This window comes from Chloracidobacterium validum (assembly GCF_018304825.1).
In the GTDB taxonomy this organism is placed as follows: Bacteria; Acidobacteriota; Blastocatellia; order Chloracidobacteriales; family Chloracidobacteriaceae; genus Chloracidobacterium; species Chloracidobacterium validum.
Genome location: NZ_CP072648.1, coordinates 2,350,549 through 2,465,891 on the forward strand (window position 1 = coordinate 2,350,549; position 115,343 = coordinate 2,465,891).

The following is a 115,343-nucleotide window of genomic DNA, read 5'->3' on the forward strand; positions in this document are numbered from 1 at the left end:
AACGTCAAAGAAGCCAAAGCCGAAGATTACCGCCTTGGGTTGCGCTTTACGCCGGAGCTGAGGTCGTCAACAACCTGAAGGCCGAACGCGAGGGAAAGACTGCCGGGCAAATCATCATGACGACCGGCGATACGCCGGATGCCATTGCCAACTTCTATGAAAAGCAGCTCAAAGAAAATGGCTTCACCGTCGTGCGCACCGCTTCCGGCGAAGCCCAGTCGGTGAGTCCCCGCCGTCAATCAGGTGAGGGAGTCGCACTCTCCATCAACCCCAACCCGGAAACCAAGCAAACAACCGTTAGGCTGGCCTACACCACCCAGTAGTCTGCCTCACAACCACTCATCCAGCCGCAGTCCCCGCGCTTGCTCAGGCAGTCATGGCCTGCGTTTCAGATGACGGAGCCGCCAATGCCTGGTTGAGTAAGGTTTCAAACTGGCCGTATGACGCAAGGTAGTCTTCACGGCTGAGCTGAATGACACGGTGAGCCTCTGCCGCGTCATACACGTGGGTAATTTCGGTGCGCCGCTCGGCAGCACCGGGGATTTCCTTGTACGTTAAGAAATAGTGTCGCAGGCGCTCAACCAGATTTTTGGGACATTCACTAATGTCACGCCATTCGCCATAGACCTCATCGCTGCGCAGCACGGCAATGATTTTGTCGTCGGCTTCATTGCCATCAATCATGCGCAACCCGCCAATTGGGATGGCCTGCACCAGAATGTCACTGTGGTGGATTGGTTTTTCAGTCAGGACACAAATGTCGAGTGGGTCGCCATCCCCATCCAGCGCCGGCCGGCCGGTCCGTTCGGCGCAAAATGCACCAACCCGCGCGCCACAGTACGTTTGTGGAATCAGTCCATACAACGTCGGGCAGTGGTTTGAGTACTTCTGTGGACGATCAACTTTTAGGTGCCCGGTTGTTTTGTCGAGTTCATATTTGATGGCGTCAGTTGGTACGATTTCAATATAGGCGGTGACTTGGGCTGGGGCGTGCTCTCCAATCGAGACGCCATGCCAAGGGTGGGCTTTGAACAGCGTTTGCATCATCTTCCACAGAGCGGCTTCAAGTGTTTTATCCATCGTCATCGCATCCAGCTTTTAAAACGTTGACCTCATGCAGGGACAGCGGGAGTGACAGCCACCATACGACCCTGGTTGGCGACCAGCCCCGGTCAGCGTGAGTATCAGGAGACGTGCTTATTCTGCATTTACCGTTCGTTGCTTTTCGTACGCTTCACTTGCAGCCGCGTAGATCTGCCAGAGCGGTTGCCCAGTGGCCTCGGCTAAGTGGCGGCAGTCCTCATACTCTGGGCTGATTTTCTCTGTACCATCCGCCAGGGTGGCGACCTTGACCCGGACCTGGCCAACGGCTGTCGTCACCTGAACTTGGCGGCGGGGAAGCGTGTAACGCGCCGTCTGGCGCGTCCGAATCCCCAGGGTCGTTGTTTCCCGAAAGATGATTTCTGCCAACCGTGACTCATCTTCGGGACGACTCAGCACGGTCAGCAGCACGGCCGGTCGGTTTTTTTTCATGTGGATGGGTGTAAAGAAAACATCGAGCGCACCGGCCGCCAAAAGCTGTTCCATGACATAACCAAGTTGCTGGGGTGATTGGTCGTCCAGATTGGCTTCGAGCATTGAGATGACTTGTTGGGCTTCGCCCGCCGCGGATGCCGCTCCGCCCAGAAAAACCCGCAGAGCATTTGGCAGATGGTGCGTGTCGCGTGTGCCGGCCCCATAGCCGATATGGGTGACGGTAAACGTGGGCGCAGGCGTGTAGTGTTGACATAAGGTCGTGATGATGGCTGCGCCGGTCGGCGTCGTGAACTCCCCTTCGATGTCGCCCGCATACCAAGGAACACCTTTGAGCAGTTCAGCCGTGCCGGGCGCGGGAATGGGGTACTGTCCGTGCGCGCAAGCAATCAGCCCAAAACCGGTGCGCAAGGGGGCAGACGTGAAGTGTTCGACGCCAAGCTGCTCAAAGCAGAGACAGGCGCCCACGATGTCCACAATGGCATCCACCGCCCCAACTTCGTGAAAGTGAACAGCTTCCGGTGGAATGCCGTGAACCCGTCCCTCGACTTCGGCCAACCGCCAAAAGACGGCCTTGGCTCGGTCCTTGACGCGCGCACTCAAGTCCGCGGACTCAAGGATCGTCGCAATTTCCCGGAAACCACGCCCGTGGTGATCGTGACGGTGATCGTGGTGGGGCGCGTGGGATGGAGGCTGGGCGGCGGTCACCGTCACGTCAAACTTGGCACAGTCAATCGCTGCTCGTTTGACACGCTGAAGCGAAAGCGTATAGCCCTCCAGCCGAAGCGTTGCCAAGTCAGCCTGGAGCTGCTCAAAAGAAGCGCCGGCATCGAGGAGCGCGCCGATGATCATGTCGCCACTCGCGCCCGCAAACGCATCGAAATGTATGTGACTCGTCTGAATAATGCCCATCTGTGTCGTTCTCGCTTGCATGAGAGAAATCTGACGCCGCACCATGCGGTGCCAAGTCGTTGGGATGCAAGTCTGGTTTGAATCATTGACCTTGAACCCCTGACGGCCGTCACCGCCGACTTTCTGAAGGGCAATGGAGGGCAAGTGGCATGACACCAAGGGAACGAAGCGCGCGTTGGACCGGGTTGGGACTGGCATTGGCAGGCGCGGTTGGGCTAGGCGTTTTTTGGGGACAGCACCTCACCATTTCCCAAGCAACGCCAAATCCCACCACTGACGCCCTTAGTCTCGCGTTCAGTCAGGTTGCCCAAAATGCGCGACCTTCTGTGGTCAATATCCGCGCCGCCGGTCCAAGCCTAGCGCGCGGTATGGGCGGCGCGACCGGTTCAGGTTTCGTCATTGACCGCGATGGCCATGTCGTGACAAACCTGCACGTTGTGCAAAATGCTGCTCGGCTCACGGTTCGCCTGGCAGACGGCACGCAACTCCCAGCCCGGTTCGTCGCTGGCGATGCTGAAACCGACTTGGCCGTTTTGAAGCTGGTGGGTCGGATTAGCGTTCCACCCCTGGCGTTTGGTGATTCTGACGCCCTGCGCGTCGGTGAGTGGGTGGTGGCGATTGGGAGTCCGTTCGGACTCGACCAAACCGTGACAACCGGCGTCATCAGCGCCAAGGATCGCGTGACCGACCGCCGAAATAACCTTCAACAGTTTCTCCAAACAGACGCCGCCATCAATTTCGGCAACTCCGGCGGGCCACTGCTCAACCTGGCCGGTGAAGTCATTGGCGTCAACACCCAGATTGCCTCACGGGATGGAAGCTACAGCGGGATTGGATTTGCCCTTCCGTCCATCACTGTCCGCGAGGTTGCCCGGCAACTGATTGAGCGCGGCCAAGTTTCACGCAGCTTGCTTGGCGTGCAAGTGGACCGCGTCACGCCCCAGTTTGCGCGGATTTATGGACTGCCGGATGAACAGGGCGCGCTTATCCAGTATGTCGAGGAAGGCGGCGCTGCCTATGCCGCAGGGTTGCGGAGCGGCGATGTCGTCGTCGCATACGCCAACCGGCGCATCACGAGCGAGCGCGACCTCATTCGTGAACTGGCGGCGACGCCTGGCGACACAACTGTCGAAGTCCGGTACTTCCGCAATGGCAAGCCAGCCGCCGTCACGCTCCGCACTGAAGAGCGAACGTCATCTGCCATTCAGACCATGCGTCCGCGCTTTGAGCGGCGCGGGGGGCCGTCCAGTGATGCGTCGCCTGAAGAGCCAGAAACCACGCTCCGCCGGTTAGGGCTGAATGTCAGCGATGCCTCACCGCTCAAGCTCATGCAACTTGGTGTCAAGGACATCTATACCGGGCAGGCTGGGGCGCTCATCACGGAAGTCAGCCCGGTTGGGCTGGCGGCGGAAAACGGTTTGCAGGAAGGCATGCTCATCACCGCCGTAAACCGCCGGCCGGTTCGTACGGCAGACGATTTCCTGGGCGCGTTGGCCGCCCTGCGTCCCGGTGACGACCTCGTGCTGGCCGTCAGCCGTCCACTAGGGCGCGCGCCGCAAGGCGAACGACGCGCCGTTACAAACTTTTTTTCATTCACCCTGCCCTGACGAAGACGGCCGAGAAGCGTGCCACCGCGCTAGACGAGAGGGGTAGTCGGTCACGATACCATCCACGCCGCAGGCCACAACGCGCTCAACATCGTTTAGGTCGTTGACTGTCCAGGTGTTGACTTGAAGTCCTAAACGATGCGCCAGAGCAACGCGCGCGGCCGTCACCAAACTGTGGTGGGGATGCAGGGCACGGAGACGAAGCAAGCGTGTGACCGGAAGCCCACGTAGATACCACGGCGATTGCGGACGATACAGATAGGCTAGCGCGATGCGCGCGTCGCATTGTTGAACGCGCCACAGGACGAGCGGATTGAACGACGACACCAGGCAGCGTTCGTGTAAATCAAACCGCGCAATGAGTCGCGCCACGGCGCGTTCTTCACCACGACTACTGAAGTGGTCATTCTTGATTTCAACATTGATAACCTTATCAGTGGGAAGCTGCGCGAAGACTTCCTCGAGGGTTGGAATGCCCTCGCCCGCAAAGCGGGCGTCGTACCACTGACCAAAGTCAAAGGCGCGCAAGTCGTTTAGGGAAAGCTCGGCAACGCGCCCCACACCGGTTGATGTCCGATCAATGGTTTCATCATGGATGACGACCACTTCGCCCGAAGCGCAGCATTGCACATCGAGTTCGATACCATGCGCCCCGTCCGCAAAGGCTTGCTGGAAGGCGGCATGCGTGTTTTCCGGCGATGTCCCGGCGGCGCCCCGGTGTCCAAAGATGATGAGAGGTGGAACTTTCGGACACACCGGCGCAAAAACGTCGAAACCTAGTTGCCAGTTGAAACCAACGGGTGTATAACTTCGTTAGTTCATATGCCCTGTGACGGCAGGGCTTGGGGATGCAAAAACCCAATAGTTTCGTTTCCTGCCCGAAACGAAATCCGTCAACCCGCCTCGATCACAACGCGCTGTGAGTCGGAAGCCTCTCTCCCAACTGGGAGGGAGGCTTCTTCCCCATGGTGTGGAGATTGTGATGTCGGTCTAGGCAGCGACCCGCGCCGGACTGTCGTCGTGGATGTCCACCTGAATCAACCCGTTGCGGTACAGCGCATAGCCGCTGGCTGTGCTGGCGATGATGGATGGAATTCCGCGCTCGGCAAACCACCGCTGCCAGCGCTCCAAGTCACGGTAACCTTCGGACTTCTTGCTCTTGACAAATGTGGAGAAGCGGTTTTCTTCAGAAATAATGACGTGACCCATTGTCTTACCCTCCAAGGTTCAGTTCAGGAAGTTCAGGGGAGGCCATTGCCGCGACGGAAACCTGTGCGGCCAATCGTTCGGCAATGGATTGAAAGGCTCTGGCTTGCGTGCTCTGGGGGTAGCCAACGACGACCGGCACGCCACTGTCGCCGCCTTCCCGGACTTCGATGCTCAAGGGAATTTCGCCGAGAAAAGTCGTTTCAAACTGTTTGGCCATCACCTCGCCGCCACCTTTCCCAAAGATGTAAATTGGCTCTGGGATGTTGGGATGCGTGAAGTAGCTCATGTTTTCAACAATGCCAAAGATCGGAACGCCGACTTGCTTGAACATGTTGAACGCTTTGCGCACGTCGGCCAGGGCAACTTCCTGTGGTGTTGTCACGAGGACGGCCCCGGAAACGGGCACAAGCTGCGCGAGGGAAAGCTGGACGTCACCCGTACCAGGCGGCATATCCACCACCAAGTAGTCCAATTCTCCCCACTCGACATCGCGTAGAAACTGCTGGACAACGCCATGCAGCATCGGCCCACGCATGATGACCGGCTTATCACCCCGGTTGATAAGCCCAATGGACATAAACTTTACGCCGTGCGCCTCGCGGGGGATGATTTTGTTGCCGCGCACCCGCGGCTCCTCGATGACGCCCATCATGATGGGTACGTTCGGACCGTACACATCGGTGTCAAGCAGCCCAACGCGCGCGCCGGTCTGGCCAAGTGCCACCGCAAGATTGACCGCCACGGTGGATTTCCCAACCCCACCCTTGCCGGAGCTGACCGCGATGATGTTGCGAACGCCGGGGATACCCGACTTTTCTGGGACGCCCCGTCCCTGCGGAACCTGGGCTTCCATCTTGACGGTCACCTGTTTGACGCCGGGGATAGCCGCAACGACTTCCCGTGCCTGATGTTCGAGCTGCTCCTTGACCGGGCAGGCCGGTGTCGTCAGGACGAAGCGAAACGCAACCGCGCCATTGTCAATCTCGACATCCCGAATCATGCCCAGTGAGACGACATCCCGATGTAGATCGGGGTCTTGGACGGCGCGCAGTGCATCGAGAATTTGCTGTTCAAGAATTCGCATCACGAGCACTCCCTCTGAAAACTAGCCCGGGGCGACTCCATCAAAGGTGGGAAGACCCGGTACGCGCACGCGCCATCACCATCGGCAATCCGCTGTTCACGGACGACCTTGCCGCCTAAGAGGGCTTCGTAAAGTTGGCGCTCCTGCGCGCACAACTCAGAGAAAACTTTGGCAACGTTGAGCGTCGGACAATTGCGCTCAATGAGCCGAAACGAACCATCGGGGAGAGCTTCATAGTCAGCAAGGTAACCCCGCTCGACCAGAAACTCTGCGAGTTTTGCTACACGTGCGGAAAAATTGAGTGGCTCAAGCTGCGGCGCAAGGTGACGCAACACCTGCTCGGCCCGCGCGCTGATCACCCGCAGGACGCCTTCCTGCCCAAAACACTGGCGTGTCGTCTGCAACAGCTCACAGGCCAAGGCGTCATAGCTGTTAGGGAAAAGCTGTGCCGCTTGTGGCGTCAGAGAGTAGTGATGACCCGGCCGCCCCCGCCCGCAAGTGACGACGCGATAGGCAACATACCCTTGTCGCTCCAGGATTTCCAGATGACGACGGACACTGACCCGCGTCAGTCCAAGCGCCTCGGCCAAGGCTTCACTCGTCATTTCGCCGTGCTGCTTGAGCAAGCAAATGATGTCATTCCGATGTTCTTTGAGGTGTTCTTTGAGGAGTGTGGCGACCGTTGTCATGGCGAGTGGGAGCATGCACTAGGTCGCGATTTTTGTCAATAAAAAACATTTTATTTTTCTAAAATCCCTCTCGATGCCAACTGTAACGCTGCGCTCAGGGTGAAACGCTGTTCATAGAGCGCCTTGCCGACAATACACCCTTCGATGACGCCAGTTGCCGCCAGGGCGCGAATATCCGAAAGCTCGGCGACGCCCCCGGAAGCGATGATGTGTAAGTCAGTGAGCCGGGCCAACTCAGCCGTGGCAGTAACATTAACCCCAATGAGCATGCCGTCACGGGCGACATCGGTGTAGATAATCCGTTCCACCCCTTGCGCCTTGACTTGCTGAGCCAACGCCAGCGGTGAGCGACGGCTATCGGTTTGCCAGCCATGGGTCACAACCTGGTTGTGGCGGGCATCTATCCCAACCACAATGGCAGCCGACCCGTAGCGCCCCAAGAAATCATCCAGCAGCGCCGGTTGCTCCACGGCGACCGTCCCTAGAATGATGCGTTGCACGCCCAACTCAAACAGCCATTCAGCGGCGGCAAGGGATCGGACGCCGCCACCAAACTGAACCGGAATGCCCACACTACGTGCGATGGCAGCCGTGGCGTGCAGGTTTTCGGCGTCTCCGTCATCGAAAGCGCCGTCTAAGTTGACAACGTGGAGCCACCGCGCGCCTTGGTCGCGCCACTGTTGCGCCACGGCGAGTGGATCGTCGGCGTAAACGGTGGCGCTGGCCTTCTCGCCCTGGCGCAACCGGACGCATTTGCCCTGGCGCAAATCAATAGCCGGGATCACTTCAAAGACACGGGACATGGCTCAGTACTCGGCCAGCGCAACCATCGCGCCAACTAGGTCAGGGATTTGCGGCAAAATGTAATCTTCAACCTGTGGCGCGTAGGCCACAAAGGTATCCAACGCGCCAATCCGCCGCACCGGCGCATCCAGGTCGTCAAACAGCTCTTCGCCAATCCGCGCGGCAATTTCCGCGCCATAGCCCCAGGAGAGCGACTCCTCATGCGCCACGATAACCCGGTTGGTCTTTTTGACCGAAGTGACGATGGTCTCCCAGTCGTAGGGCGCAAGGGTTCGTAAATCAATGACTTCAACTGAAATGTCGTGGCTGCGCTCCACCTCCTTGGCGGCAACGAGTGACTGCTGCACGAGCGCCCCGTAGGTAATGACGGTCAAGTCCTCGCCTTCCCGTACGACGTTGGCCTTGCCAAACGGAATCATGTAATCCGGCCCCGGGTACACGCCCTTGTTATAGGCCTGGCGGTATAAATGCTTGTGTTCCAGAAACATCACCGGGTCATCAGCCCGAATGGCCGTTCGCAACAAGCCGTTGGCATCCTCAGCCGTTGACGGGAAAACAACGCGCAATCCGGGAATATGGGTGAACAGGGTTTCACCGGACTGGCTGTGATAGACCGCCCCCCCCTTGAGATAGCCCCCAATCGGGACACGCACCACCACCGGACACTTGAAGGCTCCATTCGAGCGCCAGCGCAGCAGGGCCAGTTCATTGCGCAGTTGCATGTAGGCCGGCCAGATGTAATCGAAAAATTGAATCTCGACGACCGGCTTGAAACCGGCCGTGGCCAGCCCGATGGCGCGTCCGATGATGTTGGCCTCGGCAAGCGGAGCGTTGTACACCCGGTCGCTGCCGTAGAGCCGCTGCAAGTTGTGGGTAACTTTGAAAACTCCCCCCTTGCCCTTGACTTCCTTCAGGTTTTCCTCGCGGCTGGCATCGGCCACGTCCTCGCCGAAGACCAGGATGCGCGGATCGCGGGCCATTTCATCGCGCAGACAGGCATTGAGGAGGTCCACCATGGTGGTTGGCGTCCCTTCCGAATGGGTGCGCGGCGTGTCAAATGCCGGTGACGTTGGGTCCACATCCGGTGAATAGACGTGCAGCGTGGCGGTTTCAGGCGCGGGCTGCGGACTGGTCAGTGCTCGATCCGTAGCCGCGTTGACTTCACGTTCGACATCGGCGCGCAGGGCAGCCAAGTCGGCCTCGGTCGCAATGCCCTCGCGGAGCAGGAAATCCGCAAAGGTCACGAGCGGATCGCGGCGGGCGTCGCTTTCACGTTCATGGGGAGTGCGGTAGAGCCGTTCGTCATCAGACAGTGAATGTGAGTAGGGACGAATGACGTGGGCATGCACCAGAGCCGGCCCTCGTCGCTCGCGGGCGTAAGCCACGGCCGCACGCATCGTTTGGTAGCTGGCCAGCAGATCCGTGCCGTCCACCTTAAGAACCAACAAGTCAGGATAACTCTGCACCAGGCGCGAAATGCTGCCGCCGGCCGTTTGGACCTCGACCGGCACCGAAATCGCATAACCATTGTCTTCAATCAAATAGACGACGGGCAGCTTGAGATTGCAGGCCGTGTTGAGCGATTCAAAGAATTCGCCTTCGCTGGTCGTTCCTTCACCCGCCGAACAGTACACCACCGCATCGGCGGGGAAGGCTTGGCCGAGCGTTGCTTCGTCAAGCTGCAACCTGGACTGCCGGTAGAGCGCCTCAGCAAAACCGACGGCTTGCAGGAACTGGGTTCCAGTGCAACTGGATTTCGAGACGATATTGAGTGCCTTATGCCCCCAGTGGGAAGGCATTTGGCGTCCGCCGGAGTTTGGGTCTTCGGCCGCGCCCACGGCTGAAAGCAGCATTTCGGTGGGTGTCATGCCCAGTTCCAAACACAGCGCGCGGTCACGGTAGTAGGCATAGAACCAGTCGTACCCCGGCCGCAGGACACGCCCAGCCGCCACCAAAATCGCTTCGTGACCGGCCCCGCTGATTTGGAAAAAGACCTTGTTTTGGCCCTTGAGCTGAATTTCTTTGTCGTCGAGACGGCGCGACAGCACCATGGTGCGGTACATCGCCATCAAATCCGCCGGCTCCAAACCGGCATACGTCGGATGAAGAACAGGTTGGGGCTGCACGAAACAATCTCCTTCCAAAATGAAGTCTAGGCGCGGTGGGGAGTGCGCCACGCCGCCAGGCGACGGTGTGTAAAGCTGCCTTTTCCTTCAGTTGCAGACTGTTTTTCAAGCCAAAAATACACAAGTGCAAGACATTCGGTCGTCAATGACCGCATCGCAGGCACATGACCGCATCGCAGGCAGGTCACCAGTAACCTAACCACCGCCACCACAACCCACCAATCGTTAGCCAGATCACTAGGTTGACGAGCGAGGCCGCCAGCCCCAGCCGCCACCACGCGCGCTGTGTGACATAACCGGCGGCAAAATAAATCGGCGCGGGGGTCGTTCCGTAGTGGGTCAGTCCAGCGCACAAATTCGAGGCATAGGCCAGCCCAAACGCGGACAGGAGCGGCGGAGCGCCGGCGGCCGTCATGACCACCAGAAAGGGAACGTACATCGCCGTGGCATGGGCTGTGATGCTGGCAAAGGCGTAGTGTGCGTAAAAATAGGCAGCGACGAGAACCAATCCGGCAACCGGCCAGGCCCAACCGGCGGCTTGTCCGGCCACGACTTGGGCGAACCGCTCGGTGAGTCCGGTTTCTCCCAGGGCTTCGGCCAACCGCACCAGCCCACCGTACCAGAGGAAGACATCCCAGGCGAACCGTTCGCCGGTCACATCTTCCCAGGTGAGCACCCCGGTCAGGAGGAGCGCCCCAACGCCAATCAGCGCCACGACAGCATAGTTGAGCAGCCCTTCCAGACCGACGGCGCGCAGCATCCCGGCAACGCCTGGGATGGCGGGCGTCAGCCACAGGGCAATCACCAGGGCAAACACCCCGGCCAAAACCTGCTCGGCGGAGCTGAGTGGACCGAGCCGGTCCAGTTCGGACTGCGCGAGACGGGGAGCGTCAGGAGTCTGGGTAATTTCCGGGGGGAATAGGCGATAGAGCAACGGCGGCACGAGCGCCAGCGAGACGAGCGCCGGGAGGAGTCCGCCGACAAACCATCCACCATAGGTCAAGTCCACACCGGCAGCGGTTTTGGCTAACCTGGCAATGAGGACGTTTGAGGCCTGGCCGGTCAGGAACATGGCGCAGGCAATCACTTCGCACTGATACACCATGACGACCAAAAACGCGCCCAACCGACGCGCCGTTGGACCGGGGTGCGAGTCATAGGCCTCAGCAATGCTCTTCACGATTGGAAACAGCACCCCCCCGGCCCGCGCGCCATTCGATGGAATGGCCGCGGCCAGGACGACATCGGTTGCCACCAAGGCATAGCCCAGCCCCAATGTTCGGCGACCCAGGACGCGGATGAACCAAAAGGCCAGCCGTCTTCCCAAACCGGTGTGCGTCATGGCACGCGCCATGAGGCACGCGGCCAGCACGAGCCAGACCGTTGGATCGCCATAGCCGGCCAGCGCCGACTTCGGCGCAAGCGCCCCGGTGACGGTGGCAGCCACGACTCCCAGAAAAACGACCAACCCACCCGGCGCGGGTTGCACGATAAGGCCGGCAATCACGGCCGCGAAGACGCCGGCCAGCGGACGCGCATTCGCCGCCAAATCGCCTGGGCAAAGCGCCCAGGCCGCGCCGCCAATACTGATGGTCAACAGCCAGCGCCATCGCGTGGCTATCTTGGGAAGCTGCGTCATGGGACGGAGTGGTACGTCACAACCGGGGTTGGCCTTGATGATATTTTGGCTTATCGTTGAATAAGGTTTTTTTATACAGTCGAATCAGGGTGAGGCGGTTCGGCTAAACGTTCGTTTTCTTTCGCCGTTCGTCGGCAACAAGGAGTCAAGCCCATGGGACTTATGCACATTGACCTCACGGAAGAACAAACCCGAATCAAGTTTTCCGTCCGCGAGTTTGCGGAAGCGGAGATCGCGCCCCACGTGATGGCGTGGGATGAGCCACAACAATTCCCGGTCGAACTTCAACCCAAACTGGCTGAAATGGGGCTGATGGGGATTATCTTTCCCGAAGCGTACGGTGGAGCCGGTTTGGGTTATATCGAATACGCCACGATTATTGAAGAGTTGGCGCGCGTGGACCCGTCTGTTGCGTTGGGTGTCGCGGCCCACAATTCACTTGGGACAAACCATATTTTCACCGCCGGCACACCTGCGCAGCGCGAGTCGTTTGTGATCCCACTGGCGCGGGGTGAGAAGCTGGGCGCGTGGGCGCTGACCGAGCCGGGTTCGGGCAGTGATGCGGCTGGGTTGGCCACGACGGCCGTGCGGCAAAACGGTCACTTTATCCTCAACGGCAACAAAAATTTCATCACGCATGCCAGTTATGCCGACACGTGCGTCGTGCTGGCCAAAACCGACCGCTCCAAGGGAACGCACGGTATTTCGGCGTTCATCGTACCGACTGACACACCAGGCTTCGTCCGGGGCAAGAAGGAAAACAAGCTGGGGATGCGGGCTTCGGATACGGCCAGTCTGGCTTTCGTGGATATGAAAGTGCCAGCCGACCACCTGCTTGGCAAGGAAAATGAAGGCTTCGTGGACGCGCTCAAAATTCTCGACGGGGGACGGATTTCCATTGCCGGACTGTCGGTTGGCATTGCCCAGGGCGCATATGAGTCGGCCGTGCGCTACGCCAAGGAACGGCACTCGTTCGGTCGGCCGATTGCTGAATTTCAGGCCATTCAATGGAAATTGGCCGACATGGCCACGCAAATTGAAGCGGCGCGGTTGCTGACTTGGCGGGCGGCAGCGATGAAAGACGCGGGCAAGCGGACGACGCGGGAATCCGCCATGGCGAAGCTGTACGCTTCAGAAGTAGCCGTCAAGGTAGCCGAGGAGGCGATCCAGATTCACGGTGGCTACGGATACACGAAAGACTACCCGGCCGAAAAGTTCTGGCGCGACGCCAAGCTGTGTACGATTGGGGAAGGCACATCGGAGATTCAGCGGCTCGTCATCGCGCGCGAAATTCTGCGCCAGCACTGAATCACGTTACGCCGCACTTGCCACCTGCCGGGAGCGCTGGGACCTTGTGCGCCGCGCTCCCGGTTTTGTCATTGGTGTTAGGGGGCTAGAACCCACCAATCTTCGATTGGGGACTGAGAGCGCCCTTTGCCTTGCGGCTGGACTGCTTCACACGGGTAAACAGTGCAATATGTGCCATGATTTTCACAGCGTAAACCCTTGGCAAAGTCACTACATCTGAATCCGGTCACATTCCCCAGTCCATCCTTCAGCGGCTCGCAATTCTGATTTGGACAACCGCTCTTACTGCCTTGATCGTTCTCATTATCTAGGCTTCGGCCCAACGTTGGGGCGATTTCCCGGTTCCACAGCTTGCCGTTTGAAAACTCGGCGCGCTCAACGGCAAAAACCAGGAGCCGCGACTGCCCTCGATAATTGTTCTCAAAGGTATCAAGCGGTAATCCATAGTTGAGCCGCCCGACAAAGGATGTCAGTTCCGCGAGGTTTGACTTTTTGAGTTCGGCAACCACCACGGCTGGGATGCGGCGTGGCGTGACAGTTCCACTTTCCAGCAAGTTGCCAGTTTGAACGTCAAACAGTAACCACGTTAGCTGCAGGTTTAGAATGGTGTTACCGGTGTGATTACGTGTAATAAAAAATCTTACTGCATAAGGATTTGCCGTCTGTGAAACAGCGTGGACGTAAATATCGGCATCCTGACAACCAGGTAGGATGTCCGGCGCAATGGTCAAGGAGTCGGCCGGCGGTGGCGGTGTTGGCCGCTCATCACCGAGGACTGAGCAAAGTAACGGCCACACAACGAAGATACTACATAACCACACTTGTAGAGCAGTTCGCATGACGCACCTCCCTTTGAAGTTAAGAACCAATACCTAACTGACGGACCTGGGAACAGGTATGGCTGCCTACAGTTCCAAGTTTTACTTCGGCCGAGGTTGCCAGTCAACCGTACGGCCGGTCTTGGCTTCAGACTCTAGAAACGCCTGGGTAAAGGCGCGAATGGAGGCAATGCCGGCCGCGCCAGCCGCAGCCACCAGGGGCGCGTTGTCACGATTGACGCCCCCCAGAGCAAACAGCGGCAATGTCGTTTCGCGGGCGAGCGCAGCAAAAGCCTCCAGGCCCAACACCGGCTTGTTACCGGAAGGAAAGACGGGGCCGCATACAGCAAAGTCAGCCGCATCCTCTGCCGCAGCAATCTCAGCCCGGTTGTGGGTTGAAACGGCAATCAAAAAGCCGGGCGGCACACACCGCCGCACCACGGCCGGCGGCAGCGACCGGGCCGTAAGATGGACGCCGTGGGCACCGGCCGCATAAGCCACGTCCAAACGGTCGTTGACGAGAAGTTTTGTGCGCGAGCCGGACAACGCCGCAACCATGGCGGCGGCCATCTGTGTCAACGCGCGCGCCGAAAGGTCCTTTTCGCGGAGTTGCAGGTAGTCAATGCCCTGGGCGGCAGCGAAGCACGCCAGTCTAACAAGCCGCTGTCGGGCCGTAGCTTCGTCGTAGGCTTCACCGGCATGGAAAAGCTGTTGGCGGTCGGTGATGAGGTAACGACGCATATTGAAGTTGTTTGAGTTGAGGTCGTCTAAGCAGCTCTAAGCGTCTGGCGACTGGTGCCCGTCCACACTTCAAGCGCCAGATCATTTATCCCCGGCTCATCGTTGGCCGAGGAGCGTAATTGCCGTTCCACGCCAGGCAATGGGCATGGTGCCGGCGTCGCCCACAACGTGCATGTGCGTGGTGTCTCCGACCGTGTAAAGTGTGACATCTTCAATGATGCCGATGGCTGGCGAGGGGTGGACAAAGTGGCTCACCTTGGCGGTCACACCCTGCTCACGCAGCGCGGTGGCTTCGTCGAGCAAAGCCGCCCGGGTGGCTTCTGGTATGTCAAGCGCGGCAATCGCCTCTTCATCCTGCACGAGCGCCATGCTGCCATCGGCGTCCACACTCCAAAGGTATGGAATGTCGAGAAGGAAATGCAGGTGTTCAGGCTGGGCATAAACGCCTAGAATCTGGCAACCGAACACGTGCTTGACGACGTGCTCCTGGTGCTTCGTAAGCTGTCGGATTTCCATAAGCCATGACCATCGAGAAGTTTTTCAAAGCCACGTCCTACGCCTTGGTCGCCGGTGGGTTCTTGACGCTGGCGCTCACCGGGCGGGTGGACACGGTGACGTTCATCCTCTACGCGCTGGCCCTGGTTGCAAGCTGGTTTGCCGACCGTCCCGGCTCAAAGCTGCAAATCAGTGAACGGGTCGCCAACTGGTGCGTCGTCGGCTACTTGCCCTTTGCCTATCTGGACTTTCGTTACCTCAGTGGCTCGTGGATTACGCCGCTCATTCACTTCGTTCTGTTTGTCTCCATCTTCAAGCTTTTCCAGGTCAAGCGCGACCGCGACTGGGTGTTTCTCTACTTGCTGGCGGTGTTTGAAATGCTGTTGGCGGCGGGTCTCACCATTGACGCCCTGTTTCTAGTTTTGCTGGCTGGCTTCACGCTCACCGGGCTGGCGGCGCTGCAAGCGTTTGAAGTCGTGCGGACCCGGCGCAACGCCCAACCGGTCATCCGTGCCGTGACGCTTTCCTACGACGGGCAACGCGCGCGAAAGGAAAGCCGTCCGGTGCGCTACCTCCTGGCGATGACCTTTGCCATGGCGGTATTGATTGGCGTTTTGAGCACACCGATGTTTTTCATCCTCCCGCGGTGGAACACTGGTCTTCTGGCGCAAAGCTTCAGTGAAGACACGGCCATGACCGGCTTTTCCGACCTTTCGATTTCACTCGGTTCGGTCGGAAGCATCAAAACTGACGAGCGGACAGCCATGCGCGTTCGTGTGGATGGTCCACTCTCGCCCGACCGGCATTGGCGCGGCATGGTCATGACGCAGTTTGATGGACGCGAGTGGACGCGGCCCGAAGCTCAACAGCGGATGGCCATTGGACAGCGAGCAGGTAAGTATGTTCTGGACGAGCGGCGTCCCGGGCCACTTACCACACAGGTTTTTTATGTGGAACCAATGACGACCGGCGCGTTGTTCCACAGTGGTGAACCGTGGTTTGCCTATAACATCCGTGGACTGGCACGCGATGCGGTGGGCACGTTTTATCGGGCAGAACGTGGAACGCGCCTGAGTTACACGGTTGAAACCAGTCTCAGTGAAGTTCCGGCTGCGCGCTTGCGCCAGGACCCGCTCCAGTACGACGCGCGAACCCGGGAAACATTCCTGCAACTGCCACCGGCCTTTGACACACGGATTACGCAATTGGCGCGCGAAGTGGCAACCGCGGCAACCAATGGCTACGACCAGGCACGCGCCATCGAGGCCTATCTCAAGACCCGCTATGTTTACACGCTCGATCTCCAACGCGGGAGCGAGCCAGACCCGATTGTGGATTTTCTGTTTGAAACCCGCCGTGGTCACTGCGAGTACTTTGCCTCGGCCATGGCGCTGATGTGTCGCTCGCTCGGACTGGCAACGCGGCTGGCCGGCGGCTACCACTTGGGTGAATACAACCATGTCAACCAAACCTATATCGTCCGACAGGCAGACGCCCACGCCTGGGTTGAAGTGTATTTCCCCCAAACTGGAACCTGGGTGGAGTTTGATCCCACGCCATCTGTAGCCGGGGCACGCGCCAACACGGCCGATTGGTTGGCCGCCACGCGGCGATACATCGAAGCATTGCGGATGTTCTACATTGATTATGTTGTCGCCTACGATGCGCAGCGCCAGCGCGCGCTGGCGCGGGATGCCGGAAGCGCCACAGCACAGTATCAGACAGCCGTCCAAAAGTACGTTGACGGCTATCGTCGGTACTTTGCGAACTGGTTAATCGTCTATTGTGGTGACTGGCTATACGACCTTAGATGGTATTACGACTTGAAGGGCAAAATCATCCTCGGACTCGTCGTAACCGGGACTGGGTTGCTGTTGCTTGGGGGCTACTTGCTCTGGCGGCGTCTTCGCCAGGCACCGCGCCTGCTCTTCGAGCGCTGGTGGCTAGGGTGGCTCGTTCCATTGATGCGCTGGCGACTTCGGCACGATGAACGCCAGTCGGCCGTGCTTTTTTACGACGAGATGGCAGCCTTACTTCGGCGGGCGGGCTATCGCCGCGCGGCCCACCAGACGCCACTTGAATTTGCCCACGCCATCGGCTTTCACGAGGCACTGGTCATCACCCAAGCCTACAATCAGGCTCGTTATGGACCATCCCTAGCAGTTGACATGGCGCAGGTTGACGGTGCGTTGCGGACCTTGCGGCAACGGCTTCGGCGGCAACGCTAACGGCTCAGGGCTAACGGTTCAGGCAACCACCGCCGAACGCCTACCGCTCCCCAGATGCAGGCTCAGAATGGCCAGCGCCGCCGGCGTCACGCCGGGGATGCGCGCCGCCTGCCCCAACGTGGATGGACGAATCCGGGTAAACTTGTCAGCCATTTCCCGCGACAGCCCCGGTAGCCCGGCGAAGTCAAAGCCAGTTGGGATGGTAACATCGGCCGCCCGTGAAAGCTTCTTGGCCGTGGCTTCATGGTGACGCACATAGCCTGCATACTTCACGTCATTCACGGCAACGCTGAGTTCGGTGTCATCAAAGTCAGCCTGGCCAGCACGGCGGAGTGCCGCAGCCAAGTGCTCGGCGGTCACTTCAGGACGCCGCGCCAAACTTGACAGGCGTTGCTTTTCCTTGATGACGATGCCGGTTTCAGCCGCGAAAGCGTCTGCCTCAACCGAGTCAGCCGGAATCGCAACGGTATCGAGCAACATCCGGCAGGTAGCAATCCGCGCCTGCCGGGACTGGAAAGCGCGATAGTCGTCGTCACTCACCATCCCAATGGTGTGGCCAAGCGGTGTCAGGCGTTGGTCACTGTTGTCAATCCGCAGCAGGAGACGCACTTCCGAACGCGACGTAAACATCCGGTAGGGTTCATCCACACCCTGGGTGGTGAGGTCGTCCACCAGCACACCAATGTAACTCGTGGCTCGGTCGAGTGTGACGGGCGGCAGGCGCTTGGCCAACCGGGCGGCATTGATGCCGGCTATCAAGCCCTGACAACCGGCTTCCTCGTAACCGGTCGTGCCGTTGATCTGTCCGGCGTGAAACAATCCCTTCACGCGCTTGGTTTCAAGCGTTGGCTTGAGTTCGGTGGGGTCCACCATGTCGTACTCAATCGCGTAGCCCGGACGAATGAGTTGCGCCTGTTCAAGGCCTGGAATGGTGCGCACCATCCGCTCCTGTACGTCAATCGGCAGGCTCGTTGAAATCCCGTTGACATAGACCTCGTGCGTGTCAAAGCCCTCTGGCTCAAGAAAAATCTGATGCCGGTTCTTGTCGGGAAACTTGACGACTTTATCCTCGATGGATGGGCAGTAGCGCGGTCCTACGGACTGAATCTGGCCGCTGTACATCGGTGATTTGTCGAGGTTTTCACGAATCACGCGATGCGTTTCTTCGTTGGTGTAGGTGATGTAGCAGGACAGTTGCCGGCGCGTGATGGCTTTGGTGCCAAAAGAAAACGGCGTCGGGTCGGCATCGCCGGGCTGCTCTTCGCACTTCGACCAATCAATGGTCTTGGCATGGACGCGCGGCGGCGTTCCGGTTTTGAGCCGGCCCACGCGGAAGCCCAACCGACGAAAACTTTCCGCCAGAAGGATGGATGGCAGTTCTCCGGCGCGGCCGGCCTGGTAGGTGCGCTGACCGATGTGAATGAGGCCGTTGAGGAACGTCCCGGTACAGATCACGACGGCCGTCGCGCCGAGTCGGCGGCCGTCCCACATCTCGACGCCGAGGATGCGTTCCTGCTCAACCATCAAGTCAATGACTTCGCCCTGCCGCAAGTGCAGGTTTTCGACGGTTTCGAGAAAGCGCCGCATTTCCGTTCGATAGAGCGCACGGTCAGCCTGGGCGCGTGGTGACTGGACGGCCGGCCCGCGGCTCCGGTTGAGCAGCCGAAATTGAACGCCGGTTCGGTCAATCATCTTGCCCATCAACCCGCCGAGGGCATCCATCTCACGGACGAGGTGGCCCTTGGCAATACCGCCAATCGCCGGATTGCAGGACATTTGAGCAACGAGGTCGAGGTTGAGCGTAATGAGCGCCGTCCGGCAGCCCAGCTTTGCGGCCGCATAAGCGGCTTCACATCCTGCGTGACCCGCGCCAATCACGACCACATCGAAGACTTCGTTGAACTGATATTCACACATGACTCACACAAACCTCGGTCAAGGCTCAAAACACGGAGTGTACTGAGGGCGCGGGAGGAATGACAACTAGGCTTCGTGGCGGCTAGGTCTCTCCGGGTGATAGTCCACGCCCTTGCAGGGTGCGCAGTGCCACCCGCGCGAGAAAGCGCACACGGCTGCGCCAGCGGTCATGGAGACTCGATTGATAGAGGTTCGATGCAACAAAGAAGCCGAGCTTCGCCCCAAAGGCCTGGCGCGGCCGGTTGTAGAGGGTCATTGCGCGGTCAAAAAGCCGCTGATTGACGCCGAGCCACCGGCGCTGTCCGGCGGTCAGGCTGGTCAACAGCGGTGTTTCCACCTCCAACCGCTGCCGTAACAATTCACAGGCAAAAATGACGGATGTGGTCACCCGCCATTCCTGCGCGCGCCGCAGCAGTCCATCCCAATCAAAAGCGGGGTACTTGTGAAGCAACAGTTTCAGGTCGAACAGCCAAGCGAGCCGGGCAAAGCTGTGGGCGGCGGCGTGAACGCACAGAAACAGAAACTCGTCTTCCGGCGCGAGGACGCTGACGACCTGCCCGTGTTGGGTCTGGTAGGGGATGGCGCGCGCGAGGAAGTCGTCCGCGCGCAGCGTCACCCCAAAACGACGAAACAAGTGAAAGTGCAGTTCCAACGGCGGCAACACGTTGTCAAGCGCGATGTTGTGGTCGCCGGCCAGGGCGCGGGCCACCGTGGTGGCGTCGGCTTGATACCCCAGGGACGCCAACGCCGCCAGTGCCGGCTGAACCTGTCCGTAGGGGATGAGCACATCCAGGTCGCTCGATGACCGCAGACCATCGCCGCCATACAGCCGCTCCCCCAGGACAGGCCCCTTGAGGATTGCCGCCGGGATGTTCACGGCCGATAGCGTGTCAAAAACGCGATCCGTTTGCGCCGTGAGCTGGAGCGTCCAGGCTGCCTTGTGGGCTTGGATCAATCGAAAGCGAGTGAGCACGGCCTCTGGCAAGCCGACGCCAGCCCTGACCAGTCGGCGGAACAAATAGTCCTCCAACCCGTGATGGAGCGCGCTTTGCAGTAGCGCCGGCCAGTGCTCGACCACGCTTGCCCGCTCCGCCAGCATCGTTTCTTGTTCTGGCAGACAGGCAATTAGGTACTCCAGCCAGCGTTCGGCGGCTACACCGTTGTCGCGGTGCGGCATGAGGTCGGGATAGCGCGTCGGCATTGTTTTTCAGCGCGTTCGTGGACGCGCGGCTTTCACGCAGAATTGGCTTGATCCGGCTCGATGAGCGCGGCCTTCTCGAGCTGTTCGAGCATCCGCCGGGTGCTTGCAGCCAGATGGGTCTCGTCGGCGTCGTATTCGGCTGCCAGGGCCGCCACGATGTCAGTTTCGGGTTTGCCTTGTGAGAGGTGCTTCCAAATTGCCGCGCCGGTGCTGTTGAGCGTGAAGTAGCGTTTCGTGTCAAGGTGCAGCAGCACGATGGCATCTTCAACTTCAGTCGAAACAACGGATGGATGCGGGCGAAAGGTTGTCATGGCTGTACACTCATAGCAACCGACTTTGATACCGTCGTTGTTGCGCGCCCAAGCTGCACTAACCCTGGTATCTGCCAGGCTGCTTTGTCAAACGTCGTCACACAGAAGTGGCATGGGAATTCGGCGTCTGGATGCCCAGCGGCAAGCGCCGCATTCCGTCGTTCGCGCTGGGCGACTGCCAGCCGGTGAACTTGTTCACATGCCTCCCGGAAGGAGGTGGTGCGCATATCCGCCACAATATCACCTTCGCCAACACTGTTACGGAAGTCTGACAGCGTACAGCACAGCGTAAGGCGTCCGCGACAATCGAGATTGACGGTTTCGCCGGACAGTGACACGCAGGGCGTTCCTGGCTCTGGCGTCGAACTGCCGGCTGCAAACTGTACGGGCATGTTGAGGATGGCATTCACCGCCAAGGCCTCGCGCTCTGCCGCCCGCCGCTCACTTGGTGTCAGGGATAACGTTTGATCATATTCCTCGGACGTAGGCAACATATGCGCGAACTGGACGATGTCAGCGCCAAGCCTGGCCCCTAGAACAGCCATGGCTTCGATGCTGGACACGCTGCGTTTCGTGACCACCAAGTTGATGCCAAATGGGAAGCCATGGAGTCGGCACAAGGCCATGGCGGCCATGATTTTGCGGAACGATCCTTTACCACGCACGGCGTCGTGCAGGGCTTCGGTTGGCCCATCCATACTGAAGAAAATTCGGAAAAGCGCAGCCTTGGTCTCAACCAGGAATGGCGCAATTTTGGGAAAGTGCCAACCATTGGTCACAAACGAGTAGGAGAACCCAAGCTCCGCCGTGCGGTGAACGACATCCCGAAAGCGGGGATGAAGCGCGACCTCACCACCGGTGTACGTCACGGATGTCACGCCATAGCCACGCGCCTGCTCCAGAACAGCACTCAGCAGATCAAAATCCAAGTGCTGTGTCTCGGCAACCCGCAGGCAGTAGTCACAGTCGAGGTTGCACAGGTTGGTGAGTCCTATGGTCAAGCGTTTGACGGGGAAGCAAGCGGAGGCAGGTGGTTCAGGCATAGGTACGGTGAAGCTGTGTGAGTTCCTGGGCATCCAAGTAGGTCGCCAACTGTGACGGGCAGTGCAGCACATCGCGGCCCATAAGCAACGTAAAGCTATAGCACGATTCAATCAGCTTGCGATATGTCGCCAAGTGAGCTTCCGCCGTATCCCGATCAAGCGCCAACCAAGGGGTACTCACCATCAAGCGGGCCAGCGCATCTGCCATTGGAAGGGGCTGAAGCTGGGTCTCTTCGGCATCCCGAAGTTGACAAAAAAACAGGAAATCTGGCTGTGCCACCGGTTCATGGCGACCGGACCAAATGGCGGCCGGGTCCACAATCCACTTCTCAACGTGCTGCAAGCGACGTTCGGCGTGCGGCTGCAAATGGGGGAACCGACGCAGTCCATCCGTTGTCACCGAGAACAGTGCCCGCCCGGCCCGGACATATAGCGCAGACACGGCACCATCCACAGCCGCCTGATTCGAGAACACTTGCCGTACCAGTAGGGCGTCGTCAGAAACATAGTCCCAACCGGCTTCCAGTAAACCCAGAACGGCGCTGGTCTTCCCGCTTCCCGAAGCGCCCACGAAAATATAACCGCGCCCGGTGTGAACGCATGCGCCGCCATGCAGTTCAAACCACCCCAGCCGTCGGAGCAAAAACAATAAAATGAGTCGTAGGAAAGCGTAACAATCGTACGACGCCAGCGCATCACCAGACGGGGCAAGCGCAATTGGTGTCACCAGTCGCCGGGCAGTGTCAATCACGACTTGCCAGGCGCCGTAAGTGAATGTCAGACAGGAATTCTGACGGTGAACGGTCAGCCCCTTCCAAGCCAACCACGGCCCGGCTTTTTCGTGGGACGGGAAATTTGGTCTGTCGTCTGTCAGAATAATATCTGCAGCTTCCGGGGCGACCTCAGGTAAGCCAAGGTAACGGCAGGTTTCAATGACGAGGCTGAGTTGACGAGCAGATTGTCCAGCAACCCCAAAGGAAAGACTTGCGCTCGACACTCTTCAGCCCCCGAACAAGAAATGGGCTGGCTGCATCAGGCAGTAGCCACAGCCAGCCCAAATTCAAGACTGAAAACCAATTTACGGCGCGATAAAACTTGCGGTGAAGGCTTCCAGCACACGCAATCCCTGGATTTGCTTCTCCAGGTGGTCGAATTCCCTAAGTTCTGGTTCAATAAAGACTTTCTTTGCCGGTGCGGCATCCGCCGCGATCACGTTGGTTTCAAGCGTATTCATGACAAGTCTCCTAAAAGCGTTTTAGTGGTTATAAGCTAGGATGCCGTTGGCATCCGGTGACGTAGCAGCACGTGGAAGCAACCGATGGGATTCGCCATTTCAAGCAATGGCTGCCCATTTGTCTCAATCCAACAGTGAAGGGCCGGACGACCAACGTCATCCAGTGACCCAGCCCCCAACACAAACGCAACGCCCGCCTGCCGCTGGCAACGTAACATTGCGTAAATTACCAACGAGCGAAGCAAACATTCGCCTACTCCAAAACGCGGCAAGCGATGCACCACTGCTCGCGCCGTCTGAGCAAGTGCTTCTGGAGTTAGTGCCGTTAGACCACGCTCGGGCAGGTTATCCAAACGCGCCAGGATGTTTGGCAACGTTCCCCACCGAATTTGCGGCCACAACCAACAAGCCCACAGAAGACACCTGACGACCACCCCGGGATGATGGCGACGCCAAGCTATGTGCCGAACCTGGCCAAGGTGGGAATCCAAACTACAGCAAGAACGTATCCACGAAGCAAAGTTGCTCAAGCTAACAACGACATTATGAGAATTAGTCGCCACTGTGCAAGTTGTTTTTCTGGCGTTGGCACATTTAGGCCCGGCACTGCCGAACTCACTCAGGACGTTCGAGCGGCGGTACGACGGCACAGTAATCACGTTCAAAACGTGCAGTGTAGTCACGCAGCAGCTCACTGACCCGCTCATAGTTCGTTGAGCGCACGACCAACCCAACGTGGTACCGTTTCTTGACCCGGTGAACGATTTCCGGATCGGTAAAAGCCGAGGTGTCAGGATACTCTTGCCGCGCCAGACACAGCGCCACACCCCCATATTCCTGTCGCGTTGGTGGTAGCGTATAAGGAACTTCCCCGCGCCCCAGCTCGATTTTGGCCCATTCAGCCCAAATGTTGATGCCACTCGCCGCCTCGAGCGCCTCGGCAATGTAGGCGCCCCCCACCCGACCGGCAATTTCCAAAAAGTAAAACTCACCATCCTCGGCACTCTTGATAAACTCGGCGTGGGTCGCGCCGCGGCGCATCTTGAGTCCGGTGATGAGCTTGTGATTGATGTCAAGCAGAACCGCCCGCTCTGGCGCATCATAGGGCACGGTCTGGGTGGTGAAGACGCCACCATCGTGGGCCACGCTCATCGGCGGACGCCCATAACGATTCACCCCGGCAAAGACGACCTCACCATTTTCGACCAGTGAATCCACGTGATACACATCACCAGCCACGAACCGCTCCAGCACGTAGTTGCTCGAACGTTCGCTCAAGCGGTCGCGGGCATCGAGATAGTCAATCGTGCGCCACACCTGCTCGCTGTCATAGAGTTTCTTGATCCCAATCGCTGAAACATCTGTGCGCGGCTTCATCACCCACGGCGGCGGCACGCGCTTCATGTAAGTTTCCAAGTCCTGGTAGTTGAGCACATGCACGAAGTCAGGCACACGCACACCAGCCTGTTCTGACTCGATCCGCATGGCGAGTTTGTCGCGGAAGTGCCGCGCCGTGGTGCTGCCCATCCCCGGCAAGCGCAAGTGTTCGCGGACGAGCGCCGCCGTCAGCACGTCAAATTCCTCGAGCGCAACCACGGTGTGCAGCTTACGCGGGCGCGCAAGCTGCGCGACCGTGTACACAAACAGCTCTGGGGTAGCGTCATTCGGCAGCGGAATAAACTCGTCGAGGCTCTCAAATGGCCAGTCTTCATGGCGAAACTTTTCTTTGGTCACCAAAACGACCCGGCATCCCTGCCGCTTGACCTCACGCAGGAACTCAACGCCCTTGAAATAGCTGGCTAGACAAACAACGGTTCGTTCGTGATTGGTCATGGGGTAATCATGAACTCATCAACAAGCTGGATTGACAATGCGTGCAGGAACATAACCCGCCGCCTGGAACATAAGCAATTGCTCGTTGTCGAGCGCGCCCAGATTTGTCACGGCTCGTCCGGCGGATAGGGTTCAACCCGAATCACGCCACGTGCTGTTATCAGTTGCAACTCTGCGCCGCCCACCCCGAAGCGGCCCCGGGTTTGCATGCCAAACGGCGTATCCGGCGGCAGGTCCGGTTCGCGGTTGAGCGGATAGCGAATATCGAGCGGCGCGCTGGCCGTCAGGATGACATCCGCCGCAAAACCACGTGGGACGCTCAACAGAATATCGCCTACGCCAACCCGCAAGTCCAAACCAGAACCACGCCAGCTTCGACCGCTGAGTTCAACCCGCGCATTCCCGGTCGCCAGCCGCCCAACGACCGTTCCGGCAACGCCGCTGAGGGTGACTTGTCCACGCTGCACCCCAAAAACAATCCCACCATACATTCCGGCCAACACGAGGTCGCCATCAAACACAGACACGTCGAGATCGGTGTATTCCGGCACGGTCAGCGTGTAATCAATCCGATACGGCAGGCGGAGCAGCGGACTCGCCAGGCCGTCCGTCACCGCTCGCCGCTCCTTCCGCGACAAGTTCTTGACCGACGGCCCGACCGACATCAAGTGCAGCCGGACATCACGGGTATCGAGCTGAAAACCAATCCGCTCGGCCAGCGCCGAAAGGTCGTCCGCCGATGCCCCTTCCACGCGAATGGTGGCCTTGATCGTGAGTTCCGAACGCTTGCTGCCAGCAATGGTCAGGCTACCGGTTGGCGGCAGCGTGATTTTGAGCGCACGGCCATAATCAAACCGCATCTTCTGCTCGCGGACGTACTCCCGAAACAAGCTGCCGCTCTCGGTTTTCCCCTCGGCTTTGAGCGTTGCCGCCGCCGGTGGAATGGTCGGCGCGGACGGCGGCGGCTGTTGCCCCAACCCGATGCCACTCGTCACGATGCCGCCCAGGATAACAGCAGCCAACGGATGCAACCTGCCGCCGAATACCAACCTCCGGCCACGCCAAAGCCAGGAACGCTTCAGGAAACGCATCAGGCAGCAGCCTCGACTGAACGGGGTGGCAAGAGCGCGGCAAACGTTTCAAACAAGTATGACGCATCATGCGGTCCAGGCGCGGCTTCCGGGTGATACTGCACGCAGAAGATCGGCAGGTGGCGGTGGCGAAAACCTTCGAGCGTGCCGTCGTTGAGGTTGATGTGCGTGACCTCGAGTTCATCGGGCAGACCGTCCGGGTCAACCGCAAAACCATGGTTTTGTGACGTAATCTCGACTTTTCCAGTGGCCAGGTGTTTGACTGGATGGTTGGCACCACGGTGGCCATACTTGAGCTTGAACGTCTTACCGCCAAAGGCCAACGCCAAAACCTGATGCCCAAGACAGATGCCAAACGTCGGTAGCTGTTCGGCCAGGACGCGAACTTCGCGCGCGATATCCGCCAAGGGTTCTGGATCGCCAGGGCCGTTGGACAGAAACAGACCATCCGGGCGCAGCCGGAGAACGTCCTCGGCGGTCGTTGTTGCCGGGACGACCGTCACGCGGCAGCCAACACTCGATAGTCGGCGGAGAATGTTGAACTTGATGCCAAAGTCGAAAGCCACGATATGCCAGGGCGTGCCGACTGGCCCGGCATCGCTGACGGGCGTGGCCGACCAAGTGTACGGCGTCGCACAGGTCACGGTTTTCGCCAAGGCCGCGCCGACCATGCTCGGCGCGGCCGCCGCCTGCGCCACGAGCTGCTGGGGTTCGCGCTGCGACGTGGAAATGACACCACGCAGCGCGCCGCGTTCACGGATGTGCCGAACCAAAGCCCGCGTATCAATCCCTTCAATCCCCACGATGCGATGGCGCTTCAAATAGGCATCGAGCGATTCCGTAGCCCGCCAGTTACTCGTCACAACCGACAGCTCGTGCACGATAAAACCGGCCACGAATGGTTGCCGCGACTCAGTGTCATCCGCGTTGACGCCATAGTTGCCAATGTGCGGGCAGGTCATCGTCACGAGCTGCCCGGCGTAGGATGGGTCGGTCAACACTTCCTGGTAGCCGGTCATGGCCGTGTTGAACACAACCTCGCCGGTCGTCTCACCTGACGCCCCAATGCTTTTCCCGTAAAACAAGCGCCCGTCTTCAAGCGCAAGAATGGCTTCCACGTTATTGATCTCCACTTGGCCTTGCTCGGCGTAGCCTTGCAGGGAGTCTAGCACGCCTTGGTTCACCGCCCCACATCGCGGCCGGCAGGCTGGGTTACGACGCTTCCCACTGCCTCAGCAGGGTATCGAGCGCCGTTTGCAACCGAGCGGTTGCCGCCGCAATTTCCTCATCAGTTGCGCCGCGCCGAACCCAGATCGGTTCACCGTAGAACACCCGACCGACCGTGAAGGGCTTCGGGATGCGGAAACCGTCCCAGGTTTTGAGCGTCCAGTAGTGCTTGGTCACAATGCAGACCGGCTGAATCGGCGCGCCACTCAGGCTGGCCAGCATAGCCGCTCCATCCTTGGCGCGATAGCGTGGCCCTTTTGGGCCGTCAATCGTGAAGGCGGCATCCGCGCCGCGCCGAATGGCCTTGACCATGGCTTTGAGCGCCGCCACGCTGCCCCGCGTGGCCGACCCACGTGCCGCGCCGAACCCAAAGCGCTGAATCACTTCGGCAATCATATCCCCATCCCGGCTGAGTGAGGTCATGACGACGATGCCGCGCTGCCGGAAAAACAGTGTCGCGGCCAAAATCTGGTTATGCCAGAAGGTGTAAATGATGGGCGTCGTGGGCGGTAGCGAGCCATGCAGCGGGTCGGGCAAATCACGCAAGTTCGAGGTATCGAGCCGGATTGTTCCTCCCAGCGTCCGCAGGACAAAGGTTGCCAGTGTCGCCAACCACCACGTCATGACGGTTCGGAGGCGGCTTCTGGTGGCGGCTCAATAACCAAGAGGTTTTGCTTACTTTCAGAGAGCGGATTGGTAGTTGCGGTCAGTGGCCCGCTGTGCCGCTCAATCCGCAGGCGCACCGAACGGGCATGCCCATCCAGGCCCTCGGCGTCCGCCAGAGCGGCAATCATATCAGCGGTTTTGACCAGTCGCCCCATGGTGTAGCGAATGACATTCGTCCGGCGCACGAAGTCATACACGCCAAGCGGTGAAAAAAAGCGAGCGGTGCCGCCCGTCGGCAAGACATGACTTGGACCGGCGAAGTAATCCCCAACGGCCTCCGCCGAAGCTGGACCAATGAAAATCGCGCCCGCATAGGCAATTGCTTCCGCAACCCGTTCCGGTTCAGCGGTCATGACCTCGACGTGCTCCGGCGCGATCTGATTGACAAGCCGAATGCCCTCCGCCAGCGATTCCACGAGAACAATCGTGCCAAAGCGGTCAAGGGCGGCTTCGACGACCTCCCGGCGCGACAGTGTTGCCGACTGATAGCTGACCTGCTCGGCGACGGCCGTTGCCAGTGTCTCGCTGGTCGTGACACAAACGGCTGCTGCCAGTTCGTCATGCTCGGCTTGCGCCAGCATATCAGCCGCGACGAGTACCGGGTCAGCCGTTTCATCCGCAATCACCACGACCTCGCTGGGTCCGGCAATGGCGTCCACGTCCACCACACCATAGACTTGCCGCTTGGCTTCGGCCACATAGCGATTGCCTGGACCAACAATCTTCGCCACACGCGGGATGCTTTCCGTGCCATAGGCTAGCGCAGCGATCGCTTGTGCCCCGCCAATGGTGTAAACCTCTGTCACGCCAGCCTCAACCAGCGCCGCAGCCAGTATGGGCTGGGTCAAAAACGTCTTGGCCGGTGTCACCGCCACGAGCCTGGGCACGCCGGCCACCTGGGCCGGAATAGCCGTCATCAACACAGTCGAAGGATAGGCGGCCTGCCCGCCAGGCACGTAGATACCTACGGCATCGAGCGGCTGTATGCGATGGATGAGCTGGACGCCATCTGCCTGCTCCATAACCCGCGTGTATTCCCGCTGTAGTTCGTGAAAGGAACGAATATTGTCGGCGGCCAGGCGCAGGGCCGTCCGTGCGTCCGCCGGGGCTTGTTCGGCTAACTTTTCCAGTAGCGCCAGTTCGACGCGCACATTTTGGGGCGATAGTGACACGCCATCGAACTTCTCCGTCAACGAAAACAACCCCTGGTCGCCCGTCTCACGCACGAGGCGGAGAATGTCGGCTACCGTGCGCGTGACATCCGCATCGGCAACCGCCGCGTACCGATGGTGTATGGCAGCGAGGCGCGCTTGGCCCTCGGCACTATCAAGACGAACAATCTGCATACATTTCCTCAACTCACAGAACGTAGTTCCCGGTTGGCGTCCGTGGCCGATACTGCTTCATCGGCTTCACGTTGCCGACCGAAAACGTAGGCGATACCAACACTCAAAAAATACAACGCCAACATCGGCACAGCGAAAATCATCATATTGGGAATATCCGACGTGGGCGAGATAATCGCCGCCAGCACCAGAATACCCATCACCGCCAAGCGCCAAATACGCAGCAGAAAACCGGCCGTGACCAATCCCAGCCGCGCCAGCACGAAGACCACCGTCGGCAGCTCAAAAACCAAACCAAGGCCCAGGACGATAGTGATGATGAGGTCAAAATACTCATTCACCTCGATCATTGGCTGGAAGTCCTTCGCCGTGCCCAACAGAAACAAACAGGCCTGCGGAAAGGCAACGTAGTAGCCAAATGCCGCGCCAAGCAGGAAAAACCCGGTTCCTAGAATCAGCACCGGGTAAATGTAAGCCCGTTCATGCCGATAGAGGCCCGGCGCGACAAAGGCGTAAAGCTGGTAAAGGGCAAATGGTATCGAAAAGAAAATCGCTGCGTAGAAGGCAACCTTGATGTAGAGATTGAAAGCCCCCTGCACCGTATGCACGACCAACTGCCCCAGGGGGTCAGGCGCCGTGGCAAAGAGTTCGGCTGAAGGCAGGGTAAAACCTTCTGGCACGATGCGCTGGCTCACAACCAGCGTTTGCGCCGTTTCCAGTTTGCGCCTACCTTGCGCGTCGCGGACGATCCGCGCTGGGACGGTCGTCCCAGCGGGAATCGTGACGCCCTCAATGGCAATGCCCGCGCCAAACACGTAGGTCACCTGCGCCCCATCTGGCAAATCGGCCAGACTCGGCAGTGGTGACGGCACTTTGACTTGCGCGAGGCGCGAAGCCCGGAGGGCGTCCGCGACCGGCTTGGACAGAAAACTGTAAATCGCGTCCGCAAAGCCCCAGCAAACGATGAAAGCGGCGGCGACAAAAGCCACCACGTAAAACACCCGTCGCCGCAGCTCGTCCAGGTGGTCGAGGAAACCCATTGTCCCGGCTTCCTCGCCATCTTCCGGTGGCTCGGCAAGCGGTTGGTCTGGTTTGGTCAACGGTTCATCAGCCATGACAGTGCCCCCGCAGGCCGCGGCAACAACCTGAGTTCATCAGCCCTCATATCCGACGAATTCGACCGCCGGAGCAACCGGGCGCACCGGTCGGGCGAGTTCGGCAACTGGACCGGTCGGCAGAATCGCATTCGGCTCAGGTGGGGTGCTCGCGCCATCCAAGCGGCTCACATCCGCATCCAGAGCGTCGGCATCCAGAGCCTCCGTAGCTGGCATCGGCGACGGCTCAGACGCCTCGCCTGACAACTGGCCTGGCGTTCGGGCAAAGGCCCCCTCGGCCGGCTGGACATCTGGCGCAAGCACATTCGGTGAGGCCGGCTCAAGTTCAACTGAAACGGATGCAAGGTCTTTGGTCAGGCGTGTTCGCTCGCTTTCGACTTCAGCTTCCCAAGTTTGCTTGAAGTCATCGGCGGCTCGCCGCAACTGCGCCATGATTTCTCCCAGACGACGGCCGATTTCTGGAAGCTGGCGGGGTCCAAAGATGAAGAACCCGATGAGAAAAATAAAAATGAGTTCTGGCGTGCCGATTCCAAACATCGTGTTCCGTTCACTCCATCATCCGCGCGGTGGCGCGTTCCGCTAAATCTACCGGAGATGGTCGCCAAACGCACCCTGTGTGTGGCAGTTCGGTTCAGGACTCTGGCTCGAGGTAAAGCAGACTCAGCCGTGGAATGCCATGATACTGACGGAGCAGCCGTGCCACATAGTTGGCTTGCGCTTGGGCATAGACTGCCGCCGACATCCCCTTGCGGTGTGGCTTCAGTGCTGTAGCAGCGGCTTGGATGGCTTCGGATAGCACCGCTGGCGGAGCATCGGCGTGGAGCGCCGCCAACAAGCGATCTTCCAAATCGGATAATGCCAGTTCAAGTGTATCCAGCCGAAGCACCGCTTCCGACCGCACTTGCTCGATCATCGCCTGAAGCTGCGCCAAAGCCACTGAAAGCGCATCCAAAAGTTGGTGGCGTGGCGCGTCAGTCTGCGCCTGCTCTACCAAGTTTTGACGAACAGTGAACAGGCTGGCTACGGCTGACTCGAGAAAAGCGATAACGGTTGCCGGCGAGGGACTGTTGGCTTCGGGGGTCGGCGGGGTCGCCGGATGCGCGCCAGCCTGAGCGGCGCGATAGGCCTGGAAAGCTTCTTCAACCGCCGGTTGGCAGTAACTCAGCGACCGGATGGGACGCAGACGACCTTTGGGCTGACGGGCGGCGGCGCGTGCCGCGAAGGTTTGCTCGATGCCGCGCAGGACGACCGGCAGCGGAATGCCTTCTTTCCGCCAACACTCAACCAGCGCCCAATCCGCCGGGGACAGATGGTAGGCCCGTCGGCGCCGCGCGGCAAAGGCGGCTTCGATTTCACTGAAGTAGCTATGGTAGTTGAACTGCTTTTCCGGCGGCGCGGTCGGATCAGGCGATAGCTCCTGGTCTGGCGCCGGCAACAGGGTCACTTGATCCGGCTCTGGAAGCGGCAACGCCACGTCGTCGCTTCGCAACGGCGCCACCGGGGGAAACAGGAAGGGGCTTAGAACGTGGCGACCTAGTCTGAGAAGGAGACGGTCTGGGGTCTGAAAGGCACAGAAATGAAATGTTTTGGGATCATCACCCATAGCCAAGACTCACGTTGCGCGCCTGCTCGTCGGCAACCTAGCTACAGATAACGCCGGGCGACAACATTGGTATTGGCGTCGAGTTCATAATAGAGCGGCGCGCCAGTTGGGATATTGAGTTCCAGCACTTCCTGGGGCGACAGTTGGTCGAGATGCATGACCAGCGCCCGCAGGCTGTTGCCATGCGCAACGATCAGGATGTTTTTTCCGGCTTTGAGCAACGGCAGAATGTGCGCCTCGTAGTAGGGCAAGACCCGCGCCGCCGTATCAGCTAGGCTTTCACCGTTCGGCGGCCGCACGTCGTAGCTGCGCCGCCAGATTTTCACCTGCTCGTCGCCATACTGCTGAGCCGTTTCGGCTTTGTTGAGACCCTGCAAGTCTCCGTAGTGCCGTTCATTCAGCGCCTGGTCACGGCTGGTTGGCAGGTCAGCGAAGCCCCCGGCGGCGCAAGCCAGCTCGGCAGTTTTGATCGCCCGCTGCAAAACCGAGGTAAAGAGGTGGTCGAACGTCAAACCGGCAAGCTTCGCGCCGGCGGCGCGGGCTTCTTCTTCGCCTTTGGGCGAGAGTGGAACATCCACCCAGCCGGTGAACCGATTTTCGAGATTCCACTGGGATTCCCCGTGGCGAAGCAGCACGAGATGGGGCATGACAGAGCCTCAGAGAGCCGTTCGCGGTGCGGTTACCACAACCGTCAGCGTCCGACAAAGTTGGGTTTGCGTTTTTCCAGGAAGGCACGGACGCCTTCTTCCTTGTCCTCACTGGCGAAACAGAGCGCAAATAAGTCCACTTCACGGCGCAGCCCCTCGTCAAGGCCGGCCCGAGCGGCCGTCTTGACGGCTTCCTTTGCCATGCGGAGTGCGACCGGGCTTTTTTCGGCAATCTTGGCCGCCAACGCCATGGTCTGCTCCCGCAATGCATCGGCCGGGAACACATGGTTGACCAATCCGAGCGCCTGGGCTTCCGAAGCGGTGACCATCTCACCAGTCAGGATGAGTTCCATCGCCTTGCCCTCGCCAACCAGCCGCGTGAGTCGCTGCGTGCCGCCGCCGCCGGGGATGACGCCTAGGTTGATTTCAGGCTGGCCCAGCTTGGCGGTGTCACTCGCCACCCGGATGTCGCAGGACAATGCCAATTCCAGCCCCCCGCCCAGGCAGAAGCCATTGATCATGGCAATGACTGGCTTGGGAAAGGCTTCCATGGCGTCGAATGCACGCCGCTGCGTCATGACCTCGCGCTGCGTCAGAGCGGTCTGGCCGGCGAACTCGCTAATATCCGCACCGGCGATGAAGGCTTTGTCCCCGGCGCCGGTGACAACCAGCACGCGCACATCCGGGTCAGACTGTAACGCGTCGAGGGCCGCGAGAATTTCGTTGCGGGTGGCGATGTTGAGTGCGTTGAGCTTGGTTGGTCGGTTGATTGTGAGAACCGCGATGCGGTTGTGTTGTTCGACGAGTAAGTTTTCGTACATAGCGATTCAAGCCGGCCGCAGGTTTCTGGGTTGCGGCCCAGTCAGTTTCGGCTGCCGGGTCAGTGTGTGGCGTGCGCTTGTTCTTCCAGCCAGCGTTCGGCGTCAATGGCGGCCATGCAGCCCGTTCCGGCCGCCGTCACCGCCTGCCGATAGGTGAAATCCTGAACGTCCCCGGCAGCAAAAACACCCGGTACGCTCGTGTAGGTCGAGCCGGGCTTCGTCACGATGTAACCCTGTGGATTGAGGTCGAGTTGTCCGACGAACAAGGATGTGTTTGGCTGGTGTCCGATGGCGACGAAAAGTCCGTCGCACTTATAATCCATCACTTCGTCCGTGGTCAGGCTCCGTAGGCGGAGGCCGGTCACGCCGGTTTCCCGCGCCCCCAGCACCTCTTCGACCACAGTATCCCACAGAAAGGTGATCTTGGGGTTGGCGAACGCACGCGCCTGCATGATTTTCGAGGCGCGCAGCTCCCGCCGCCGGTGAATGAGCGTTACCTTCGTGGCGTACTTGGTCAAAAACGTCGCTTCTTCGATGGCCGTATCGCCACCACCGACAACGGTGACTTCACGATCCTTGAAGAAAAAGCCATCGCAGGTCGCGCAGGCCGAGACGCCATACCCCTTGAGATGCTCTTCCGAAGGCAACCCCAGCCACTTGGCTGACGCACCCGATGAAACGATGACCGCATCGGCGGTGTATTCGTCTTCCCGTGACCAAACGCGAAAGGGACGGGTTTTGAAGTCCACGGCTGTCACGTTGCGCGTGACGATCTCGGTCTCAAAGCGTGCGGCCTGGGCGCGCATGTTAGCCATCAATTCCGGCCCGAGAATGCCATGCTCAAAACCTGGGTAGTTGTCCACGTCGGTGGTAATCATCAGTTGCCCGCCGGGGATATTTTCTGGTCCCTCGCCTTCAAAGAGCAATGGTTTGAGATTCGCACGCGCCGCGTAAATCGCCGCGGTGAAACCTGCTGGACCCGCACCAATGATAATCACTCGCCGATGGTTGTTTGCCACTGGGGAACGCCTCCAAGGTGACCTGCGGTTATTGCGCCGCAGCTACATTGCTCGGGCATCTTATGTCCGCCCTGCTCCAAGCTGCAAGCTTCGATGCCATGATTGGGCATGATTGGGTATGACCTGATTGGCATTGCCTTCCAGCTTTGCCACTGCCCAGGGAATTTGACAACTCATGATAGAGTCTCAGGCTGATTCATGGTCGGCGGGGTAATGGTTTCCCCAAAACTGTTGCGCCACGACCGATTTTCCATCGAGGAGGACATGGCATGAGCTTATGTGCCATTGGGACTTCAGTGAGTCGGGGGCTACAGCGTGCATTTCCATTCAAGCCCTTATTTACTTTTGTTCTGGTCTTGCTGACGATGGTTGGCAACTTTGCCGCCCGCGCCCAGCAGGGACGCCCGACCACCGACACGACCCAGACGCCAAAGCCGGCTGAAGCAACAACGTCAACCCCATCCACCCCTTCCCCATCTAGCTCCGCCCCATCGGTCGAGCTGACGCTCGACTTTCCGGCCACGCCGCCGGCACTGGGATTGTTTTCACTTCGTAACGCGGAGCCGTCTCCCACCGCCATTCCATTCGTGGCAACGGCTTACAGTCTCAAAGGACGAACGGCATCGGGTGAATACGTTCGCCCTGGTATCGTGGCCGCCGACCCACGGGTATTGCCGCTGGGTTCAGTCGTCAAGGTTCACGCCGGCCAGTATTCAGGCGTGTATCACGTCAAGGACACTGGCGGCCGGATTCGCGGACGCCACATTGACATCTACATGCCGTCAACCCGTGAGGCCATTCGCTTCGGACGGCGCACCGTCCGGGTGGAAGTCATTCGGGCGGCCCGGCCACAGCGCTCCAAGTTTGGTCTGCGCTGATACGCGCTGGCCTCACTCATCCAGCCTTGCAAGAACTCCGCTTACAAGAACGCTTGCAAGCAACCTTCGCCGCGCGGATGGCTACCATCCGCGCGTTTTTTGCTTGACCGATGGCGTGGACTGGCAGCTAACCTCACGGTGACTTCGCCGCTACCCGGCGACGGTCTCCATGCCAACCCACCCCCGATGATCCACATGCAAACCGGACTCGACCGTTTTTTCACTGACTACCTTGACCTCGTGCGCAACCGGCGCGTTGGTCTGATCTGTAGCCCGGCTTCAGTGGATGTCGTCTATCGCCATGCGGCCGACCTTTTCGCGGCCTGTCCAGCCTTTCGCCTGACGGCGTTGTTTGGGCCGCAGCACGGCATCCGCGGGGAAACCCAGGACAACATGATCGAGTGGGAAGGCTGGGCGCGTGATGCGCGGCTCGGTGTTCCGGTTTACAGTCTGTATGGGAAAACCCGCCAGCCGACGCCGGCGATGCTTGCGGACGTGGACGTGCTGGTCTTTGACGTGCCGGATGTCGGCACACGTGTCTACACCTTCATCTGGACGATGGCGCTGGCGATGCAGGCCGCCAAGGCGCAGGGTATTCCCTTCATTGTCCTCGACCGGCCCAATCCCATTGGCGGCCTCGACATCGAAGGGGCGGTGCTCGAACGCGACTGGGCATCGTTTGTCGGGATGTACCCACTCCCGATGCGCCATGCGATGACGGTCGGTGAGCTGGCGCGCATGTTCAACGAAACCGAAGCCATCGGCTGCGAGCTACACGTCGTGCCCCTCGCGGGCTGGTCGCGTCCCCAGTGGTTTGACACGACGTGGCTTCCGTGGGTGATGCCATCGCCCAACATGCCCACGCTCGACACGGCGACTGTCTATCCGGGCATGGTGCTGCTGGAGGGCACGGTTCTGTCTGAAGGTCGCGGCACAACCCGTCCCTTTGAAATTTTCGGCGCGCCGTTCATTGACCCCTACGACTTGGCGGCTGCCCTCGAACCCCTTCAGTTGCCGGGTGTCCACCTTCGCCCGATGTGGTTTCAGCCGACGTTCAACAAGTTCACCGGTCAGTTGTGCGGTGGATTGCAACTGCACGTGCAGAATCGGGCGACGTTTCGCTCGTACCGCACGGCCGTTGAAATTCTCAAGGCTATTCGGCGGCTCTATCCACGCGAACCGCTGTGGAGCCAACCACCATACGAATACGTCTTTGACAAAGTGCCCTTCGATGTCATTGCCGGACAGCCGCGGCTGCGGGCGGCCATCGAAGCCGATGCCGACTGGGCCGACATTGCCCAGGCCGATGAACCGGCGCTCACCGATTTTTGCCGGCGGCGCGCGGACTACCTGCTCTATGAGCCACGCTCGGCATAGCCCCTACTCGACGCGCAAGCGTCCACGGGACAGGAGGTTTCCCTGAGCGTCAAGCCGCGCTGGGAAAATGACAACCACATAGCCACTCCCCGGCTGGTCGCAGTCGTAGGCAAAACTGTAGTTTTGCTGAAAGTCCCCGGCATAGATGACCTCCTGCCCTGGAAAGACCAGGCGTTCTCCGCGTTCATCCAACGCCAGAAACAAGCCGCTTGGATTCAGGGAAAAATGCCTGGTCAGCGCATCAATGTGCCCGCGGCGCAGGCGGCCCTGGTAACGGTTAATGATGTCGGAAACGCGCTGATTCTCAAATGGATGGGGTGGCGGAACGGGCGTCTGTGGCGTTGGTGGCGCAGACGGGGCAGACGACAGTGCCAGCAGCGCCTGAGGTGGTGTCTCTGGCGGCGTCAGCAGTACCGAAAGCTGGCTTTTGAGGTAGTCCACTTCTTGTTGCAGCGCGGAAAGTTGGGCTTCTGATGTCACCCGGCCCTGGTCAGCCGGACGCCTGTTGTCCGCTTGGCGGTGCGTTGTCAGCTCCGTTATTTGTCTGTCCCACTGGAAAGCTTTTGTCTCCTGTTCCTCAACTTTCACTTGCAGGGGACGAAGGATGGCAAAATACAGAACTGCCAGGCCGATGAGGCTTAAGGTGGCAAGCATCACAGCGATTAGTGCCAGTAGCTCCATTGGCATTTCCTCTACGCGCTCCATCTCATTATTCGTATGTCATCGTTGACCGGCGCGACTCCGGTGCATCCACGACCGGCGGCTGGTCGTCGTACAAGCCGGCCTTGCGCGCCATGTCCTCAATCAGCGGATAAGGCTGGTCAGGCAGACTCGTGACCAGCTTGAGGTCGGCGTCGGCGTAGAGAACGCCTGTCAGAAAAACGGCCAATGGCGTCAATGCCGGGTAGTGCCGTCCACCGGTCAAGTACCCATTGATCGTCGCCCACTTCTTCTGTGGGATGAGATCCGTCGCGCCGCGTGACGTAAACAACGTGAGCAGTGTATCGAGCGGCTGCACCGTACCTGGCAGCCGGACGGTGACTTGCCGAATGTCGGTATCTGGCTCCATCGCAAAGCGGCGCTTGAGGTCGTTTTCACTCCAGCGGTCATACCACCGTATGGCTTCCGGACCATGCTCCATCGCCCCATCGCTCACCACGACCTGGGGCAGATTGACCCCGGCAAAGGGGGCAGTGCGGCGTCCAGCGGCCGGGGATGCCGCCACAGCCAAGGCGCCAATCGGCACGTTGGTCTTGGCGCGGCTGATGTCACCCTCGTTGAGAAGCGTGACATCGTGAATATGCAGGTGCTCCAGGCAGTCCTTGGCTTCCGGTGCCAGGTTGTTTTCACTGGCGCGCGCCTTGAGACGGTTCAGCAGCGCCTCGGCTTCCGTCAGCAGCGCATTGCCCGACCGCTCAAAATCAGCAAACAGCAACAAACCCCAGGCGTTGCCACCCAACACCAAATGGATGCCATGGGGTAACTGTGACTGATTGAGCTGGCGCTCGATGGCCGCGGCAGCCGCCTGGACAATGCCATAGGCCAGCAGGTGGCGGAAGAAGAACTGCGCGCAAAAACGCTGGTAGGCATCCTTGTAGCTTTGGCTTTCCGGAAGCGTGGTGTCGCGGTAGCGTTTCAGAATGGCATGTTCACGTTGTATGAAAACATCGCCTTTGAGTTCGTTCACGCGCAACAGGTAAAACGTTGGCAGGCTGAGGTTTTGCTCCCGAATGCCCGGCATGTCAGCGATGTCCAGGTCCGTTGGCGCGGCATCATCCGGGGCCAGCAACAAGCCCAGGTGACGGCGAAACACACTCGCCTTGCGGAGCTTGACGCGCGGCGACAGGTTTTGCTCGGCCGTACGGAAAAACTGCCGCCCCGCCAGCCGCAGGCTGTCGAGGACGAGCAGTTCCGTCCCACGCCGAACGGCAATATCGGCCGTGCCCCCGCCCACGTCAATAAACAGGTCAAGGCGCTCCGAACTCGGCGGCAGGTTTGCCCCGGCCGCAGCGGCGGCGCTTTCGTCCACCGTAGCCCGATAGTGCGCGGCCAGCTCAGCGTCTCGCCTGCCATGGCAAAGCTGCTGAATCACGCCAATGTTTTGTTGGTTCTGGGCATGAAACAAATCCCGGTCAGTTTTGTTCATGGCCAGTGGAAACGTGAAGGTGTAGTCGGTTACTCGCGCCCGGCGGTTGAAAAACAGCTCGGCGTGCGCAAACAGCAGCAGCAGCCGCAAGAACAATGCCCGATATGCCGAGGTGCGCGACTGATCCCATTTGAGGCTGTCGTGGAGGTCCCAGGCATTGGTGCCGCTCCCGGCCGCCAGCATGCGGTTGAGGCCATCGGAATAAAGGTTTGGAATGGCAGCCGCGAACAGATGCTCGACGGCCAGCGTCTCCGGCGTCACCTGGTTCAGACCAGCGGCGCGGCGGGTCAACAGGGTGGTTGAAAAATACCCTTTCGCCCCGCCCCAGTTGAACGGCGCGAAACCAAGGCGATTGGCGCCATCGCCGTTCCACAGGCGCAATGGGGAAAGTGAAAAACGCAGCGTATCCGTCACCCCGCCGGCCGCAAAGGCCACCGAGGTATTGCTCGTGCCAAAATCTACTGCGAGGTGAGCATCCACTGGAGTCCGCGCGCTTGCCTCTGGAAGCCTGGCCAGCAACACGACGCCGCGCTCCACATCGCGTTCCGGCGTGGGCCACCACCAGCTCAGCGCCCGTGGACGATTGCCCGGCGCGTCTCCCGCAAGCGATGCGTGGGGCGTCAGCAGGGACACATATTCCTCTTGCGCGGTGCCGAGTTCATACAGGTCGCCCAGCCGTCCGGTTTCATCCACCAATCGCCAGCGCCCGGAGCGGTCCCGGATGCCCAGGCCATGCGCCGCATAGAAGCGCCACTGGGGGTCAACCTTGGGTGGCCACAGCGACAAAGAAGCCACCGCCAAGTCGCGCGCCTCGAAATAGGTTGCCGTCCACGGCACATCGCGCCCACACAATTTGAGCGTCCACGTCACGCTGTGCCCGTCATAACCGGCCTGGGCCTGCCAACCGGTGGTGTCTTCCGCCAGGAGTTCAGGGAAAAAGGACAGAAGCCGACTGGTGACAGGCGCGAGGCAAATCGCCACTTTCGTGGCGTCGGTCAACCCCTGCACCCTGTGGACCGGATGGATGAGCGCCAGACGTTGATCGTCGCGTGGGTAGTCCACCCGCCCGACGTAATCGCTTATGAACAATGCCGCCAGATCAACGACTTCATCGTTTGGGCCAAGCGCCAGGGTTTCAAGCCGGCCGCGGACTTCAACGCCAATGGCATTCGGGCCGAGCGCGCGGAAGCCCACTGGCGACGGTCGCCCTGGACCGAGCGCGGCCGTCATCCAGGGCGGCGGCGCGGGAAACTTGTCCACCAGAAAGTAGGTCTGTCCGCCGCGCGCGTTTGGTTTGCGGAGTGGATACGCTTCTAAAAGCTCCACCGGTTGGGGCAGTGGGCGAACCAGTGGCCAGCTCGCCGGTGCCGGGGACAGGCGCGGGGACTGGTCGAGTCCATAGGGGGCGGATCCAAAAGCAGTGTCGCACAGCGCGTCCAGCCGCTTCCCAAAACTCAAGGGCAAGACGTCACGCGCCAGGCAGCGCAGGTGACGGTGGCACTTTTCCTGTTCGAAGCGGTCTGTCAGGAGTTGGTCGCGGGTCTGCGACCAGGAAAGGCGCGAGCCATCGAGGTAGGGGCGCAGGTATGTGTCCTGCGGCCAACGCGAGCGCGCCCGCGCCGGGAAAAAGACCACATCTGGATAGACGCCGCCCAGGGTCGTCGTTCCAACGCTGAGGATTTGGATGTCTTGAAACTGTCCCGCCTGCGGGTGCGTCGTTTCCAGCGCCGGAAGAAGCGCCGGCGGATACTCCCGCGCCAGCGTTGCCGGGGAAAGCGGCTCGGTCAGGTAAGCCGCTCCCATCGCATGCAGGACGAACAGGGTCAGCCACTCCTGGAGGGCGATTTCCTCACCCTGCTCGATGGCTTGGCGAAAACGATAGGCCGCCGCCCAAACCGTGGGCAGGGTTTCAAAAAAGCGTGGGTCGGGCGTTGGCGGTGTAACCCGATGGGGGTCCACCGGGAAAAATGTTCGGGGTCGAAACCCACCGATTTCGCCCAGCATCCCCTGATTGATGAGCAGCGCCATGGGCGATCTCCTTGCAGTTGACGCTCAAACGCGACTAAAGCGCGGTACTTGCCTTGTCAAAGACGTTTTGCCAGACCAGCCGGGCGTAGTCACCACGCTTGAACTCCGGCCGGGGAGTCCAGCCATAGAAATCAAACGAGGTGAGTTCAACGGCAACCTGTCCGAAGCGTAGCGCTTCCTGCGGCTTGTTGTCGGCAGACAACCCCAGGAAGCGAGTGCGCCGCTTCATGCGCTCGATGACCCCGGTTTCCGCGCCGGGCGCGATCAACTTGTCAAGCCCGGCCCGAATTTCGGCGTCCCAGCCAAGGGTTCGGTCTGGCGAAGTCATATCCACCATGATGTCGCGGATGAGCGCGAGCATGGTGTCGTAGGCCAGGTGGTCCCGCTTCTGACGCCCTGGGTCGAGCTGGTAAAGCTGCCGTAACCCGCCCGGATCATCGCTCCAACCGCGTGCGTCTGAACGCCAGTCAATTTGGTATTTCAACAGGTGAATCATGACCGCCGTGGCCAGAAAGACCTTCTCGGCATCCACCGGCTGCCCAGCAACCGAATAGATTGGCACATCGGAAAGGCGCAGCAGGTTTGGCGCCAGCGCCGCGTCACCGGCCGAGAGACCATAGGCGCTGCCATCTCCCACGCGGTTGCCACTGAAGTAGTTGAGCGCGGTCACGGCCGCCACGACTTCAGTGGCATTGAGTGGGTTGCGCTGCGTTTGCCCGCCATTGCTCCACCGCTGCAAGGCATCGGGCTGGGGCTTCCCGATGAGGTAGAGATCGTCAAAGGTCGGCGCGAGAATATCCCGGTAATAGACCAAACTATGCCGGGCGCGCAGCGGCAAGTCGGTTGGGTCGGCGTAAAAACCGGTCAGGATTTGTCGGGCCAGCGCAATTCGCTCCTCATCGTTGAGGACGGCAAAGGCCTCATGACCGGCGAACTGCTGCGCCATGCGGCGCGCTTCCTGCTCAACGTGGCGCGGGTCCATCTGCCGGTCTTCGGGCAACGGGCCGAAGGGCGGCGGCGGCGGCAGGAAGTAAGGCATCAGTAGGCAACCGCCGATGGTCCAATTGAGGTTGCCACGCTGCCGTTCGCGGGCAAGAAATTGTCCGATGACCGGGAGCGCGCAGGCCCCTGTGCCGCCATAGACGCTCCCGCAGATGAAAAAGCGAACCTGGCTTTGCTTGAGCGTGTTGAAGTCAATCTGGCTCCCGGCCGGCGTGTTGCGGTCGGTCAGCGACGCCGCGAACGCCGCCATGACCGGCGAACCAATAAATGGTTTCTGGTAAAAGCCCCGGTTGATTTTGACGTCGAGGTCTTTGTCCTCGTAGAAAGCCTGTAGCACGGGGGTGCCGTCCCGCTTGCCCGGCGACTGGGCCAACAGCTCGCGTAGCGTCGAGATGGGCCGGTCAAAGCCGGGCAGGGCCAGTGGGTCAAAGTCGCGTACTTGGGTGTTGACGGCCATCGCCCACGGACTGGCCGCCAGTGGTGTGATGCCCGGTTCGCCGTCTCCGTCCTGCATCAAGTGCTGAAGATGACGATAGCGGCGGAGCGTTTCGTGCAGGACATCGAGCGCGCCAGAACTCCGGTCGGGATCAATGCGCCAGATTTCGAGTTCGTCCCCGGCGCTGGAGAGCAGCCCCTGATGCATACCGGTCGGAAATCCCATGGCCAACAACCGGACAAGGGCATCCGCCACCCGTGTTCCATTGCCGCCGGTCACGATGATGATGTTTTTCATTGAACCCGGTGCGCTCCTTTCAATCGGTTGCCAGAGACGGCTTCACCATCGCTTTGGATACAGGTCGCGCCGCCACGGACTCACGACATGAACGAGCAGCATGAAGAGCGCGTACCACAAAATTCCAAACACCATGCCGACCATCAGCCCGTAGCCGCCGATGACCGCCGCATTGCGCAGAATGAATTTCCAGCCAATGAAACACAGCAGCACCAGCGGAATAAAGCCCAGACAAATGAAGCCCACCGTTTCCCCAAGCGACCAGTTGCGGGCCTGCGGATTGGGCGCGCTTTGCTTGCGGAGAAACTTCACCCCCAACATGCCGAGTGCGCACAAGACTCCCACGGCGACGAGGTAGAGAAACCACTTGTCGCCGACCGTCTGCCACTCGCTATCGCTGGTGTCGGTGACGAAATACTGGATGAGTTCTTCCGGCAGCGCGAAAGCGAAGCGCTGCCCACCCAATCCAACTGAACGAACTGCCAACATCGCTGGTAAAACCATACACTGCTCACGCCAAACCGGCGCGGCCCCTATTTTGGGCCGATTGCCAAGTACAGGGTTGCTACCGTTTGCCGCCCGATCGGCGAACGCTCCCAAGGCCCTTGCCAAGTAGCCAGCAAGTTGTAGGTGCGATTAGCCTGTTCAAGCGTGCGGTCATCACGTGTATTCCACCGTTCAAGCCAGTCTGGCAAGCGTTTTTTGGGGGCGAGTCGCCCCGTCAGCCGAAAAATACGCCAGGCTGGAGACTTGGCCTGGCTTTCCCAACCTGGCTGTCCGGTGATCAGGATACTGCCATCCGCAGCCGTGACCTGTATATCGTCCAAACGCGGGTAGCCGTCTTCGGGGTTCTCGGTTGTTGGATACACCGGCGTTACCTGCCATTCCGTCATCTCGGCCAGTTGATCGGCAGGAGCCGCGCTCAACGCAGCTTCTGACCACGCCGGACGAACCATCACCGCCAGCCGTCGGTTGTTTTCCATGCCAATCTGAATGTTGAACGCGGGCGGCGCGTCCGGCTGCTTGTGCTTGACCTGGGCAATGCGCGGGCCAAGTCCGCTGGCGGATGGATCGCCTTTGACCTCAACCTGTGGTGGACCAGCAACAAAACAGGATGAAAGCGGCAGTTCGTGAATTTCGGGGCGACTCTCCAGTTTGCGCAGTTCACGGCGCAAACGGGCGACATTGTTATCGTGCTGACTGGCATCACTAGAGAAGACCACTAGGTAAAACGGCCGCCACGTTTGCTGATCGTCTTCGGTTTTGTAGAGCGTGGCGTGCGTGCGTTCGACTTCAGAGTACACCTTACCGTCAAACTGGCTGCGGATACCAAACAGGGTCGCTTGCCAAGGTGGCTTGCCGTCTGCGCCGTCAAGCAGTTTGAGACTTTCATCCCGAAAGGCGGCCGCAAGCGTTGTCCCGGTGGATTGCACGCCATCGGTGACGAGCACATGCATGCGCGGCGGCGGGCCGGTGCGCTTACCTTCGAGGTTAGCGGCGAAGCTTCGCACGGCGGCGGCCAGATCGGTCTCCGGCAGGCTGTAAAACTCCTCTTTGTCCGGCAGCGGATTGAGCGCCTCCCAGGGTTTGGGGGCATCCACGCTCCCGCCGACTTTGCGGAACTGAATTTTCATAGCCGGCTCGCACAGTGGCCCGACTTCCGTCAGCAACCGGAGGGTTTCCCGGTAAGCGCTGGCTCCACGCCGATTCAAATAGCCACGCATGCTGGCGCTGCCGTCCAGATACACAATCAGGTCATCAGTCGCCGGAGCAACAGCGGCAGGCTGGCAACGTGGCTGATCAAAGTCAGCGAGTTCTTTTTTCTCGACGAGTTCGCCCCACCGCGGGGGCGGCGTCGTGCAGCCACCCAGGGCGGACAGGAGACAGACCACGCCAAGGATCCACCAGCGGGAGCGGCTAGGTTGTGGCACAGGGTGACGTTTCCAGCCTTGGTTCATGAGCGTTGCTTGACCGGCGACGGCAGCACGCCATCGGGATTGGGACAGACCTTGTCGGTGATGGACTTTCCAGGCAAGTGAGAAATACACAGCTTAGAAGCGAGTTGCAAGCCACGAACCATCTGATGTACTCACAGGTCGGTTTGGTGAACTTGGCGGAGCGCCGCTCGGTGTCCGTCCCAACCCAATCGCGCTAAGGCGGCCTCACAGGGCAGCCACGCGCATGCGTCGTGTTCGGTCGCTTGTAACCGAACCGCAACATCGTCCGCAATCCGCGCCACAAATGCATGCTCTCGATTGAAGACTGGTCCCTGTGCCGCCGGGGGATACCATTCGGTTGTCATCAGCGAGGTTCGCACAAGCCCAAGCTCGCGCGGCAGGATGTCATAACCTGTTTCTTCGTAGGCCTCACGGCGGGCCGCCTGCGCCGGGGATTCACCCGGCTCAACCCGACCGGTTATGGGCTGCCAGAAACCGCCCCGCGCCGCCGTCCGGCGCAGCACAAGGTATTCCACCTGCCCCGCCCGCTCACGTACCAGCCAGACCTGCACGGAAGCCTGGGTAACTTGACGTTCAACCACGTCCCGCTCAAAGACCTGTCCCAGGTGGTGACTGACGCGCGCGCCAACCTCGTCAAGCGAGGGCGACGCCCCGGTTTCGTGGGCAAGGGATGTCACGGCCTTGTCGGCAATACCACACGGAACGATGAAGTTGAAGTCATCGAGGCGCGTTGTCACGTTGAGCGCAAACCCATGCGAAGTAATCCAGCGCGACACACGGACGCCGAGCGCGGCAATCTTGCGCTCACCGGCCACCCAAACGCCGGTCAGACCCGACACGCGCCCGGCACTAATCCCATACTCGGCCAGGGCGCGAATCAGTGCTTCCTCTAGGTCACGCATGTAGCGCCGGATGTCACGCCGGTCTGGATTGAGGTCGAGAATCGGATAGCCGACCAGTTGACCCCAGCCATGATAGGTCACATCGCCGCCGCGTCCGGTTTCATAAACGGCCATGCCCTGGCTTTCGAGCACGGCCGCGGGCGCAACGACGTGCTGCGCTTTGGCGGCCCGCCCCAGGGTAATCACCGGTGGGTGCTCAAGCAGTAGTAGCGTGTCGGGAATCACACCCTGGCGACGCTGCGCGACGAGTTGCTCCTGCATCGTCAGCCCAGCGGCGTAGTCCACCACGCCCAGCGACCAGACTTCCAACCAGCGCGGCGCTGACATCACAGCCTACGGGGATGTGGTTGCGTAATCCATCGTTTCAAGGTCACGGTCGGCCACGTCTGGCTGACCAAAGAACTTCAGCCATAGAAAGCCAATCACGCCTGCCGTGAGCGATGCCAGCAGAATCGTCATCTTGGATGCGCTCACAATCAAAACATCTTCTGGAAAGGCAAGATTCGTGATGAAGATTGACATTGTAAAACCTATGCCACCCAGCATCCCGGCACCCAGCAGATGCTTCCAGTTCAGATCGAGCGGCATCTGACAGACCCGCAACAGCAAGGCTGCGGCGCTGGCCAGGAAAATCCCAACCGGCTTGCCAATGAGCAACCCGGTGAAAATCCCAATGCCATTGGCGCTGGAAATTAGCGAAAGGACATCCGGTTGAATGATGACACCGGTATTGGCCAGAGCGAAAATCGGCATGATGCCAAACGATACGGGATACTGAAGCCAGCCTTCGAGACGGTGCGAAGGCGAGTGCTCATCTTCGCTTTTACCGGTGAAAGGAATGGTGAACGCCAGCAAGACGCCGGCAATCGTGGCATGGACGCCCGACTTGAGCATGCAGGACCACATCACAAGACCACCCAGCAGATAGGGCCAGAGTACCATGACCCGCCAGCGATTGAGCATCAGTAAGATGGCCATCACGACCAGGGCCGCCCCAAGATAACTCCACGCCAGCGCTCCAGAGTAAAACAATGCGATGAGGATGATCGCACCCAAGTCATCAATGACCGCCAGCGCAGCTAGAAAGACCTTCAGCGAAGCCGGCACCCGGTCGCCCAAGAGCGCCAAGACCCCCAGCGCAAAGGCAATGTCCGTCGCCATGGGAATACCGATGCCGGGCTGGGTCGGCGTGCCGTTGTTGAGCAGGAAATGAATCCCGGCCGGCACCACGATGCCCCCCAGAGCGGCAATGATCGGCAGCAGAGCATGCCGAATGTTCGATAGTTCCCCAACGTATAGCTCACGCTTGAGTTCCAGTCCGATGAGCAGAAAAAAAATCGCCATCAACCCATCGTTGACCCAGACTTCCACCGGGAGGCCAGCCACGTTGGCATGCCAAGCATGCAGATAGGCTTTGCCAAACGGCGAGTTGGTAATGAGGAGCGAAAGCGCGGTACAAGCCAGCAGCAGGATGCCACTGGCTTGACCGGATGAGAGAAACCGCTTGAAGGTCGGCGACAGCCGAATCTCGATGATGGGCATCGGGCGTACTCCGTTGGAATGCCGTGGCATTCCCGAAATCGTTTCCGGGTATCATACAGACGCCAAGCGGTGGCTACGTCAGCGGAAGGCAATACCGGAACTCTGAGCGTAAATGGTCGTGATGCTTTGGGCGACGATGTTCGCCACGTTGATCAGCGGCTGCGGATACACACCAAAAAACAGAACCGCTACTGCGGAAAGGGTCATGGCGACTCGCACGCCAAGTGATAGCAACAGGGGCGTGGCATCGGCTGCATTATCGCTGGGCGGGTTCAGGAACATCGCCCGCAAGAACCGCGCGTAGTAGTAAAACGCAACTACGGCGTTGAGAACTGCGATCACGGCCACATACACCAACCAGGGTTTCCCGCTGTCAATCAACGACCCAAACAACAGGTATTTGCCGACAAAGCCGGCCGTCGTCGGGATGCCGGCCAAGCCCAGAATGAAGATCAGCATCAAAACCGCCACACTCGGCGCTTTGACAAACAGCCCATTCAGATCATCGAGCTTTTCCCCAATGACCCCCTGCCGGTGCAGGGCAATGATGACGGCAAAAACGCCCGTGTTCATCAACGTATAGGTCATGATGTGGAAAGCGACCCCTTGGTAGCCCATCGTCGTACCTGACACCAGTCCCAGGAGAATATAGCCGGCATGGGCAATGCTTGAATAAGCCAGCAGACGCTTGACACTGTCTTGCGTGACAGCGGCCAGGTTGCCGACGGTCATGGTCAGCACGGCGACGATGGCCAGCATATCCGCCCAACCCGGGAGTCCCTCCATTTCGCGCAGTGGGGCCAACGCAAAGAGCAGCATCCGCGCCAACAACACATATGCGCCGGCCTTCGGTCCAACCGACATAAACGCCGTGACGGTCGTCGGCGCGCCTTCGTAAGCATCCGGGGCCCACATGTGGAAGGGGACGGCCGCGATTTTGAACAGCAGCCCGGCGGCCACCAGCACCAACGCCACCAGTAGGAGCAATCGCGGGTCGCCACTTTCCGGCGCACCACCTTGCACGTAGTCGGCAATGGTTTCGGAAATCAGCCCCAAGTTGGTGTGCCCCGTCACGCCATATACCAATGACAACCCGTAGAGAATGAGCGCCGACGAGAAAATCCCGGTCAGAAAATACTTCATGGCCGCTTCGTTTGAGCGACCGTCACGCTTGAAGTAGCCGACCAGCACGTACACGCTCAATGACATCAGCTCAAATGACACGAACAGCGAAATCAGGTCGCCGCTGACCGCCACAAACATCATCCCCAGGGTCGAGAACAGCACAAGCGCGTAGTACTCGCCCCGCTGCTCACGCTCGAACTCCAGGTACTTGATGGAATACAGAATCGAAAAGGCCGCCGCTACGATGAAGACGAAGCGAAACACGACCGACAGCCCATCAATGAAGAGCATCCCATAGAACGCGCTCAGGGGCAGTCGGTCGGCTACCGTCAGGAGCTGCTGCGCCAATGCCAGCGCCACAAATCCCAGACCGGCCAGGCTGAAGTAGGCCGTGATGTGCTTTTTGCCGCGGGGCAGCGACACGTCAAGGACAAGCGCCGCGCAGGCAAACAAGGTCAGGATGATTTCCGGCATGATGAGCGCGGTGTCGCGCAGGGTTGGCAGCGGCGGCAACTCAACAAGCAAAGGCAGCATAATCTGGCTCACGATGACAGGGTTAAGACTCAATCGAACTGTTCAGTGTTCGGTGGTGGGTTGTGCCGGACGCACGGCCGCTTTTTCCTCGCGGGAAGCCGCGTCCCGTGGCGCAAAATAGGTAGGCCGCATCTGGCGGACAACGACTTCGGTCGTGCCGTTGATCAGCGTGACCAGCGGCTTGGGATACACACCAAAAATGATCATGGCGGCCACGAGTGGCGTGAGATAGGCCCACTCGCGGGCGCTCAGGTCGGGTAAGTCGGCATTCTTGGGATTCTTGACTGGCCCCAGAAACACTCGCTCATAGAGCCAGAGCATGTAGGCCGCGCCCAGAATGATGCCGGTTGTACCCCAAAAGGCCCAGACCACGTTGGCCTCAAAGACGCCACGCAGGCCGATGAACTCCCCAACGAAACCATTGAGTAGCGGCAACCCCACGCTGGCCATCGTCGCAATCATGAACATTACCGAAAATGCCGGCATCGAGCTGACAATCCCGCCGTAGTCGGCAATCTGCCGCGTATGCCGCCGCTCATAGAGAATCCCGATCATGATGAAGAGCGCCGCACTGGTTACGCCGTGGCTCAACATCTGAAGCGCTGCCCCGTTGATGCCGTTTGGATTGAAGGCAAAGAGCGAAAGCATGGTCGTTCCCATGTGGGCGACCGACGAATACGCAATCGTCTTTTTCATGTCTTTTTGAGCCAGCGCCACCAGCGAGCCATACACGATGCCGAGAATGGCCAGCGTGCCCATGACCGAGGTGACCCGCGCATCCATGGCGGCATCGGGAAACATCGGGAAGTTGAACCGCACAAAGCCATACGTGCCGATTTTGAGCAAAATACCGGCCAGAATCGCCGAGCCGGCCGTTGGAGCTTCAACGTGCGCATCCGGCAACCAAGTGTGGAACGGCACCATCGGCACTTTGATCGCCAGCGCCAGGGCAAACCCGGCAAAGAGCCACAACTGCAATGTCAGCGGCACGAGTGGCTTGCCCTGTCCGTCGCGCGCGCTACCGATGGCTTGCAGAGCATAGATGTTGAACGTTCCGTATGGAGCTGGTTCGACGTCATACATTCCACCGCCCGCCTGGGCCGCGCGTGCGACGCCGGCCCGCCGCGCCGTTTCGACGCCGTCCAACACCATGCCGCGCATTGGCGCGTTATTGCCCACGACGACTTCAACCGCCGCCTTGACTTCCTGGGGATACTTCGCCGCCGTTTCCGCGGCCGTGAAGTAAAACTTGAACACGGCAACGAGCATGAGCAGCGACCCGACCAACGTGTACACGAAAAACTTGATGGCCGAATACAGCCGGCGCTCCCCGCCCCAGATGCCGATGAGCAAGTACATCGGCACCAGCATGACCTCAAACAGCACGTAAAACAGAAATAGGTCAGCCGCGGCAAACACGCCAATCATGAACGACTGCATGATGAGCAGCAGGGCGTAGTATTCCTTCTGCCGCTTTTCAATGTAGTTCCACGAACAGAGCGCCACGATGGGGCCGAGAAAGGTCGTCAGCATGACGAGCGTCAGGGCGAAGCCATCCACACCGAGCTGGTACTTGGCGCCGATCATTGGAATCCACTCGGCCGTCTCCATGAACTGCAAGCCACGCACGTCGTAGTTCCACATCAGCACGAGTGGTAGTGAAACCAGAAAACACACGGCCATCCAAACCGTGGCAAACTGTTTGATGAGGTCTGTACTGCGTTTGTCCAGAAAGAACACGATCGCTGCCCCGACCAATGGCAGCCAAGTGACCAGGCTCAGGATACCAACCGGCCCGATGTAGAGTTCGGCCGGACTCGATGCGAAAACAACATTACTCGGTAGCATGCCGTATCGTTCCTCGGTAAAGCTTCCCAAACGCCACGCCCGTCAGGGCTGAATGACGCGACTCGTCTGCGGTTGCGACGGCGGTGATGGACGACTTCCCGGCGCAAACAACTCCCTGAAGAGCGGATAGCCCAGGCCGGCAATGAACAAGAAAATGCCCAGTGCCATCACCAGGACATAGTTCTGCATGAGGCCGGTCTGTACCGTGCGGAAGACGACCGAACTGGCGCGCGTCAACCAGGCGAAGAAGTTGACCACCGAATCCACAACGAAATCCACACCCCATGCGCCAAGGTTCACTTTCTTGAACGCGCCAACGAGGTAAACATCAATGAAGTCATCCCAGAACCACTTGCGGACGCTCAGAACGTAGAGTGGACGCAGCGTTTGGGCGAGCTTTTCGGGAAGTTCCGGGCGAATGACGTACAGGAAATAGGCCAGGCCCATCATCGCCAACGCCCAGATGACACTGACAATAGCCAGTAGCCACTCGGTCGGATTGATGGCCGTCACCGGTTTCTCTGGGTACAGCGTGGTATCCATGACCGGGGCCAGCCAGTGATGAACGTAGTTGGGGAAAGCCCCGCCAGTGAGTTCTTCCGACACACCGGCAAAACCAGCCACCAGGGCAAACACCGCCAGCACGACCAGCGGTAGCGTCATGACCAACGGCGATTCGTGCGGGTGGAAGTCCTTCGAGGCTGGCCCCTGACCGTGGTCATCGCCATGGTCATGTCCATCGCCTGCCTTATGGGGCTGAAAGTCCGGGCCCTCCAGAAACCGTTCCTTGCCAAAGAAGGTCAGGCACATCAGGCGTGTCATGTAAAAGGCGGTCACGCCAGCCGTGAGAAAGCCCATGGCGTAGAGTGCCAGGCCTATCTCATGACTGAACACGGGTGTGTGCAGCGCCTTGGCCAGGATTTCGTCCTTACTGAAAAACCCGGCAAAGGGAATGATGCCGCAGATGGCAAACAGCGATACCATCATCGTGGCAAAGGTGATCGGCATGTACTTTCTGAAGTTGCCGTAGTAGGTCATCTCCTGCTGGTGGCCACTGGGTGAGCCACCGTGAATGACGCTCCCAGAACCAAGAAAAAGCTGGGCTTTGAAGAAAGCGTGCGTCACGACGTGAAACACACCAGCGACAAAGGCCCCGACGCCGCAGCCGACAAACATGTAGCCAAGTTGGGAAACCGTTGAGTACGCCAGGGCTTTTTTGATGTCGGTTTGGGTGATGCCAATCGTGGCCGCGACAAACGCCGTGGCAATCCCGATTACGGCTACGGTCAACATGGCCGTTGGCGCACGCTGGAAGAGTGGGTTACACCGCGCCACAAGATAGACCCCGGCCGTGACCATCGTCGCCGCGTGGATGAGTGCCGACACCGGAGTTGGACCGGCCATAGCATCGGGTAACCACGTGTAGAGTGGAATCTGCGCGCTTTTCCCAGCCGCACCCAGGAAGATCAGCAGGGCAATGACCGTCAGCGTGCCGCCTGTGAAGCTCAATGCTGCCAGGCCCAGTGGTTCCTGCGGCAGGGCCTTGACCATCACCATGACATCGGCGTAGTCGAGCGTCCCAAACACCGCAAAGGTTGCCATCATCGCCAGCATCAACCCGAAGTCACCGACGCGGTTCATAACGAAGGCCTTCTTGGCGGCCACCCCGGCTTCGGGTTTCTTCAGGTAGTAGCCGATGAGCAGGTACGACGCCAAGCCGACGCCTTCCCAGCCGACGAAGGTCATCAGGAAGTTTGCGCCCAACACCAGGTTGAGCATCATGAACATGAACAGGTTCAGGTACGCAAAAAACCGATGAAAGCTTGGGTCGCCATGCATGTAACCGATGGCGAACAAGTGAATGAAGAACGCCACAAACGTGACAAACAAAATATAGAGGCCCGAAAGCTGGTCAAGCTGGTAAGCCCACTTGACCGAAAAATCCGCCATCGCCTGGCCGGCGTTTGGGCCCAGGGTTGCCGCCATCGCCCCGCCGGGCATCCACTCAAACAACGTCACGATGTAGGGCGTGGCAACAACTTCGTGTCCCTCATCTTTGGGGTCACCAGCGGCGGTGTGGTCGCCCGCCTCGGTCGCCGACTGGGCCTTGATGGCTTGCTTGGCGCGGAGTGCTTCTTTGTCTTCCGCGCCAGACATCTGGGACATCAATGCAGCTTCACGCTGCTTGGCCGCCTTTTGCACGTTGGCGTCGTGGGCATAATGACTGAACTCATACACAGCAACGGCCGAACACACAAACGAGGCTGCCACCATGGTGCAGGCAATGGCCCCGATAACTTTTTCAGAAAAGCCCAGCCGCTTGGCAAACAAGCCGTTGATGACAAATCCCAGCAGCGGAAAGAAAGGCACCAGTGCAACGAGATACATAAACGGCATCACCACTTGAGGAGATTGATTTCATCTACCGCGATGGTTTCGCGGTTGCGGTAGAGCGCCAGGAGCAGCCCCAGTCCAAGCGCGGCTTCTGCCGCCGCCACAACAATTACGAAAATCGTCATGACGTGGCCGTTATAGGCATACAGACTGCCCTGGGTCTGCCAATAGCGTGCAAAGGCAATGAAGTTCAGATTGGCAGCGCTGAGCATCAACTCGACGGCCATGAAAATGACGATGATGTTGCGCCGAATGAGGACGCCGCCAATGCCAATGCTGAAAATGATGGCGCTCAAGACAAGGAATTTCGAGGTATCAACTTCCTTGAGTCCCTGAATGTAACGCTCCATGAGCGAGGCATCAGCAGACTGTTGAGCTGCCCAGCATAATGCCAAAGCCAATTGTGTCATCACGGTGAAGCTCCTCGGCTGTTAGTCGTAAGTTTCTTCCTGTTTCCGGTCACGTGCGAGCAACACGGCTCCCACAATCGCCATTAGCAAGAGAACCGACGCGATCTCGAACGGCAGCACGGCGCGGGTGTAAAGCGTAATGCCCAGTGTTTCCGTATCGGCCGAAATGACGCCGGCCGGCGCATTTGGATCCGGCCTGGCGTTCTCTATCGCCATCCGGTCCGCCGATGGGCGCGTCTTGAAAAAGCCGCCCTTCTGCTGGGTGTAGGTCACCGCTCCCAATATCGAGAGTCCCACGAGCGCGGCAATGACCACGCCGGCCTTATCTTGCCGATTGAAGGGATTTTCAACCTCGCTGCGCGTGTTGACGAGCATCAACACAAACAAAAACAGCACCAGAATGCCGCCCACATAGACCAGAATCTGCGCCCCGGCGACAAACTCAGCCCGCAGCAAGAGAAAGAGCGCGGCGGTGGCAATCAGGGTTGAAATGAGAAAGAGGGCGCAGTGAACCGGGTTACGCGCCGACACCGTAAACACCGCCGCAAAGAGCGCCGTCAGCGTCAGCATCCAAAAAAAGACCGCTTCCCAACCAACAAGCAGCATACATCTCTCCGTGTAAGGTAGCGCCGCAAAACGCCAACCGAATCAATCACCCTGGACTAAGCGGTCTTAACCCCTGGCGAGAGCTTGACCTTGCGCGTGCTGATGGGAATCGTCGTTCGCTGGGCGCGCAGATTGAAGCTCTTCGAGTTGCGGTTGATCGCGTTGAGCAGGGCCAGAATCGGAAACATCGAAAGCAGGCTAGCAACGGTGAAAAACAACTTGCCCTGCCATTCCATTTCCAGCACCCCACCGACTGAGCGGACCAGTCCCAGTTCCTTGCCGATGATGAAGACGGTCGCCGTCAGCACGATGTTGGCCAGTGCGGCCGGCATGAGCCACTTCCATCCCAGTTCCATCAACTGGTCATAGCGGTAGCGCGGAAACGTCCAGCGCATCCAAATAAAGAGATAGAGGATTGCCCCAGACTTGATGGCGAAGGCCGTCACGCCCAGGAGCGTCAACACGGCTTCCCGATAGGCTTCCGGGAACTGCGCGGCAACCCAGTCCATGCCCGGCACGTACCAACCACCCAAGTAAAGCGTCGCGCCAATCGCCGCCACGACGACCATATTGGCGTACTCGGCAATGAAGAAAATCGAGAACCGAAAGCCACTGTATTCCGTGTGAAATCCACCGACCAGCTCTGACTCAGCCTCGGCCAAATCAAACGGGGCGCGATTGGTTTCGGCAATCACCGAAACCAGAAAGACAATGAATGAGGGAAACAAAAAGAGCACAAACCAAACGCCCAGGCTCCGTTGGGCCTCGACGATGCCCTGCATCGAGAAGGTGCGCGTAAAGATGAGCGCTGAAACAATGGTCAACCCAATCGCGGCTTCATAGCTCACCATCTGCGCCGAAGAACGGAGTGCGCCCAGCAGCGGGTACTTACTATTGGACGCCCAGCCGCCCAAGATAATGCCCAGCACGCCCACTGACGACACCGACAGGATAAACAACAACCCAATGTTGATGTTCGTGATACTGGCGAAATGGGGTCCATAGGGCAGTACGGCCAAGACGATAAACGCGCACACCATGCTGATGATGGGCGCGAGCGTGAAAACCGTCTTGTCGGCCTTGAAGGGGATGACATCTTCCTTGATGAGCAGCTTGATGCCATCGGCAGCCGGCTGAAGCAAACCGAGCGGCCCAGTACGATTTGGCCCAACGCGCACCTGAATCCAGGCGCTCACCTTGCGTTCAGCTAAGGTCAAGTAGGCGACTGCCGTCAGCACCGCCACGAGCATGACTCCAATCTGAATCAGCGGCCACACGATGAAATCCGCGGCGTCCGTCGGCGTCAGATTGGCCGTCAACCAAGTTGGTAGGTAGGCATAAACCTGCTGCACAAGCGATTCAAGCCACTGCGGAGATGCATTGAGCGCCGGCATCCACGGCCACGGGGTCATCATCATCGGTCAATCTCACCCAATACAATGTCAAGCGAACCAATCACGGCCACCACATCCGACATCAGCGAACCAACCGCCATTTTGCGCAGCGCGCCCAAGTTAATGAATGACGACGGGCGCATGCGCAAACGGTACGGTTTCGTCCCGCCATCGGACACGAGGTACAAACCCAACTCGCCCTTTGGCCCTTCAATCGAGTGATACACCTCGCCGGCCGGAACTCGTATGACTTTCGGAACCTTTCCTATCACGGGTCCGTCAGGTAACTTGTCGAGTGCCTGCATGATGATGCGCCGGCTCTGGCGCATTTCCTCCATACGCACCAAGTAGCGGTCAAAGGTGTCACCGTTTTCACCAATCGGAATGTCAAACTCCAAGTCGGCGTAGCATTCGTAAGGGTCTGTCTTACGGACGTCATAATCCACGCCAGAGCCGCGCAATGGCGCACCCGTCAAACCGAGACTGATGGCATCTTCCGCCGATATGACGCCGATCCCCACGGTGCGTCCCAGCCAGATGCGATTTTCGTTGAGCAGTGTCTCATACTCTTCGATCCGCTTGGGAAGCAGGTCACAGAACGCCCGGACTTGGGCTTCAAATTCCGGATAAGCGTCATAGCTCATGCCACCAATTCGGAAGGCATGGCAGGTCAGACGCGCGCCAAAGAAGTTTTCAAAAATCTTGAGAATCTCTTCACGCTCGCGGAAGGCGTACAGAAAAACCGTAAACCCGCCAATATCAAGCGCGTGGGTCGCCAACCAGAGCAGGTGACTCGCCAGCCGATTGAGTTCGGTCAGAATAACCCGCAGGTACTGCGCACGTGGCGGGACCTCCAATCCCATCGCCTTTTCCACCGTTTCCACGTACAGCAACCCGTTGGAGACGGCGGCAATGTAATCCAGCCGGTCCAGGTATGGCGCAATCATCGGATACAGCCGATTTTCAAAAATTTTCTCGGCCCCGCGGTGGAGATAGCCAATGTCGCAGTCGAGGTCAACGACCCGCTCGCCATCCAGCTTCAGAATGACTCGGAGCACGCCGTGGGTGGATGGATGTTGCGGCCCCATGCTCAACACCATCTGCTCCGAGTCGAACAGGGTTTCAGTGTGATGGGTAACGAGAGGAATCGTGCTCATCGGTCGTACTAACTCCTAGCAAGGTCAAGGCTCTGCAAGGTCAAGGCTCTGGCCGGGGGTTACTCGAATTTTCCAGTCAGGTCAGCCCCTTCTGGAATTTCAAGGATATTGAGATTTTCAGCGACCCATTCATTGTGGCGGTATTCAACCGGATATTCTTTGCGCAGCGGAAATCCCACCCAGCCCTCTGGCAACAAAATGCGGCGGAGATCAGGATGTCCCTCAAAGCGGATGCCGAACATGTCATACACCTCCCGCTCCAGCCAGTTGGCTGTCGCCCAAATATCACAAACGGTGTAGATGGACTGTTCTTCCGGCAACTCAGCTTTGACGCGCAGCCGCCGATTTTCTGGGATTGAATAGAGCTGGTAAACCACCTCGAAAGCCTTGCGGTCTGGATAGTGCACCGCCGTGACGTCGGTTAGGAGGTCGAACCGAATCGCAGCGTCGTAGCGCAAGTACCACAGCAGATCACGGGCGCGTTCGGGAACAACCCGAAGGATTTGCTGACCATTGCTGGTCACGGCTTCCTTGATGTCTTCTTGAAAAGCGGCCCGCAAACCGGCAATGAAGTTATCATCTTTGATGTCGGCATAGGCCGGAGCCGCTTCCTTCTTGGCTGGAGCCTTGGCAGCGGCCTTGGCGGGAGCTTTGGCCGCCACTTTTGCCGGCGCAGCCTTTGGCGCGTCCCCGTCGCGAGCGCCATCACCGGCTGCTGTCCCAGCGGAAGCTGCTTCGCGGGCGGCTTTAGCCGCGGCTGCCTTGGCCTTGGCGGCCGCAATCTTGGCTTCACGCTCAGGGTCAACTGGCGGGTCAGGTGCCGCCGTTGCGGCAGGGCCGTTGGCGGGAGCTTTCTCGGTTGGTGACGCCGCCTCTGGTACCGGCTTCGTTTCGTCGGACATGGTCTATTGAAACCCCAATTGGTGCAGACTTGACGCTTCACTGTGCGCAGGCGTGCCCTGCGCAAGGCCCGCTTATAGACGAAGGCGCGTGCTGGTGGCTAGGCTAATTTCCACCTTTTTTCCGTTGCAAGTATATGATTCTGAATATGTTAGAAAACTTACGCTACTAATCTAGAAGGGTATCGAGGGCAAAAAATGGCGGGACGACTCATAGGTCGCCCCGCCAGCCACGAGAGATTAGCCCGGTTCAGCGCAATCGTCCTGATTACTTCACTACCGACACCCCATTGGCGCTTGCCGCGGCCGCCGCACCCGCCTGAGCCGCTTGGACCGCCACGCCATTACTGTTAGCGGTTGCCTTCTTGGCGCGACCAAGCTGGACGAGCTTCGTCTCGCCGTTCTTGATACCGAGGACTTTTTCTTTGAAGAGTTTTTCCATCAGGCGCTTCTCTTCAGCCGCCGTCATGGGTACGTCTTCATCGCGTGGGCGGACCCGTGCGGCGTCTTCAGCGTTGATGTTGAGGGTGTATGGGGCTTCCGACAGCGCGACATTGCGGCCCTTGGCGTAGATTTCATGCTTGCCATGCTCTTTGTACCACTTGGCGACAGTGGCGTTTTTGTGCATGTCTTCGATGATGTTTCGCCAGCCAACCCCGGTGTTGTAGGCGCAAAAGGAAATTTCACCTTCCTGCGTGCCGTAGGGGATGATGCACATTTCCGTCCGACGGAAGTCGTAATTGAACAGGTCCTGGAACCACATGCCGGCAATGAACAGGAAGTTCCACCGATCACGCCGGCGCTTCTCGATGTCTTCACGGGTTCGGTTGCCCTTCACGCTGCCGTAGTCGCGGCCGGAAATACCCAGCGATTTGTCAAACTTCTCTATCAATGACTTGAGGGTAAAGTGCGTGGGCGACTTGTAGGCGTCATAGTTCCGCAGCAGTGACAGCGCCATCATAAACGACGAGAAAGCCCGCCCGCGTCCCGCGTCCGTGATGGTCTGCATGTCCTTGAGCAGTTGCGGCACGTTGATGAACTCTGGCACGGGCACCATTTCCTTGGTTTCTTTGTCAATCATCACAGCCGTGCCAACGCCACAGTTTGGATGGCATCCGCAACTCAGGTGACCAAACTGGGCCTCTGGCCCGTGGGCGAGGTCGGCAAAGTCAGCGATGGTGCTCATGACCGAGATCGGAAACCAGTCACGGGTTGGTTCGGTAATCCCCACTTGGTCTTTCACGTCGTGCGCCAAGTGCGACAGGGTGTAGCGCTGACGCAGCCGCCGTTCATCGGTGATGTCTTCGTCGCGCCCGGTGAACGAAACTGGCTGGAACGAAATAAAGGCGATTTTCTTGGGGTTATCGAGCGCGAACCGAATCACCGGCGCGACCTGATCGTTGGTAATGCCGTTGACCAGCGTGACGACAAGGACGATTTCCACCCCGGCTTCATGAAGGTTTTCGATTGCCCGGAGCTTCACATCAAACAGGTTGCCGACCTGGCGATGGCTGTTAGCGTCGTTTCCAATGCCGTCAAACTGAAGATAGACATAACGCAGTCCAGCTTCGGCAGCCCGGCGGCAAAACTCCTTGCTCTTGGCAAACTCAATGCCGTTGGTGGCGCACTGGACACTGTTGTAACCCAGTTCACGTGCATACCGAATGGCCTCAAAGAAATGTGGTGATAACGTCGGCTCACCGCCCGAAAACTGGACTGACATTTGTCGGCGGGGCTTGATGCTAATGGCGTTATCCAAAATCTCTTTGACTTCCTCAAGTGACAATTCATGCACGAAGCCCACTTGGTTGGCGTCCATAAAGCACGGATCACACATCATGTTGCAGCGATTGGTCAGATCAATGGTCAACACCGAGCCGCGCCCATGCTTGATTGAACTCGTGCCGTGATTGTGCAGCTTCGCGTCGTTGTGGGCATCAATGTCACGCCCTGGGAACTGAGCCTCGATATGGGACAAAAAGTCAGCATCCATGGCCATCAGGTCTTCAAACTTGCCATGGATTGGGCATTCCTTTTCCATCCAGACTTCGTCGCGCCCGGTCTCTGGATTATGCCGCTTGACGATTTGGGCTTTGATTTCGCCAACACGCTCGTTGATGAGAATCGTGTAATCCACTTCACCACTCAGAATTTTCTCGCGCGCCTCTTTGACGCATTTTGGGCAAAGCGAGTCGGTCGTGCGTGGCCAGCCAAGGGTTGGCTTGGTCTTTTGCCACGACTTGAGCATCGGCTTATCTGACCACTTGGGGGTGAACGATGGCGCTGGGCGGTACTTATTGACCGATTGAATGGCTTCGAACAGCCCTCCCGCAATTTTCGACAGCGCTTTCTCAGCGTGTTTGATGGGCTTCATGAGTCCTGTGTTTCTCCTGTGTGGGTGTAGTGATTCCCCGGTAATGAATCTGACTTCGGGCGACAATCTCGGGTTGCACCAGCCGCTCACGAGCCTAGCGCAATCCACGGTCAAACGTTCTCAAGCCTGGGTGTCTGAACCGCGTATCTGAAGCACAAGCGATAACATACGGGTCCAGCCACACTGAACGCTTTGTGATGCGCCCGAATCTTGTGGGCCGCCTTGCAAGGTGTCAAGACCAACCCGTGTAGAGGGCTGGGCATGGCTCAAATAAATGTTAGTCCTGGTAGCCTGTGACGCTCGATGTCGCCACCGGTGTCAACGCTCGGCAGAACCGCTGTGGCCTCATATCACGAGCGCTGGTACGGGTGAAGGGGGACAGTGCATCCGGCTCCATCCGCCCTTGTAAAGCTTCCCGGGTTCCACAAAGCATCCACAGGCAACTGTAAATAACCCATGAGAAGCTACACGAACTCTAAGCAACTAAACTGAACAAAAAAAAAGATTTCAGTCAGTCAATTGCACTAACTCGATGTAGATCAACAAGTTGACGCATCAGAAGTCACACGACTGGCGGTCGAAGCGCAAATGAGGGCTTGACACTTACTTTAGCCTTCAATAGATAAATATATGTCCAAAAAAGATTTCGCAGATTTGTCAAGAGTGAGCAAGGGGGGAACGGACCACCGACCGGTCACGGCGTGGGCGTTGTTTTTCCACAGCCATCGGCAGGCGTGGTGGTGTGAGCGGAAGCATTGGTCAGGGTAACCCCCGCGCCCCGCATTTGCGGAAGGAAGGGAGTCAACACTTTAAGGAGCTATGTTCATGATAGACGCCGAGGACAACGTACTCGCGCCAACCTTTGAAGACATCCACCTCAACTGCGTTGAGTGCAATGCGCCATTTGTCTTCACGGCTGGCGAGCAGCAATTCTTTTTTGACAAGGGCTTGAAAAATCCTCCGAAGCGCTGCAAGCCGTGCAAAACACGCAAGAACGAGCGCTTCAATCAACTGTTGAGCATGATGGCGACAGATGGCAGTCGCCCGCGCATCCAGGTTGAGGTTGAATGTGCGGAGTGCGGCATCCAAACCACCGTTCCCTTTTTACCAACCCAGGGCCGGCCAGTGCTGTGTCGAGACTGTTTCGTGCGAGCACAGGTTTCCGCGCCGGTCTGCGCCAAGCCAATCGTCAAGTATCTGCCGCCAACCGCGGCCTAAACCCTTTCGCCATAGAAAAACCAAGAACAAGTAGAGCTGAGGGCAGCCAAACGAACCGGGTTCAAAAATCATGTCACCCTAGCGAAAGGCCCACACTTTTCCATGACAAAGCCACAAGGGCGGTGTCACGGCGCAAAGCCACTGACACCGCCTTTTTTCTGCTGGCTTGCGGTTTTTCTGCTGGCTTGCGGTTTTTCTGCTGGCTTGCGGTTCGGTGAGTCCTTTTGTGGCTTTGGTTTCCAAGCTCGCCAGGTTGGCCGTCAGCTTGGTCGCTCCTGGAGCGTTATGTTGACCGTCAGCGATTGTCCGGCACGGATGACAGTAACAGGCACGCTGTCACCAATCTTCTTGTCGCGGAGCGACCGGTATAAGTCGTCGTTTGACTTGATGGAAACTTCTCCAACTTTGACAATCACATCGCCAACCACAATTTGCGCCCCCCGCTGGACGACCCGATCACTTGCGTATAGACCGGCTTGCGCTGCGGGACCACGGGGCGCAATGCCGGTCAGAATCAAGCCTTCACTCACTGGTAAGTTGAGGCGCTGCGCCAGCCGCGCATTGAGTTGATAGGTGTTCGTGATGCCCAGCCACGGACGCCGGACACGACCATATTCCAGCAGGTCGGGAATAATCTGCTTGGCGACCTCGACCGGCACGGCAAAGCCAATCCCAACACTTCCGCCACGCGGCGAGTAAATCGCCGTGTTGATGCCAATCATCTCTCCGGCTGAGTTGAGTAGCGGACCACCAGAGTTACCAGGATTGATCGAGGCATCCGTCTGGATGACATTCTCTATCGTGCGCCCATTCTCACTGCGGAGCGGCCGCCCCAGAGCGCTGATGATGCCAGAGGTCAGGGTCTGGTTCAGCCCAAACGGGTTGCCGATTGCCAGGACTTTCTGCCCGACTCTCAGGTTGCGCGACGAACCAAGCGGCACGACCCGCAAGCGATCGGCCGGGGCCTGGATGCGAATGATGGCCAGGTCATTGTCAGGATCAGCACCGACCACGGTCGCCGGATAAGACGTGTTGTCGGACAGCGTGACATCCAACCGGCTCGCGCCTTCGATGACGTGGTAGTTGGTCAAAATATGCCCTTTGGCGTCAATGATCGAACCCGATCCGCTGCCTTGTTGCGGGTACGCCCCAAAGAAGAAATCCTCGACGAAAGAGGTCGTGTTGATGTTGACCACGCCGGGACTGACCCGCTCATAAACGGTGATGTTGTTCCGCTCATCCGCGTCTAACTGCTGAGGTGGCTCGGCGTCTGGCAGCGGGTCGGAGTTGACGGTCGGCGAGACAGCCGGCGGTGACGGCTGGGCATCGAGCCACTTTGCGGTGAAGTAAGCTGCGATGGTGATCCCACCGCCGCCAAGAACGGACGCGGCAATGACTAGCCAAATAACTTGACGAATCGTCAGGCGAAGCATCGTTGAAAGTTATAACCTTTTGATTGCGAAAGCTTTAGACAAAAAAATCGGGCAGCAGGTCTGCCGTTGGATCGACGGCGTAGCGCGTGAAGTCGGTGACCCCCGTCGCCCGCAATACATCTTCATCAATGAAAAAGTTGCCGGTGCAGTCCCGACTTGACCGGGTGAGAATGGCATGGGCGGCGTCGGCCATGATTTCTGGAGTCCGGCAGCGGCGGATGGTCTCATCACCACCAAGCAAATTCTGGACAGCCGCCGTGGCAATTGCCGTGCGCGGCCACAGGGCGTTGACCCCAACGCCTTGATGGCGAAACTCCTCCGCCATGCCGAGGACGCACATGCTCATGCCGTACTTCGCCATGGTGTAGGCCACATGCGGCGCGAACCACCGCGCTTCCATGTTGAGTGGCGGGGAGATGTTCAGAATGTGGGGATTTTCGGACCTCAGCAAGTGTGGGAGCACCGCCTGAGAGCACACAAACGTGCCGCGCGTATTGATCCGATGCATCAGGTCGTAGCGCTTCATTGGCGTCTGCAAGGTCGGGGTCAAGCTGATGGCACTCGCGTTGTTGATCAAGATATCAATGCCACCGAATGTGTCCACGGTGCGGGCCACGGCGGCGGTAACTTGGTTCTCATCTTGAATGTCCACGACGAGTGGTAGCGCCTTGCCACCCGCAGCTTCAACCTCAGCCGCTGCTGTATAGACAGTGCCGGGTAGCTTTGGGTGTGGCTCGGCTGTTTTGGCCGCAATGGCAATGTTGGCACCATCGCGGGCCGCGCGCAGCGCGATGGCTAGCCCGATACCACGACTGGCACCTGTGATAAACAATGTTTTTCCGGTCAAACCCGTAGGCGTCATTTGGTTACCTTACTTGAACGTGGTTTTGTCTGTGGAGCACTCAGTTACCTAGCAACTGGCCGGTTTTTCAACCGGTTGACTTTTTCTTGTAGCATAAGCGTCCACAAAAAAGGTCTTCTTTCACACAATGCCAAGTGTGGTAGCATGATTGACAAAGCGTCCCACGTCTAACTTTTTGAAAGTGATTTGGAGGATGCCATCATGGAAGACATCAGCAAAGTAGCTTGGGCTTGGTTTGGCGTGCTGCTCGCCATCTGCATCATTGGCGCGTTTGGTAACTACATACCAAAGCTTTTCGTCAAGATGCTTATGTTCCTCAGTTGAGGAGTCAGGTGAGGAGGTCGAGCCTTTTCTACCATCCCCCACCCAAAACAGTTTGCCCAGCAAGGCACAGGTTCAGTAGGTTGAAGGCAGGCGGCACAGGCGTCCCCTGCCTTTTTCCTTTGAAGTGAGTGCGCGTGATGGAAGTTTTTGACCATCCTTGGCGCGCGGCGTCGTTGGCCGGCGTAGCGGACAGCTCGGAGATGCGTCGGCGACTGGTGCATGTCGGCATGGGACTTTTTGCGCTAGTCGTCGTTTCGTTCTGGCAGACGCTCCTGATGGGGCTATCGGGACTCGCCCTAGCCTGGGTGCTGCCCAAGTGGATGCCCAGCCTGCTTCGCTCTCATGAGCAAGCAAAGGGCTATTCAGTCGGTGTGATTGCCTATCCGGCCGCTGTGGTCGTTTTGACATTACTCTTTCCCAATGATTTGTGGATTGTCGCGGGTGGGTGGGCAATGATGGCCTACGGAGACGGTATGGCCGTTGTTTGCGGGCAAGGCATCCGCGGCCCCCGTCTGGGGTGGAATCCACGTAAGAGTCTTTTTGGAACCCTGGGGTTCATCCTCTTTGGGTGGCTTGGCACATTGGCCACGGTTCTCGTGGTCGGGGGGTATCCCTTTACCCCATTGGGACTGGCGGTGGTCATTTTGGTGGCGGCCATCGTTGCCGCACTGCTTGAATCACTTCCGTATGATATTTGCGACAATCCACTGGTCGCCGGCGCGGCAGCCCTAGTCTTTTTCCTGGCAGCGCAAGTTGATCTGAACGCCTGGCAAGCAGCACAGGCTGGTGTCCTGTCCCGAATGCCCACGGCACTCCTGCTCGCCGTCTCACTCGGCGTCATTGCCAGCGCAACCAAATCGGTAGATTGGTCTGGCGTCATCACTGGCGTGATCTTTGCATTTGCCCTTTATGCCGGGCTTGGTTGGCCGGGTGTCGCTGGACTGATGGCTTTTTTTATCGTTGGGACAGTGTCCTCGAAGATTGGCTACGAGAAAAAGCGGGCCAAGAAGGTCGCTCAGGCGAAGCGAACTTGGCGCAACGCTGTCGCTAATGCTGGGGTTGCCGCCCTGTGTGCGCCACTTGCCGTGCTGACACCGCATACGGAGCTGTTCACCATAGCCGCGCTGGGTTCATTTGCGGCAGCGGCCTCGGACACCGTGGCCGGTGAGCTTGGCCGAGCCTACGGCGGCACGCCCTACAGCATCCTTACCTTTCGTCCGGCTCAGATTGGTGATAACGGCGCGGTCTCGATCCTTGGACTTGTGGCCGGGCTGGTCACGGCACTTGGCTTTGGCACATTGGCTTGCCTGATGGCAGACGCCAACCTATGCCGCGCCCTCTGGTGTATTACGATTGGTGGCATGGGTGGCAATCTCGTGGATAGCCTGCTTGGCGCGACAGCCGAAAACGCCGGTTATCTCGACAACGAGGCCGTCAACGTTGCCTGCACCCTCGCTGGTGCGGCCCTTGCTGTTTTTCTGTTCACATTGTAGAAACTAAAGCCAACACTGGTATTTCTCCTAGCAAAAGCGCAGGGGCGGCGAGCATGACGCTTCTCAAAAATCAGTACCGGCTGCTCCAAGAACTTGGCAGTGGCGCGTTTGGTAAAACGTACTTAGCGGAGGATACCCATTCTCCATCGAACCGGCGCTGCGTCATCAAGCATCTGACGTGGAACCATGACCCACAGATGGCCCCAGCAGTGCGCGAGCGGTTCAAACGCGAAGCGGCACTCCTGGAAATGCTAGGGCGTGGCTCGCAGGGCAGTATCCCGGAGTTGTATGCCTACTTCATTGAGGGCGAACAGTATTATCTCGTTCAGGAGTGGATTGACGGTGAGACGCTCACGCAAAAACTTCGCCGGGAAGGCCCCCAGTCTGAAGCCGCCATTGTGAGCATCCTGTTGGGAGCATTGCGGGCAATTGACTACATTCACACGCGCCCGAACCCAATCATTCACCGTGACATCAAACCGGACAACATCATGCTGCGCCGTGCCAATGGACAGCCTGTTCTCATTGATTTTGGCGTTGTTAAGGAAGTGACGCAGGTGGATGGCAGTGGGTCGGGAGCCAATACCATCATGGCTGGTACAAGTGGCTACATGCCACTGGAACAGGCGGCCGGGCGACCAACGCTGGCCAGTGACATCTACGCCCTTGGTATGACCGCCATCACCCTGGCCACCGGACGCTCTCCGCGTGAGCTGGTTGACCCGCTCAGTGGCGAAGCGAACTGGCGGCCGGCCGCCCCACAAATTTCTCCAGCGCTGGCTGCCACCCTCGATATTGCTGTCCGACGCAATGACCGCGAACGCTTTCAGACGGCACGTGATTTTGCCGTGGCTCTTCAGAGCGTGATTGGCAACGCTAACGGACTGAGTGCGCCTACGGCCGCCGCACTAGTCAATCCGTCTGCCAATCAGGCAGGTGCGCTGCCACAGGCCACGCTGTCGCCCATGCCTTCCCCAGCCCCCTTACACCCCATACCATCTGCCATCTCCAATCCACCCACATCCCCGACACCAGGGAGCGGCGTGACAGCCATCATCAACCAGATTCAGGCACAGCACAGCCAGTCCCAGCATAAGCAGAAGGAGTCATCAAATGTGATTCTGCCGCTGCTCAGCATCGGACTTGCGCTGATTCTGCTCACGGCGGCCGGCATCACGTTCTGGTGGGTCATCGCGCCATCGTCCGGCTATCGCTCAAGTGCCGCTAGGTCAACAGACCCAAAACCGACCGACCCCAAGCCGCAACCACCAGACAGAGAAGTGCCGTCACCGCCGCAGCCAACACCGCCGCCGGGCATGGTTTTCATTCTAGGCGGTGACTTTCGCATGGGGAGTGACCAAGCAGAAGACCCAGCCGAAACCCCGGCCCACCGCGTTACTGTTGCGCCATTTTTTCTTGATAAGCACGAAGTCACCAACATTGAATATGAGGCGTTCATCCGGGCGACTGGACACCCTGCGCCACCGGATTGGGTAGATAGGAACTATCCAGCCGGCACGGCAAACTATCCGGTCAGCAATGTTTCCTGGGACGATGCCCGCGCCTATGCGGCCTGGGCCGGCAAGCGGCTGCCAAGTGAAGTCGAATGGGAGTTTGCAGCGCGCGGCACCGCTGGCCGCCAGTATCCGTGGGGAAATCAGTTTGACGCACGCTGTCTCAACTCAGCCGAGACGAAGATTGGACGCACCAAAGCAGTTGGGAATTTTCCATCGGGTGCCACTCCAGAGGGGGTCCTCGATCTAGCGGGCAACGTCGCCGAGTGGACTGCATCGGATGATAGTCCGTACCCAGGAAGCGTCGTTAAGCCAGTTGCCAACACCAAGATTGTCCGGGGCGGTGGGTTCTCACTTCCGCGCAAGTATGCCTCCACAACAAAGCGGACTCAGGTGCCCCCTGAGACACGCGATCCGGCACTCGGCTTTCGCTGTGCCAAAGACATTCCAACAACACCAAACCGTCGTCCATAACCATTTCGGTAATGTTGACGTTATGCTGGTTTCACGACTTTTCAACAGTAGCGCCTGGGTTCTGACACTTAGCGTGTGGCTCACACCGTATAGCTTCGGGCAGGACAACCCTTTCAAAAAAGAGCCTTCCAAGCCAGAAGCGCCCAAGCGAGAGTCGGGGCGCCGTCAACCTGTCCGACGCGAACCCACGCCCCGCCCAACGCTCCCCCAGCCGACGCCAGCGCCTCAGCCATCAACGGCACTGACCCCGTTTGTCAACTTGGTGGGAATCGAAATGATCCCGGTCCGCTACGGTGGGAGGGACATGTATTTCAGCAAATACGAAGTTACCCAGGAACAGTGGCAGGCGGTCATGGGCAACAATCCGAGCTTCCACAAAGGCAGTGACCTCCCGGTCAGCAAAGTCTCCTTTGAAGATGTTGCCAAGTTCATCGAGACCCTCAACCAGTTGGAGCGTGGAAAACCACTGCGTTACCGCTTGCCGACGGTTGAGGAATGGGACGCTGCCGCGCGCGGTAACGGAGCGCTCAACCTGGAAGCCGAAGGCTGGTACAACCGCAATTCGGGCGGACGCCCGCAACCTGTTGGACGTAAACGGCCAAATGCATTTGGCCTCTACGACATGGCCGGCAATGTCTGGGAATGGTGCGCCGGCAGCTTCGTGCGTGGCGGTGCGTATGACAGTCCATCCGAACGCTGCGGCGCCGGCATGGGCTATAAAGAAGCACCCCAGGGGCGCGACAGTAACATTGGCTTTCGGGTGGTTGCCACGCCGATTGGTCAGTAATGTTTAGCGATGCGCTCACGTACGCCCTTGAGTGTTGTTCACCCTCAAGTTTTTTTCACGGTCTTGCGCTTGGCAGCAGGCGCTTTGTGGTTCGTCGAGGTAGCGGACTCAGTCTGCGACAATCGGGCAAACTCTTCCCGGCGACCTTCGACGTCGTCCGTGTCGGCTGGCGTCGGTAGCAGCGGAGCCGCGGATGTTGGCAGAACGGCGTTCACGACCGGCGCTGTTTTAGGGAGAACCTTCTGAATCTTGCGCTGCAACACGCTGAAGACCTTATTGACAGTCTGCGTGGCATCCACAGTTTCAAAGCCATGCTGCCGCGCCAGTTGGTCAAAGGTCGCCAGCAAGCGGGTTTGGTACTGCACAAAGCAGTCGTACATGTCATCGCCAGGGAGAAAGTCCATCCCGGATTCCCAGTAATCAAAACCGGTACTCGTCAGGACGCGCGGGATGAGATGCGACAGATCTATTTTCAGATAAAAGACTGCATCGGGTTTGAGGGCGAAGCCATAGACGCTCTGAATCCATTCGGACGAGGCTCCGCGCACAATCGCGCGTGCCATCAATGAATACACATAGCGGTCAGTCAAAACAATGAAGCCGGCCCGCAGCGCCGGTATCATCTGGTTTTCCAAGCGGTCGGCCAGGTCGGTCGCGTAGAACAAGTCCATGGTCTTGGCGCCCAGCGTGTGACCTTCCTTGGCCTTTTTCAGGCCACGTCCAGCAAGCAGCGAACGGGTCAGCCCGGTATCCAGCACGGCAAAGCCAGAAGATTCAAGCCAAGTCTTGAGCAAAGCGATCTGGGTTGAACGCCCAACGCCGTCCGTACCCTCGAGGACGATAAGGCGTCCGGGGAGGGTCTTTTCTTGAAAGCCGGGCAGTCCAGCGCCAAAGAACTGAATTTTAGTCATGGAAATACTCCAGGTTAGCCACCGTTGCGGTGAGCAAGCTTGTCACGAGCCGACTAACGACGGCGCTGCCGAAACTGTGGATCACGCATGACATCTTTCAAGTGGGGCTTGACCAAACTGCGCACGATACGTTGCTGCTCGGTGATGGGGAGCGTAGCGTCAATAACCGTCAAATTATACTCACTCACAAGCCGGTCATACTCTTCGAGTATTTTCCCCTGAAAAATGCGGAACGACTCGTATGGATCCTCAGACCATCCCATATCGAGTCCGGCTTCGTAGTATTTCAGCTCTGGTCGCCCAACCAAAATGCGGTCAAGTGCGGTTTCAAGCGGAACGCGAAAATAGAAACCTATCGTCGGCGGCACGGCAAAACCATAGACCTTGCGCACCCAATCGCGGTCGTTGCCGCGGGCTGAATCACGCGCAAATGCCGTATAGACATAGCGATCAGCCAGGACAATCGCCCCGGCCTTGAGGGGCGGGATAATGTCGCGCTCAGTGCGGTCGGCAAAATCCGTGGCGTGAATCAGACTAAAGGTGGTTGGGGAAAGGGCATGGGTATCTTTGCCGAGCTTGGTCGTTTTCTTGACCAGTGGCGAGGAATTCCACGCGCTGAAGAAAACGCAATACCCCTCTGCCACCAACCATTTGTGCAGCAGATCGAGTTGGGTACTTTTGCCTGAGCCATCAATTCCTTCAACAATAAACAGCTTTCCAGGAAAGCCCGTTGTTAGACCAGCTTGCATGGCATTCTCCAAGCCAACGTGCGCCGTTGGTGGGGTGACTCAGTTGGCGCGCGTCGTCTCCGTGCGGGTTACAATTCGAATGTGCGGGTCGTCAATAACCACCTTGCTATAGGGCGGGACCGAGTGGGTGAGCCACACGTTGCCGCCAATGACGCTGCCCCGTCCAATAACGGTTTCGCCACCCAGAATGGTTGCGCCAGCATAAATGACAACATCATCGTCAATCGTCGGATGACGCTTGATATGACGCACCAGCGCGCCGTTCGCGTCTTTGGGAAATGAAAGCGCGCCGAGTGTGACACCCTGATAGATTTTCACATTGTCGCCAATGATCGTTGTCTCGCCGATCACCACCCCAGTCCCGTGATCAATAAAGAACCGGCGGCCGATTCGCGCGCCTGGGTGAATATCAATTCCCGTCCGACCGTGGACGTACTCAGCCATGATGCGTGGAATGAGCGGCACGCCGCGCGTGAACAGATCATGCGCAATACGGTGCACCAAAATGGCTTGCACGCATGGGTAACTCAAAATGACCTCATCCCGATCATGCGCCGCCGGATCGCCCAAGTAAGCGGCATCCACATCTTGGGCCAGCATTTCGCGCAACACTGGCAAATGGTCGAGCAAATCCCAGACAACGGCTTGGGCTTCCGCTCGGCACTCAGCACACTCAGCACAGTCCGCCTTTGGCACTTGGCGGTCATGGCAAAGCGCCAGGGCAATCTGGGTTGGAAGCTCCGTGGCAATGTCCTCCACGAGTTCGCGTACCCGTTCCGTTGCGGCGGCTCGTGCCACGACGCCGTAGTAACCTGGCAAGAGTAACTCACGAAAGTCGAGCAGGGCCTTGATGATGGCATCCCGCGAGGGGAGCGCCCCACAATCGTGCCGGAGCGCCGAAGACACGGCATACGATTGCGTGATGGACTGAACGACTTGGGTCAATCGTGGATGCATGGCTACGCGCAGCGCCGGCGGCCGACCGCAGTGAGGCTCTTGAAAACCGATTCAAACTCTAAACCAGAAAGGATTGGGCGGAAAAGGGTTCTTCACGTTACACAGCGACTTGCGCAAAGTGTCTGACCAGATGACAATCCAGTGTCACGTTTCGCACACTTTCCCGCCAGAGGTATCAGGTTATGTCCGCACCTAAAGAAGCACCGCAGCCGCCGACGCCGCTTGCCGTCGTGGATTTTGACCATGTTGAGTTCTACGTTGGCAACGCCAAGCAGGCGGCGCACTTCTACCGAACGGCCTTCGATTTTGACATCGTCGCCTACCGGGGACCAGAAACTGGCGTCCGCGACTGCGTATCGTACGCGCTCCAACACGGCACGATATGCTTGGTTCTGACCGGTGCGCTCACGGCTGACCATCCGATTGCCGAACACGTGCGACGGCATGGGGACGGTGTCCATGCCGTGGCATTCCGCACACCAGATGCGGCCGCTGACTTCGCCAAGGCAGTCGAGCGTGGGGCCTCAGCGCGCCGTACGCCGGAGGAACTGACCGACGTCCACGGTACGGTGCAGATTGCTGAGATTGCCGCGTATGGCGATACCATCCACCGCTTCGTGAGCCGCGAACACTACACCGGACCCTTCCTGCCGGGCTTTGAGCCACGGTTGATCAAGGCCAACCAAACTGGTTTTCTGCATCGGATTGACCACGTCGTAGCCAATGTCGGCTGGAATGAAATGGAAACCTGGGTGAAGTTCTACGAAGATATTTTTGGGTTCTTTCAGTTCCGGCACTTCGACGAAAAAGACATTTCAACCGCATACACGGCGCTGCGCTCAAAAGTCATGGCCAGTCCGAGTCTGGCCATCAAGCTGCCAATCAATGAGCCAGCCGAGGGCAAAAAGCGATCCCAGATCGAAGAATACGTGGACTTTTACGGTTCGCCAGGCGTGCAACACATCGCAATCGCAACGCCAGACATCATTCAGGCCGTATCCCGGCTGCGGGCGAATGGCGTTGAGTTGCAGCGCGTGCCGGAGAGCTACTACGACACGGTGACGGAGCGCGTTGGCGCAATCGAGGAAGACCTAGCTGCACTCCGTGACCTCAACATCCTCATTGACCGGGATGACCAAGGTTACTTGCTACAAATCTTCACCAAACCGCTTCAGGATCGCCCAACGGTGTTCTTTGAAATCATTCAGCGCAAGGGCAGCGAAAGCTTTGGCAAAGGCAACTTCAAAGCGCTGTTCGAGGCAATTGAAAGTGACCAGTCCGCTCGTGGAACGCTTTGAGGTTTGCACGAGCAGCACCTTGACCGGGAGAGGAGAACCGACCATGTCCGCCTCATACGAATTGGCGTTGCCGACCATGGATGATCTCCCCAGCGAGTTTGAAGGAGAGGAAGCCTTGCCCGACGAGTTTCACGCTTTTCTGGCTTACCTGCTCATCGAGACCTTCCGTCCCCCCAAGTTCCTCCCCGACCGCTACTTCTCGGCACTCGACATGTATCTCTACTACCAGGCGCAGCCGACCTTGCACGGGCTGCGTCCCGACTGGTTTGGCGTCGTGGACGTGCCGCTGCTGCGCGAGGGGCGGCAGCGGACGAGCTTCGTGGTGTGGGAGGAAAAGGCCACGCCGCTCATCATCGTGGAGGCACTTTCGCCCGGCACGACGCGGAATGACCTTGGCCGGGGGGCGTTGCCGGCGCAGGACGGCCCGACGAAGTGGGAGGTGTATGAGCGGCATTTGAAAGTACCGTACTACGTGACGGTGAATCACCATCGGCGGCCGGCGGAGGTGCGGTTTTTCCGGCACGATGGGGTTGGGTTGCGGGAGGTGACGAGTGGGGAGGGGCGGCTGTGGCTGCCGGAAGCCGGGTTGGGGATCGGGGTTTGGCGTGGGCGGTTCAAGCGGTTGGAGGGGGACTGGGTGAGGTTTTACGACGCGGAAGGGCGGTGGCTACCGACGGACGAGGAGCGGGCGGCGGCGGAACAGGCGGCAAAGGAACGCGAACGCACTGAAAAAGAGCGTGAGCAGGCAGAGAAAGAGGCCGCCTGGCGGCAAGCCGAACGGGAGCGTGCCGAGAAAGAGCGTGAGCGTGCCGAGAAGGAACGCCTGGCAGCGAAGCTTCGCGCCCTGGGCGTTGATCCAGACGCCCCTTGATCCCTTCCCCAAGCTGAAGGCGAAACTGTACGGCGCATTGAGTAAACGATGCAGTCTGCTAGTCGCCCGCATCGGCGTAGCTACTGACCAAGTGCGCGGCAAGCCTCGTTCTTCAGGCAGGGTGTCAATCAGGTGTGGACACAGAACCAAGCCAAGGTTCACTCGAAGCGGCGCTTCTCAATCCGAGCGATGCCACCAGCCGTACCAACAAAAACCGCGCCTGCCCGCAGAGCCACCGCGGTTACATTCGCGGACGGCAAGCCATCTCGCCAAACGCGCCACTTGTTTCGGTGGACGTCATACACGAGCAACCCGCGATCCAGCGTTCCGACGTATAGCCGCTCGCCATCAGTAGCCATGGCGTTGAGGTTGACTTCGATGCCGTGCGTCTCTGGAAAATGGACAATGTCGCCCGAAGGACGCACGGCGCACACGCCGCCGCCATAGGTTCCGACGTACAATGTGCCGTTGACATCCAAAAGTGCGTTAATCCAGTTGGCAGGCAAGGCTGAGTTGTCCGTCCGCCAGGTACGGATGACTCGTAATCCATCCAGTTCCGCCAGTCCGCCGAGCGTACCGACGTAAAGCTTTCCATCGCGCGGTTCACAGCAGTAGAGATAGTTGCTTGGCAAACCGTGAAAGGCAGTCAGGCTGCGACCGATGCCATCTTGCCAAATCGTAAGCCCTTTGGCGGTAGCGACTGCCAGCGCGATCTGGCCGGAACCGGCCTCAAGTGGACGCACCTGTGAAACAGCGTCGCCGACCAGTACGGCAGACTTCGCGTCATAGCGCCGCGTGACGTTGCCGGCCGCGTCAAAAACCACAAGACCATTTGAGGTTGCGGCCAGCATCGGCGACAAGCGCGACGTAGCGCACAGGTGATTGATTTCGCGCACGGTTTCATCCTGCACGTGGCGCAGTAAGTCACCGGTTTCAGGGTCAATGATGTCGAGTCCGCGCTCAAAGGTTCCAACCCACAATCGTTCGGAAGGGTCAAAGGCAAGCGTTGTCACGTGACCCGACGTCAACCGCCCACTGAACGTACCGGAGCGGTCAAAGCGCTGCCAGTCAAAACGTCCGTCGCTTTTGGCTCGCAAGGTATAGACGCCAGTCTGGGTCAGCGCCAACAGCCGTTCACCAATTGCCGCGAGGGTGACGTTGCGCCGTGCCATCTCAGTATTTGCCTGAATTGGGGACAGACGCGCCGCGCGCAAACCGGTTTGGCTCATGGGCCGAACCTCCACCATGCCGCCAACCACCAGTCCGGCATAGAGCTTCCCGGCATAAACAGCCAGGGAGCGTACGTTGGGTTGACGGGATACCAAGTCGAGTCGGTCATCGGCCGCGAGTCGGACGATCCCGGCATCCGTTGCTACGTAAAGGCAGTTGTCATGCCAGGCCAGCGCCGTGACGTGTGGTGAAGGGAGGCCACGCGCTGGTGGCAAGTGGGTGAGTTCACCTTCGCGCCAGATGAATAAACCGTGGGCGAGTGTGCCAATAAACAAGCGCGTGCCCACGGCATGAAGCGCTGTCACGCCGGCAATCGGGGTAGCGCGCAGCGGCTGGAAGCGCTGTGCGAACTGGCTGCCGTCAAAGTCATAAAGTCCACCGTCAAGCAGCCCAATCAACAGGAAATCGGGTGTGGCAAGGAGACAGTTCACATGAACGGCCGCCGGCTGGCGAAACTCGTGGCGGAGCAGCCGCGCCCCATCATACTCAACCAGACCGGCCGTGCGCGTCCCAATAAAGAGCCGGTCACGAAACACGGCCAGCGCCGTCAGGTCGTTGTCTGGCAAGCCATCCGCGGTCGTGAGACGACCAACCACGCCACCGTCGTCATTCAATATCAACAGTCCACCGCAGGTTGCCGCATAGAGTTGCCCACGGAAGTCAACCACGGCCTGGGCCTCGGATGTATCGAGCCAACAGGTCACACCATCCATGTCCGGAGCTGACAACGGCGTCGAGCGGACTTCAAGCCGTCCGCTCGCGGCGGCGGTCAGCCGAACCTCCCGCGCGGCTCGCCACGCGGACCACCACAACCATCCTCCGACCACGACGAGCACGGCGACGAAGCCAGCGGCAAGATAGACAACGGATTGCCGGATATTTCTTTTCATGACTGCTCACTTGCGTTTGAAAACGCCACGTAATACATTTGAAACCTCACCGCTTCACGAATCGCCGTCCCTTACTTGTCTTGTGTTTCGCCTTGGTTTCGCTGTCAGATGCGATGACTTTCATGACTTTTCGTGGTCCTAAACAAGGAGAGTGCCCCCATGAGTCTTGCCACTTTGGAATCGCTCAAACAACACCTGTTCCAAACCCATGCGGAATATCGGAGTCTCGTCCGCGAACATCAGCGTGCCGACATGCGGTTGCAGGAGATACTAGCACTGCCCCACCCGCGCCCAGATGAGATCGAAGAATCGGCGCTACTCAAACGTCGCAAGCTCTACCTGAAAGACCGAATGGAAGAAATCCTACGCCTCCAGCAAGTTGGGGCGACGGTCTAGTCTGCGGCTGGCCACACCTGCGCAAGGCCCAGACCTTTGCGAAGCGCCGCCAGTTTGGCGGCGCTTCGTCGTTTCCCGGCCCGGCGTGTGATACGCTAAGTTTGAGTCTAGCAAAGCCGACGCGCGCGAGCCTAAGTAGCCCAATCCTCAAGACACTTCCAAGGCGAGACACACGATGACGGCGAACCGACGGGAACGCATCCGCTTACCAAAGTTGCGCGCCGCCGATTTCCAGCATCCGCTCGACATTGCCGCCCTGGATGCGGTCAAACAAGCCCGTGGGCTTGATTTCATCGTCCGCAAGCTCAACGAATACGGCTGGGAGCGCTGGTTTCGCGTGACGAACATCGCGGATAACGTGCGCGTCAGCCAGCGCCAGTGCAAACGCATTCACGATCTCCTGCGTGAGGCGTGCGCCATTCTGGCCGTCCCGGAGCCAGAGCTTTACCTGGACCAGGACCCGATTGTGAACGCCTACACCTTCGGCACTGAGCAACCGTTCATCGTCCTCCAGTCGGGATTGGTGGACTTCTTGTCGGAAGAGGAATTGCTGGGCGTCATCGCCCACGAACTCGGCCACATCAAGTGCGGCCATGTGCTCTACAAAATGATGGCCAATTTCCTTTCCATCATCATCGAGCGCATTGGCGAGGCAACGTTTGGGCTTGGCGCGCTGGTCGGGTCGGGGTTGCTGCTGGCGCTCTACGAATGGGACCGCAAGGCCGAACTGTCCTGTGACCGCGCCGGACTGCTCGTGGTTCAGGACATTGATGCTTACCTCACCCTCCTGCTCAAGCTGGCCGGTGGCAGTCGCGCGACCTTTGACCAACTCAATACCGACGAATTTTTGCGCCAAGCTGACGAATACGAAGAACTCGACCGAGACCTGCTGAGCCGGGTTTACAAGTTCTTGCAGGTCTATCGTCGGACACATGCGTTTCCAGCCGTACGGGCCAAGGAAATCAAACACTGGGCCGAGGCCGGAGCTTACCAGTCGCTTCTGGACGGCAGCTATTGGATGCGTCCCGCGCGCCCGGACGAACCACCCGGCTGGTACGGGCAACCAGCACCGACCGCCCCGCGCGGCGACGGCCCGCCATCGGTTGGTCTCGTTGTTTTGCCGGTGTGCCCGGCCTGTGGGGCCGGACAAGTCGATCCCAAGGCTCGCTTCTGTTACCGGTGTGGACAGCCCATGCCGTCCGGCGTCCAAACCATCCCGCCCAGAAACTGGCCTGACTTGTCCGAACTGTGGCGCGGCCATTCTCAAAAGCGATGTGTTCTGCCCGGCCTGCGGGTTGAACACCCAACTTGGGTGAGGTTTCCGTGTTGGCCAAACGCATCATTCCCTGCCTCGACGTGGACGCCGGGCGCGTCGTCAAAGGGGTTCGTTTCCTTGATTTGGTAGATGCCGGCGACCCGGTCGAACAAGCGCGGCGGTACGATGCGGAAGGGGCGGATGAGCTGGTTTTCCTTGACATTACGGCGTCGTCTGACCGGCGCGCGATTGTGACTCGCATGGTGCGCGCCGTTGCCGATGAAGTGTTCATTCCCTTCACGGTTGGCGGTGGCATCCGCACCGTTGAAGACATGCGCGCGATTCTGCTCGCCGGCGCCGATAAGGTCTCGATCAACACCGCCGCGTTTGAGCAGCCGACGCTCATTGCGGAAGGCGCACAGCGATTCGGCAGCCAATGCATGGTCGTGGCCATTGACGCCCGGCGTATTCCGGGAACACACCCGACACGCTGGGAGGTCTTCCTGCATGGGGGGCGAACCCCGACCGGCAAGGATGCAGTTGCCTGGGCCAGCGAAGCCGAACAGCTCGGTGCCGGGGAAATTTTGCTGACGAGCATGGATCGGGACGGTACTCAGGAAGGTTACGACCTCGAGCTGACGGCCCAGGTCGCGGCAGCGGTTTCCATTCCGGTCATTGCGTCTGGCGGCGTCGGTCGGCTCGAACACCTCCACGCGGGGTTGACGACCGGCTGCGCCAGCGCGGCATTGGCCGCGTCCATCTTTCACTTCGGCCAACACACCATTCGGGAAGCCAAGGCTTACCTCCAGGCGCGCGGCGTATGCGTCCGTCCGGTTTGAGTGCTCGACTCGGCCCTTGGTGAGACATTTCCTTGAGCCTACCAAAGCGAAGACCGGGGGCGAGACTGAACGATGGCTCCAAGCAAGTCCCCGTCAACCCGGCTGTGATCTCGGCACTACGCCGCTGGCTTGCTCCTGCAAACCGTTCCCGCCATTGGTCACGGTCGCCGACTTCGCGCAGACATAGGGATACACCGTCGGACTCAGCCACTGTGGCGTTTGAAACCGCGGATAGACCGGTAAGCGAAGATGCAAGACAAATCCCCACTCGGCCAGTTCGGCGGCATAGTGTTCCGGGGAAAGCCAGGGTTCGTCTGGGTTGATGTGATCCGGTTCGGGTGAAATGCCCCCGAAGTCGCGCGCGCCGGCCAGCAACAACTGTCGCCGCGCCTCAGCACTCGGCGTGAGGTTGGGTGGGATTTGGATGACAACGTCAGGTGGTAGAGTGTCGCGCGCCATCCGCACGGTCTTGACCAGCGTTGACAGGTCGGGTCCCGGATAGGCTGCCATGGCCGTCCGCGGATGCGGTGTGAACGGTTGAATGATGACTTCCTGGATGTGGCCGTACTGCCGGTGTAGGGTGGCAACGGCAGACAGCGCCGCCTGGCGGTCGGCCCAAGTCTCGCCAATCCCGACGAGGAGTCCGGTCGTAAACGGCACACGCACGCGCCCGGCCGCGGCCAGGGTCGCCAACCGCGCCTGCGGATGTTTGCCTGGGGCGTGCCGATGCGCCGGGTGGCGCATGAGCGCCACACTAGTTGTTTCCAACATCATGCCCATCGAGGCGCAGAACGGGCGCAGACGTCGAAAATCCAGCTCCGATTGATTCCCGATGTTGATGTGCGGCAGCAGCCCGTGGTCGAGTGCCAACCGGCAGACGGCGCTCAAATAGTCGTTGTAGTCTTGAAACCCCCACTGCGTCAGTTGCTGCCGAATGGATGGAAACGCCATGACCCCTTCGCCGCTCATGATGAGGACTTCGTGACAACCGGCTTGCACACCACGGATAAAGCAGGCCGCCGCTTCCTCCAGCCCGGCCAGTGGGGTTGGGCGAGCAAAGGCGCAGTAACCACAGGCGAATACACAGCTATAAGTCGGAATGAACGTGATGCTGCGTGAGTAGGTGACACCCACCGACTCGCCCAGGTCAGGATGCCCACCGAGCTGGATGTTCGCGGTCAAATCCTTACTTGGAAAACCTCTGCTTTGCATCTTTCCGAGTCGTGCGTATGCTGAAGGCAAACGATCATCCTTGCCGCCGCGCCCCGGCCTGGCGGCTGAATGCGAGGTATGCCTATCTCGAAGGTCGAAGGTAACACACAGGGACTCAAGTCTAGCCAAGTCAAACGGCTGGAGCGCCTGCTCACCCGCCGCGTTCCGGCCCGCGACATCATCACGCCTGAACTCGCCCGCCAAATGACCGAACTCTCGGCTGAGATTCGGCGGCAAGTCGGCGTGCTGCTGAGCCGGCAGGGACAAGTCGAGTATGTCATGGTTGGCGACGCGGGCGGGATCGTGATTCCCGACATCAAGCGCGTGCGCACCGGACAGGGGCGCTTTCGTGGGCTGCGTTGCTTGCATACCCAGTTTTCCGGTGAAGGACTGACCCGCGATGACCTCAACGACTTGGCGCTTCTGCGCCTTGACCTCATGGGCGTCATCCTCGTGGACGGCGACGGATTACCGAGCTGGATTCAGGCCGCCCACCTGCTTCCGGCTACGAATGTAACCGCCGATCAGGGAAGCGAACCTTGGGCGTATCTTGACAAGGTTCACCCCAGCCGCTTGAAGGTGGACTTCCTTGACCTTATCGAAAACCTCGAAGCTGAATTTGCTCAAACCCGCAAGCTGCGTGACGCGCGTGACCAGCGCGACCGAGCCATGCTCGTCGTTGTCACGACCGAGGCGCTGGCGGACGCCGAAGCCGCCATGGATGAACTGGTCGAGCTGGCCGAATCCTGCGACTTGGTTGTCGTGGACAAGCTCATTCAACGCCGCCGCGAACTTGACCCCAAAACCTTGGTTGGCAAGGGAAAGCTCCAGGAAGTGATCATCCGCAGCCTGCAACATGCCGCCGATGTGCTGCTTTTTGATCGGGACTTGTCACCGGCTCAGGTACGCACCATCGAGGCCGCAACCGACCTCAAGATTCTCGACCGAACCCAGCTCATCCTCGACATTTTTGCTCAACGCGCCCGAAGCCGCGAAGGCAAGGTGCAGGTCGAACTGGCACAGCTCAAGTACCTCTTGCCGCGCCTGGCCGGACACGGTGCCGACATGTCCCGCCTGGCCGGCGGCATTGGGGCGCGCGGACCCGGTGAAACCAAGCTCGAAGTGGATCGGCGGCGCGCGCGCGACCGCATTGCCGACCTAGAAAAACTTATCGCCGGCCTGCGCAGCCAGCGCCAGACGCGCCGGGCACAGCGTGACCGCCAGCAACTACCCGTGGTTTCGATTGTGGGTTACACCAACGCGGGTAAATCCACCCTACTCAATGCGCTGACAGCCAGCGAGGTCGTGGCAGAGCGTCGGATGTTTGCCACGCTTGATCCAACCAGTCGGCGACTTCGCCTGCCGCGCGACCGGGACATCATCATCAACGATACCGTGGGATTCATCCGCGACCTCCCCCCAACCCTGATGGCGGCCTTCAAGGCGACGCTGGAAGAAATTGAAACATCGAGCCTGCTGCTCCATCTGGTGGATATTGCCGCACCCGATTACGAGCGACGCATTGCCGCCGTCGAAGACATCCTGGCGCAACTTGGGTTATCCCATTTGCCGCGGCAACTTGTCTTCAACAAAGTGGATTTGCTTCCGGCCGAGCGAGCGGCTGTGCTGTGCGCGCGGCACCGCGCCATTCCGCTCGTAGCCCGTGACCGAACAACCTTCCTGCCGCTTCTTCAGTCTATGGACGCAGCCCTTTGTGCCCGGGACGAGGGGTATCCGGCCACCAGTGGAGAGCCACCACGCCCGACGCCGTGGGCAGTTCCCCGGTCCGTCCCAGAGTCGCGCTTCACAATTGAAGGTTGATCAGCCTGAACGCTCGAATAAAGTTTTGAACCAAGGTATGGTGTCAGACGTTACCGAAGAAATCGACGTCAGAAAGATTGAAACGACTTTCCTTGATTGCGAACACGGTTTGGTTATGATGCGCGACTTGTTTGTCCACTCATACACCCGTTTACACACCCGCGTGCCGATGTGATCGCTTTTACCGTGTTACGTTCCCTGCTTTGCTTTTCCATGCCTGCCATGTTTCATTTATACCGCCAATGGGTTAGGTTGTTGCTCACGGCACTACTTCTATGTTGTTTTGGGCCAACGCACCTGACCTGTGCCCAGGGGATCAATGCAGCCGACCCGCAAGACCCCGTCCAGCAACAACTCATCGAAGATGTTCAATTCCGAGGCAACCGCCGTATCCCGACCGATACCCTACGTCTCTATGTGACCATGAAGCCTGGCGACCTCTACAGCGCCGAGCAGGCGCAGCGCGATTACCAGGCCGTGCTGGCGCAGGGGTTCTTTGACCCGCTTCGGAGCAATGTCACGCTTGAGCCAGGCAATACGGGCGGCGTCTTCGTGGTGTTCAACCTGACCGAGTATCCTGTCATCCGGGATATTCAGTACGAAGGGCTGAAGTCCATCCAGCTCAGCGATGTGCTGACGCGCTACAAAGAAAAGCGTATTTCGCTGACCAAGGATTCGCCCTATGACCCAGTGCAAGTCAAGCGGGCGGAAAGCGAACTCAAAAGCATGCTCAGTGAGCGCGGTCGCCCGAACGCGGTTGTCACGGCTGAGATCGAGGACGTTTCCAAGACTTCCATTATCGTCATCTTCAACGTGGATGAAGGTGGTCGCGTTCGGGTCGCCAAGATTGACTTCGAGGGCAATCAAGTTTTTTCAAGTCGCTTGCTTCGCAAGCAGATGAAATACACGAAGCAGTCCAGCTTTCTAACGCGCTTCACCTCAAAGGATATCTATTCACCGGAAAAGTTCGAGACCGACATGCAGTTGGTTTCGCAGTTCCTGCGTGAAAAGGGTTATCTCCGTCCAACGATTGGCACGCCACGCATCGAGAACATCGGTAAGGTCGGCGGGGGCATCCCCCTCATCAGCAAGAAATCCGATGGCTTGCGAATCGTCGTCCCGATTGACGAAGGCATCCGCTACCGGTTTGGTGACATTACCTCGGAAGGCTCGACGATCTTTACCCCAGAGCAGGTCATCCTGATTTCCGGGATGCGCAAAGGTGACATTGCCAGCGCCAAAACCATCCGCGAAGGCGTCTATGAACGGCTCAAGAAGGCCTATGGCAGCCGTGGCTATATTCAGGCGGATGTCAACGTCCAACCAACCTTCAAACCACCGGCCGCAGGCGAGTCGGAAGGCGTGGCCGACTTTACCATCTACGTTGAAGAAGGTTCGGTGTACACGGTCGAGCAAATTGAGTTTGCCGGCAACAACACAACCCGCGACAAAGTCCTGCGGCGAGAGTTGCTGGTCAGCGAAGGCGAGCCTTACAACCAGGAGCTGATGGAATACTCAATTTTGTTGCTCAACCAGCTTGGCTACTTTGACGAAATCAAAAAGGAAGACATCCAGACGACGACAGATGAACGCCGCAAAACGGTCAATGTCGTCATCAAGGTCAAGGAACGGGGGCGACAGCAGATTCAGTTTTCCGGTGGTGTCTCTGGTATTGGGGGATCGTTTATCGGGCTGACCTACACCACGAATAACCTGTTTGGGTATGGGCAAAGTGTTTCCGTGGACGTTCAGGCGGGAAACCTCTTTCGTAACATTGCCCTTTCGTACAGTGATCCGTATTTCCTTGACCGCCGGATCGGGTTCGGCCTCTCGGTCTTTAGCCAGCGTTTCCGCTACGCCAGTGGGATTAGCGGGGCAGCGATTGCCGGCGGATTCTTCAATAGTTTCACCGGACTTGACGAGCGCAATCTATTCACGCAAGACACGACTGGGGCCTCAGTTTCGTTTTCCGCTCCACTTGCCGTGCTGACCAGCCGCTTTCCCAAATTTGGCCGGGTGTCGCGGGTTGGGATCAGCTACAGCTATAGTACGTCGCGGATCACCGATCCACCCGTCAACCGGGATGACAACCCCGACAACGACATCATCGTCACCTTCGCTCAACCCGGCATCACGATTAGCTCCCTGACACCGTCGTTTGTCTATAACACAATCAATAACCCAATCAATCCCACAACCGGGCGCAATCTGACGTTTAGCTTCACTTGGTCAGGCTTGGGTGGGCGCGTGAAAACACTTGCGCCGTTGCTTGAATATCGTGAGTTTCGTCCATTTCGCTTTCTTGGCCAAGGTATCGAGAAACCAGCGGTTCTGGGCATGCGGTTTCGGGCAGCGCATGTGAGCACCTATGGGACGCCCTTTGACAGTAACTCGTTGGCCTTCATCGGGGGTGTGCCACAATTCAACCGGTTTTACACCGGCGGCGAATTTGAGATTCGGGGCTATGGGATTCGCACGATTTCGCCAGTTGCCCCAATCGAGGACCGACGCACCACGACCAATGTGCGCGTCATTGACGGTCTCACCGGACAGGTCTTGCAGCCCGGCCTACAGGTCAGCCCATCGGTGATTCAGGAATATACCTACACGGATAAGCTTTTTCCGCTCCCGATTGGGTCGTTTCAATTCATTCCGGTCGGCGGCGACTCCCAGTTGCTGTTGAATGTGGAATACCGAGTGCCGATCGTTGGGCCGCTCTCGCTGGCACTGTTTGCTGACGCCGGGTCAGTCTTCAACGTGCGCTCACTGAGTGACCAAAGCATTCGCGCCCGCGCGCTGCCAGCAACGCTTGGCTCGACACCGGACTCCCCAGTTCCCGGTCCGATTATCCTGCGCCCAGATGGAACCCGCCTCGACGGCACGCGCCCCAATGATCCCAATCCCGGCGGGCCATTGCCAGACGGCTTCCGCGTTGCGTTTGTGCAGGCGCAGCAGTCCACCCGAACACAAGTCAACCTCAGCCAAACACTCGGCGGGATTGGGCGCAATTTCCGGGCGTCGGTCGGCGCGGAGATTCAGGTCAACCTGCCGGTTCTGCAAGTGCCGTTCCGGCTTATCTTTGCCTACAACCCTGGCGCGAAAACGAACGTCTTTGATCCCCGCCAGCTTGGTATCATCGAGGAGCGGGGTGTGATTCGTTTTACCGTGGGACGAACGTTCTGAGACTGACCATGGTTTAGCCTGCTTTTTTGTGAGGGATAAATCCTTATGTCTTTACTTACGTGCCTTGCTTTCAGCTTGGTGAGCGCTTTCAGCCTGGTGAGCCTTGGCGGGAGCCCGTTGCCTTCCCAGCCAGCCACGGTCACGGAACCGCCGGCGCAACAACCAACGCCGGCCGGTCCGCGCATTGCCGTCGTCAACACGCAGGCCTTTGGCGAGCTTATCAATGAATATCGCCAGCAAGTGACGACGCTTCAAAACGAGTTTCGCCCGACGATTGATACGCTCCAGCGGCTCAGCGCGGAAATCAAAGCTGAAGAAGATGCGCTCCAGCGACTGGCAGACCAGCTCACCCCGGATGTGCGCATCAAGCGCACGGAAGAACTCGAACGCAAGAAAAAGGACTTCCAACGTCGCCAGGAAGACCTCAATGAAGCGGCTGAAAAGCGGGCGACCATCCTGCTCAACCCCGTGCGTGAAAAACTTTCCAAGGCGCTTGAAGCCTATGCCAAGGAGCGGGGCATCCAAATCCTCATTGACATTGCCACGGCGGCTGAAGCTGGTGGCTTAGTCTATCTAGCGCCCGGCATGGATATTACTGAGGATTTTGCCGCGCGCTACAATCAGGCAAACCCGCTGGCAAAGCCAGCCGGTGCGGCGCGATAATCGCAAAAGAGAGTTTCTCATCGAGCGATTGTTTCACGATTTGTGCGCTCATAGCTCAGTTGGATAGAGCAACTGCCTTCTAAGCAGTAGGTCGTAGGTTCGAGTCCTACTGGGCGCACCATACCCGTCACCCCGCGACAACCCTCAAGCCCGACTTGGGGAATAGCCAGCCTCGCCAAGGCAGTTCCAATCAACTGCCGACAGACAGTTTCCCTATTCCTTTTCGCCCAAAGGCTCGTCATGCCACGCGCTCTCGCTGTTGTCTTTCTAAGTATCTGGCTACTCTGCGGCTGGCCGGTACAGCACGCCACCGAACTGGCATCCAGGGCGACCCGCCCGACGCCAATGCTCGCCGAGCAACCGCTAGCCGATTTCAAGGCGCGACGCACTCAGCTTCAAAAACAACTGGCGGATGGCATGGTACTCGTTCCAGGCCGCATTGAAGAATCACAGGGCGTGAGCGAAAAGTTTTTCCAGGATGAGAACTTTTTCTACCTCACGGGGATTGAAGCCCAGGGCGCGACGCTGCTTCTCACGCCGACCCCGTACCAGGGCGCGCGTGAGATTCTGTTTCTCCCGCGCCGCAATCCACAAGCCGAACGCTGGACGGGCCCACAGCCTGGTCCAGACCGGGAAGCCGAGACCTTGTTCGGTGTTGAAAAAGCGCTCCCGGCCGATACCTTGGCGCAAGTCCTACGCGAGCTTGGTTCGTCCGACTTTTTCAAGGATGGCGGTACAATTCACCTGGTCGCCAACCCGGATGAACTGCGGGAACGGCCAGTTCGGCAGCTTGTCGAACTGTTAGGGCGCAACGTGCCTGCGCTCCGCATCAACGACGCCCGTTCAGCCGTGAGTTTGATGCGAATGTGCAAAACGCCGGCCGAGCTGGCCTTGCTCAAAAAGGCGATCCGCATCACGGATGAAGCATTTCGGGACATCCCCAAGCACTTGACGGTCGGGTGCTACGAGTATGAGATCGAGGCCGTGGTCCTGGCCGCTTTTTATCGCAACGGCGCGGAGCGTCCAGGCTACCCCTGCATCATCGGCGCGGGACAAAACGCGACCATCTTGCACTACAACCGGAACCGGGACCAAATCAAGGATGGCGACTTGGTGGTGGTGGACGTGGGCGCTCAGTACCGTGGCTATACGGCCGACATTACCCGCACCTTCCCGGCCAGCGGGAAGTTTACGGCTCGGCAGCGGGCGCTCTACGAGGTCGTCCTGGCGGCTCAGGAAGCGGCGGTCAAAGCCTTTACACCCGGCAAAAGCCGCATGAGTGACCTCAACTTGGCAGCGCGCGAGCGGATGCGGTCGAGTCCGCTACGCGCCGGCAACGGGCTGACACTCGACAACTTTTTCATTCATGGGCTAGGCCACTTCATCGGACTCAACGTCCACGACGTGGGCGACTATGCGCGACCACTGCCCCCAGGTAGCGTCATCACCATCGAGCCGGGCATCTATATTCCGTCTGAGCGCATTGGGATTCGCATTGAAGACGACTACTTGGTGACAGAGACGGGACTGGTCAAGCTCTCCGGCGCGCTTCCGTCATCGCCGGAAGCCATCGAGCAAGCCATGCAGGAAGCGCGGCGGTCGCCAGCGCGCACCAGCACAACCAGGACCAGCGAAACCAGGGATTGAGTCTTACCCAAGGATGGAGTTTGACGGCCGCCGCCGGTCATACCGCACACTGATGCGCTGCCCGGGCCAGTACTGGTTTCCAGTCGCGTCAATGACATCGAGCGATTCATACTCGACGTTGGCCACTTCGTAGCGATACCGCACCAGCAGGCCCTGATTCGCGCCAGTTGGGCGCACGTCAAGCACTTCGCCTTCAATAATGCGGCCGGCTTGGCGCAACCAGCGCCGTCGCGCCGCGTCAGGGTCTTCCCTGCCTAGCAGGCGCTGCCACCAGGCACGCCATCCGCCGAGCGCTGGTTGGGGACGAACTTCTGCCATGGCATCACCGACTCACCGCAGAGGATGACCGGCCCGGTGTTTGTCCTGCGGAAACAAACACCCCATCCCGAAGCACCAAATCATCGGCGGTGCCGAACTCACCATCTTCACCGGCGGAAATGATGCTGTACTGGGTCAGGAGCGGTGCGGTCAGCGGGTTCGTCGCCGCCAACTCACCAGTTGGACGGTAGCGCAGGGACTTACCCCATTGGTCGGTTATCAACCCGTTGGCAAGTCCCGTCGCGCGCAGTTCATCAAGCTGGGGTGACGGCAGCGCGCGGTATTGTTTCTGGTAAGCCTGGATGGCGAGCGCCAGTTCGAGCATCCGTGCCCGGCTCGCAGCCCGCGCGCTTTCTTGCTGACCGATATACCATTCGCGCGCATGGTAGCTGCCAAACAGCAGTAGTCCTGGCAGGACGAGGCTTGAAAGCACAACGCCAGCCCGCGCGAAAGGGAGTCCGCCAAAACGCGACGGTTCACGGCGCGCCCGCTTATACGCCGTAACACTTGCGTAAGCGCCCAGGAGCGCGGGCGCGAGCAACCAGGGTGTCAGGAAGCTGCCCAGACCAGCAATGGCGCACGCCAACCCGGTCAGGGCGCGGCCGAGCCGCGGCAGCTCAACAATCTCGTCAGTTTGTGGGGCAGCAACCGACCGCGCACCACAGATGCAACCCCGTTGTAGGTCTTGATGTTTCCGACCGCAGCAAGGACATACCATCGTTGCTGAACCCTCCTCAGTCCGGCGTACTCCAGCGGCTTCGTTTCATCATCGTAGTCTTTTTCTTTTTCCGTTCTTTTCCCGCGCCGCAGATTTGGCACGCGCCGGCTCAGTACCAGGAAGCCGCTTGATCCTTGGGTAAAGCCGGCTCCCAACCGTCACCAGCGGGCGACGGCTGGGTTCCCACCGGGGCAGGTGCATCCACGCCAGCGTTGTCCAACCGCTGGGCTTCGAGATAGGTATGGTACATCCGATGCACGACGGTCCAGTGTGAGAGAACGGCCAAAACCCAAAGCACCGCCCGCATCTTATGCAAAAAGGGATTGTCTTCGGGGCCAATCTCGGTAAGTGAACCAATGATAATCAAGACGACCCGTTCCGGTCGCTCCAGAAAGCCAACTTTACACTGTTGAATGAGGTTCTCCGCCCGCGCCCGCGTGTAGCTCACCAGCACGGAGCCAAGCAAGGCAATGCCCGTGAGTGTGACGTAAAGCGTGCTGTGGTGGGGCGTATTGCGGGCATAAAAAACCATGATGCCAATCAGCACGATGACATCCGAATAGCGGTCGAGCACTGAGTCAAAAAAACCGCCAAACCGCGTGACTCGGCCTGTCAGCCGGGCCACCCTCCCGTCGAGCATGTCGAAGAGATTGGCGAAAATCATCACCAGGCCCGCAATGAAAAAGTGCCCCCAACCGTAGAGCACTGCGCACCCGATGTTGATGAGCAACCCAATGAAGGTCAGCGTGTTGGGGTTGGGAAAGATTCGAGCGAGACCTCGAACCAGCGCGTCCAGAACTTTTTGGCCAGCACTGCCAATGCGCTCACTTAGCATGAAGCTGCTGGAAACCTTTCTCGCCAGGGCAAGCCACAAGCCCGTAAACGATTGAAAATCGCAGCCTAGACTATGTTGGCCCACCTTCGGCTGTCAAGAAACAGTCTGTGTCACATCACGCCCTCACGCAGCGCCGATGTCAGCCAAGTGTGGCGCTGTGCGGCCTCGATCCGCCGCAGCGCCAACCCAATGGCGCGGGTCGTCCCCAGCAGCACCGCCGTTCGTTTGGCGCGAGTCAGCGCCGTATAAACCAGGTTGCGGCTCAGCACCGGAAAGGCCTGCGGATGCAGCACGATCACCACGGCCGGATATTCCGACCCCTGGCTTTTGTGGACGGAAAGCGCAAACCCGTGCGCCAACTCATTGGCATCCGCCCAGTCGTAGGTCACCCATCGGCCGTCGTAGTCCACGGTCAGCGTTTGATCTTCAAGCTGGAGGCCGACCAGGCGGCCGATGTCGCCGTTGAAGACTTCGCGCGGGTAGTTGTTGACGCGCTGCACGACCTTGTCGCCGACGCGGAAGATTCGCCCCAAGCGTTCGACTTCCGGCTCCCCAGGCCGCGGTGGATTGAGCACGGCCTGCAACCGGCGGTTCAGCTCGACTGCCCCAATCTCGCCCCGGTTCATCGGCGTCAGGACTTGAATATCCCGAATTGGGTCATACCCAAACCGCTTCGGGAGGCTGCGCGCCACGATGTTTTCAAGTCGCTGGTGAATGTCTTCGGGGGTTTCGGCATCCACGAAATAGCAATCCGTCGTGGTTTTTCCATCTGGCCGGATGAGATTTGGAAAGCGTCCGGCGCGAATCCGGTGGGCATTTTGAATGATGGCGCTGCCTTCAGCTTGCCGAAACACCTGCGTCAGATGACAGACCGGAATGACGCCAGACGCAATCACGTCACCCAAAACGCGCCCCGGTCCGACCGACGGAAGCTGGTCCACATCGCCGACCAGCAAAAGTCGCCCCTGGGCCGGCAGCGCCCGGAGCAGTGCTGCCGCCAGGGGTGCATCGAGCATCGAGGCTTCATCCACAATGACGGCATCGGTATCCAGTGGGTAATCGCTGTCGTGCGTGAAGCGTCCACGAGATGGGTCGTAGGCCAGCAACCGATGGAGCGTGCGCGCCTCCACGCCGGCCACCTCGGATAGACGCTGGGCCGCGCGCCCGGTCGGCGTGGCTAGCTCGACCCGCAGGCCAAGCGCCTGAAACAGCTTTACGATGGCGCGCAATGTCGTGGTTTTGCCGCACCCCGGCCCGCCGGTTATCACCAGGACGCGCTGCGTCGCGGCCGCGCAGACGGCCTGGCATTGCTCCGGCGACAAGGCAAGCTGCTCGCGTGTCATGTAGGACTCAAGCCACCGAACGGCCATCGCCTCCAAATCGGTAGGCGGTCGGCTGATCAGCCCGCGTAGCAACCGCGCCAAGTGCTGCTCGGCGTAAAAAAGATATGGCAAGTGGTAGTGCGTTTCGGGTGGTGCATCGGGCGCGGCAACCGCGCGGGCAACAAGCTCGCCTTCCGTTGCCAGAACGGCTGCCGTGGCCCGGAGCCGATGCTCATCGTCCAGCCCCAGCAGGGCCTGCAACTGGGCAAGCAGCTTGGTTTCAGGAAGAAAGCAATGCCCTTGGTCGGCAGCTTCCTGGAGCACGTAGGCACAGGCCGCGCGCAGTCGGGTCTCGGCATCGGGGGCGATGCCCAAGTTAGCAGCAATTCCATCAGCCGTTTTGAAGCCAATCCCGTAGATGTCTCGCGCCAGTTGGTAGGGGTTTTCGATGACCGTCTGGATCGCGCGCGCGCCGTATTGCTTGTAAATCTTGGCAGCATAATGTGTCGAAACGCCATGGGACTGCAAAAACAGCATGACCTCCTTGACCGCCCGCTGCGCTTCCCAGGCCTGCGCAATCATGTTCACGCGCTTCTCGCCAATGCCCGGCACTTCGCTCAACCGCTGGATGTCGGTTTCGATAATGTCCAGCGTGGCTTCTTTGAAGTGCGCGACGATGCGCCGGGCCGTCACCGGACCGACGCCCTTGATGAGTCCAGAGCCAAGGTACTTCTCGATACCGGCAAGGGTCGCTGGCTGGCAGATCTCATGGCTGGTCGCCTTGAACTGCGCGCCATGCGTAGGATGCGTTATCCAAAAGCCGGTGAGCCGCAGCGTTACCCCTGGCGACAGTGCTGGAAAGTAGCCGACGACCGTCAGGGTCTCGCGCTCGCCGGCTACCCGAAGGCGGAGAACAGTGTAGCCGCTCTCCGGGTTGGCATACGCGATCCGCTCGACGGCGCCCACCAACCCTGACGCCCTGGCCGAACCGGTCATCATGGCAACTCAACCCATATCTCACCGTTTTCAACCGAGGCCGGAAAGACCGTCAGGGACTTAGGTGCGAGTGGATTGCTGGTGCACTCGCCGGTGGCGACATCAAACGACCAGTGGTGCCACGGACAGGTAACCTCCGTCCCCATCAGGACGCCTTCGTTCAACGCCGCTCCCATGTGAGGACAGCCTTGCTCGCTGGCGTAGATGACACCATTGCAGTTGTAAATGACGAGCTTCCGCTGCTCGGTCACGACCAAATGCATGCCTCCCGGACGAATATCCGTTGCCGACGCAACTCTCATGCGTGCCATGGCTCACCTGCTCCCCAAAATAAAAACGCCCCGGTGGCCCGAGACGCTTGGTCAATACTGACAGTAACCTAGCCTGTGAACGCTATATTCCCCAGCCCACCAGACTGAGGCTGACCGCGCACCTGATGCATCACACCAGCGATTAGGGCTAGTTGATTGAGACTAGTTGCAGGCGGCATCCGGGCAAATGCGATCCGCCGGCACGCCTGGATGGAAAATAAATATCAGCCGCCGATCGGTTGGAATTTCTTGCCCAAGACCATAGTCATTCCAAAGTGAAGCATTATTGGTAATGCTGCCATCTGCCGGAGCGCCACGCAATCCGCAATAGCATAACCCAATATAACGCGCTCCTGGCATAATGGGGCTATTGTGAACTTGGTAATCGATTGACCATGTTGGACTCTGCGCTGGATTGGAAAATCCAATCCACGGCATCCCTGAATCTTGTTCCCACTTGACTGGGTCTCCGCCAGGCGCTTCAAAGAAAATACCATCGCGCGGGTAACGACCACGATTGGCCTGGGCAAAAACTTCCAGCGACGAACCAATGGCACGCGCTGTGGATTGAAACCAACCGCGCCGTGCGGCATCACGGGCGACGATCAGGTTGGGCACGGCAATCGCGGTGATGATCCCCAACACAGCCACGACGATGATCAGCTCGATCATCGAGAAACCATGCTGGGCGCCAAACCGAGGCTGACGGCAAAGCTTGGGTGGAAACATTTTCGGCATCGCAAAACTCCCTTCTCCGTACGCTCCGGGTGTCAAACGGCGACTCCCATCGCCGATAGCCTTCGGATCAATTCAGGCTACGGGAATGACATTGCCTCACTGTGGGCGTTAAGTTGCACCTGATTTCCGCAAGACCGGCTCCAATCACTCAGATCAGTCCTTCCAGTTTCCTCGCAAAATGTTCGGTGAAGGCAGCTAAACCATTGGAGGGATGGGTTTTAGTAGAAACGGAAAATTCATCGGACAAACATTGGAGACGTGATGAAATCTTGGTAAGACACAACCCAATGACGGATTTTTGTTACCATATTACGGAAACCTGACGTGTTTTGTCAGTCTTCCAAGTTCGGCTCTCCCACGTTGAATGCGCTCGCGCTGTGACTCACCGGCGGGTAAGGCCGTCTGCAATCGATCTATGCGATGTCCACGTTGTTTCCAGGAAGTACCTGTAGATGCCACGCAGTGTCCGAAGTGCAAGCTGGCTACGCCTAAAGTGCAGCAGTCAGGGGTCTCCACCGGTATCACCGGTAAGTACGCTCCGGCGCAAGTTAGGACGAAAACGCCAGCCCAAAAGACTGCTAAACTAGCACCTGCCAAGGCCACGTCTGGACTTCCGCTAGCTCGTTGGCAACTTGTGGCAATCACCAGTGGGATTCTAGTGGTTTTTGGGCTGCTTGGTTATGGCATCAGTGAGTACTGGTTTTGGAGTGCCACACCGCCAACGACAGAACTAGGTGCGCTCCATCTCGTCGAGCGCGCGCGGGCAAGTGAAGGCGGAACCGTTGGGCAGGTACTGACGGATTACATCGCCAAGCTGGCGCAGGAAAAAAAAATTGACCAAGTTGATGGTTGGCGTGTCGAATGCCAGGACACCAAATGCCGGGTGACATACACGATCAAACTCACTGGCCAGGATCCACAGTCCGCCGTCTGGGAAGTGGACCTTGCAGCACAGACGGTTTCCCCCCAGAATGGCTGGGCAATTGATCTCACGAAGTAGCTCTGGAAACCCAAGACACAAACTGCTCATGCCGCCAGCCCAAAGCACACAAGCGAGTCAGGTCCTCCTCTACGACGGCGTATGTGGCTTTTGTAACTGGGCAGTTCAGTTCATCATTACCTGGGACAAGCAAAAAACGATGCGGTTTGCGGCACTCCAAAGCGAATACGGCGCGCAGGTCGTGGCCCGTCACCCCTGGTTGGCAACCGTGGATTCGGTTGTCCTTGTTGAAACAACTGATGCCGGCACTGAGCAAGTCACGATTCGCTCGACGGCGGCGCTCCGAGTTTTTGAGTACCTTGGGGGTTGGTGGCGACTGCTAACCATCGGATATGTCATCCCAAGGCCACTGCGCGACTGGCTCTACGATGCCTTTGCCAAGGTGCGCTACCGGCTTTTTGGGAAGTATGATACGTGCTTACTCCCCTCTCCAGACCTTCGCGCGCGCTTTCTGTGAACCCCGCTCGTGATTTGTACGCCGCTCGCTGCCGAGACACCCGAAGCCCTTTTCACCGCCTTGGCATCCGCGGACACCGCCTCCGATTGGCTGGAGTTACGGCTGGATGCGCTCCGTGACCTGACAGCCGACGCCGTGAACCACACGCTCCGTCAGGCGCTGGCGAGGCGAAGGAAGCCAGTCATTGCCACATTCCGTCCCCGTGAGCAAGGTGGCTTGCGCGACCTAACCCGCGCTGAGCGCCTGCGGTTCTGGGGCAACGCCTTGCAGACCGACGCCGATGCCTTTGACATCGAGTCCGACCTCATCCCGCACTTGGTTTCGGCTTATCCACCCGACCATCCGGTTTGGTTGCGCGTCGTCGCCTCGCACCACGACTTCCAGACCACGCCGGCCGACGTCACCGGCTTCGTAGCGGCGCACTTTCCACCGTACGCTGGGACGATCAAGTTAGCGACCAGCGTGGAGCGTCCCGATGCGGTTTGGCGGCTCTTTGCGTGGCTGACCGGTTCACCTCAACAACCAATGAAAATCCCGGTTGGGATGGGGTCGGCCGGGATATTGACACGCATCTTGGGACCAGCCTATGGCGCGCGGTGGACCTACGCTGCCAGCCAGGATGGTCGGACACTCGCCCCCGGACAGCTACCGGCCGACGAGCTACGTCATACGTTTCGCCTTCCCGACCTCAATCGCCACACGGTTGTGGCTGGGCTGCTGGGGCAGCCGGTTGGGCATTCACTCTCGAAATACTTGCACAACGCCGCCTTCACTCACCTTGGCCTGAATTGGGTATATATTCCAGTTGAAGTGTCACCCGCTGACCTCGGTTCGTTTGTCCGGGACTTCATCCATCCACGCACGCGGCGCGTCCCCTGGCCGGTGGGTGGCTACAGCGTGACACTGCCGCACAAAGTCGCTGTGATAGCGCATCTCGACCAACTGACGCCAACCGCCGAGCGGGTTGGGGCGGTCAATACCATCCTCATTCGTGACCAGGCACTGATTGGCGACAACACGGATGTCTGCGGGGCACTGCATCCGCTGACGCAACGCTTTGAACTTGCCGGGCAGCCGGTGGCCGTCCTTGGCGCGGGTGGCGCAGCGGCCGCCGTCACCTGTGGACTGGTTGACGCTGGCGCACAGGTGACGGTGTTTGCTCGCAATCCCGAACGTGGAAAAATGCTCGGAGAACGGTTTGGGATTTCGGTGATGCCGCTTGACCAGTTCCAGGGCCGGCGCTTCACCGGACTGGTCAACACCACGCCTATCGGCATGATGGGCTATGCCGCAGAGAGCGAGTTCCCCGTGTCGCCGACCACACTTGACGGACTGACGTGGGTGTATGACCTCATTTACCGTCCGCGCTGCACGCCACTGCTTCAAGCGGCCAGCCGGCAGGGACGGGCGACGCTGGATGGTCTCCCCATGCTGGTGACGCAAGCCGCCGCCCAATTCGCCCACTGGACCGGACAAGCGCCGCCCGAAACCGTCCTTCAGGCGGCGGCGGAACGCGCCCTGGCGACTCAGCCCGCCGGCGTGACCTCCAGGAGCGACTTGACCATTTTGAACGCATCATCGCCATCCGCGTAGTAATGCGCCAGCCGTTGTGTCACCGTATATCCAGCCGTGGCATAGAGTTGACAAGCCGCGCGGTTCGAGGCGTGGACTTCCAAGTGAACCATGGTCATGCCACGCCGCCGAAACCCTTGTTCAGCAGCTTGGAGCAAACGCCGAGCGTGTCCCTGACGGCGCGCCTCCGGGGCCACACCAACTGCGATAATGTGACCGCTGCCGAGCAGATGGCCGCGGCCGCGGGCTGGCGTCGGCTCGCGGTCAACCAGCCCGACCAGAAACCCCACCATGCGCCGCTGCCCATCAAAGACCTTGTAGGAAACGGAGTCGGGCGAATCGAGCAGGTGACGAAAGGTAGCGAGATCATAGGTTTCACTGCTGGCAAAGCAGCGCCGGTTGAGTTCCCAACAAGCATAGGCGTCCAGCAAGTTGAGCGGTAAGACATCCAATGCTTCTGGCACGATTAGCTGAGTCCATAGGCCGCCATGGTGGAGGCCGTCTCCCAAGCGCGGACAAGCGAGACTTGACAGTGGGGTGTGTTGATCCGCGCTGATACCTGATGAAACACAAAGGCCGCAATGTTTTCGGTCGAAGGGTTGAGTTCTTTATCGAACGGCGCCAGTTCGTTGAGATGCTTGTGGTCAAGATAGTGCATGACTTCCTCCGTTGCCTCACGCACCGTTCGAAAGTCAACCAGGATGTGATTCTCGTCAAGCTTCTCACCACGCACGAAAACTTGAATTCGCCAATTGTGGCCGTGAACCGTCTCACCCTGCCCCCGGTAGTGGCGCAGGGCATGCGCGGCGGAGAATTGCGTTTCGACCATCACCTCGTAGAAACGGTTGCTCATACTATGTTTAGGCTATGCGTGCGTCATAGACAGCACAAAGTCGCCTCTTCGTTTCGATTACTTGGCGTGACTCGCCTAGGCACCTCAGCGCCATAACGGGGACGCCACCCACCTGGGCCGCTGGCGCTAGGTGGCGCTTATCGAAAGCTCGCGCCCAAGTGTGAAGGTTGGCTTGCGCCGGGACTTGATTTGGCGTGCCGCGCTCTGGGTAAGCGCCGTTACCAGCATGGGGAGTGCGATGGTGGGGTCGCAGTGGGTGGTCACGACCCGAAGGTCCTTTGCCGCCCGACTCCAGTTGTCGGCATCCTCTACTGGATGAAGTAGTCCGCCGCCGTAATGGAGCGTGTCGAGCGTAATGTGCACGACATACTTGAGCGGACGCAAACGCGCATTCACGACCGCGCCCGTGGACTGGGCCTGGCGCATGAAGTCACTGCACAGGCTCGTCCCGAAGTACAGCGCGCCAGCATTCGTCGAACCGACCAGGATATGTGCCATCTCCACGACATCCTGAATCACGTCAAAAAGAAACGGTGACTTGCGGTCAATCCGGCCTGCCGCAATGCCACGCACGAGCGGCGAGGTGGTCACGCCGGGGCAAAATACCGGGACACGTGCTTTGTAGGCTGCCGTCAAAATGCCATCTTCGCTTGTAATTTCGGAGAGTTCATGCCCAAGCAAAGTCAGAAACTCGCGCGTTGCATAGGGGCGCGTCACATCCTGGGTGTTGACAAAGTTGCGCAGCCATTCATCCGCTTCCTGCACCTCCTCTTCGCTCAAAAGCGTATCGTACAAGCGCGCAATCCCATGGGCTTGCAATTCACCCATTGGCGTGAGTGGTGAGCCTTGGTAATGCTGGCGTCCCAGTGATTCGTGAATGTCGTGAAACACCGTCAGTCCGTCCGTGACGATGACATCCACGTAGCGATTCCGAATCAACCACGCAATGAGTCGCCGCATCCCGGCCGGAATGAGGGGTCCGCTCAACCCAAGCACGACGGTGCAGGCGTCGTCGAGCATGTTGAGCCAAATGTTGTGGGCAATGGCGAGATTTCGGGCTTGAAAAGAGGTCGCCTCAAACTTCGCCAACAGCCCGGCCACGCTTCGGTCACGGTCGATTTCCACCGGGTCGGTTGGTCGTTTCAAATAAGGCGATGCTTTCGCTTTTTTGCTCATGATCTCCCGTTTCCTGCGTTGGCGCGCAAATCCAACGCGCGGTGTTTCAGCGTTAGCTCAGATAGGTATAGCAAGAAACATAGCTTTCATATTGCCGACACAGCTCATTGGCGCGCTCGGCCGACAGCCGGCCACGCTTGACCTGCTCGGCCGCCAATTCGCCAAAGCTTTCCTGGAGCGCGGCGCGCTCGTAACGGGCGGTTTCCACAGATTCACCCAAGTTTCCACCAGGCACGACCTTGGTAATCAAGTAACCCTCATCCTCAATGACGATATGCGCCTCGTTGAGCGAACCAAACAGGTTATGCCCGCTTCCCATGACTTCCTGGTAAGCGCCGATGAGGAAAATGCCCAGAAAGTACGGCTCGCCCTTGAACGGATGAAGTTCCAGGGTTTCCTTGATGTCTTTCAAGTCCACGAACTTGTCAATGACACCGTCTGAATCGCAGGTGATGTCCACCAGGGTCGCCAACTCGGTCGGCGTCTTGTCCAACTTGTGGAGCGGCATGATTGGAAAAAGCTGATCGATCGCCCAGCTATCCGGCAGTGAGCGAAAAATTGAAAAGTTGCACAGATACTTGGCGGCCAGCATCTGACGCAGCTCTTCATACTCATCTATCATGCTTTTGTCATTTTGCGCGTATTTCGCGGTTCTCTCACAAACTTCCCAAAACAGAATTTCTCCCTTGGCACGGTCCTCAAGCGAAATGAGTCCAAGGTTGAATAGCGTGTACATTTCATCCTTGTGCTCGATGGCATCGTGATAGTACTCGGCATAGTTTTTTGAGTTGATGCCCATACACAAGTCTTTGAGTTCGACAATGACCTGTGGGTCGTCATCATCTACCTTGACCGATTCATATTCACCAACGACGGTTTCGATTTCAGCGCGGATGTTAGCCACCAACACCGCGTGGTAGGAGGTCAGCATCCGTCCTGATTCAGTAATGATGTTTGGCTCCGGTACATCTTCGTCTTCACAAACGCTCTTGATGGTGTACACCACATCATTAGCAAATTCCTGAACCGTGTAGTTTGCGGATGACTCTGAACTGGTTTTGCTGCCATCGTAATCAACACCGAGACCGCCACCCACGTCCATATAATCAATGTTGATTTTCATTGCGCGAATCTTGGCATAGACCCGCGCGGCCTCCTTGATGGCGTTCTTGACGCGCTTGATGCTCGTGATTTGTGACCCGATGTGAAAGTGCAGGAGTCGCAGCGAGTCAACCATTTCGTTTTCACGAAGCACGCGAATCACTTCAAGGATTTCGCTCGTTGTCAGCCCAAACTTGGCTGATTCACCGCCGGACTTCTCCCAGCGTCCACTTCCTTTCGAGTAAAGCTTGACGCGGATGCCAATAAGTGGGCGGACGCCAATCTCCTGGGACAACTGAATAACGGTTTCCAGTTCGCCGATTTTCTCAATAACAATGACAACGTTTTTACCTAATTCCGTGCCAAGCAGCGCCAGGCGGATGTAACTTTCATCCTTGAAGCCGTTGCAAATCATTACGGAGTCGGAGGCTTGTTCGTTGGCCAGGGCCGCGTAAAGTTCGGGTTTACTACCGACTTCGATCCCAAAGTCATACCGCCGGCCAGCGCGCAGAAATTCCTCTACGACTTCGCGCCGCGGATTCACTTTCATCGGAAACACACCGTAGTAACGGCCGTTGTAATCAAATTCCTTGATGGCACTTCGGAAAGCCCCGGTCAACTTCTTCATCTGATTGACCAGGATTTGCGGGAAACGTAAAAGCAGCGGCGCCTGGATTCGCCGCCGCTGAAGGTCTTCGAGGATTTCCATGATGTCAGCGCCACGCCGGTCATACTCGCTTGGGTGGACGACCAAATGGCCTTTTTTATTGATACTGAAGTACCCCGCACCCCAGTTCTCAATCCCGTAGGTCTGAGCGACCTCCTCCAGCTTGGCTTTCATCGCGTGTCCTCGCGGCTTGAAATCACGTCACCTGACAACAATGCAAACAAGCCTGTAAATGTAGCAAACACAAGGCAGAGCGTCAAAAAAAAATCCCTACCTACTTATTCGACTTAAGCCACGCTAGTTCAACAATATAGAAAGCCTTTTCCCCGTGCCAGAGAGGTTGCGGAAGCCGACCTGGCAAGCCGGGCTGAAAGGAACCTTTGCATTTCACCTGCTCGCTGCACTATAGTTCCGGGTCTGTCACTAACTTGCCGGAGTGGTGGAATGGTAGACGCGCCGGACTCAAAATCCGGTGGGGGCAACCCCGTGAGAGTTCGAGTCTCTCCTCCGGCACTCATGTGCCAGTTCGCCTGCTTTCCAACCCTCAACCTACCGACGGTCGATGTCGCCGACTGGTTCGCGCTGAATCGCCGCCGCCTGATCGAGGCGGTCGGCGACCGGACCCAGTGTCTCTTGTAGGGTCTGAAACAAGCGCCGTACCGGACTCCCCACAGGGCGCGTGCCATTGACCGGCGGGGACGATGGCACGCGGGCAACCGGCTGCGCGGCTGTCCGGCGAACGAGGTCTTCCAGTGCCGCCTGTAACCCTGCGCTGCCATCGGCAATGACATTCCAACCCGGTTGGTAGTAGGACGCGACCCCTTCCAGCATCTGGATGAGCCGAAAGGCATAGGCTAGGTCTTCCGGCAGCAGAAACCGAACTTGGCTGCGCTCGACCGCCTGGCCGACGGCGGCTATCCGGTTCTTGGTGTTGGACTGCAAAATGTTGATCTCGCCAATCTGGGCAATGGCCGCGCGTGCCTGCGCGCGTGGCGTGTCCGGTGAGACGAGTCCAATTCGGTAAAACCCATCCACCACCTCATCAAGGCGTCCCTGCGTAGCCGCGCGCACCATATCCGCCAACGCTTTGCGTGTTGACGCCGACATGGTCTGCACCATACCGAAATCCAACAGGGCCAAGCGGCCGTCCGGCAGCACCAGGAAGTTCCCTGGATGTGGATCGGCGTGATAGTACCCTTCGCACAACATCATGTAAGCGTAGAGATGCACCAACCTATCCAGCAGCCGCTGCGGCTTGCGGACAATCCGGCACACGGCATCAGCGTCGCTAATCCGGCAGCCGGCAATGAAGTCCAAGACCAGCACCCGTGGCGTGCACAACTCATCAACCGTTTCTGGAACTACAACGCCAGGAAAGTCGGCTAGCATTTCCCGTATCCGAACGGCATGTTGGCGCTCGGAGGCAAAATCAGCCTCTTCTCGAAAACCAGCTTCAAAGCGGCCGACGACCGTCAGGATGTCTTCCCAGAGTGGGTTGCGAGAAATGCGCCGCAGTCCATTGGCGATTCGGCGAATAAGCTCAAAGTCGGTCTCCAGCAGTGCCAGCGTATCCGGCTTGAGAAACTTGATCACGACGTCCCGTCCGCGCCACCGCGCCCGGTGAACCTGCCCAAGGCTAGCTGTCGCCAGCGGCTCTGGGTCGAACCACTCGAAAAGCTCAGACAGCACGCGCCCATATTCGCGTTCGAGAAAAGGCTTGACGATATGGATTGGGACAGGGCGCACGGCATCCTGCAACTTGGCCAGTTCGGCCGCGTAGGGCGGCGAGAGCGTATCCGTTCGGACGCCAACGACTTGCCCAACCTTGATAAACACAATCCCCAAGCGCTCCAAAGCCTCGCGCAACCGCTCTGCGGCGCGCTGTGTTCGTGCCGCACGGTCGCCGGTCGGCAAACAACTTGCCAACCAAGCACGGCAGAAGGGCCAGAAGGTTTTCAGAATCGTCACGAAGCGACGGCGCAGGGTGGTGGCATTTGGGCGCGGAGAGGTTGGCATGACGATAAGACGCGGCGCGGCGCTCGGTTTCAGTCGGCTGCTTGGGCAGCACTAAGGACAACGTAGCTCACGCCGGGCAGTTTTTGTGTATCAGGATCGTGGATTTGGAAACGATAAATTACCCACAACCGCCGGAATCGGTGTAAAACTACTGGTGTAATGCCATCGGTAGCGCGCCCACCCGCCGCCAGGATTCAAACCCCAAGGAACCGTTTATGAGTAACCCCCTACTTTCACTGTCCTCGCACTCGCTCCCGCAACTCGACGCTACCAGCGATGGTCAGTCACGCATGACCCGCGTCGTGAGCAAGTATTTCAACCGGGCTGCCGATATTCTGAACCTCGATCCAAACTATCGCCTCATTCTGGGGCTTCCAAGCCGGGAGTTGGCTGTCAACTTGCCGGTGCAACTCGACTCTGGCGAGATCCATATCTTTCCGGGCTACCGCGTGCAGCATCATGTGGCGATGGGTCCGATGCAAGGTGGACTTCGCTACCGCCCAGACCTGACGCTAGACGACCTGCGCGCCCTGGCCCTGTGGGCTACCTTGACGGCGGCCGTGGCTGACGTGCCATTTGGCGGCTCGATGGGCGGCATTGTGTGTGACCCATCCACCATGTCGAGCCAGGAACTTGAACGCCTCACTCGGCGCTACGTAGTTGAGATTCTCGACATCATCGGCACCGAACGCGACATCCTCTCGCCGGATTTCAGCACGGACCAGCAGGTCATGGCCTGGATCATGGACACCTATTCCATGCACGCCCGGCAGACGGTTACAGCCATCGTGACCGGCAAACCGCTGGAACTAGGCGGCTCGCATGGCTCGCACGAATCAATTGGCTACGGCGTATGGTGCTTGCTTGACGCGGCGCTCAAACACCTTGGGCGGCAACCAACTCAAACGAGCGTCGCCATCCAGGGCGCCGGTCGCCGTGGCGGCTCCGCCGCAGTGCTCCTTCATGAAGCCGGCTATAACGTCATCGCCATCACCGACTCCGGCGGCGGGGTCTATCGTCCTGATGGACTCAACATTCCCGACGTGCTGGACTACTTCACGCGCACTGGCTCGTTGGCCGGCTACAAGGAAGCCGATGCTCTTACGGATGCTGAACTCCTGTCCCTTGACTGTGACGTGCTGGTGCCAGCCTATTTGCAGAACCAGATCACGGCAGACAATGTCAAAAACCTGCGCTGCCGCATCTTATGCGAAGCGGCCTATGGCGCCAGTACGTCCGAAGCCAGCGAAGTTCTCGATAACTCCGACATTTATGTCATTCCCGCCATCATGGGTGAATCGGGGGGCATCATCGTGCGCTACTTCGAGTGGGTACAGAACCGGATTGGTTTCCGTTGGCGACGGCATATCGTACTCGAACGTCTCCGTGATCGGGTCGTGGCCATGTATCGGAATGTGGTCAAGGTTGGCGAGGAGCATAGCGTGAGCCTCCGGGAAGCCAGCTATATTCTGGGCGTCCAGCACATGGGCCGCGACCTTTCCCTACGCGGCATCTATGCCTGATGTTCTGGCCCAGTGGATCACGCGGCTGGATGGTCAGCGGGTGCTCGATATTGGATGCGGACGCCACAAAACGCCGGGCGCGGTTGGGCTGGATGCCAACCCACAAGTAGACGCCGACGTCGTCCATGACCTCGATGACGTGCCTTACCCTTTTGCCGAAAGCAGCTTTGATGCGGTGATCGGGCGGCACGTCATCGAGCATGTACAAGCGCCGCTGGCCGTCATCACCGAACTGCATCGCATCGTGCGGCCGGGTGGGTGGGTTCTGTTGGTAGCGCCACACTGGACGAATCCCGATTTCGCCACCGACTTGACGCACCGCAACCACTTGAACAGCTATTCCTTTCGCAACTTGACTGTGGGCAACGAGGTGTTTGATTTCTACGCCTCGGCGCGTTTTCACCAGCGCCCGCCATACGTTACCCTACTCAACCTGTGGCGCGCCTGCGGCATCGAATGGCTCGTCAACTTGGATCGGCGTCATGCTGGCTGGCGTTTCTTGCGGCGCTTCTGGGAACAATACGGCAACGCCATCGCGCGTGGGAAAGAGATTTACTTTGAACTTGAAGTCGTCAAGACGGCGGCTTCGTCAACCTAAGTCATGACCAATACCCAGTCGGGACACGCCCTACGTGAAATTGCAGCCGCCTTTGGCTACGCCGTGGAAGGCTTGGATGCCACAGCAGATGCGATGATTACCGGTGTCGCCGGCCTCGACGATGCCGGGCCGACCGACCTCACCTTTCTATCGAATGCGCGATACGCCGCCAAAGCCCGTGCCACCCGCGCGGCCGCTGTAATTCTCAGCCACGGTGTTTCGGCGGACGGCATTCCGTGCCCGGTTTTGCGCGCGCCGGATGCCTACCTGGCCTTTGCGCAGGTGGCGCAGTGGTTTTACCAATCGCCACTCCCGCCCCCCGGTATTCATCCAACAGCCGTCATTGCGCCCTCGGCCCAGATCGGACAGGAGGTCAGGATAGGTCCCTATGTCGTCATTGGCGCCGGCGTTGTGCTCGGCGACCGGGCGGCGCTCTACCCGCACACGGTTGTTTACGACGGCGCGCGCATCGGCGATGACTGCGTTCTCCATGCCCATGTCGTCATTCGGGAACAAGTCGAACTCGGACGCCGGGTCATCGTCCACAATCACGTCACCGTTGGCTGTGACGGATTTGGCTACGCCAAGCGCCCGGACGGACGGTGGGAAAAAATTCCCCAGGGCGGACGGGTCATCATCGAAGACGACGTGGAGATTGGCGCGGGCACGCAGATTGACCGCGCCAGTGTGGGCGAAACCCGCATCCGGCGGGGCGCGAAACTCGACAACCTCGTGCAAATCGGCCATGCCGTCGAAGTGGGTGAAGATACCCTCCTCTGCGCTCAGGTCGGCATTGCCGGGAGCGCTACGATTGGGTCGCGGGTGATTCTGGCCGGACAGGTCGGCGTCGCCGGACACCTGACCATTGGGGATGGAGTGACGGCGCTGGCCCAGAGCGGCATCCCAAATGATGTGCCGGCCGGACGCCAAGTCGCTGGCTATCCGGCGGTTGACCGTCGCCAGTGGCTGCGTGTTTCGGCGGCCCAGGCAAAACTTCCTGACTTACTCAAATACATTCACGCCCTTGAAGCGCGGCTTGCCGCGCTTGAAAAGGCACATCCCACGGAGTGAAACGCTATATGACCCGCACTTACCAGTCCACCACCCGACTCGGACTCACGGCGCTCCTGGTGCTAGCTTGTCTGCTCTTGGCGATACCGAGCCGAGCGGCCGCGCCAGTGGTCTTCACAAGCGCCTACACTGACCTGAACACCCAGTGCCGTTATGCTCGGTCAGGCGCGGAAGGGAGTGATGCGCCCATGATTTGCCCAGGCCAGGGCGGCTATCGTCTCACCATCAGCTTTAGCGCCTTTGCGGCAGATATTTTGGTCGAATCCCGTGATGGGCGATTTTCGCGGCCGATTGCCAGCGACCAAGCGCCGAACTACGCCAGGGAAAAAGGACGTAAGGCCGAGTGGCGGCTGGCCAATGGCAAGCCATTTGCCGTGATTTTGCGTACCTTTGCGTACCGCAGCAATGACCTGGGTGAACCGGATTTTTCTAAAAAGGTCGGGGAGAAACTCGTGGTCAAGGGACTCGAAGGCTTCGAGCATATTGATGTTGAAGTGGACGCTCGAACAACCCCAAACGCGAACGCGCGGGCGCGTCAGCTCGCCGATGAGCATTACGCCAAGTAAAGCCAGAAGTGAAGTCAATGCGCGCTGGTCAGCGCCGGCGTCAGTCACAAGGTGGCTGGCGGGGCGGTCTCCTCATTGTCGGCGGGCTGGGCCTCGTTGCCACCGCAGTCTGGTTCCTGTGGCAGTTTCGGGACAGACTGACCCCTGCGCCAACCCCGATCACGGGCAAGGTGTTGTATGTCCATGCCATTGATGTCGGGCAGGGGGATAGCTACCTGATTGTCACGCCGGAACGAAAGACCGTCTTGATTGACGCCGGTTTGGCGGAGTCGGGCGCGCGGGTGACAGCGTTTCTGCGTCAGCAGAAGATTTCGTCCCTGGACCTTGTGATTGCTACCCATCCCCATGCCGACCACATCGGCGGCATGGGTTACGTGCTTGAAGCGGTCAGTGTCAAAAACGTTCTCGACAGTGGACAGGAACACACGACGCTGACGTACCGCCGGATGCTCGAAGCCGTCAAAAAGCATGTCGGACGACTCACCATCGCCAAGGCCGGGCAACAATTCAACCTCGACAATGGGATCGTGCTGTCGGTGCTCGGCCCACGTCAACCGTGGCTCCAGAATGTCTCCGGCAGCGATCTCAACGCCAATTCGGTTGTCGTTCGGCTGGATTACGGTAACTTTTCCATGCTGTTTACTGGCGATGCGGAAGATGAGACCGAAGACCGTCTCCTGGCGGATGGCGCACCACTTCAGGCAACGGTTCTCAAGGTGGCGCATCACGGCTCGCGCCACTCGACTAAGGACCGGTTCTTGCGCGAGGTCAAGCCGACCATTGCCATCATCTCCTGTGGCGCAACCAACCGTTATGGACACCCGACCCAGGCGACGCTCGACCGCCTGAAGCGCGTTGGGGCGACCGTCTATCGCACCGATCTGCACGGCGACATCACGATTGCCGCGAATGGGACGGAATATGCCGTCACTACGGCGCGCCAAGCCACCCCGGCTGACATTTGGCGCGGCCGGCAGCCTGGTACCGACAACGATTCCGGCGACGAGATGCCCCGCCAACGCACCGGACGGTGAGCTTGGCCGAAGCCCTATGGCGTCACGGTTGGCGCAGGGTATCGAGCGCGGTGCGGGCTGGTGACAAACTCGGGTCAAGGCGCAAGGCCGCCTCGAAGTATTGCTTGGCCGCAGCCCGATTGCCTTGTTTGAGAAGGACCGAACCCAGGTTGAAGCGAATGGTTGCCGTATCCACGCCATCGGCGATGGCGTCACGCAGCAGCGCTTCTGCCTCGGCCAGCCGGCCCAGCGTGACATAGGCAATGGCGCAACTGGTGAGGGCTGGGGCATCTCGTGGCGCGTACCGGCGCGCCTCACTAATTTGCTCCAACGCACTGGCAGCATTCTGTTGGAGGGCAAGCGTCCGGGCATAGAGGGCATGCGCGAGTCCCCAATCGGCATCTAGCGGGACAACTTCCGGAGGCTTGGTTGCTATCATCTGCGCTAGGGTCGCCTGTGCGTCTTCCAGTCGCCCACTTCGCAAGTCAAGCTGTGCCAAACCGAGCAAAGCGAGGAAAAACCTTGGCTCTCGTGCCAGTGCCTGCTCGTAATAAAGGCGGGCTTGTGCAGGATCGGCCAGTTGACAAGCATTGCCCAGGAACGTGTAAGGCAATGGGTGCTGGGGATCGGTTTCCATGAAGCGCGAAAACAACACGAAGTCGTTGCGCCAGTCCAGGTTGCGCCGGGCCGCTCCAAAGGCATAGCTCGTCAAGAGTACCAGGGCTAGCCCAACGCTGGTTCCCAGCCGCCAGGGCGTGGTAGCCGACTGACCAATACATCCCCCCAGCCGCACCAAGGCCCAGGACAGCGCAATGGCATAGGACACGGACGGGACATAGAGCCAGCGCTCGCCAACGGCCGTCCAAATCGGTACGATCACGTTACTGACCAGAGCGAGCGTGATGAACCAGAAGCCAACTGCAAAGGTCAGCAGCGGCACCCGGCGCACCGCCGCCAGCGCCCCAACCACCAAGCCCAGGGTGATACCTCCGCCAAGGATGGTGCGCCAGTCCCAGACTGGTACCAAGATGAGGTTATGAGCGTCGTACCAAGGTTTGAGTGGAAAGCCCAGGGTGACAAGGCGGTACCATTCCAGCGAGACGCCAGCCATAGTGACCAAGCGTTCACCCAGGGTTTGGGTGGACATTGGGTTGCCAGCCAGTGCGCCCATCGGACGAAATCCCTGCTCACTCAAGTAGCGTAGCCCAGCGTAGGGTAGCCAGGCCATCGCCAACCAGAGGTGTGGCAGCGTCACATGCCACAGCACCGACCAGTCGCTCCGCCGAATCCGGCGCCGGACCCGTAACATCTCGGCGAGCCACAGCCCGGCCGGTAGAACCACCATGTTTTCCTTTGACAGCATAGCCGCCAGATAGGCCATCACCGCCAACGCCCGCCACCATCCGGCCTGGTGCAACGCCTGACGCGCGCGCAGCCAACTCCACCACATCGCTCCACCACAAAACATCCCCAGCAGTTCGGCCCGCCCAATGATATTCGCCACAGCTTCGGTATGTACGGGATGCACGGCAAAGACCAGCGCCGCCAGTCCAGCCGCCCACGGCGTCACGCGGTACTGCCGGAGGAGGTAAAACAGCCACCCCACATTGGCGGCATGGAGCAAGACATTCACAAGGTGGTAGCCGAGGGGACGCAGCCCCCAGAGGGCATAATCCAGTGCGAGCGTGGTGGTTAGAAGTGGACGGTAGTTGCTCAACCCAGCTTGTCGGTGGTCCCAGTACCCAGCTAGAAACAAGTTGGGAATATTCACCAGTGATCGGATGAACGGGTTGTTGACAATGATCGGTGTGTCGTCATAGGTGAAGCCATTGGCCAAGGTGTTGGCATAGACCAGCAGAGCCACGCCGACGGGGAGCAACCAGCAGGTCCGTGGACGCTTAGCGAACTTCAGTACGGTCAACATAGGTAGGTTTGGGTAGGCTATTTCAAGCCTGTGCCAAGCATTCCCTTGCGTCAGGGCCGCCGACATACGCACGAGTGAGGCACACAAAGAGGGATTGCCTCAGGCCCACAGCCCACACTAAGCTCGGCGTCGAATTTGTTGGAAACTAGGTTGGAATATCTTTTCGCTCACAAGAACCAAAGCAACGCTCATGAAGCCTGTCATCTGTACATTTTGCAACTCAGAAATCTACACCTACGTTGGGCCGGAGCCGGTTGAAATGAAGGCGGCGCACTTCAAGCCGACCCGGACTGACTGGCCGGCGCCAAAGTCTGGCGACCCCATGTTTTGCCCGGTTTGTGGCAGCCGTTTCGTTGGCGTTTCGGTGCAAAACAAGCAGCTTCGCATGGCGGTCAGCTCGGAGTATGCCGGTTCCGGCAATGTCGGCAAGCTGTGAGTGTGCGTCTGAAAACGCCCAAACCGCACGCCCTGGCCTACCCACCCATGGCACGCCACGGCACGAAGCGCCAATGCCTTTAGCCACGCCGTGAGGGCGTGGGCGCAGTCTCATCCATGCATCCTCAAGGTACGCTTGGGCCGATAGGCTTGGCCATGGTCTGTCCGGGACAGTGTGGCAGGCTGGCGCGGGGGCCGGACCCTGTGACGGTTTTGCGCTCAAACACTGCCTCACATCGCCGGCTGGCCGGTCAAACCTGACCTTTTAGACGCACTTTCAGAGATAGCAGTCACCGGTGTGCTACTGTCTGACTGATGACCGACGCGGCCCACCACAACGCCTACGACCAGGCCTTCAAGTACCTCGCCGATGCCGACCCCCGCGCCCTGCTGGTTCTCGTCGGCGCACTCCCACCCGATGCCCCGGCCGCCATCACCCCGCTGGCCAGGGAACTCATCACTTCCACCCGCATTCCCGATGAAATCTACTTGATTGAATCTGGGGAGGAGCGTTGGATTGCCCACATTGAAGTCCAAACTCGCTACGACCCGGAGATACCCCAGCGGCTGGTGGACTACGCCGACCGCTTGCGGATTGTCCACAAAAACGTGCCGGTGCGGACATTTCTGGTGCTGCTGACGGCACGGGGGAGCCCCGACCCCATCCCGACGGAAGCGACGGTTGAGCTGGGACAGTTACGCCTGAGCTTGAGGTATGGGGTGGTGAAGTTGTGGGAACTGGCGGCAGAGCAGGCGTTGGCAACCGGGCAACCGGCTTTGCTTCCGCTGGTGCCGCTCATGCGGGGTGAGCCGGTGGCGCTGGCGCAGGCGGCAGAGCGGTTGCGGGATGTAGCCGATGCCAAGCAGCGGCAGGAGCTACAGTTGCACTTTTTGGTACTGGGTGGACTTCGGTATGATATTGAGGCGCTAATTGGGGTCTTGGGAGGAGCGGCGATGATTCGATTGGAACAGCTACGGGAATCGAGTGTGTATCAGATGATCTTGCAGGAAGGTCATGCTGAAGGACTCCGGCAAGGGCTTGAACAAGGGCTTGAACAGGGACTCGAACAGGGACTCGAACAGGGACTCGAACAAGGACTCGAACAGGGGCGTGAGCAGGGGTTGGCTCACGAACGCCTCTTGATGACCCGCCTGCTGCAGCGCAAGTTTGGGGCGTTGCCGTTGGAAACCATCTCGCGTGTGCAGACCCTGGGACGCGATGCCCTCGAACGGCTGGCCGACGACCTCTTTGACCTTCCTGACGCAGAGGCTCTCGCGGCTTGGCTCAACCGCATGGCATCGGACGCGCGTTGAAGTGATATGTCTGGAGACGGCTACGCTTTAGGTTTGAAACAAGTGGTTTCGGTAACAACTTCTAGATGCGCTTCAGGCTTCCGTTGGCGTGTCGGTGAACCTTACCTTCCCGAAGCAACTTGATGAGGTGGGACTGGACGGAGCGCGTCGCCAAGGGGTGTAGCGCGGCCGGCATCTCGGCATAGACCGTCGCCACTAGCTCCGGCACAGTCGTTTTTCCTTCCCGGAGCGCCGCCAGAATGCTGGCTTCGCGTTGCTGGCGGTGCGCGATGTAACTGTGGATGACAGTGCGCGGCTCGTTCAGCGCCGGCCCGTGACCCCCGGCAATCAAGCGGACTGGCAAATCCAGCAATCGCCGTAGTGAAGCCAAATAATCGGCCATGTCACCCTCATCGGGGTCAATCAGGACGCTCCCCAGGCCAACCACCATGTCGCCACTAAACAAGATGCCGGTCGTTTCCTCGAAAAAGCACAGATGGCCGCGGGCATGGCCGGGCGTGAATACGGCGCGAAGCCGCCATCCCGGCCAGGCTGGTGGCACAACGCCATACGCCACCGAGGTTGACGCGGCCGGCACGTCAACCGTATCGCCATCCCGGAGAAACCTTGAGATGCACACCTCATCACCCAACAGTTGCGCAGTGAGGGGATGCGCAGCTACCGGTGCGTTCCAGCGCCGACTCAAATGTGCCGCGCCACCAACATGGTCTGGGTGGTGGTGCGTTAGCCAAATTTCCCGAATCGCTGCTCCAGTCTGGTCAGCGAGCTGGGTCACGTAGGCGTCCAGCCGAGCCTGTTCATCAGAATAGGGGGACGCCGGGTCAATCACCACGAGTTCCCGGTCGCCGATGACATAGCAGTTGGTATGGGTTGCTGGCGGCAGTGTTGGCGTTCGGACCGGAAAGGTGACAATTCCAGGTGCCAGTTCGATGAATTCCGGTGGCGCACCCTGCGCGGCCGGGTGATCGTGGAAGAGGAAGCGTAAGCGTTCAAAATCAGCTTGTTGCGCAGCCGCTTCGGAAGTCCACCGAAACAGACTGCGCACGCTGTGGAGTGTCGGGGGCACCAGCCGTACCTCGCCCCGCGCCCAAGCGGCGAGCGCCTCGCTCGGCGTCACCCATTGCCCATCAACCATCTCCTCTGCCCAAAGGTGCGGCTCCTGTTGCCAGTCGAGTTGACTGATGAAAAACGTGGTGTCATAGCGCCGTGGCACGCCCACCGGTGTCACCCAGCGTCCGGCCGGTATGAAGCGGCGCGCGTCAATCGTGACGGCAAATCGCGCGCAAACTTCCGCAAACGTCAGGCGTCCGGCCATCAGGTCAGCGCGAACGGCCAGCCGGCTTTCAGTCGTCGTCAGCCGGCTTTCGGCCAACAGAACACCCGATTCCTCAAAGACTTCCCGCGCGGCGCAGGCACACTGGGCGGCGTGTTCGGCGTCAGTCGCGTGACAGACAGCCACCTGGCTATCTTCGGGGTCGCGGCGGCCGCCAAGAAAGGCATGGTAGCCACCTAGAAACGGAGTTGCTTCAGCCCGCTTGGCCCAGAAAAAGCGCCAGTCGCCAGCCTGGTCTGGCCGGAGTAAGATCACAGCCGATGCGTACTTTGGGATAGCAGTAGATGTCATGGTGACCCAGAGATAGCGGCCAAAACGCCGGAATACACAATACACGTTTCAGGAGCAAACCGTCATGCGCCGGCGGCTGTTTTTTTCTTGCGTCTGGTTGGCAGGGTTCGTTCTTTATGGGCAAGCCCAAGAGCAAAAACCATTTACCGTAGCCGTACTTCCTCCACACATCACAGACGAAGTTGGCGGGGTCTCGGCGGACACCGTGCTCGATGTGGTCGAGCAGGCTCTGGCTCGCCAGGGGTTAGGCGTACTGCCGCGCGCGCGAACCCGTTCAGCCGCGCCACCGGTTGCCGACCTCAACTTCAATCCAACCTGCATCGAAGCGCAGGCGCTTGGTGCGCGCGTCGGGAGCGAAGGTTACGTCCTGGTGGCGTTGCGCCGCGGCGAACGCAGCGCGCCCAACCGCCAAACCGTCATTGGCGGTTCACTGCATCTGTTCGCCGTGGCTACCCGCACCGGACAGCTTGTTGCCAGCGAGCATCTTGACTTCACCGAAAGCGAGCTGGGGTTTCTTCCGACCGTAGCGCCACTGGTGACAACCGCAGCCGGAAAACTGAGTGCCGGCTGGCGGACGATACAGACCCAGCTTTTGGGTTCGGCCGGGCAAACTGCCACCTGCCAAGCAGATGTGGATTTCCGCCTGGCCGACTCGCCGCCCGGCGTAACGCCGCCGGTTCCACTGGTGCGCCCCCGCCCCGAACCAACGAACCTAGCTCGTGTCGCCGGAGTGTCCGCTACGGTCGGGGCAGAGGTCCACCTCACTGCGGACGGACAAGTTTGCGAAGTTATGATCACCCGATGGGCCGGCTACGGGCTTGAAGCTGCAGTTGAGAAGGCATTGCGAGCGGCTCGGTTCAAGCCTGCCACACGCGATGGTCAACCGATATCGGCGCGATTCCTGGCGGAGTTCAATTTTCGTACCGTAGGGTCTTCGCTGCCAGCAAAACCAAACCAGACCTTCATATCGAGCGAGTTCGGGCTTGCACACACGCCGCCAAGGGTGGCTTGCCTCTCACCCATGCCCCCCCCAAGGACAGCCACATCTTCGGCACATCGGGTCACGTGGTTTTTGCGCCCAAGCTCGCGTTTGCTGGGAGAACACCGCCATGTCTGCACCGGCGGCCAGCGTCCCAACTCACCGGTTGACCATCAAAGCCTTCGCTAAGGACAGCACGTTGGGGCGCCGTGACCTTGGTCAAGCCGGCTCGCCAGAGAGCGCCACAACCAGACCTTGTGGACTCCCGACGGCAAGCCACATTCCGGTGGGGTGCCAGTCCAGGACGGTCACGCCCTCCGGCAAGGTGTAGCGTCCGACCGGTGTTGTCGGACGACCCGGCTTTTCCGGTGGACGCCACAGCAGCAACCCATCCGTGCCCCCCGAGGCCAGCGCCTTGCCATCGGGACGATAGGCCAGCGCCGTTACCAATCCCGCATGTCCTTCTAGCACGACCGGCGTCGAACCTGCCGGGCCGCGCCCTGAAAAGTCCCAAATCGTGACGGCCGAACCGCCACCCGTCGCCAGAAACCGCCCGCGTGGATGCCAGGCCAGCTCGCGGACTTTGGTGGCATAGCCCGACATCATTAGGTCTTCACCGGTTGTCGTATCCCAGACATGAATGGTGGCATCCTGGTCGCCGACCACGAGATACTTGCCATCCGGTCGCCAGCGGACGGTCAGATGCGAACCCTTCCAGGCAAAGACTTCGCCGGGCGTCGTTTCGCCAGGCTGCCAAACCGTGAGCAGCCCGTAACTGGACGTGACCAGGCACCGCCGCGCCGGATGCCACTGCATATCGGTAATCGTGCTGGTATGGCGCGTGTGTTCGCTCACCACGTCCCCGGCAGGCGTCCAGAAGCGCAGGCACTTGCCGGCCGCCGAGGCGAGCATCACCGGTTTGCCGTCCGGGTATGGCGGACTCCAGACAACTCGCTCCACCCAGCTTGCGCCGGCCGGCAGGTCAGCCGCCAGTTCGCCGGTCGCCGCGTGCCAGATACGCGCGCGGCCGTCCTGACCACCGGTTGCCAGCCAGACGCCATCCGGCGCGCCATGCAGCGCCATGCCGCCGACCGAGTGGGCAGCGCGCGACCACCGGATGGCATCCGTCGCGCCGTCCAGTACGACGAGCGTCCCAGCGGATGAAAGTACCGCCAGCCAATCCCCATCCGGCGCCCAGTGCAGGGCCAGCACGTGGTCATCGAGCGCCACCTGCCAACGGGTGGCAAGCTCGCGCATCGTGCTTTTCAGAAAATCGCTCAGCGAAGGCAACGGCATGGCTTCCTCATGGCAAAAGCGACAAAGGTTTTCGGCGCAAGGTTACGAAGGTTGAACTCGCCAACCCAAGCCAACCCGGACCGGACCGGCCGGCTAGAGGCTGCCAAAACAGTGTGACGGAGACACAGCGCCGTCGGCAAGTGAGCAGCCAGGCCCATGCCTTGCCGCATCCGGCTTCGGCGGCCGGTGTGAGGACGGCTCACCTTGGCGACGACTCGACAGGCAAGCCATTTTTGTTCAGAATCGCGCACCGACAAGTTCCAGGCCAACGACTTCAGGAGTATTTCAGGAGTAGTTATGGTTACGTTTCGACGCGCCCTGCGGCTCGACCACATGCAATCTTCCTCGACGATGGCCGCGACGGCCGCCGCCGCGCGGCTGCGCGCCCAGGGACACGCAGTGATTGACTTGGGCGCGGGCGAGCCAGATTTCGACACGCCCGAAAACATCCGCCAGGCGGCCATCCAGGCGCTCAACGAAGGCAAGACCCGCTACACGCCGGCATCGGGGACAACCGAACTCAAGCAGGCCATTGCGGATTACATCGCCCACGAAACCGGGACGCGATACCCCCTCAGCTCGGTCATCGTCTCGGCCGGTGGCAAGCAGACGCTCTTCAATGCCCTCGTGAGCATCCTGAACCCCGGCGACGAAGTCATCATTCCGGCGCCATACTGGGTCACGTTTCCTGAAATCGTAGCGTTTTGCGGTGGGGTCAGCGTGTTCATTCCAACCCACGAGCACGGTTTTCAGCTCACGGCCGACATGATCGAGCGCGTTCTGACGCCACGCACCAAAGTTGTCATCGTCAACTCGCCGTCCAACCCGTCTGGCGTGGTCATCGCGCCGGATGCCATCCGCCAGATTGCCGAACTGTGCGCGGCGCGCGACCTGTGGCTGATTTCCGACGAGTGCTATTACAAGTTTGTCTATCCACCGGCGCGTCCCTTTTCGGCCGCCAGTCTGCCACCGGAGCTACGGGAGCGGGTCCTGGTCTCCGGCTCGCTTTCAAAGACCTACGCCATGACCGGTTGGCGGATTGGCTATGCGCTGGCGCACCCTGACTGGATTGCCGAAATGACCAAGGTGCAAAGCCACTCGACCTCCAATCCGACGACCTTTGCCCAGTGGGCGGCCATTGAAGCCCTCCGGGGAAGCCAGGCTTCCGTGGCAACCATGCTGGCCGAATATCAAGCCCGGCGCGATTGGATCGTTCCGGCACTGGCGGCGCTGCCGGGCGCGCGCTGTCGCCAACCGGAAGGCGCGTTCTATGCCTTCCCCGATGTTTCCGGCGTCCTTGAACGGGCCGGAATCCGCGATGTGGATTTCGCCCAACGGCTGCTGGAAGAAGCCCATGTCGTGGTAACGGCCGGCTCAGCCTTTGGCGCCGATGGTTATTTGCGCATCTCCTATGCCAACTCACTCGAAAACATTCGGCGCGGCATTGAAAATATCCACGCCTTGATCAAGCGGCTCGGCTAGCGAGTGGGGTCTCAAACTGGCATCACCACAACAGCTTGGGACAAACCACCAAGCAAGACGCGGAGCAAGAACGATGAGTGACCTTATCGGCGGTTTACTTCAACAGTTAGCCGGCCCGGCCCTGTCTCGATTGAGCCAAACCATCGGGGCCGACGAAGCCGCCACCAGCAAGGCCGTCGCCGTCGCTGTGCCGTTGCTGGTAGGCGCACTGGCGCGCAACACTGTTCAGCCAGAAGGCGCGCAGGCGCTGCACCAAGCCGTGGTCAAAGACCACGACGGCAGCATCCTCGATGATGTCGTCGGTTTCTTGGGCGGGGGTCAAGCCGGGAGTGGGGCCGGTATTTTGCGCCACGTTCTCGGAGAACAACGCCCAGCCGTAGAGCAAAACCTTGCGCAGGCGGCCGGACTGGCCCCAACTGCCGCCGGGCAGATGCTCGAACTGCTCGCCCCGGTCGTCATGGGGTGGATCGGTTTGACCCAGCGCCAGCAGGGCCTCGATGCCAGCGGCGTGGCGAACCTGCTTTCAGGACAAGCGAAAGCCACCCCAGGCAACGTTCTGGGCGCGCTCAACACGCTGCTGGATGCCGACAAGGACGGTTCCGCGCTCGATGACGTCGCCCGCTTCGCCATGGGCTTCTTCAAAAGAAAGTGATGGACGCGCCGCGTTCGTGACAATCCTGGGCAACCCACCTGATTCAGACCTCTTTTCCAAAACTTCACGCTTTTCCAAAACTTCACTATGGATGAACAAAAGCTCATACCGGCGAACATCGAAGACGAAATGCGCCGGAGCTACCTCGACTATGCGATGTCGGTCATCATTGGCCGCGCGCTGCCGGATGTCCGTGACGGCTTCAAGCCCGTCCATCGGCGCGTCCTCTGGACGATGCACGAGTTGGGCAATACCCACAACAAGCCCTACAAGAAAAGCGCGCGTGTCGTCGGCGACACGATTGGCAAGTACCATCCGCATGGCGACCAGGCCGTTTACGACACCATCGTGCGGCTCGCGCAGGACTTCTCCATGCGGGTGCCCCTCATTGATGGGCAGGGCAACTTCGGCAGCGTGGACGGCGACGCCCCGGCGGCGATGCGGTACACCGAAGTCCGGCTGGCGCGCATCGCCGATGCCATGCTGGCCGACATCGAAAAGGACACGGTTGACTTCCAAGAGAACTACGACGGTTCACTGGTCGAGCCGGAAGTCCTCCCGACGCGCTTTCCGAACCTGCTCGTCAACGGCTCGTCGGGCATTGCCGTCGGGATGTCCACCAACATTCCGCCGCACAACCTGACCGAAGTTCTCGACGCCACGATCCATCTCGTCAACAACCCAACGGCGACGGTCGAAGACTTGATGAAGTTCATCCAGGGGCCGGACTTCCCGACTGCCGGCTTCATTTGCGGGCGCAAAGGCATCCGGGACGCCTACATGACCGGGCGCGGCTCGATCACGATGCGCGCACGCGCGGCCATTGACTATGTCGGCGGCAAGGGTGAACGCGAACGGCAGGCTATCGTCATCACAGAACTGCCCTACCAGGTCAACAAGGCCAAGCTGCTCGAAAAAATTGCCGAACTCGTCAACGAGAAACGCCTGGAGGACATTGCCGACCTCCGCGACGAAAGCGACCGCGAAGGCATGCGGATTGTCATCGAACTCAAGCGCGGCGCCGTGGCCCAGGTCGTCTTGAACAACCTGTTCAAGCTGACGCCCATGCAAACCAACTTCGGCATCATCAACCTGGCCATTGTCAACGGCCAGCCACAGATTCTCGATCTGGTCGAAACGCTGCGGTACTTCATCGAGCACCGCCGTGACGTGGTGCGGCGGCGG

At 59.3% G+C, this 115,343-nt stretch carries 101 protein-coding genes and 2 tRNA genes (1 of these 103 running past the window's edge); 35 read left to right on the forward strand and 68 right to left on the reverse strand.

What is annotated here, in order from left to right; genetic code table 11:
- Positions 1-116 precede the first annotated feature (116 nt).
- A complete protein-coding gene (locus tag J8C06_RS09855) occupies positions 117-323 on the forward strand; it encodes a hypothetical protein (RefSeq protein ID WP_211428528.1) in 207 nt (68 codons plus the stop codon).
- A 43-nt stretch (positions 324-366) separates the two neighbouring features.
- Here the strand turns inward: J8C06_RS09855 and J8C06_RS09860 are convergent, their stop codons facing one another.
- Together J8C06_RS09860 and larC are read right to left on the reverse strand one after the other, a co-directional pair.
- The gene (locus J8C06_RS09860; RefSeq protein ID WP_211428529.1) at positions 367-1,080 is read right to left on the reverse strand and encodes an inorganic pyrophosphatase; all 714 of its coding nucleotides are present in this window, start codon (positions 1,078-1,080) and stop codon (positions 367-369) included.
- Positions 1,081-1,197: 117 nt separating this feature from the next.
- A complete protein-coding gene (gene larC, locus J8C06_RS09865) occupies positions 1,198-2,466 on the reverse strand; it encodes a nickel pincer cofactor biosynthesis protein LarC (RefSeq protein ID WP_211428530.1) in 1,269 nt (422 codons plus the stop codon).
- Between the two features lie 128 nt (positions 2,467-2,594).
- On the opposite strand from larC, the gene J8C06_RS09870 reads away from it, so the two are divergent.
- Positions 2,595-4,052 carry a trypsin-like peptidase domain-containing protein gene (locus tag J8C06_RS09870; RefSeq protein ID WP_211428531.1) on the forward strand — a complete coding sequence of 486 codons (1,458 nt, stop codon included), beginning with the start codon at positions 2,595-2,597 and terminating at the stop codon, positions 4,050-4,052.
- Here J8C06_RS09870 and J8C06_RS09875 read toward each other — a convergent pair.
- From J8C06_RS09875 to J8C06_RS09905, 7 genes are all read right to left on the reverse strand, one after another.
- Positions 4,035-4,808, reverse strand: coding sequence for a glycerophosphodiester phosphodiesterase (locus J8C06_RS09875; RefSeq protein WP_211428532.1), 774 nt, complete (start codon positions 4,806-4,808; stop codon positions 4,035-4,037). The two genes, J8C06_RS09870 and J8C06_RS09875, sit on opposite strands and share 18 nt — an antisense overlap.
- A gap of 234 nt (positions 4,809-5,042) precedes the next feature.
- Positions 5,043-5,261, reverse strand: a complete 219-nt coding sequence (locus J8C06_RS09880; RefSeq protein ID WP_211428533.1) for a hypothetical protein — start codon at positions 5,259-5,261, stop codon at positions 5,043-5,045.
- Between the two features lie 4 nt (positions 5,262-5,265).
- The gene (locus J8C06_RS09885; protein WP_211428534.1) at positions 5,266-6,345 is read right to left on the reverse strand and encodes an Mrp/NBP35 family ATP-binding protein; all 1,080 of its coding nucleotides are present in this window, start codon (positions 6,343-6,345) and stop codon (positions 5,266-5,268) included.
- The gene (locus J8C06_RS09890; RefSeq protein ID WP_211428535.1) at positions 6,345-7,034 is read right to left on the reverse strand and encodes a helix-turn-helix transcriptional regulator; all 690 of its coding nucleotides are present in this window, start codon (positions 7,032-7,034) and stop codon (positions 6,345-6,347) included. Before J8C06_RS09890 ends, J8C06_RS09885 begins: the two co-directional genes overlap by 1 nt.
- Positions 7,035-7,084: 50 nt before the next feature.
- A complete protein-coding gene (gene hisA, locus J8C06_RS09895) occupies positions 7,085-7,837 on the reverse strand; it encodes a 1-(5-phosphoribosyl)-5-[(5-phosphoribosylamino)methylideneamino]imidazole-4-carboxamide isomerase (RefSeq protein ID WP_211428536.1) in 753 nt (250 codons plus the stop codon).
- A gap of 3 nt (positions 7,838-7,840) precedes the next feature.
- A complete protein-coding gene (locus tag J8C06_RS09900) occupies positions 7,841-9,907 on the reverse strand; it encodes an alpha-ketoacid dehydrogenase subunit alpha/beta (RefSeq protein WP_246602108.1) in 2,067 nt (688 codons plus the stop codon).
- A gap of 241 nt (positions 9,908-10,148) precedes the next feature.
- On the reverse strand, positions 10,149-11,603 hold the full coding sequence (locus tag J8C06_RS09905) for a DASS family sodium-coupled anion symporter (RefSeq protein WP_211428538.1): 1,455 nt from the start codon (positions 11,601-11,603) through the stop codon (positions 10,149-10,151).
- A 153-nt stretch (positions 11,604-11,756) separates the two neighbouring features.
- On the opposite strand from J8C06_RS09905, the gene J8C06_RS09910 reads away from it, so the two are divergent.
- Complete coding sequence (locus J8C06_RS09910; protein WP_455423699.1) at positions 11,757-12,911, forward strand: acyl-CoA dehydrogenase family protein; 1,155 nt, start codon at positions 11,757-11,759, stop codon at positions 12,909-12,911.
- 77 nt (positions 12,912-12,988) lie between these two features.
- Here J8C06_RS09910 and J8C06_RS09915 read toward each other — a convergent pair whose 3' ends face one another.
- From J8C06_RS09915 to J8C06_RS09925, 3 genes are all read right to left on the reverse strand, one after another.
- Entirely contained in the window at positions 12,989-13,750 is a 762-nt protein-coding gene (locus J8C06_RS09915) for a hypothetical protein (protein ID WP_211428539.1), read from the reverse strand.
- 81 nt (positions 13,751-13,831) lie between these two features.
- Positions 13,832-14,470 carry a thiamine phosphate synthase gene (locus J8C06_RS09920; protein WP_211428540.1) on the reverse strand — a complete coding sequence of 213 codons (639 nt, stop codon included), beginning with the start codon at positions 14,468-14,470 and terminating at the stop codon, positions 13,832-13,834.
- 96 nt (positions 14,471-14,566) lie between these two features.
- Positions 14,567-14,986 (reverse strand): hypothetical protein, encoded by a 420-nt coding sequence (locus tag J8C06_RS09925; RefSeq protein WP_211428541.1) that lies wholly within the window; start codon positions 14,984-14,986, stop codon positions 14,567-14,569.
- A gap of 5 nt (positions 14,987-14,991) precedes the next feature.
- Here J8C06_RS09925 and J8C06_RS09930 point away from each other — a divergent pair, with 5 nt between their 5' ends.
- Positions 14,992-17,193, forward strand: coding sequence for a transglutaminase TgpA family protein (locus J8C06_RS09930; RefSeq protein WP_211428542.1), 2,202 nt, complete (start codon positions 14,992-14,994; stop codon positions 17,191-17,193).
- Between the two features lie 18 nt (positions 17,194-17,211).
- Here the strand turns inward: J8C06_RS09930 and mnmG are convergent, their stop codons facing one another.
- From mnmG to trxB, 18 genes are all read right to left on the reverse strand, one after another.
- Entirely contained in the window at positions 17,212-19,110 is a 1,899-nt protein-coding gene (mnmG, locus tag J8C06_RS09935; protein ID WP_211428543.1) for a tRNA uridine-5-carboxymethylaminomethyl(34) synthesis enzyme MnmG, read from the reverse strand.
- Positions 19,111-19,192: 82 nt separating this feature from the next.
- Positions 19,193-20,311 carry a nucleotidyltransferase domain-containing protein gene (locus tag J8C06_RS09940; protein ID WP_211428544.1) on the reverse strand — a complete coding sequence of 373 codons (1,119 nt, stop codon included), beginning with the start codon at positions 20,309-20,311 and terminating at the stop codon, positions 19,193-19,195.
- 32 nt (positions 20,312-20,343) lie between these two features.
- Entirely contained in the window at positions 20,344-20,622 is a 279-nt protein-coding gene (locus J8C06_RS09945; protein WP_211428545.1) for a PqqD family protein, read from the reverse strand.
- Entirely contained in the window at positions 20,619-21,665 is a 1,047-nt protein-coding gene (locus J8C06_RS09950) for a radical SAM protein (RefSeq protein ID WP_211428546.1), read from the reverse strand. Before J8C06_RS09950 ends, J8C06_RS09945 begins: the two co-directional genes overlap by 4 nt.
- Positions 21,658-22,662, reverse strand: a complete 1,005-nt coding sequence (locus tag J8C06_RS09955; RefSeq protein ID WP_211428547.1) for a hypothetical protein — start codon at positions 22,660-22,662, stop codon at positions 21,658-21,660. The genes J8C06_RS09950 and J8C06_RS09955 overlap by 8 nt, the downstream gene beginning before the upstream one ends.
- Positions 22,663-22,743: 81 nt before the next feature.
- Positions 22,744-22,899, reverse strand: coding sequence for a hypothetical protein (locus J8C06_RS09960; protein WP_211428548.1), 156 nt, complete (start codon positions 22,897-22,899; stop codon positions 22,744-22,746).
- Positions 22,900-22,934: 35 nt separating this feature from the next.
- Positions 22,935-23,606, reverse strand: coding sequence for a lasso peptide biosynthesis protein (locus J8C06_RS15450; protein WP_407064902.1), 672 nt, complete (start codon positions 23,604-23,606; stop codon positions 22,935-22,937).
- Complete coding sequence (locus tag J8C06_RS09970; RefSeq protein ID WP_211428550.1) at positions 23,515-24,732, reverse strand: ATP-grasp domain-containing protein; 1,218 nt, start codon at positions 24,730-24,732, stop codon at positions 23,515-23,517. Before J8C06_RS09970 ends, J8C06_RS15450 begins: the two co-directional genes overlap by 92 nt.
- Before the next feature lie 107 nt (positions 24,733-24,839).
- Complete coding sequence (locus tag J8C06_RS09975; RefSeq protein WP_211428551.1) at positions 24,840-25,754, reverse strand: hypothetical protein; 915 nt, start codon at positions 25,752-25,754, stop codon at positions 24,840-24,842.
- A gap of 68 nt (positions 25,755-25,822) precedes the next feature.
- On the reverse strand, positions 25,823-26,995 hold the full coding sequence (gene carA, locus J8C06_RS09980) for a glutamine-hydrolyzing carbamoyl-phosphate synthase small subunit (protein WP_455423700.1): 1,173 nt from the start codon (positions 26,993-26,995) through the stop codon (positions 25,823-25,825).
- A gap of 40 nt (positions 26,996-27,035) precedes the next feature.
- Positions 27,036-27,674 carry a lysophospholipid acyltransferase family protein gene (locus J8C06_RS09985; protein ID WP_211428552.1) on the reverse strand — a complete coding sequence of 213 codons (639 nt, stop codon included), beginning with the start codon at positions 27,672-27,674 and terminating at the stop codon, positions 27,036-27,038.
- Positions 27,671-29,062, reverse strand: a complete 1,392-nt coding sequence (hisD, locus tag J8C06_RS09990) for a histidinol dehydrogenase (RefSeq protein WP_211428553.1) — start codon at positions 29,060-29,062, stop codon at positions 27,671-27,673. The genes J8C06_RS09985 and hisD overlap by 4 nt, the downstream gene beginning before the upstream one ends.
- Before the next feature lie 8 nt (positions 29,063-29,070).
- Positions 29,071-30,177: a twin-arginine translocase subunit TatC gene (gene tatC, locus J8C06_RS09995; RefSeq protein WP_211428554.1), complete on the reverse strand. Its 1,107-nt coding sequence runs from the start codon at positions 30,175-30,177 to the stop codon at positions 29,071-29,073.
- A gap of 39 nt (positions 30,178-30,216) precedes the next feature.
- Positions 30,217-30,714 carry a twin-arginine translocase TatA/TatE family subunit gene (locus J8C06_RS15315; RefSeq protein WP_211428555.1) on the reverse strand — a complete coding sequence of 166 codons (498 nt, stop codon included), beginning with the start codon at positions 30,712-30,714 and terminating at the stop codon, positions 30,217-30,219.
- Positions 30,715-30,808: 94 nt separating this feature from the next.
- Positions 30,809-31,780: a hypothetical protein gene (locus tag J8C06_RS10005; protein WP_211428556.1), complete on the reverse strand. Its 972-nt coding sequence runs from the start codon at positions 31,778-31,780 to the stop codon at positions 30,809-30,811.
- Positions 31,781-31,821: 41 nt separating this feature from the next.
- The gene (locus J8C06_RS10010; RefSeq protein WP_211428557.1) at positions 31,822-32,427 is read right to left on the reverse strand and encodes a 2,3-bisphosphoglycerate-dependent phosphoglycerate mutase; all 606 of its coding nucleotides are present in this window, start codon (positions 32,425-32,427) and stop codon (positions 31,822-31,824) included.
- Between the two features lie 44 nt (positions 32,428-32,471).
- On the reverse strand, positions 32,472-33,248 hold the full coding sequence (locus J8C06_RS10015; RefSeq protein ID WP_211428558.1) for an enoyl-CoA hydratase/isomerase family protein: 777 nt from the start codon (positions 33,246-33,248) through the stop codon (positions 32,472-32,474).
- A 59-nt stretch (positions 33,249-33,307) separates the two neighbouring features.
- Positions 33,308-34,267 (reverse strand): thioredoxin-disulfide reductase, encoded by a 960-nt coding sequence (gene trxB / locus J8C06_RS10020; protein WP_211428559.1) that lies wholly within the window; start codon positions 34,265-34,267, stop codon positions 33,308-33,310.
- 269 nt (positions 34,268-34,536) lie between these two features.
- Here trxB and J8C06_RS10025 point away from each other — a divergent pair, with 269 nt between their 5' ends.
- On the forward strand, positions 34,537-35,145 hold the full coding sequence (locus tag J8C06_RS10025) for a 3D domain-containing protein (protein ID WP_211428560.1): 609 nt from the start codon (positions 34,537-34,539) through the stop codon (positions 35,143-35,145).
- A 99-nt stretch (positions 35,146-35,244) separates the two neighbouring features.
- The gene (locus J8C06_RS10030) at positions 35,245-36,522 is read left to right on the forward strand and encodes an exo-beta-N-acetylmuramidase NamZ family protein (RefSeq protein ID WP_246602029.1); all 1,278 of its coding nucleotides are present in this window, start codon (positions 35,245-35,247) and stop codon (positions 36,520-36,522) included.
- Between the two features lie 3 nt (positions 36,523-36,525).
- On the opposite strand, the gene J8C06_RS10035 is transcribed toward J8C06_RS10030, so the two are convergent.
- From J8C06_RS10035 to J8C06_RS10110, 16 genes are all read right to left on the reverse strand, one after another.
- Positions 36,526-37,227 carry a hypothetical protein gene (locus J8C06_RS10035; protein ID WP_211428561.1) on the reverse strand — a complete coding sequence of 234 codons (702 nt, stop codon included), beginning with the start codon at positions 37,225-37,227 and terminating at the stop codon, positions 36,526-36,528.
- Positions 37,228-37,231: 4 nt separating this feature from the next.
- The gene (locus tag J8C06_RS10040; protein ID WP_211428562.1) at positions 37,232-40,696 is read right to left on the reverse strand and encodes a rod shape-determining protein; all 3,465 of its coding nucleotides are present in this window, start codon (positions 40,694-40,696) and stop codon (positions 37,232-37,234) included.
- Between the two features lie 34 nt (positions 40,697-40,730).
- Positions 40,731-42,431 carry a hypothetical protein gene (locus J8C06_RS10045; protein WP_211428563.1) on the reverse strand — a complete coding sequence of 567 codons (1,701 nt, stop codon included), beginning with the start codon at positions 42,429-42,431 and terminating at the stop codon, positions 40,731-40,733.
- Positions 42,432-42,473: 42 nt separating this feature from the next.
- On the reverse strand, positions 42,474-42,935 hold the full coding sequence (locus J8C06_RS10050; RefSeq protein ID WP_211428564.1) for a hypothetical protein: 462 nt from the start codon (positions 42,933-42,935) through the stop codon (positions 42,474-42,476).
- A 29-nt stretch (positions 42,936-42,964) separates the two neighbouring features.
- Positions 42,965-44,362, reverse strand: a complete 1,398-nt coding sequence (locus tag J8C06_RS10055) for a hypothetical protein (RefSeq protein ID WP_211428565.1) — start codon at positions 44,360-44,362, stop codon at positions 42,965-42,967.
- A gap of 158 nt (positions 44,363-44,520) precedes the next feature.
- Positions 44,521-45,618 carry a lipoyl(octanoyl) transferase LipB gene (gene lipB, locus J8C06_RS10060; RefSeq protein ID WP_211428566.1) on the reverse strand — a complete coding sequence of 366 codons (1,098 nt, stop codon included), beginning with the start codon at positions 45,616-45,618 and terminating at the stop codon, positions 44,521-44,523.
- Positions 45,619-45,624: 6 nt separating this feature from the next.
- Positions 45,625-46,833 (reverse strand): Na+/H+ antiporter NhaA, encoded by a 1,209-nt coding sequence (gene nhaA, locus J8C06_RS10065; RefSeq protein ID WP_211428567.1) that lies wholly within the window; start codon positions 46,831-46,833, stop codon positions 45,625-45,627.
- Positions 46,834-46,911: 78 nt separating this feature from the next.
- On the reverse strand, positions 46,912-48,492 hold the full coding sequence (locus tag J8C06_RS10070) for an NADH-quinone oxidoreductase subunit N (protein ID WP_211428568.1): 1,581 nt from the start codon (positions 48,490-48,492) through the stop codon (positions 46,912-46,914).
- A 42-nt stretch (positions 48,493-48,534) separates the two neighbouring features.
- On the reverse strand, positions 48,535-50,340 hold the full coding sequence (locus J8C06_RS10075; RefSeq protein ID WP_211428569.1) for a complex I subunit 4 family protein: 1,806 nt from the start codon (positions 50,338-50,340) through the stop codon (positions 48,535-48,537).
- A gap of 42 nt (positions 50,341-50,382) precedes the next feature.
- Positions 50,383-52,728, reverse strand: a complete 2,346-nt coding sequence (gene nuoL, locus J8C06_RS10080) for an NADH-quinone oxidoreductase subunit L (RefSeq protein ID WP_211428570.1) — start codon at positions 52,726-52,728, stop codon at positions 50,383-50,385.
- 8 nt (positions 52,729-52,736) lie between these two features.
- Entirely contained in the window at positions 52,737-53,144 is a 408-nt protein-coding gene (nuoK, locus tag J8C06_RS10085) for an NADH-quinone oxidoreductase subunit NuoK (protein WP_343216856.1), read from the reverse strand.
- A 21-nt stretch (positions 53,145-53,165) separates the two neighbouring features.
- On the reverse strand, positions 53,166-53,750 hold the full coding sequence (locus tag J8C06_RS10090; RefSeq protein ID WP_211428571.1) for an NADH-quinone oxidoreductase subunit J: 585 nt from the start codon (positions 53,748-53,750) through the stop codon (positions 53,166-53,168).
- A gap of 56 nt (positions 53,751-53,806) precedes the next feature.
- Positions 53,807-55,168, reverse strand: coding sequence for an NADH-quinone oxidoreductase subunit NuoH (nuoH, locus tag J8C06_RS10095; protein ID WP_246602030.1), 1,362 nt, complete (start codon positions 55,166-55,168; stop codon positions 53,807-53,809).
- Positions 55,165-56,301: an NADH-quinone oxidoreductase subunit D gene (locus J8C06_RS10100; protein ID WP_455423701.1), complete on the reverse strand. Its 1,137-nt coding sequence runs from the start codon at positions 56,299-56,301 to the stop codon at positions 55,165-55,167. The genes nuoH and J8C06_RS10100 overlap by 4 nt, the downstream gene beginning before the upstream one ends.
- Positions 56,302-56,360: 59 nt before the next feature.
- On the reverse strand, positions 56,361-57,203 hold the full coding sequence (locus tag J8C06_RS10105; RefSeq protein WP_211428572.1) for an NADH-quinone oxidoreductase subunit C: 843 nt from the start codon (positions 57,201-57,203) through the stop codon (positions 56,361-56,363).
- Between the two features lie 265 nt (positions 57,204-57,468).
- A complete protein-coding gene (locus J8C06_RS10110) occupies positions 57,469-59,574 on the reverse strand; it encodes a radical SAM protein (protein WP_211428573.1) in 2,106 nt (701 codons plus the stop codon).
- Between the two features lie 825 nt (positions 59,575-60,399).
- Here J8C06_RS10110 and J8C06_RS10115 point away from each other — a divergent pair.
- Positions 60,400-60,792 carry a zinc-ribbon domain containing protein gene (locus tag J8C06_RS10115; protein ID WP_211428574.1) on the forward strand — a complete coding sequence of 131 codons (393 nt, stop codon included), beginning with the start codon at positions 60,400-60,402 and terminating at the stop codon, positions 60,790-60,792.
- Between the two features lie 260 nt (positions 60,793-61,052).
- On the opposite strand, the gene J8C06_RS10120 is transcribed toward J8C06_RS10115, so the two are convergent.
- The 3 genes from J8C06_RS10120 to J8C06_RS10130 form a co-directional block, all read right to left on the reverse strand.
- On the reverse strand, positions 61,053-62,225 hold the full coding sequence (locus tag J8C06_RS10120) for a S1C family serine protease (protein ID WP_211428575.1): 1,173 nt from the start codon (positions 62,223-62,225) through the stop codon (positions 61,053-61,055).
- A gap of 34 nt (positions 62,226-62,259) precedes the next feature.
- Complete coding sequence (locus J8C06_RS10125; RefSeq protein WP_211428576.1) at positions 62,260-63,087, reverse strand: SDR family oxidoreductase; 828 nt, start codon at positions 63,085-63,087, stop codon at positions 62,260-62,262.
- Positions 63,088-63,207: 120 nt separating this feature from the next.
- Entirely contained in the window at positions 63,208-63,474 is a 267-nt protein-coding gene (locus J8C06_RS10130) for a hypothetical protein (RefSeq protein ID WP_211428577.1), read from the reverse strand.
- A gap of 74 nt (positions 63,475-63,548) precedes the next feature.
- Between J8C06_RS10130 and J8C06_RS10135 the strand changes: the two genes are divergently transcribed.
- The 3 genes from J8C06_RS10135 to J8C06_RS10145 are packed head-to-tail and all read left to right on the forward strand — an operon-like array spanning position 63,549 to position 67,679.
- A complete protein-coding gene (locus tag J8C06_RS10135) occupies positions 63,549-64,904 on the forward strand; it encodes a DUF92 domain-containing protein (RefSeq protein ID WP_211428578.1) in 1,356 nt (451 codons plus the stop codon).
- Positions 64,905-64,957: 53 nt separating this feature from the next.
- Positions 64,958-66,892 (forward strand): bifunctional serine/threonine-protein kinase/formylglycine-generating enzyme family protein, encoded by a 1,935-nt coding sequence (locus tag J8C06_RS10140; RefSeq protein ID WP_211428579.1) that lies wholly within the window; start codon positions 64,958-64,960, stop codon positions 66,890-66,892.
- Positions 66,893-66,914: 22 nt separating this feature from the next.
- Entirely contained in the window at positions 66,915-67,679 is a 765-nt protein-coding gene (locus J8C06_RS10145; RefSeq protein WP_211428580.1) for a formylglycine-generating enzyme family protein, read from the forward strand.
- A gap of 44 nt (positions 67,680-67,723) precedes the next feature.
- On the opposite strand, the gene J8C06_RS10150 is transcribed toward J8C06_RS10145, so the two are convergent.
- The 3 genes from J8C06_RS10150 to epsC are packed head-to-tail and all read right to left on the reverse strand — an operon-like array spanning position 67,724 to position 70,296.
- Complete coding sequence (locus J8C06_RS10150; RefSeq protein ID WP_211428581.1) at positions 67,724-68,590, reverse strand: dTMP kinase; 867 nt, start codon at positions 68,588-68,590, stop codon at positions 67,724-67,726.
- Positions 68,591-68,643: 53 nt separating this feature from the next.
- The gene (locus tag J8C06_RS10155; RefSeq protein WP_211428582.1) at positions 68,644-69,339 is read right to left on the reverse strand and encodes a dTMP kinase; all 696 of its coding nucleotides are present in this window, start codon (positions 69,337-69,339) and stop codon (positions 68,644-68,646) included.
- Between the two features lie 39 nt (positions 69,340-69,378).
- A complete protein-coding gene (gene epsC, locus J8C06_RS10160; protein WP_211428583.1) occupies positions 69,379-70,296 on the reverse strand; it encodes a serine O-acetyltransferase EpsC in 918 nt (305 codons plus the stop codon).
- A 182-nt stretch (positions 70,297-70,478) separates the two neighbouring features.
- Between epsC and hppD the strand changes: the two genes are divergently transcribed.
- Together hppD and J8C06_RS10170 are read left to right on the forward strand one after the other, a co-directional pair.
- Complete coding sequence (gene hppD / locus J8C06_RS10165; RefSeq protein WP_211428584.1) at positions 70,479-71,594, forward strand: 4-hydroxyphenylpyruvate dioxygenase; 1,116 nt, start codon at positions 70,479-70,481, stop codon at positions 71,592-71,594.
- A gap of 43 nt (positions 71,595-71,637) precedes the next feature.
- Positions 71,638-72,465, forward strand: a complete 828-nt coding sequence (locus tag J8C06_RS10170; protein WP_211428585.1) for a Uma2 family endonuclease — start codon at positions 71,638-71,640, stop codon at positions 72,463-72,465.
- 158 nt (positions 72,466-72,623) lie between these two features.
- Here the strand turns inward: J8C06_RS10170 and J8C06_RS10175 are convergent, their stop codons facing one another.
- Positions 72,624-74,585, reverse strand: coding sequence for a ligand-binding sensor domain-containing protein (locus tag J8C06_RS10175; protein ID WP_211428586.1), 1,962 nt, complete (start codon positions 74,583-74,585; stop codon positions 72,624-72,626).
- A 159-nt stretch (positions 74,586-74,744) separates the two neighbouring features.
- On the opposite strand from J8C06_RS10175, the gene J8C06_RS10180 reads away from it, so the two are divergent.
- The 3 genes from J8C06_RS10180 to hisF all read left to right on the forward strand — a co-directional run bounded on the left by J8C06_RS10180 (position 74,745) and on the right by hisF (position 77,075).
- Positions 74,745-74,981, forward strand: coding sequence for a DUF465 domain-containing protein (locus J8C06_RS10180; RefSeq protein WP_211428587.1), 237 nt, complete (start codon positions 74,745-74,747; stop codon positions 74,979-74,981).
- A gap of 175 nt (positions 74,982-75,156) precedes the next feature.
- Positions 75,157-76,386, forward strand: coding sequence for a M48 family metallopeptidase (locus tag J8C06_RS15525; protein ID WP_211428588.1), 1,230 nt, complete (start codon positions 75,157-75,159; stop codon positions 76,384-76,386).
- The gene (hisF, locus tag J8C06_RS10190; protein ID WP_211428589.1) at positions 76,305-77,075 is read left to right on the forward strand and encodes an imidazole glycerol phosphate synthase subunit HisF; all 771 of its coding nucleotides are present in this window, start codon (positions 76,305-76,307) and stop codon (positions 77,073-77,075) included. The genes J8C06_RS15525 and hisF overlap by 82 nt, the downstream gene beginning before the upstream one ends.
- Positions 77,076-77,168: 93 nt before the next feature.
- Here hisF and cofG read toward each other — a convergent pair whose 3' ends face one another.
- Positions 77,169-78,257, reverse strand: coding sequence for a 7,8-didemethyl-8-hydroxy-5-deazariboflavin synthase subunit CofG (gene cofG / locus J8C06_RS10195; protein WP_211428590.1), 1,089 nt, complete (start codon positions 78,255-78,257; stop codon positions 77,169-77,171).
- 108 nt (positions 78,258-78,365) lie between these two features.
- On the opposite strand from cofG, the gene hflX reads away from it, so the two are divergent.
- The 5 genes from hflX (at position 78,366) to J8C06_RS10220 (ending at position 85,601) form a co-directional block, all read left to right on the forward strand.
- Entirely contained in the window at positions 78,366-80,108 is a 1,743-nt protein-coding gene (gene hflX / locus J8C06_RS10200) for a GTPase HflX (protein ID WP_211428591.1), read from the forward strand.
- Between the two features lie 213 nt (positions 80,109-80,321).
- Positions 80,322-83,291: an outer membrane protein assembly factor BamA gene (bamA, locus tag J8C06_RS10205; protein ID WP_211428592.1), complete on the forward strand. Its 2,970-nt coding sequence runs from the start codon at positions 80,322-80,324 to the stop codon at positions 83,289-83,291.
- 45 nt (positions 83,292-83,336) lie between these two features.
- Positions 83,337-83,954 (forward strand): OmpH/Skp family outer membrane protein, encoded by a 618-nt coding sequence (locus tag J8C06_RS10210; RefSeq protein ID WP_211428593.1) that lies wholly within the window; start codon positions 83,337-83,339, stop codon positions 83,952-83,954.
- A gap of 44 nt (positions 83,955-83,998) precedes the next feature.
- Positions 83,999-84,075, forward strand: a tRNA-Arg gene (locus J8C06_RS10215).
- Between the two features lie 119 nt (positions 84,076-84,194).
- Positions 84,195-85,601 (forward strand): aminopeptidase P family protein, encoded by a 1,407-nt coding sequence (locus J8C06_RS10220; RefSeq protein WP_211428594.1) that lies wholly within the window; start codon positions 84,195-84,197, stop codon positions 85,599-85,601.
- A gap of 3 nt (positions 85,602-85,604) precedes the next feature.
- Here the strand turns inward: J8C06_RS10220 and J8C06_RS10225 are convergent, their stop codons facing one another.
- The 6 genes from J8C06_RS10225 to J8C06_RS10250 all read right to left on the reverse strand — a co-directional run bounded on the left by J8C06_RS10225 (position 85,605) and on the right by J8C06_RS10250 (position 90,839).
- A complete protein-coding gene (locus J8C06_RS10225; protein WP_211428595.1) occupies positions 85,605-85,919 on the reverse strand; it encodes a DUF3592 domain-containing protein in 315 nt (104 codons plus the stop codon).
- Between the two features lie 4 nt (positions 85,920-85,923).
- Complete coding sequence (locus tag J8C06_RS10230; RefSeq protein ID WP_211428596.1) at positions 85,924-86,637, reverse strand: hypothetical protein; 714 nt, start codon at positions 86,635-86,637, stop codon at positions 85,924-85,926.
- 109 nt (positions 86,638-86,746) lie between these two features.
- The gene (locus J8C06_RS10235; RefSeq protein WP_211428597.1) at positions 86,747-87,472 is read right to left on the reverse strand and encodes a CDP-alcohol phosphatidyltransferase family protein; all 726 of its coding nucleotides are present in this window, start codon (positions 87,470-87,472) and stop codon (positions 86,747-86,749) included.
- A 110-nt stretch (positions 87,473-87,582) separates the two neighbouring features.
- Positions 87,583-89,793, reverse strand: coding sequence for an SF1B family DNA helicase RecD2 (gene recD2, locus J8C06_RS10240; RefSeq protein WP_246602031.1), 2,211 nt, complete (start codon positions 89,791-89,793; stop codon positions 87,583-87,585).
- A complete protein-coding gene (locus J8C06_RS10245; RefSeq protein WP_211428598.1) occupies positions 89,790-90,101 on the reverse strand; it encodes a Rieske (2Fe-2S) protein in 312 nt (103 codons plus the stop codon). Before J8C06_RS10245 ends, recD2 begins: the two co-directional genes overlap by 4 nt.
- Before the next feature lie 162 nt (positions 90,102-90,263).
- On the reverse strand, positions 90,264-90,839 hold the full coding sequence (locus tag J8C06_RS10250) for a type II secretion system protein (protein ID WP_211428599.1): 576 nt from the start codon (positions 90,837-90,839) through the stop codon (positions 90,264-90,266).
- Between the two features lie 634 nt (positions 90,840-91,473).
- On the opposite strand from J8C06_RS10250, the gene J8C06_RS10255 reads away from it, so the two are divergent.
- From J8C06_RS10255 to aroE, 3 genes are read left to right on the forward strand one after another with little or no spacing between them, the layout of a single operon-like run.
- A complete protein-coding gene (locus J8C06_RS10255) occupies positions 91,474-91,839 on the forward strand; it encodes a hypothetical protein (RefSeq protein WP_211428600.1) in 366 nt (121 codons plus the stop codon).
- A 28-nt stretch (positions 91,840-91,867) separates the two neighbouring features.
- Positions 91,868-92,296: a thiol-disulfide oxidoreductase DCC family protein gene (locus J8C06_RS10260; RefSeq protein ID WP_211428601.1), complete on the forward strand. Its 429-nt coding sequence runs from the start codon at positions 91,868-91,870 to the stop codon at positions 92,294-92,296.
- Positions 92,297-92,305: 9 nt separating this feature from the next.
- Positions 92,306-93,889 (forward strand): shikimate dehydrogenase, encoded by a 1,584-nt coding sequence (gene aroE / locus J8C06_RS10265; RefSeq protein WP_211428602.1) that lies wholly within the window; start codon positions 92,306-92,308, stop codon positions 93,887-93,889.
- On the opposite strand, the gene J8C06_RS10270 is transcribed toward aroE, so the two are convergent.
- The 4 genes from J8C06_RS10270 to speA form a co-directional block, all read right to left on the reverse strand.
- Entirely contained in the window at positions 93,823-94,332 is a 510-nt protein-coding gene (locus J8C06_RS10270; RefSeq protein WP_211428603.1) for a GNAT family N-acetyltransferase, read from the reverse strand. The genes aroE and J8C06_RS10270 overlap by 67 nt on opposite strands.
- 2 nt (positions 94,333-94,334) lie before the next feature.
- Positions 94,335-94,721 (reverse strand): 6-carboxytetrahydropterin synthase, encoded by a 387-nt coding sequence (locus J8C06_RS10275; RefSeq protein ID WP_211428604.1) that lies wholly within the window; start codon positions 94,719-94,721, stop codon positions 94,335-94,337.
- Positions 94,722-94,847: 126 nt separating this feature from the next.
- Positions 94,848-95,897: a deoxyhypusine synthase family protein gene (locus J8C06_RS10280; RefSeq protein WP_211428605.1), complete on the reverse strand. Its 1,050-nt coding sequence runs from the start codon at positions 95,895-95,897 to the stop codon at positions 94,848-94,850.
- Between the two features lie 52 nt (positions 95,898-95,949).
- Positions 95,950-97,839 carry a biosynthetic arginine decarboxylase gene (gene speA, locus J8C06_RS10285; protein ID WP_211428606.1) on the reverse strand — a complete coding sequence of 630 codons (1,890 nt, stop codon included), beginning with the start codon at positions 97,837-97,839 and terminating at the stop codon, positions 95,950-95,952.
- A 256-nt stretch (positions 97,840-98,095) separates the two neighbouring features.
- Here speA and J8C06_RS10290 point away from each other — a divergent pair.
- Positions 98,096-98,178 (forward strand) — tRNA-Leu (locus J8C06_RS10290).
- Between the two features lie 36 nt (positions 98,179-98,214).
- On the opposite strand, the gene J8C06_RS10295 is transcribed toward J8C06_RS10290, so the two are convergent.
- Positions 98,215-99,681: an ABC1 kinase family protein gene (locus J8C06_RS10295; protein WP_211428607.1), complete on the reverse strand. Its 1,467-nt coding sequence runs from the start codon at positions 99,679-99,681 to the stop codon at positions 98,215-98,217.
- 215 nt (positions 99,682-99,896) lie between these two features.
- Here J8C06_RS10295 and J8C06_RS10300 point away from each other — a divergent pair, with 215 nt between their 5' ends.
- Genes J8C06_RS10300 through J8C06_RS10320 form a run of 5 tightly spaced genes read left to right on the forward strand, consistent with a single transcriptional unit; the run spans position 99,897 to position 104,473 of the window.
- Positions 99,897-101,204, forward strand: coding sequence for a Glu/Leu/Phe/Val family dehydrogenase (locus J8C06_RS10300; RefSeq protein WP_246602032.1), 1,308 nt, complete (start codon positions 99,897-99,899; stop codon positions 101,202-101,204).
- On the forward strand, positions 101,197-101,802 hold the full coding sequence (locus tag J8C06_RS10305) for a class I SAM-dependent methyltransferase (protein WP_211428608.1): 606 nt from the start codon (positions 101,197-101,199) through the stop codon (positions 101,800-101,802). The genes J8C06_RS10300 and J8C06_RS10305 overlap by 8 nt, the downstream gene beginning before the upstream one ends.
- Before the next feature lie 3 nt (positions 101,803-101,805).
- Entirely contained in the window at positions 101,806-102,873 is a 1,068-nt protein-coding gene (gene lpxD, locus J8C06_RS10310; protein WP_211428609.1) for a UDP-3-O-(3-hydroxymyristoyl)glucosamine N-acyltransferase, read from the forward strand.
- An 8-nt stretch (positions 102,874-102,881) separates the two neighbouring features.
- Positions 102,882-103,439 (forward strand): hypothetical protein, encoded by a 558-nt coding sequence (locus tag J8C06_RS10315; protein WP_211428610.1) that lies wholly within the window; start codon positions 102,882-102,884, stop codon positions 103,437-103,439.
- Positions 103,440-103,456: 17 nt separating this feature from the next.
- Positions 103,457-104,473, forward strand: coding sequence for a ComEC/Rec2 family competence protein (locus tag J8C06_RS10320; protein WP_211428611.1), 1,017 nt, complete (start codon positions 103,457-103,459; stop codon positions 104,471-104,473).
- A 22-nt stretch (positions 104,474-104,495) separates the two neighbouring features.
- On the opposite strand, the gene J8C06_RS10325 is transcribed toward J8C06_RS10320, so the two are convergent.
- Positions 104,496-106,376 (reverse strand): tetratricopeptide repeat protein, encoded by a 1,881-nt coding sequence (locus J8C06_RS10325; RefSeq protein ID WP_211428612.1) that lies wholly within the window; start codon positions 106,374-106,376, stop codon positions 104,496-104,498.
- 190 nt (positions 106,377-106,566) lie between these two features.
- On the opposite strand from J8C06_RS10325, the gene J8C06_RS10330 reads away from it, so the two are divergent.
- Together J8C06_RS10330 and J8C06_RS10335 are read left to right on the forward strand one after the other, a co-directional pair.
- Positions 106,567-106,812, forward strand: coding sequence for a hypothetical protein (locus tag J8C06_RS10330; RefSeq protein WP_211428613.1), 246 nt, complete (start codon positions 106,567-106,569; stop codon positions 106,810-106,812).
- A 314-nt stretch (positions 106,813-107,126) separates the two neighbouring features.
- Positions 107,127-108,125, forward strand: a complete 999-nt coding sequence (locus J8C06_RS10335) for a DUF4351 domain-containing protein (protein ID WP_211428614.1) — start codon at positions 107,127-107,129, stop codon at positions 108,123-108,125.
- Between the two features lie 61 nt (positions 108,126-108,186).
- Here the strand turns inward: J8C06_RS10335 and J8C06_RS10340 are convergent, their stop codons facing one another.
- Positions 108,187-109,749 (reverse strand): MBL fold metallo-hydrolase, encoded by a 1,563-nt coding sequence (locus J8C06_RS10340; protein WP_211428615.1) that lies wholly within the window; start codon positions 109,747-109,749, stop codon positions 108,187-108,189.
- Between the two features lie 64 nt (positions 109,750-109,813).
- Here J8C06_RS10340 and J8C06_RS10345 point away from each other — a divergent pair, with 64 nt between their 5' ends.
- Positions 109,814-110,917 (forward strand): energy transducer TonB, encoded by a 1,104-nt coding sequence (locus J8C06_RS10345; protein ID WP_211428616.1) that lies wholly within the window; start codon positions 109,814-109,816, stop codon positions 110,915-110,917.
- A gap of 30 nt (positions 110,918-110,947) precedes the next feature.
- On the opposite strand, the gene J8C06_RS10350 is transcribed toward J8C06_RS10345, so the two are convergent.
- The gene (locus J8C06_RS10350) at positions 110,948-112,024 is read right to left on the reverse strand and encodes a WD40 repeat domain-containing protein (RefSeq protein WP_211428617.1); all 1,077 of its coding nucleotides are present in this window, start codon (positions 112,022-112,024) and stop codon (positions 110,948-110,950) included.
- Between the two features lie 297 nt (positions 112,025-112,321).
- Between J8C06_RS10350 and J8C06_RS10355 the strand changes: the two genes are divergently transcribed.
- The 3 genes from J8C06_RS10355 to gyrA all read left to right on the forward strand — a co-directional run.
- Positions 112,322-113,506 carry a pyridoxal phosphate-dependent aminotransferase gene (locus J8C06_RS10355; RefSeq protein ID WP_211428618.1) on the forward strand — a complete coding sequence of 395 codons (1,185 nt, stop codon included), beginning with the start codon at positions 112,322-112,324 and terminating at the stop codon, positions 113,504-113,506.
- A gap of 73 nt (positions 113,507-113,579) precedes the next feature.
- Positions 113,580-114,158 (forward strand): DUF937 domain-containing protein, encoded by a 579-nt coding sequence (locus J8C06_RS10360; protein ID WP_211428619.1) that lies wholly within the window; start codon positions 113,580-113,582, stop codon positions 114,156-114,158.
- Positions 114,159-114,245: 87 nt separating this feature from the next.
- Positions 114,246-115,343, forward strand: the start of a protein-coding gene (gene gyrA / locus J8C06_RS10365; protein ID WP_211428620.1) for a DNA gyrase subunit A. The gene runs 1,350 nt beyond the window's last position; only the first 1,098 of its 2,448 coding nucleotides appear in the window; the start codon lies at positions 114,246-114,248; its stop codon lies off the right edge, out of view.

Excerpts from the sequence above, each read along its gene's own strand:
- J8C06_RS09855 (WP_211428528.1), top strand. The coding sequence starts at position 117 with ATGACGACCGGCGATACGCCGGATGCCATTGCCAACTTCTATGAAAAG.
- J8C06_RS09860 (WP_211428529.1), bottom strand. The coding sequence starts at position 1,080 with ATGGATAAAACACTTGAAGCCGCTCTGTGGAAGATGATGCAAACGCTG.
- larC (WP_211428530.1), bottom strand. The coding sequence starts at position 2,466 with ATGCAAGCGAGAACGACACAGATGGGCATTATTCAGACGAGTCACATA.
- J8C06_RS09870 (WP_211428531.1), top strand. The coding sequence starts at position 2,595 with ATGACACCAAGGGAACGAAGCGCGCGTTGGACCGGGTTGGGACTGGCA.
- J8C06_RS09880 (WP_211428533.1), bottom strand. The coding sequence starts at position 5,261 with ATGGGTCACGTCATTATTTCTGAAGAAAACCGCTTCTCCACATTTGTC.
- J8C06_RS09885 (WP_211428534.1), bottom strand. The coding sequence starts at position 6,345 with ATGCGAATTCTTGAACAGCAAATTCTCGATGCACTGCGCGCCGTCCAA.
- J8C06_RS09890 (WP_211428535.1), bottom strand. The coding sequence starts at position 7,034 with ATGACAACGGTCGCCACACTCCTCAAAGAACACCTCAAAGAACATCGG.
- hisA (WP_211428536.1), bottom strand. The coding sequence starts at position 7,837 with ATGTCCCGTGTCTTTGAAGTGATCCCGGCTATTGATTTGCGCCAGGGC.
- J8C06_RS09900 (WP_246602108.1), bottom strand. The coding sequence starts at position 9,907 with ATGGCGATGTACCGCACCATGGTGCTGTCGCGCCGTCTCGACGACAAA.
- J8C06_RS09905 (WP_211428538.1), bottom strand. The coding sequence starts at position 11,603 with ATGACGCAGCTTCCCAAGATAGCCACGCGATGGCGCTGGCTGTTGACC.
- J8C06_RS09910 (WP_455423699.1), top strand. The coding sequence starts at position 11,757 with ATGGGACTTATGCACATTGACCTCACGGAAGAACAAACCCGAATCAAG.
- J8C06_RS09915 (WP_211428539.1), bottom strand. The coding sequence starts at position 13,750 with ATGCGAACTGCTCTACAAGTGTGGTTATGTAGTATCTTCGTTGTGTGG.
- J8C06_RS09920 (WP_211428540.1), bottom strand. The coding sequence starts at position 14,470 with ATGCGTCGTTACCTCATCACCGACCGCCAACAGCTTTTCCATGCCGGT.
- J8C06_RS09925 (WP_211428541.1), bottom strand. The coding sequence starts at position 14,986 with ATGGAAATCCGACAGCTTACGAAGCACCAGGAGCACGTCGTCAAGCAC.
- J8C06_RS09930 (WP_211428542.1), top strand. The coding sequence starts at position 14,992 with ATGACCATCGAGAAGTTTTTCAAAGCCACGTCCTACGCCTTGGTCGCC.
- mnmG (WP_211428543.1), bottom strand. The coding sequence starts at position 19,110 with ATGTGTGAATATCAGTTCAACGAAGTCTTCGATGTGGTCGTGATTGGC.
- J8C06_RS09940 (WP_211428544.1), bottom strand. The coding sequence starts at position 20,311 with ATGCCGACGCGCTATCCCGACCTCATGCCGCACCGCGACAACGGTGTA.
- J8C06_RS09945 (WP_211428545.1), bottom strand. The coding sequence starts at position 20,622 with ATGACAACCTTTCGCCCGCATCCATCCGTTGTTTCGACTGAAGTTGAA.
- J8C06_RS09950 (WP_211428546.1), bottom strand. The coding sequence starts at position 21,665 with ATGCCTGAACCACCTGCCTCCGCTTGCTTCCCCGTCAAACGCTTGACC.
- J8C06_RS09960 (WP_211428548.1), bottom strand. The coding sequence starts at position 22,899 with ATGAATACGCTTGAAACCAACGTGATCGCGGCGGATGCCGCACCGGCA.
- J8C06_RS15450 (WP_407064902.1), bottom strand. The coding sequence starts at position 23,606 with ATGAGCGGGTCAGTGAGCTGCTGCGTGACTACACTGCACGTTTTGAAC.
- J8C06_RS09970 (WP_211428550.1), bottom strand. The coding sequence starts at position 24,732 with ATGACCAATCACGAACGAACCGTTGTTTGTCTAGCCAGCTATTTCAAG.
- J8C06_RS09985 (WP_211428552.1), bottom strand. The coding sequence starts at position 27,674 with ATGACGTGGTGGTTGGCGACACTGGCAACCTTTGTCCTGCGGACGCTG.
- hisD (WP_211428553.1), bottom strand. The coding sequence starts at position 29,062 with ATGCAGATTGTTCGTCTTGATAGTGCCGAGGGCCAAGCGCGCCTCGCT.
- tatC (WP_211428554.1), bottom strand. The coding sequence starts at position 30,177 with ATGGCTGATGAACCGTTGACCAAACCAGACCAACCGCTTGCCGAGCCA.
- J8C06_RS15315 (WP_211428555.1), bottom strand. The coding sequence starts at position 30,714 with ATGTTTGGAATCGGCACGCCAGAACTCATTTTTATTTTTCTCATCGGG.
- J8C06_RS10005 (WP_211428556.1), bottom strand. The coding sequence starts at position 31,780 with ATGGGTGATGATCCCAAAACATTTCATTTCTGTGCCTTTCAGACCCCA.
- J8C06_RS10010 (WP_211428557.1), bottom strand. The coding sequence starts at position 32,427 with ATGCCCCATCTCGTGCTGCTTCGCCACGGGGAATCCCAGTGGAATCTC.
- J8C06_RS10015 (WP_211428558.1), bottom strand. The coding sequence starts at position 33,248 with ATGTACGAAAACTTACTCGTCGAACAACACAACCGCATCGCGGTTCTC.
- J8C06_RS10025 (WP_211428560.1), top strand. The coding sequence starts at position 34,537 with ATGAGCTTATGTGCCATTGGGACTTCAGTGAGTCGGGGGCTACAGCGT.
- J8C06_RS10035 (WP_211428561.1), bottom strand. The coding sequence starts at position 37,227 with ATGGAGCGCGTAGAGGAAATGCCAATGGAGCTACTGGCACTAATCGCT.
- J8C06_RS10040 (WP_211428562.1), bottom strand. The coding sequence starts at position 40,696 with ATGGCGCTGCTCATCAATCAGGGGATGCTGGGCGAAATCGGTGGGTTT.
- J8C06_RS10045 (WP_211428563.1), bottom strand. The coding sequence starts at position 42,431 with ATGAAAAACATCATCATCGTGACCGGCGGCAATGGAACACGGGTGGCG.
- J8C06_RS10050 (WP_211428564.1), bottom strand. The coding sequence starts at position 42,935 with ATGGTTTTACCAGCGATGTTGGCAGTTCGTTCAGTTGGATTGGGTGGG.
- lipB (WP_211428566.1), bottom strand. The coding sequence starts at position 45,618 with ATGTCAGCGCCGCGCTGGTTGGAAGTCTGGTCGCTGGGCGTGGTGGAC.
- nhaA (WP_211428567.1), bottom strand. The coding sequence starts at position 46,833 with ATGCCCATCATCGAGATTCGGCTGTCGCCGACCTTCAAGCGGTTTCTC.
- J8C06_RS10070 (WP_211428568.1), bottom strand. The coding sequence starts at position 48,492 with ATGCTGCCTTTGCTTGTTGAGTTGCCGCCGCTGCCAACCCTGCGCGAC.
- J8C06_RS10075 (WP_211428569.1), bottom strand. The coding sequence starts at position 50,340 with ATGCTACCGAGTAATGTTGTTTTCGCATCGAGTCCGGCCGAACTCTAC.
- nuoL (WP_211428570.1), bottom strand. The coding sequence starts at position 52,728 with ATGTATCTCGTTGCACTGGTGCCTTTCTTTCCGCTGCTGGGATTTGTC.
- nuoK (WP_343216856.1), bottom strand. The coding sequence starts at position 53,144 with ATGACACAATTGGCTTTGGCATTATGCTGGGCAGCTCAACAGTCTGCT.
- J8C06_RS10090 (WP_211428571.1), bottom strand. The coding sequence starts at position 53,750 with ATGCTGCTTGTTGGTTGGGAAGCGGTCTTTTTTTGGATGCTGACGCTG.
- nuoH (WP_246602030.1), bottom strand. The coding sequence starts at position 55,168 with ATGATGATGACCCCGTGGCCGTGGATGCCGGCGCTCAATGCATCTCCG.
- J8C06_RS10100 (WP_455423701.1), bottom strand. The coding sequence starts at position 56,301 with ATGAGCACGATTCCTCTCGTTACCCATCACACTGAAACCCTGTTCGAC.
- J8C06_RS10105 (WP_211428572.1), bottom strand. The coding sequence starts at position 57,203 with ATGTCCGACGAAACGAAGCCGGTACCAGAGGCGGCGTCACCAACCGAG.
- J8C06_RS10110 (WP_211428573.1), bottom strand. The coding sequence starts at position 59,574 with ATGAAGCCCATCAAACACGCTGAGAAAGCGCTGTCGAAAATTGCGGGA.
- J8C06_RS10115 (WP_211428574.1), top strand. The coding sequence starts at position 60,400 with ATGATAGACGCCGAGGACAACGTACTCGCGCCAACCTTTGAAGACATC.
- J8C06_RS10120 (WP_211428575.1), bottom strand. The coding sequence starts at position 62,225 with ATGCTTCGCCTGACGATTCGTCAAGTTATTTGGCTAGTCATTGCCGCG.
- J8C06_RS10125 (WP_211428576.1), bottom strand. The coding sequence starts at position 63,087 with ATGACGCCTACGGGTTTGACCGGAAAAACATTGTTTATCACAGGTGCC.
- J8C06_RS10135 (WP_211428578.1), top strand. The coding sequence starts at position 63,549 with ATGGAAGTTTTTGACCATCCTTGGCGCGCGGCGTCGTTGGCCGGCGTA.
- J8C06_RS10140 (WP_211428579.1), top strand. The coding sequence starts at position 64,958 with ATGACGCTTCTCAAAAATCAGTACCGGCTGCTCCAAGAACTTGGCAGT.
- J8C06_RS10145 (WP_211428580.1), top strand. The coding sequence starts at position 66,915 with ATGCTGGTTTCACGACTTTTCAACAGTAGCGCCTGGGTTCTGACACTT.
- J8C06_RS10150 (WP_211428581.1), bottom strand. The coding sequence starts at position 68,590 with ATGACTAAAATTCAGTTCTTTGGCGCTGGACTGCCCGGCTTTCAAGAA.
- J8C06_RS10155 (WP_211428582.1), bottom strand. The coding sequence starts at position 69,339 with ATGCAAGCTGGTCTAACAACGGGCTTTCCTGGAAAGCTGTTTATTGTT.
- epsC (WP_211428583.1), bottom strand. The coding sequence starts at position 70,296 with ATGCATCCACGATTGACCCAAGTCGTTCAGTCCATCACGCAATCGTAT.
- hppD (WP_211428584.1), top strand. The coding sequence starts at position 70,479 with ATGTCCGCACCTAAAGAAGCACCGCAGCCGCCGACGCCGCTTGCCGTC.
- J8C06_RS10170 (WP_211428585.1), top strand. The coding sequence starts at position 71,638 with ATGTCCGCCTCATACGAATTGGCGTTGCCGACCATGGATGATCTCCCC.
- J8C06_RS10175 (WP_211428586.1), bottom strand. The coding sequence starts at position 74,585 with ATGAAAAGAAATATCCGGCAATCCGTTGTCTATCTTGCCGCTGGCTTC.
- J8C06_RS10180 (WP_211428587.1), top strand. The coding sequence starts at position 74,745 with ATGAGTCTTGCCACTTTGGAATCGCTCAAACAACACCTGTTCCAAACC.
- J8C06_RS15525 (WP_211428588.1), top strand. The coding sequence starts at position 75,157 with ATGACGGCGAACCGACGGGAACGCATCCGCTTACCAAAGTTGCGCGCC.
- hflX (WP_211428591.1), top strand. The coding sequence starts at position 78,366 with ATGCCTATCTCGAAGGTCGAAGGTAACACACAGGGACTCAAGTCTAGC.
- bamA (WP_211428592.1), top strand. The coding sequence starts at position 80,322 with ATGCCTGCCATGTTTCATTTATACCGCCAATGGGTTAGGTTGTTGCTC.
- J8C06_RS10210 (WP_211428593.1), top strand. The coding sequence starts at position 83,337 with ATGTCTTTACTTACGTGCCTTGCTTTCAGCTTGGTGAGCGCTTTCAGC.
- J8C06_RS10220 (WP_211428594.1), top strand. The coding sequence starts at position 84,195 with ATGCCACGCGCTCTCGCTGTTGTCTTTCTAAGTATCTGGCTACTCTGC.
- J8C06_RS10225 (WP_211428595.1), bottom strand. The coding sequence starts at position 85,919 with ATGGCAGAAGTTCGTCCCCAACCAGCGCTCGGCGGATGGCGTGCCTGG.
- J8C06_RS10230 (WP_211428596.1), bottom strand. The coding sequence starts at position 86,637 with ATGGTATGTCCTTGCTGCGGTCGGAAACATCAAGACCTACAACGGGGT.
- J8C06_RS10235 (WP_211428597.1), bottom strand. The coding sequence starts at position 87,472 with ATGCTAAGTGAGCGCATTGGCAGTGCTGGCCAAAAAGTTCTGGACGCG.
- recD2 (WP_246602031.1), bottom strand. The coding sequence starts at position 89,793 with ATGATGACCGGTTCGGCCAGGGCGTCAGGGTTGGTGGGCGCCGTCGAG.
- J8C06_RS10245 (WP_211428598.1), bottom strand. The coding sequence starts at position 90,101 with ATGGCACGCATGAGAGTTGCGTCGGCAACGGATATTCGTCCGGGAGGC.
- J8C06_RS10250 (WP_211428599.1), bottom strand. The coding sequence starts at position 90,839 with ATGCCGAAAATGTTTCCACCCAAGCTTTGCCGTCAGCCTCGGTTTGGC.
- J8C06_RS10260 (WP_211428601.1), top strand. The coding sequence starts at position 91,868 with ATGCCGCCAGCCCAAAGCACACAAGCGAGTCAGGTCCTCCTCTACGAC.
- J8C06_RS10275 (WP_211428604.1), bottom strand. The coding sequence starts at position 94,721 with ATGAGCAACCGTTTCTACGAGGTGATGGTCGAAACGCAATTCTCCGCC.
- J8C06_RS10280 (WP_211428605.1), bottom strand. The coding sequence starts at position 95,897 with ATGAGCAAAAAAGCGAAAGCATCGCCTTATTTGAAACGACCAACCGAC.
- speA (WP_211428606.1), bottom strand. The coding sequence starts at position 97,839 with ATGAAAGCCAAGCTGGAGGAGGTCGCTCAGACCTACGGGATTGAGAAC.
- J8C06_RS10295 (WP_211428607.1), bottom strand. The coding sequence starts at position 99,681 with ATGCCAACCTCTCCGCGCCCAAATGCCACCACCCTGCGCCGTCGCTTC.
- J8C06_RS10300 (WP_246602032.1), top strand. The coding sequence starts at position 99,897 with ATGAGTAACCCCCTACTTTCACTGTCCTCGCACTCGCTCCCGCAACTC.
- J8C06_RS10305 (WP_211428608.1), top strand. The coding sequence starts at position 101,197 with ATGCCTGATGTTCTGGCCCAGTGGATCACGCGGCTGGATGGTCAGCGG.
- lpxD (WP_211428609.1), top strand. The coding sequence starts at position 101,806 with ATGACCAATACCCAGTCGGGACACGCCCTACGTGAAATTGCAGCCGCC.
- J8C06_RS10315 (WP_211428610.1), top strand. The coding sequence starts at position 102,882 with ATGACCCGCACTTACCAGTCCACCACCCGACTCGGACTCACGGCGCTC.
- J8C06_RS10320 (WP_211428611.1), top strand. The coding sequence starts at position 103,457 with ATGCGCGCTGGTCAGCGCCGGCGTCAGTCACAAGGTGGCTGGCGGGGC.
- J8C06_RS10325 (WP_211428612.1), bottom strand. The coding sequence starts at position 106,376 with ATGTTGACCGTACTGAAGTTCGCTAAGCGTCCACGGACCTGCTGGTTG.
- J8C06_RS10330 (WP_211428613.1), top strand. The coding sequence starts at position 106,567 with ATGAAGCCTGTCATCTGTACATTTTGCAACTCAGAAATCTACACCTAC.
- J8C06_RS10335 (WP_211428614.1), top strand. The coding sequence starts at position 107,127 with ATGACCGACGCGGCCCACCACAACGCCTACGACCAGGCCTTCAAGTAC.
- J8C06_RS10340 (WP_211428615.1), bottom strand. The coding sequence starts at position 109,749 with ATGACATCTACTGCTATCCCAAAGTACGCATCGGCTGTGATCTTACTC.
- J8C06_RS10345 (WP_211428616.1), top strand. The coding sequence starts at position 109,814 with ATGCGCCGGCGGCTGTTTTTTTCTTGCGTCTGGTTGGCAGGGTTCGTT.
- J8C06_RS10350 (WP_211428617.1), bottom strand. The coding sequence starts at position 112,024 with ATGCCGTTGCCTTCGCTGAGCGATTTTCTGAAAAGCACGATGCGCGAG.
- J8C06_RS10355 (WP_211428618.1), top strand. The coding sequence starts at position 112,322 with ATGGTTACGTTTCGACGCGCCCTGCGGCTCGACCACATGCAATCTTCC.
- J8C06_RS10360 (WP_211428619.1), top strand. The coding sequence starts at position 113,580 with ATGAGTGACCTTATCGGCGGTTTACTTCAACAGTTAGCCGGCCCGGCC.